General features: G+C 59.8%; 96 protein-coding genes and 1 tRNA gene (1 of these 97 cut by a window edge). 73 read left to right on the top strand and 24 right to left on the bottom strand.

From position 1 onward, the window contains the following. From tuf to bfr, 31 genes are all read left to right on the top strand, one after another. On the top strand, positions 1-1,017 hold a 1,017-nt coding region (gene tuf / locus DM813_RS09740), incomplete at its 5' end, for an elongation factor Tu (protein ID WP_128321420.1). A 143-nt stretch (positions 1,018-1,160) separates the two neighbouring features. Beyond that, positions 1,161-1,472, top strand: a complete 312-nt coding sequence (gene rpsJ, locus DM813_RS09735) for a 30S ribosomal protein S10 (RefSeq protein WP_003186070.1) — start codon at positions 1,161-1,163, stop codon at positions 1,470-1,472. Positions 1,473-1,552: 80 nt separating this feature from the next. Next, positions 1,553-2,188 (top strand): 50S ribosomal protein L3, encoded by a 636-nt coding sequence (gene rplC, locus DM813_RS09730; protein WP_028944484.1) that lies wholly within the window; start codon positions 1,553-1,555, stop codon positions 2,186-2,188. Positions 2,189-2,200: 12 nt separating this feature from the next. Next, positions 2,201-2,803 carry a 50S ribosomal protein L4 gene (gene rplD, locus DM813_RS09725; protein ID WP_010220305.1) on the top strand — a complete coding sequence of 201 codons (603 nt, stop codon included), beginning with the start codon at positions 2,201-2,203 and terminating at the stop codon, positions 2,801-2,803. Beyond that, positions 2,800-3,099, top strand: a complete 300-nt coding sequence (rplW, locus tag DM813_RS09720) for a 50S ribosomal protein L23 (protein WP_128323185.1) — start codon at positions 2,800-2,802, stop codon at positions 3,097-3,099. Before rplD ends, rplW begins: the two co-directional genes overlap by 4 nt. A 14-nt stretch (positions 3,100-3,113) precedes the next feature. Continuing rightward, entirely contained in the window at positions 3,114-3,938 is an 825-nt protein-coding gene (gene rplB, locus DM813_RS09715) for a 50S ribosomal protein L2 (RefSeq protein WP_038606161.1), read from the top strand. A gap of 16 nt (positions 3,939-3,954) precedes the next feature. After that, entirely contained in the window at positions 3,955-4,230 is a 276-nt protein-coding gene (gene rpsS, locus DM813_RS09710) for a 30S ribosomal protein S19 (RefSeq protein ID WP_002555486.1), read from the top strand. 11 nt (positions 4,231-4,241) lie between these two features. Then, the gene (rplV, locus tag DM813_RS09705) at positions 4,242-4,574 is read left to right on the top strand and encodes a 50S ribosomal protein L22 (protein WP_003103908.1); all 333 of its coding nucleotides are present in this window, start codon (positions 4,242-4,244) and stop codon (positions 4,572-4,574) included. 13 nt (positions 4,575-4,587) lie between these two features. Next, the gene (gene rpsC, locus DM813_RS09700) at positions 4,588-5,274 is read left to right on the top strand and encodes a 30S ribosomal protein S3 (RefSeq protein WP_010220308.1); all 687 of its coding nucleotides are present in this window, start codon (positions 4,588-4,590) and stop codon (positions 5,272-5,274) included. Between the two features lie 12 nt (positions 5,275-5,286). Then, a complete protein-coding gene (rplP, locus tag DM813_RS09695) occupies positions 5,287-5,700 on the top strand; it encodes a 50S ribosomal protein L16 (protein ID WP_003255479.1) in 414 nt (137 codons plus the stop codon). After that, positions 5,700-5,891 carry a 50S ribosomal protein L29 gene (gene rpmC, locus DM813_RS09690; protein WP_002555481.1) on the top strand — a complete coding sequence of 64 codons (192 nt, stop codon included), beginning with the start codon at positions 5,700-5,702 and terminating at the stop codon, positions 5,889-5,891. Before rplP ends, rpmC begins: the two co-directional genes overlap by 1 nt. A gap of 2 nt (positions 5,892-5,893) precedes the next feature. Then, on the top strand, positions 5,894-6,160 hold the full coding sequence (gene rpsQ / locus DM813_RS09685; protein WP_028944481.1) for a 30S ribosomal protein S17: 267 nt from the start codon (positions 5,894-5,896) through the stop codon (positions 6,158-6,160). A gap of 23 nt (positions 6,161-6,183) precedes the next feature. Then, complete coding sequence (gene rplN / locus DM813_RS09680; RefSeq protein ID WP_002555479.1) at positions 6,184-6,552, top strand: 50S ribosomal protein L14; 369 nt, start codon at positions 6,184-6,186, stop codon at positions 6,550-6,552. Positions 6,553-6,563: 11 nt separating this feature from the next. After that, positions 6,564-6,878, top strand: coding sequence for a 50S ribosomal protein L24 (gene rplX, locus DM813_RS09675; RefSeq protein WP_009397501.1), 315 nt, complete (start codon positions 6,564-6,566; stop codon positions 6,876-6,878). A 20-nt stretch (positions 6,879-6,898) separates the two neighbouring features. Then, positions 6,899-7,438, top strand: coding sequence for a 50S ribosomal protein L5 (gene rplE / locus DM813_RS09670; RefSeq protein WP_028944480.1), 540 nt, complete (start codon positions 6,899-6,901; stop codon positions 7,436-7,438). A 13-nt stretch (positions 7,439-7,451) separates the two neighbouring features. After that, complete coding sequence (rpsN, locus tag DM813_RS09665; RefSeq protein ID WP_010220312.1) at positions 7,452-7,757, top strand: 30S ribosomal protein S14; 306 nt, start codon at positions 7,452-7,454, stop codon at positions 7,755-7,757. A 208-nt stretch (positions 7,758-7,965) separates the two neighbouring features. After that, positions 7,966-8,358 (top strand): 30S ribosomal protein S8, encoded by a 393-nt coding sequence (gene rpsH, locus DM813_RS09660; RefSeq protein ID WP_010220313.1) that lies wholly within the window; start codon positions 7,966-7,968, stop codon positions 8,356-8,358. A 12-nt stretch (positions 8,359-8,370) separates the two neighbouring features. Then, a complete protein-coding gene (gene rplF / locus DM813_RS09655) occupies positions 8,371-8,904 on the top strand; it encodes a 50S ribosomal protein L6 (RefSeq protein ID WP_027982011.1) in 534 nt (177 codons plus the stop codon). Positions 8,905-8,914: 10 nt separating this feature from the next. Continuing rightward, on the top strand, positions 8,915-9,265 hold the full coding sequence (gene rplR / locus DM813_RS09650; protein ID WP_043861927.1) for a 50S ribosomal protein L18: 351 nt from the start codon (positions 8,915-8,917) through the stop codon (positions 9,263-9,265). A 3-nt stretch (positions 9,266-9,268) separates the two neighbouring features. Next, the gene (gene rpsE, locus DM813_RS09645; protein ID WP_128323184.1) at positions 9,269-9,769 is read left to right on the top strand and encodes a 30S ribosomal protein S5; all 501 of its coding nucleotides are present in this window, start codon (positions 9,269-9,271) and stop codon (positions 9,767-9,769) included. Between the two features lie 2 nt (positions 9,770-9,771). Then, complete coding sequence (gene rpmD, locus DM813_RS09640) at positions 9,772-9,948, top strand: 50S ribosomal protein L30 (RefSeq protein WP_010220317.1); 177 nt, start codon at positions 9,772-9,774, stop codon at positions 9,946-9,948. 3 nt (positions 9,949-9,951) lie between these two features. After that, positions 9,952-10,386 (top strand): 50S ribosomal protein L15, encoded by a 435-nt coding sequence (gene rplO, locus DM813_RS09635; RefSeq protein ID WP_010220318.1) that lies wholly within the window; start codon positions 9,952-9,954, stop codon positions 10,384-10,386. Then, complete coding sequence (secY, locus tag DM813_RS09630) at positions 10,387-11,718, top strand: preprotein translocase subunit SecY (protein ID WP_010220319.1); 1,332 nt, start codon at positions 10,387-10,389, stop codon at positions 11,716-11,718. Between the two features lie 28 nt (positions 11,719-11,746). Beyond that, positions 11,747-11,863: a 50S ribosomal protein L36 gene (gene rpmJ, locus DM813_RS09625; protein ID WP_002555468.1), complete on the top strand. Its 117-nt coding sequence runs from the start codon at positions 11,747-11,749 to the stop codon at positions 11,861-11,863. A 131-nt stretch (positions 11,864-11,994) separates the two neighbouring features. Then, on the top strand, positions 11,995-12,351 hold the full coding sequence (rpsM, locus tag DM813_RS09620; protein WP_128323183.1) for a 30S ribosomal protein S13: 357 nt from the start codon (positions 11,995-11,997) through the stop codon (positions 12,349-12,351). A 30-nt stretch (positions 12,352-12,381) separates the two neighbouring features. Further along, the gene (gene rpsK, locus DM813_RS09615) at positions 12,382-12,771 is read left to right on the top strand and encodes a 30S ribosomal protein S11 (RefSeq protein WP_002555466.1); all 390 of its coding nucleotides are present in this window, start codon (positions 12,382-12,384) and stop codon (positions 12,769-12,771) included. Positions 12,772-12,786: 15 nt separating this feature from the next. Further along, on the top strand, positions 12,787-13,407 hold the full coding sequence (gene rpsD / locus DM813_RS09610; protein WP_128323182.1) for a 30S ribosomal protein S4: 621 nt from the start codon (positions 12,787-12,789) through the stop codon (positions 13,405-13,407). Between the two features lie 22 nt (positions 13,408-13,429). Next, positions 13,430-14,431, top strand: a complete 1,002-nt coding sequence (locus tag DM813_RS09605) for a DNA-directed RNA polymerase subunit alpha (protein ID WP_003186012.1) — start codon at positions 13,430-13,432, stop codon at positions 14,429-14,431. A 42-nt stretch (positions 14,432-14,473) separates the two neighbouring features. Then, positions 14,474-14,860 (top strand): 50S ribosomal protein L17, encoded by a 387-nt coding sequence (gene rplQ / locus DM813_RS09600; protein ID WP_002555463.1) that lies wholly within the window; start codon positions 14,474-14,476, stop codon positions 14,858-14,860. Between the two features lie 204 nt (positions 14,861-15,064). Continuing rightward, on the top strand, positions 15,065-16,513 hold the full coding sequence (locus tag DM813_RS09595) for a catalase (RefSeq protein ID WP_128323181.1): 1,449 nt from the start codon (positions 15,065-15,067) through the stop codon (positions 16,511-16,513). Between the two features lie 155 nt (positions 16,514-16,668). Next, positions 16,669-17,133 (top strand): bacterioferritin, encoded by a 465-nt coding sequence (gene bfr / locus DM813_RS09590; RefSeq protein WP_128323180.1) that lies wholly within the window; start codon positions 16,669-16,671, stop codon positions 17,131-17,133. A gap of 57 nt (positions 17,134-17,190) precedes the next feature. Here bfr and uvrA read toward each other — a convergent pair whose 3' ends face one another. After that, entirely contained in the window at positions 17,191-20,025 is a 2,835-nt protein-coding gene (uvrA, locus tag DM813_RS09585; protein ID WP_128323179.1) for an excinuclease ABC subunit UvrA, read from the bottom strand. Positions 20,026-20,154: 129 nt separating this feature from the next. Between uvrA and DM813_RS09580 the strand changes: the two genes are divergently transcribed. From DM813_RS09580 to DM813_RS09570, 3 genes are all read left to right on the top strand, one after another. Then, the gene (locus DM813_RS09580) at positions 20,155-21,549 is read left to right on the top strand and encodes an MFS transporter (RefSeq protein WP_128323178.1); all 1,395 of its coding nucleotides are present in this window, start codon (positions 20,155-20,157) and stop codon (positions 21,547-21,549) included. 9 nt (positions 21,550-21,558) lie between these two features. Continuing rightward, on the top strand, positions 21,559-22,089 hold the full coding sequence (locus DM813_RS09575; RefSeq protein WP_128323177.1) for a single-stranded DNA-binding protein: 531 nt from the start codon (positions 21,559-21,561) through the stop codon (positions 22,087-22,089). A gap of 210 nt (positions 22,090-22,299) precedes the next feature. Continuing rightward, positions 22,300-22,758 (top strand): hypothetical protein, encoded by a 459-nt coding sequence (locus DM813_RS09570; protein ID WP_128323176.1) that lies wholly within the window; start codon positions 22,300-22,302, stop codon positions 22,756-22,758. Positions 22,759-22,845: 87 nt separating this feature from the next. On the opposite strand, the gene DM813_RS09565 is transcribed toward DM813_RS09570, so the two are convergent. Continuing rightward, positions 22,846-23,325, bottom strand: a complete 480-nt coding sequence (locus tag DM813_RS09565) for a GlcG/HbpS family heme-binding protein (RefSeq protein ID WP_241653158.1) — start codon at positions 23,323-23,325, stop codon at positions 22,846-22,848. A 121-nt stretch (positions 23,326-23,446) separates the two neighbouring features. Next, positions 23,447-23,971, bottom strand: a complete 525-nt coding sequence (locus DM813_RS09560) for a gamma carbonic anhydrase family protein (protein ID WP_128323175.1) — start codon at positions 23,969-23,971, stop codon at positions 23,447-23,449. 213 nt (positions 23,972-24,184) lie between these two features. Here DM813_RS09560 and DM813_RS09555 point away from each other — a divergent pair, with 213 nt between their 5' ends. Further along, complete coding sequence (locus DM813_RS09555) at positions 24,185-24,877, top strand: GntR family transcriptional regulator (protein ID WP_241653157.1); 693 nt, start codon at positions 24,185-24,187, stop codon at positions 24,875-24,877. Positions 24,878-24,939: 62 nt separating this feature from the next. Here DM813_RS09555 and DM813_RS09550 read toward each other — a convergent pair whose 3' ends face one another. From DM813_RS09550 to DM813_RS09530, 5 genes are all read right to left on the bottom strand, one after another. Further along, on the bottom strand, positions 24,940-26,472 hold the full coding sequence (locus tag DM813_RS09550) for a UxaA family hydrolase (RefSeq protein ID WP_128323173.1): 1,533 nt from the start codon (positions 26,470-26,472) through the stop codon (positions 24,940-24,942). After that, positions 26,469-27,836 carry an MFS transporter gene (locus tag DM813_RS09545; RefSeq protein ID WP_128323172.1) on the bottom strand — a complete coding sequence of 456 codons (1,368 nt, stop codon included), beginning with the start codon at positions 27,834-27,836 and terminating at the stop codon, positions 26,469-26,471. The genes DM813_RS09550 and DM813_RS09545 overlap by 4 nt, the downstream gene beginning before the upstream one ends. Positions 27,837-27,942: 106 nt before the next feature. Beyond that, positions 27,943-28,869: a 3-keto-5-aminohexanoate cleavage protein gene (locus DM813_RS09540; RefSeq protein WP_128323171.1), complete on the bottom strand. Its 927-nt coding sequence runs from the start codon at positions 28,867-28,869 to the stop codon at positions 27,943-27,945. Positions 28,870-28,918: 49 nt separating this feature from the next. Continuing rightward, positions 28,919-29,881: a 3-hydroxyacyl-CoA dehydrogenase gene (locus DM813_RS09535; RefSeq protein WP_128323170.1), complete on the bottom strand. Its 963-nt coding sequence runs from the start codon at positions 29,879-29,881 to the stop codon at positions 28,919-28,921. A 128-nt stretch (positions 29,882-30,009) separates the two neighbouring features. Next, positions 30,010-30,798, bottom strand: coding sequence for an SDR family oxidoreductase (locus tag DM813_RS09530; RefSeq protein ID WP_128323169.1), 789 nt, complete (start codon positions 30,796-30,798; stop codon positions 30,010-30,012). A gap of 248 nt (positions 30,799-31,046) precedes the next feature. Here DM813_RS09530 and fdnG point away from each other — a divergent pair, with 248 nt between their 5' ends. From fdnG to DM813_RS09490, 7 genes are all read left to right on the top strand, one after another. Then, entirely contained in the window at positions 31,047-34,112 is a 3,066-nt protein-coding gene (fdnG, locus tag DM813_RS09520) for a formate dehydrogenase-N subunit alpha (protein ID WP_164897223.1), read from the top strand. After that, entirely contained in the window at positions 34,112-35,062 is a 951-nt protein-coding gene (fdxH, locus tag DM813_RS09515) for a formate dehydrogenase subunit beta (protein WP_128323166.1), read from the top strand. The genes fdnG and fdxH overlap by 1 nt, the downstream gene beginning before the upstream one ends. Further along, complete coding sequence (locus DM813_RS09510) at positions 35,059-35,712, top strand: formate dehydrogenase subunit gamma (RefSeq protein WP_128323165.1); 654 nt, start codon at positions 35,059-35,061, stop codon at positions 35,710-35,712. Before fdxH ends, DM813_RS09510 begins: the two co-directional genes overlap by 4 nt. Before the next feature lie 4 nt (positions 35,713-35,716). Beyond that, on the top strand, positions 35,717-36,643 hold the full coding sequence (gene fdhE / locus DM813_RS09505; protein WP_128323164.1) for a formate dehydrogenase accessory protein FdhE: 927 nt from the start codon (positions 35,717-35,719) through the stop codon (positions 36,641-36,643). Between the two features lie 75 nt (positions 36,644-36,718). Then, positions 36,719-38,149, top strand: a complete 1,431-nt coding sequence (gene selA, locus DM813_RS09500; RefSeq protein WP_128323163.1) for an L-seryl-tRNA(Sec) selenium transferase — start codon at positions 36,719-36,721, stop codon at positions 38,147-38,149. Continuing rightward, the gene (gene selB / locus DM813_RS09495) at positions 38,146-40,065 is read left to right on the top strand and encodes a selenocysteine-specific translation elongation factor (RefSeq protein WP_128323162.1); all 1,920 of its coding nucleotides are present in this window, start codon (positions 38,146-38,148) and stop codon (positions 40,063-40,065) included. The genes selA and selB overlap by 4 nt, the downstream gene beginning before the upstream one ends. Positions 40,066-40,071: 6 nt before the next feature. Then, positions 40,072-40,167: transfer RNA gene (locus tag DM813_RS09490), tRNA-Sec, on the top strand. A gap of 4 nt (positions 40,168-40,171) precedes the next feature. Here DM813_RS09490 and DM813_RS09485 read toward each other — a convergent pair. Further along, positions 40,172-41,164: an asparaginase gene (locus DM813_RS09485; RefSeq protein WP_128323161.1), complete on the bottom strand. Its 993-nt coding sequence runs from the start codon at positions 41,162-41,164 to the stop codon at positions 40,172-40,174. A gap of 1 nt (position 41,165) precedes the next feature. Next, complete coding sequence (locus DM813_RS09480) at positions 41,166-42,608, bottom strand: alanine/glycine:cation symporter family protein (protein WP_128323160.1); 1,443 nt, start codon at positions 42,606-42,608, stop codon at positions 41,166-41,168. A 176-nt stretch (positions 42,609-42,784) separates the two neighbouring features. Between DM813_RS09480 and DM813_RS09475 the strand changes: the two genes are divergently transcribed. Then, entirely contained in the window at positions 42,785-43,603 is an 819-nt protein-coding gene (locus DM813_RS09475; protein ID WP_128323159.1) for a helix-turn-helix domain-containing protein, read from the top strand. On the opposite strand, the gene DM813_RS09470 is transcribed toward DM813_RS09475, so the two are convergent. Beyond that, a complete protein-coding gene (locus DM813_RS09470) occupies positions 43,604-44,449 on the bottom strand; it encodes an alpha/beta hydrolase (RefSeq protein ID WP_128323158.1) in 846 nt (281 codons plus the stop codon). A 164-nt stretch (positions 44,450-44,613) separates the two neighbouring features. On the opposite strand from DM813_RS09470, the gene DM813_RS09465 reads away from it, so the two are divergent. Both DM813_RS09465 and DM813_RS09460 read left to right on the top strand, forming a co-directional pair. Next, positions 44,614-45,498 (top strand): sugar nucleotide-binding protein, encoded by an 885-nt coding sequence (locus DM813_RS09465; protein WP_128323157.1) that lies wholly within the window; start codon positions 44,614-44,616, stop codon positions 45,496-45,498. Next, complete coding sequence (locus DM813_RS09460) at positions 45,491-46,426, top strand: NAD-dependent epimerase/dehydratase family protein (RefSeq protein WP_128323156.1); 936 nt, start codon at positions 45,491-45,493, stop codon at positions 46,424-46,426. The genes DM813_RS09465 and DM813_RS09460 overlap by 8 nt, the downstream gene beginning before the upstream one ends. Positions 46,427-46,474: 48 nt before the next feature. Here DM813_RS09460 and DM813_RS09455 read toward each other — a convergent pair whose 3' ends face one another. The 5 genes from DM813_RS09455 to DM813_RS09435 all read right to left on the bottom strand — a co-directional run bounded on the left by DM813_RS09455 (position 46,475) and on the right by DM813_RS09435 (position 50,385). Then, complete coding sequence (locus DM813_RS09455; protein WP_128323155.1) at positions 46,475-47,158, bottom strand: OmpW/AlkL family protein; 684 nt, start codon at positions 47,156-47,158, stop codon at positions 46,475-46,477. Between the two features lie 108 nt (positions 47,159-47,266). Continuing rightward, a complete protein-coding gene (locus DM813_RS09450) occupies positions 47,267-47,782 on the bottom strand; it encodes a DUF3299 domain-containing protein (protein WP_128323154.1) in 516 nt (171 codons plus the stop codon). An 8-nt stretch (positions 47,783-47,790) separates the two neighbouring features. After that, on the bottom strand, positions 47,791-49,056 hold the full coding sequence (locus tag DM813_RS09445; RefSeq protein ID WP_128323153.1) for an ABC transporter permease: 1,266 nt from the start codon (positions 49,054-49,056) through the stop codon (positions 47,791-47,793). Then, positions 49,056-49,766, bottom strand: a complete 711-nt coding sequence (locus DM813_RS09440; protein ID WP_128323152.1) for an ABC transporter ATP-binding protein — start codon at positions 49,764-49,766, stop codon at positions 49,056-49,058. The genes DM813_RS09445 and DM813_RS09440 overlap by 1 nt, the downstream gene beginning before the upstream one ends. A gap of 46 nt (positions 49,767-49,812) precedes the next feature. Beyond that, entirely contained in the window at positions 49,813-50,385 is a 573-nt protein-coding gene (locus DM813_RS09435) for a DUF2796 domain-containing protein (RefSeq protein WP_128323151.1), read from the bottom strand. Between the two features lie 132 nt (positions 50,386-50,517). Between DM813_RS09435 and DM813_RS09430 the strand changes: the two genes are divergently transcribed. Beyond that, positions 50,518-50,862: a hypothetical protein gene (locus DM813_RS09430; protein WP_128323150.1), complete on the top strand. Its 345-nt coding sequence runs from the start codon at positions 50,518-50,520 to the stop codon at positions 50,860-50,862. An 82-nt stretch (positions 50,863-50,944) separates the two neighbouring features. Here the strand turns inward: DM813_RS09430 and trxA are convergent, their stop codons facing one another. From trxA to DM813_RS09415, 3 genes are read right to left on the bottom strand one after another with little or no spacing between them, the layout of a single operon-like run. Continuing rightward, complete coding sequence (gene trxA / locus DM813_RS09425) at positions 50,945-51,817, bottom strand: thioredoxin (protein ID WP_128323149.1); 873 nt, start codon at positions 51,815-51,817, stop codon at positions 50,945-50,947. 31 nt (positions 51,818-51,848) lie between these two features. Then, positions 51,849-52,508, bottom strand: coding sequence for a class I SAM-dependent methyltransferase (locus DM813_RS09420; RefSeq protein ID WP_128323148.1), 660 nt, complete (start codon positions 52,506-52,508; stop codon positions 51,849-51,851). Beyond that, positions 52,508-52,954, bottom strand: coding sequence for a hypothetical protein (locus DM813_RS09415; RefSeq protein ID WP_128323147.1), 447 nt, complete (start codon positions 52,952-52,954; stop codon positions 52,508-52,510). Before DM813_RS09415 ends, DM813_RS09420 begins: the two co-directional genes overlap by 1 nt. 107 nt (positions 52,955-53,061) lie before the next feature. Between DM813_RS09415 and nrdR the strand changes: the two genes are divergently transcribed. The 12 genes from nrdR (at position 53,062) to DM813_RS09355 (ending at position 61,750) form a co-directional block, all read left to right on the top strand. Then, the gene (gene nrdR, locus DM813_RS09410) at positions 53,062-53,526 is read left to right on the top strand and encodes a transcriptional regulator NrdR (protein ID WP_164897222.1); all 465 of its coding nucleotides are present in this window, start codon (positions 53,062-53,064) and stop codon (positions 53,524-53,526) included. A 2-nt stretch (positions 53,527-53,528) separates the two neighbouring features. Beyond that, positions 53,529-54,659 carry a bifunctional diaminohydroxyphosphoribosylaminopyrimidine deaminase/5-amino-6-(5-phosphoribosylamino)uracil reductase RibD gene (ribD, locus tag DM813_RS09405; protein WP_128323145.1) on the top strand — a complete coding sequence of 377 codons (1,131 nt, stop codon included), beginning with the start codon at positions 53,529-53,531 and terminating at the stop codon, positions 54,657-54,659. Between the two features lie 42 nt (positions 54,660-54,701). Further along, on the top strand, positions 54,702-55,367 hold the full coding sequence (locus DM813_RS09400; RefSeq protein WP_128323144.1) for a riboflavin synthase: 666 nt from the start codon (positions 54,702-54,704) through the stop codon (positions 55,365-55,367). A gap of 18 nt (positions 55,368-55,385) precedes the next feature. Then, positions 55,386-56,477: a bifunctional 3,4-dihydroxy-2-butanone-4-phosphate synthase/GTP cyclohydrolase II gene (gene ribBA, locus DM813_RS09395; protein ID WP_128323143.1), complete on the top strand. Its 1,092-nt coding sequence runs from the start codon at positions 55,386-55,388 to the stop codon at positions 56,475-56,477. Between the two features lie 89 nt (positions 56,478-56,566). Next, positions 56,567-57,043 carry a 6,7-dimethyl-8-ribityllumazine synthase gene (gene ribH, locus DM813_RS09390; protein WP_028944446.1) on the top strand — a complete coding sequence of 159 codons (477 nt, stop codon included), beginning with the start codon at positions 56,567-56,569 and terminating at the stop codon, positions 57,041-57,043. Continuing rightward, the gene (gene nusB, locus DM813_RS09385; RefSeq protein ID WP_128323142.1) at positions 57,040-57,540 is read left to right on the top strand and encodes a transcription antitermination factor NusB; all 501 of its coding nucleotides are present in this window, start codon (positions 57,040-57,042) and stop codon (positions 57,538-57,540) included. The genes ribH and nusB overlap by 4 nt, the downstream gene beginning before the upstream one ends. 18 nt (positions 57,541-57,558) lie before the next feature. Then, the gene (thiL, locus tag DM813_RS09380; protein ID WP_128323141.1) at positions 57,559-58,524 is read left to right on the top strand and encodes a thiamine-phosphate kinase; all 966 of its coding nucleotides are present in this window, start codon (positions 57,559-57,561) and stop codon (positions 58,522-58,524) included. Next, on the top strand, positions 58,521-59,024 hold the full coding sequence (locus tag DM813_RS09375; protein ID WP_128323140.1) for a phosphatidylglycerophosphatase A family protein: 504 nt from the start codon (positions 58,521-58,523) through the stop codon (positions 59,022-59,024). The genes thiL and DM813_RS09375 overlap by 4 nt, the downstream gene beginning before the upstream one ends. 14 nt (positions 59,025-59,038) lie before the next feature. Further along, positions 59,039-59,794 carry a substrate-binding periplasmic protein gene (locus tag DM813_RS09370; protein WP_128323139.1) on the top strand — a complete coding sequence of 252 codons (756 nt, stop codon included), beginning with the start codon at positions 59,039-59,041 and terminating at the stop codon, positions 59,792-59,794. 113 nt (positions 59,795-59,907) lie between these two features. Continuing rightward, entirely contained in the window at positions 59,908-60,525 is a 618-nt protein-coding gene (ribA, locus tag DM813_RS09365; RefSeq protein WP_128323138.1) for a GTP cyclohydrolase II, read from the top strand. After that, positions 60,522-60,941 carry an MFS transporter gene (locus DM813_RS09360; protein ID WP_128323137.1) on the top strand — a complete coding sequence of 140 codons (420 nt, stop codon included), beginning with the start codon at positions 60,522-60,524 and terminating at the stop codon, positions 60,939-60,941. Before ribA ends, DM813_RS09360 begins: the two co-directional genes overlap by 4 nt. After that, positions 60,941-61,750 (top strand): cobalamin-binding protein, encoded by an 810-nt coding sequence (locus tag DM813_RS09355; RefSeq protein ID WP_128323136.1) that lies wholly within the window; start codon positions 60,941-60,943, stop codon positions 61,748-61,750. The genes DM813_RS09360 and DM813_RS09355 overlap by 1 nt, the downstream gene beginning before the upstream one ends. Here DM813_RS09355 and DM813_RS09350 read toward each other — a convergent pair. The 4 genes from DM813_RS09350 to DM813_RS09335 form a co-directional block, all read right to left on the bottom strand. After that, positions 61,728-63,608 (bottom strand): TonB-dependent receptor domain-containing protein, encoded by a 1,881-nt coding sequence (locus DM813_RS09350; protein ID WP_128323135.1) that lies wholly within the window; start codon positions 63,606-63,608, stop codon positions 61,728-61,730. The two genes, DM813_RS09355 and DM813_RS09350, sit on opposite strands and share 23 nt — an antisense overlap. A gap of 75 nt (positions 63,609-63,683) precedes the next feature. Continuing rightward, positions 63,684-65,582 (bottom strand): 1-deoxy-D-xylulose-5-phosphate synthase, encoded by a 1,899-nt coding sequence (gene dxs, locus DM813_RS09345; RefSeq protein WP_128323134.1) that lies wholly within the window; start codon positions 65,580-65,582, stop codon positions 63,684-63,686. Positions 65,583-65,715: 133 nt separating this feature from the next. Continuing rightward, positions 65,716-66,603 carry a (2E,6E)-farnesyl diphosphate synthase gene (gene ispA / locus DM813_RS09340; RefSeq protein ID WP_128323133.1) on the bottom strand — a complete coding sequence of 296 codons (888 nt, stop codon included), beginning with the start codon at positions 66,601-66,603 and terminating at the stop codon, positions 65,716-65,718. Further along, complete coding sequence (locus DM813_RS09335; protein WP_128323132.1) at positions 66,600-66,842, bottom strand: exodeoxyribonuclease VII small subunit; 243 nt, start codon at positions 66,840-66,842, stop codon at positions 66,600-66,602. Before DM813_RS09335 ends, ispA begins: the two co-directional genes overlap by 4 nt. Positions 66,843-67,086: 244 nt before the next feature. On the opposite strand from DM813_RS09335, the gene DM813_RS09330 reads away from it, so the two are divergent. From DM813_RS09330 to DM813_RS09320, 3 genes are read left to right on the top strand one after another with little or no spacing between them, the layout of a single operon-like run. Beyond that, positions 67,087-68,490 (top strand): MBOAT family O-acyltransferase, encoded by a 1,404-nt coding sequence (locus tag DM813_RS09330; protein WP_241653156.1) that lies wholly within the window; start codon positions 67,087-67,089, stop codon positions 68,488-68,490. Then, a complete protein-coding gene (locus DM813_RS09325) occupies positions 68,477-69,580 on the top strand; it encodes an SGNH/GDSL hydrolase family protein (protein WP_128323130.1) in 1,104 nt (367 codons plus the stop codon). The genes DM813_RS09330 and DM813_RS09325 overlap by 14 nt, the downstream gene beginning before the upstream one ends. After that, entirely contained in the window at positions 69,580-70,785 is a 1,206-nt protein-coding gene (locus DM813_RS09320; RefSeq protein ID WP_206617372.1) for an SGNH/GDSL hydrolase family protein, read from the top strand. The genes DM813_RS09325 and DM813_RS09320 overlap by 1 nt, the downstream gene beginning before the upstream one ends. 214 nt (positions 70,786-70,999) lie before the next feature. Here the strand turns inward: DM813_RS09320 and rtcR are convergent, their stop codons facing one another. Next, positions 71,000-72,607, bottom strand: coding sequence for an RNA repair transcriptional activator RtcR (gene rtcR / locus DM813_RS09315; RefSeq protein ID WP_128323129.1), 1,608 nt, complete (start codon positions 72,605-72,607; stop codon positions 71,000-71,002). Positions 72,608-72,890: 283 nt separating this feature from the next. Here rtcR and DM813_RS09310 point away from each other — a divergent pair, with 283 nt between their 5' ends. The 12 genes from DM813_RS09310 to DM813_RS09255 form a co-directional block, all read left to right on the top strand. After that, entirely contained in the window at positions 72,891-74,096 is a 1,206-nt protein-coding gene (locus DM813_RS09310; protein ID WP_128323128.1) for an RtcB family protein, read from the top strand. A 44-nt stretch (positions 74,097-74,140) separates the two neighbouring features. After that, positions 74,141-75,085, top strand: a complete 945-nt coding sequence (locus DM813_RS09305) for a hypothetical protein (protein WP_128323127.1) — start codon at positions 74,141-74,143, stop codon at positions 75,083-75,085. A gap of 47 nt (positions 75,086-75,132) precedes the next feature. Then, entirely contained in the window at positions 75,133-75,381 is a 249-nt protein-coding gene (locus tag DM813_RS09300) for a hypothetical protein (protein ID WP_128323126.1), read from the top strand. A gap of 14 nt (positions 75,382-75,395) precedes the next feature. Then, positions 75,396-75,599 carry a hypothetical protein gene (locus DM813_RS09295; protein ID WP_128323125.1) on the top strand — a complete coding sequence of 68 codons (204 nt, stop codon included), beginning with the start codon at positions 75,396-75,398 and terminating at the stop codon, positions 75,597-75,599. Positions 75,600-75,848: 249 nt separating this feature from the next. Beyond that, entirely contained in the window at positions 75,849-78,884 is a 3,036-nt protein-coding gene (locus DM813_RS09290) for an ATP-binding protein (RefSeq protein ID WP_128323124.1), read from the top strand. Between the two features lie 11 nt (positions 78,885-78,895). Next, positions 78,896-79,594, top strand: coding sequence for a hypothetical protein (locus DM813_RS09285; protein ID WP_128323123.1), 699 nt, complete (start codon positions 78,896-78,898; stop codon positions 79,592-79,594). Between the two features lie 57 nt (positions 79,595-79,651). Further along, positions 79,652-80,401 (top strand): hypothetical protein, encoded by a 750-nt coding sequence (locus DM813_RS09280; protein WP_128323122.1) that lies wholly within the window; start codon positions 79,652-79,654, stop codon positions 80,399-80,401. Beyond that, positions 80,401-81,027, top strand: coding sequence for a hypothetical protein (locus tag DM813_RS09275; protein ID WP_128323121.1), 627 nt, complete (start codon positions 80,401-80,403; stop codon positions 81,025-81,027). The genes DM813_RS09280 and DM813_RS09275 overlap by 1 nt, the downstream gene beginning before the upstream one ends. Before the next feature lie 248 nt (positions 81,028-81,275). Then, complete coding sequence (locus tag DM813_RS09270) at positions 81,276-83,870, top strand: hypothetical protein (protein WP_206617371.1); 2,595 nt, start codon at positions 81,276-81,278, stop codon at positions 83,868-83,870. 195 nt (positions 83,871-84,065) lie between these two features. After that, complete coding sequence (locus tag DM813_RS09265; protein WP_128323120.1) at positions 84,066-84,887, top strand: hypothetical protein; 822 nt, start codon at positions 84,066-84,068, stop codon at positions 84,885-84,887. Positions 84,888-84,960: 73 nt separating this feature from the next. After that, entirely contained in the window at positions 84,961-88,437 is a 3,477-nt protein-coding gene (gene hsdR, locus DM813_RS09260) for a type I restriction-modification system endonuclease (protein ID WP_128323119.1), read from the top strand. Positions 88,438-88,543: 106 nt separating this feature from the next. After that, positions 88,544-89,388 carry the 5' portion of an N-6 DNA methylase gene (locus DM813_RS09255; protein ID WP_128323118.1) on the top strand. It continues 703 nt past the right edge of the window, so only the first 845 of its 1,548 coding nucleotides appear in the window; the start codon lies at positions 88,544-88,546; its stop codon lies beyond the right edge, outside the window.

The raw sequence follows: 89,388 nt of genomic DNA, 5'->3' as shown, positions 1-89,388 counted from the left end.
GGTATCACCATCAACACCGCGCACGTCGAGTACAACTCGAACATTCGTCACTACGCTCACGTTGACTGCCCAGGTCACGCTGACTACGTGAAGAACATGATCACCGGTGCTGCCCAGATGGACGGCGCGATCCTGGTTTGCTCGGCCGCCGATGGTCCGATGCCACAAACCCGTGAGCACATCCTGCTGTCCCGTCAGGTAGGCGTTCCGTACATCGTGGTCTTCCTGAACAAGGCTGACCTGGTAGACGACGCTGAGCTGTTGGAACTGGTCGAGATGGAAGTTCGCGACCTGCTGTCCACCTATGACTTCCCAGGCGACGACACCCCGATCATCATCGGTTCGGCTCGTATGGCGCTGGAAGGCAAAGACGACAACGAAATGGGCACCACCGCTGTCAAGAAGCTGGTTGAGACTCTGGACAGCTACATCCCAGAGCCTGAGCGTGCTATCGACAAGCCGTTCCTGATGCCAATCGAAGACGTATTCTCGATCTCGGGTCGTGGTACCGTTGTTACCGGTCGTATCGAGCGTGGTATCGTCCGCGTTCAGGACGCCCTGGAAATCGTTGGTCTGCGTGACACCACCACCACCACCTGCACCGGTGTTGAGATGTTCCGCAAGCTGCTGGACGAAGGTCGTGCTGGCGAGAACTGCGGCGTTCTGCTGCGTGGCACCAAGCGTGACGACGTTGAGCGTGGTCAGGTTCTGGTCAAGCCAGGTTCGGTTAAGCCGCACACCAAGTTCACCGCAGAAGTTTACGTTCTGAGCAAGGAAGAAGGCGGCCGTCATACTCCGTTCTTCAAAGGCTACCGTCCACAGTTCTACTTCCGTACTACTGACGTGACCGGTAACTGCGAGCTGCCAGAAGGCGTTGAAATGGTAATGCCAGGTGACAACATCCAGATGACTGTCACTCTGATCAAAACCATCGCAATGGAAGATGGTCTGCGTTTCGCTATCCGTGAAGGCGGTCGTACCGTCGGCGCTGGCGTCGTAGCCAAAATCATCGAGTAATACTCGATAGGTTGAAAAAGCCCCCGCTCAGCGGGGGCTTTTTTTATTGGGTTGACACCCAATAGGGGCGTCTATAGAATCACGCCTCCTTTTAACGGGCGTAGTGCGCCCGGTGGGAATAGCAGCCTGGAGTCTGAAATCCAATGCAAAATCAGCAAATCCGTATCAGGTTGAAGGCTTTTGACCATCGCCTGATCGACCAATCCACCCAGGAAATCGTGGAAACCGCGAAACGTACTGGTGCTCAAGTGCGTGGTCCAATTCCACTGCCTACTCGCAAAGAGCGGTTCACCGTTCTGGTCTCCCCGCACGTCAACAAAGACGCGCGTGACCAGTACGAGATCCGTACTCATAAGCGCGTTCTGGACATCGTCCAGCCAACGGATAAAACCGTTGATGCTCTTATGAAGCTTGATCTTGCGGCCGGCGTGGAAGTGCAGATCAGCCTCGGCTAAGACACGGTCTTAGTCGTGTAACGCTCTGAAATGGGCGGCCATAGCGGGTGAAAGCCCCGTACACTCATGAGGTTTACAACATGACTATTGGTGTAGTCGGTCGTAAATGCGGTATGACCCGTATTTTCACCGAAGAAGGTGTCTCCATTCCGGTCACGGTCATTGAGATCGAGCCGAATCGCGTCACCCAGTTCAAAACCGAAGAAACCGATGGCTACCGTGCAGTGCAAGTCACTGTTGGTGAGCGTCGTGCTTCGCGCGTGACTGCTGCTCAAGCAGGTCACTTCGCTAAAGCGAACGTTGCCGCTGGTCGCGGTGTCTGGGAGTTCCGTCTTGAAGAAGGCGACTACCAGGCTGGCGACTTGATCAATGCAGAAATCTTCGCTGCTGGCCAAATGGTAGATGTTACCGGTCAGTCGAAAGGTAAAGGCTTTGCCGGTACCATCAAGCGCTGGAACTTCCGCGGTCAAGATAACACCCACGGTAACTCCGTTTCCCACCGCGTCCCGGGCTCTATCGGCCAGTGCCAGACTCCTGGTCGTGTATTCAAGGGCAAGAAAATGTCCGGTCATATGGGCGCCGAGCGCGTGACCGTTCAGTCCCTGGAAGTAGTGCGCGTCGACGCTGAACGCAATCTGTTGCTGGTCAAGGGTGCCGTTCCTGGCGCTACTGGCGGTGATCTGGTTGTGCGTCCGGCTGCCAAGGCTCGCGGTTAAGGGGAAGCTGACATGCAACTAAATGTAAATGACGCTCAAGCGATCGAAGTTTCCGAACTGACTTTCGGTGGCGAATTCAACGAGACGCTGGTTCACCAAGCAGTCGTGGCCTACATGGCCGGCGGCCGTCAGGGCACCAAGCAGCAGAAAACCCGTTCCGACGTTGCTGGTGGCGGTAAGCGCCCATGGCGTCAGAAAGGTACTGGCCGCGCTCGTGCCGGTACTATCCGTAGCCCAATCTGGCGTGGCGGCGGTACCACTTTCGCAGCTCGTCCTCAAGACCACTCGCAGAAGCTCAACAAGAAGATGTACCGCGCAGCAATGCGTTCCATCCTCGCCGAGCTGGTGCGTACCGACCGTCTGGTCGTGGTTCAGGACTTCGCTGTTGAAGCACCGAAAACCAAAGATCTGCTGAACAAGCTGAATGGCATGGGTCTGAGCGACGTACTGATCGTTTCTGACGCTGTTGATCAGAATCTGTACCTGGCTGCTCGTAACCTGCCGCACGTCGACGTACGTGACGTACAGGGTTCCGATCCGGTCAGTCTGATCGCATACGACAAAGTGTTGATCACTGTGTCGGCCGTGAAGAAATTCGAGGAGCTGCTGGGATGAACCAGGAACGCGTATTTAAAGTCCTCCTTGGCCCGCACGTTTCCGAGAAGGCTACCGTTCTGGCTGAGAAAAAAGGCCAGTTCGTATTCAAGGTTGCTACTGATGCAACCAAGCTGGAAATCAAGAAAGCTGTCGAAGGCCTGTTCGGCGTAAAAGTCGAAAACGTGTCGACCGTTAACGTTCTGGGTAAATCCAAGCGTACCGCACGTGGTCTGGGCAAGCGTAATGACTGGAAGAAGGCGATCGTCTCCCTTCAGCCAGGCCAAGATCTCGATTTCAGCAGCAGTGCTGAGTAAGGAAGGGGTGCATCATGGCAATCGTTAAATGCAAACCGACTTCCCCTGGCCGCCGTTTCGTGGTCAAGGTGGTCAACAAGGAGCTGCACAAAGGCGCTCCTCACGCACCGCTGCTCGAGAAGAAATCGAAGTCTGGTGGTCGTAACAACAATGGCCGCATCACTACGCGTCACGTAGGTGGTGGTCATAAGCAGCATTACCGTATGGTCGATTTCCGTCGCAACGACAAAGATGGCATCGTCGCCACTGTCGAGCGTATCGAATACGATCCAAACCGTACTGCTCACATCGCACTGCTGTGCTACGCAGACGGCGAGCGCCGCTACATCATCGCCCCTAAAGGCGTTGCTGCTGGCGACCAGCTGATCGCAGGCGCTCTGGCTCCAATCAAGCCAGGCAACTCCCTGCAACTGCGCAACATCCCAGTGGGTAGCACCATTCACGGCATCGAACTGAAGCCGGGCAAAGGTGCACAGATCGCTCGTTCCGCTGGTGCTTCGGCTCAGCTGATCGCTCGCGAAGGTGTCTATGTGACCCTGCGTCTGCGCTCTGGTGAAATGCGTAAAGTCCTGGCTGAGTGCCGTGCGACCCTGGGCGAAGTCTCGAACTCCGAGCACAGCCTGCGTTCGCTGGGTAAAGCTGGTGCCAAACGCTGGCGTGGCGTTCGCCCAACCGTTCGTGGTGTTGCCATGAACCCGGTTGACCACCCACATGGTGGTGGTGAAGGTCGTACCTCCGGTGGTCGTCATCCGGTATCGCCATGGGGCTTCCCGACTAAGGGCGCGAAGACTCGTGGTAATAAGCGTACCGACAACATGATCGTCCGTCGTCGCAAGTAAATAGAGGGATACGACAGTGCCACGTTCTCTGAAAAAAGGTCCTTTTATCGATCTTCACCTACTGAAGAAGATCGAAGTGGCGGCGGAGAAGAACGATCGCAAACCAGTTAAAACCTGGTCGCGTCGTTCCATGATCCTGCCACAAATGGTCGGTCTGACCATCGCGGTACACAACGGTCGCCAACACGTCCCAGTTCTCGTGAACGAAGACATGGTCGGCCATAAACTGGGCGAGTTTGCCGGTACCCGCACTTATCGTGGGCACGTGGCTGACAAGAAAGCCAAGCGTTAAGGGGTAAGGAAATGGAAGTAGCCGCTAAGTTGTCGGGCGCTCGAATCTCCGCCCAGAAAGCCCGCTTGGTCGCCGACCAGATCCGCGGGAAGAAGGTGGGCGAAGCGCTCAACCTGTTGGCTTTCAGCAGCAAAAAAGCCGCTGAAATCATGAAGAAAGTCCTCGAGTCGGCCGTAGCCAACGCCGAGCATAACGAAGGCGCAGACGTTGATGACCTGAAGGTCTCCACCGTTTTCGTCAACGAAGGGCGTTCGCTGAAGCGTATCATGCCGCGTGCCAAAGGCCGCGCTGATCGCATCGTCAAGCGGTCTTGCCATATCACTGTCAAGGTTGCGGACAAGTAACGGAGTCGATCAGATGGGTCAGAAAGTACATCCCACTGGCATTCGCCTGGGAATCGTCAAGGAGCACACCTCCGTCTGGTACGCAGACGGTCGGACTTATGCGGACTATTTGCTCGCAGATCTGAATGTGCGTGAGTACCTCCAAGACAAACTAAAAAGCGCGTCCGTTAGCCGTATCGATATCCATCGTCCGGCTCAAACTGCACGCATCACCATCCACACCGCTCGTCCAGGTATCGTTATCGGGAAGAAAGGTGAAGATGTTGAGAAACTGCGTCAGGACCTGACCAAGCAAATGGGTGTGCCTGTGCACATCAATATCGAAGAGATCCGCAAGCCGGAACTCGACGGTATGCTGGTTGCTCAGAGCGTTGCTCAGCAGCTGGAGCGTCGTGTGATGTTCCGTCGCGCCATGAAGCGCGCCGTACAGAACGCCATGCGCATTGGTGCCAAAGGCATCAAGATCCAGGTGAGCGGTCGTCTCGGTGGTGCTGAAATCGCACGTACTGAATGGTATCGCGAAGGTCGTGTGCCGCTGCACACCCTGCGTGCTGATATCGACTATGCCACTTACGAAGCTCACACCACTTACGGTGTGATCGGTGTGAAGGTTTGGATTTTCAAAGGCGAAGTTATTGGTGGTCGCCAAGAAGAACTGAAACCACAAGCACCAGCGCCTCGTAAAAAAGCTGCTAAGTAAGGGGTACGCCAAATGTTGCAACCAAAGCGTACAAAATTCCGCAAGCAGATGACTGGCCACAACCGTGGTCTGGCACTGCGCGGTAGCAAAGTCAGCTTCGGCGAGTTTGCTCTGAAAGCTGTTGCTCGCGGTCGTCTCACCGCCCGCCAGATTGAGTCGGCACGTCGTGCTCTGACCCGTCACGTAAAACGTGGCGGTAAAATCTGGATCCGTGTGTTCCCGGACAAGCCGATCTCCAAGAAGCCTCTCGAAGTGCGGATGGGTAAAGGTAAAGGTTCCGTGGAATACTGGGTTGCCCAGATCCAGCCAGGCAAAGTCCTGTACGAGATCGAGGGTGTTTCTGAAGAGTTGGCGCGTGAGGCTTTCGCCTTGGCGGCTGCAAAGCTGCCTCTCGCCACCTCCTTTGTTAAGCGGACGGTGATGTGATGAAAGCGAATGAACTTCGTGAAAAATCAGCACAGCAACTGAACGAGCAACTGCTCGGCTTGCTGCGCGACCAGTTCAATCTGCGTATGCAGAAAGCAACTGGCCAGTTGGGGCAGTCGCACCTGCTCTCGCAAGTTAAGCGTGACATCGCTCGCGTGAAAACTGTGCTCAACCAGCAGGCAGGTAAGTGATCATGGCTGAAGCTGAAAAAACCGTCCGTACGCTGACTGGCCGTGTCGTCAGCGACAAGATGGACAAAACCATCACCGTACTGATCGAGCGTCGCGTAAAGCACCCGATCTACGGTAAATACGTTAAGCGTTCGACTAAGCTGCACGCGCACGACGAAACCAATCAGTGCCACATCGGCGACAAGGTCTCCATCCGTGAGACCCGTCCGCTGGCCAAGACCAAAGCTTGGGCACTGGTTGAAGTTCTCGAACGCGCTGTTGAAGTCTAAGGGCTAAGGGTCGGAGAAATTTTATGATTCAGACTCAATCCATGCTCGATGTGGCCGATAACAGCGGCGCTCGTCGCGTCATGTGCATCAAGGTTCTCGGCGGTTCGCACCGCCGTTACGCCGGCATCGGTGACATCATCAAGGTAACCGTCAAGGAAGCAATTCCTCGCGGTAAAGTGAAGAAAGGCCAAGTGATGACTGCTGTTGTAGTCCGCACTCGCCACGGTGTCCGTCGCGCTGACGGCTCCATCATCCGCTTTGATGGCAATGCTGCTGTTCTGCTGAACAACAAGCAAGAGCCGATCGGCACCCGTATCTTTGGGCCAGTGACCCGTGAACTTCGTACTGAGAAGTTCATGAAGATCGTCTCGCTCGCCCCAGAAGTGCTGTAAGGAGATCCGACATGCAAAAGATTCGTCGTGACGACGAGATCATCGTGATCGCCGGCAAAGACAAAGGTAAGCGCGGTAAGGTGCTCAAGGTTCTCGCTGACGACCGTCTGGTCGTTGGTGGGATCAACCTGGTGAAGCGTCATACCAAGCCTAACCCGATGTCGGGCGTACAAGGCGGTATCGTCGAGAAAGAAGCGCCACTGCACGCTTCCAACGTCGCCATTTTCAACGGCGAAACCAACAAGGCTGACCGCGTTGGTTTCAAAGTAGAAGACGGCAAGAAAATTCGTGTCTTCAAGTCGACCCAAAAAGCGGTTGATGCTTGAACACTGCTAGGTAGAAGACCATGGCACGACTGAAAGAGATTTACCGGAAGGAAATTGCTCCGAAGCTTAAGGAAGAACTTAAGCTGGCGAACGTGATGGAAGTTCCGCGCGTTACCAAGATCACCCTGAACATGGGTCTGGGCGAAGCTGTCGGCGACAAAAAAGTCATCGAGCACGCTGTTGCTGACCTGGAGAAGATCACCGGTCAGAAAGCCGTTGTGACTTTCGCTCGGAAATCCATCGCGGGCTTCAAAGTCCGTGAGGGCTGGCCGATCGGCGTTAAAGTTACTCTGCGCCGTGATCGTATGTACGAATTCCTGGACCGCCTGCTGGCGATCTCCCTGCCTCGGGTTCGCGACTTCCGCGGCCTGAATGCCAAGTCCTTCGATGGTCGTGGCAACTACAGCATGGGCGTGAAAGAGCAGATCATCTTCCCGGAAATCGACTACGACAAGATCGATGCTCTGCGCGGTCTGGACATTACCCTGACCACCACTGCCAAGAACGATGACGAAGGCCGCGCTCTGCTGCGTGCTTTCAAATTCCCGTTCCGCAACTGATTGGAGTAGGAAAATGGCCAAGAAGAGCATGAAAAACCGTGAGCTGAAGCGTCAGCTCACTGTTGCCAAGTACGCCAAGAAGCGTGCCGAGCTGAAAGCGACCATCGTTAACCTGGAAGCAACTCCAGAAGAGCGTTTTGCCGCTGTCGTAGCTCTGCAGAAGCAGCCACGTGACGCCAGCGCTTCGCGCCTGCGTAACCGCTGCCGCATCACCGGCCGTCCACACGGCGTTTACCGCAAGTTCGGCCTCGGCCGTAACAAGCTGCGTGAAGCAGCAATGCGCGGTGACGTTCCAGGTCTGGTTAAAGCCAGCTGGTAAGACGTGCCGGCAGCGTCCAGGTGGCGGAGGAGCAATCTTCCGACCACCGGTGACATTGCAACGAAACAAGCCCCTTCTGGGGCTTGTTTCGTTTCTGGGATCTGTCTAGAATGACCGGCTCTCCTGAGCCCGGGTTTTTTGACCTGGCCGCTTAGGTGACTGTAGTAGCCGAGAGGCTAATTTTTCTTGTATCAGGAGCGTCTAGCCCATGAGTATGCAGGACCCGTTAGCGGACATGCTAACTCGCATCCGTAATGCCCAGATGGCTGAAAAGTCCGTCGTAAGCATGCCTTCGTCGACTCTGAAGGTTGCGGTAGCCAAAGTTCTGAAAGACGAAGGTTACATCGCTGGCTACCAAGTCAGCAGCGAAGTAAAGCCATCGCTTTCCATCGAGCTGAAATACTTCGAAGGCCGTCCAGTCATCGAAGAAGTCAAGCGCGTAAGTCGTCCAGGCCTGCGTCAGTACAAGTCCGTCGAAGAACTGCCGAAAGTACGTGGCGGTCTGGGCGTGTCTATCGTCTCCACCAACAAAGGTGTGATGACTGATCGTGCTGCGCGCGCTGCCGGTGTCGGCGGCGAAGTTCTCTGCACAGTGTTCTAAGGGGGGATAAGCATGTCTCGCGTCGCTAAGAACCCCGTTAAGCTGCCAGCAGGCGTCGAAGTTAAATTCGTCGGTCAGCAGCTTTCGGTGAAGGGTGCCAAGGGCACTCTCGAACTGAACGTTCACTCGTCAGTAGAAATCGTTGAAGAAGCTGGTGAGCTGCGTTTCGCTGCTCGCAATGGCGATCAACAAACTCGCGCTATGGCCGGTACTACCCGTGCTCTGGTAAACAACATGGTCCAAGGCGTAAGCCAAGGCTTCGAGCGCAAGCTCCAGCTGGTCGGTGTTGGTTACAAAGCTCAGGCTAAAGGCACTGTGCTGAACCTTGCGCTCGGCTTCTCGCATCCAGTGGATTACGAATTGCCTGAGGGCATCACCGCTGAGACCCCAAGCCAGACCGATATCCTGATCAAGGGCATCGACAAGCAGCTGGTAGGTCAGGTGGCCGCTGAAATCCGCGACTTCCGTCCACCAGAGCCGTACAAAGGCAAGGGTGTGCGTTACGCGGACGAAGTCGTCCGTCGTAAAGAAGCCAAGAAGAAGTAGGGCCTAGCAAATGACCGACAAAAAAGTTACTCGACTGCGTCGCGCTCGCAAAGCACGCCTGAAAATGCACGAACTCGAAGTCGTGCGTCTCTGCGTGTTCCGCTCCTCGCAGCACATCTACGCCCAGGTCATTTCGGCCGACGGCAGCAAAGTCCTGGCCAGCGCCTCGACTTTGGACAAAGACCTGCGTGATGGCGCCACTGGCAACATCGACGCGGCCACTAAGGTTGGCAAGCTGGTAGCTGAGCGCGCGAAAGCCGCCGGTGTATCTCAAGTTGCCTTTGACCGTTCTGGCTTCAAGTATCACGGCCGTGTGAAAGCGCTGGCTGATGGTGCTCGTGAAGGCGGACTGGAGTTCTAAGTTATGTCAAATAACGATCAAAAGCGCGACGAAGGCTACATCGAGAAGCTGGTTCAAGTTAACCGCGTAGCAAAAACCGTTAAAGGCGGCCGTATCTTCACTTTCACCGCGTTGACCGTGGTTGGTGATGGTAAAGGTCGTGTCGGCTTCGGCCGTGGCAAATCGCGCGAAGTACCTGCTGCGATCCAGAAAGCCATGGAAGCTGCCCGCCGCAACATGATTCAGGTTGACCTGAACGGCACCACTCTGCAGTACGCTACCAAGTCCGCCCATGGCGCGTCGAAGGTGTACATGCAGCCTGCCTCTGAAGGTACCGGTATCATCGCCGGTGGCGCAATGCGTGCCGTCCTGGAAGTTGCTGGCGTTCAGAACGTCCTGGCCAAGTGCTACGGCTCGACTAACCCTGTAAACGTGGTTCACGCCACTTTCAAGGGTCTGAAGGCTATGCAATCTCCTGAGTCCATTGCTGCCAAGCGCGGCAAGAGCGTTGAGGAGATCCGCTGATCATGGCTACCGTTAAAGTAACGCTGATCAAAAGCACCGCCGGCCGTCTCCCTAACCACAAACTGTGTGTTAAGGGTCTGGGTCTGCGCCGCATCGGTCACACTGTAGAAGTCCTGGATACTCCCGAGAATCGCGGGATGATCAACAAGGCTTACTACATGCTGCGCGTCGAGGGTTAATCGATGAAACTCAATGATCTGAGTCCAGCGCCGGGTTCCCGTCGCGAGAAGCATCGTCCGGGCCGTGGTATCGGTAGCGGTTTGGGTAAGACTGGTGGCCGTGGCCACAAAGGTCAGACCTCCCGTTCCGGTGGCACCATCGCTCCAGGCTTTGAAGGCGGTCAACAGCCGCTGCACCGTCGTCTGCCGAAATTCGGCTTCGTTTCCCTGAAAGCCATGGACCGCGCAGAAGTGCGTCTGTCCGAGCTGGCCAAAGTGGAAGGCGACGTTGTCACCGTGCAATCCCTGAAGGATGCCAACGTGATTAACCAGAACGTACAGCGTGTGAAAATCATGCTGTCGGGCGAAGTTACTCGCGCAGTCACCATCAAGGGTATCGCAGCCACCAAAGGTGCGCGTGCGGCTATCGAAGCAGCTGGCGGCAAGTTCGAGGAATAAATGGCTAAGCAAGGTGCTCTCTCTTCGCTCGGTAAAGGCGGGATGTCTGAACTTTGGGCTCGTCTGCGTTTTCTGTTCCTGGCGATCATCGTCTATCGGATAGGCGCACACATCCCAGTTCCAGGTATCAACCCGGACCGGCTGGCGGAACTGTTTCGACAGAATGAGGGGACCATTCTTAGCTTGTTCAACATGTTTTCCGGCGGCGCGCTGGAACGGATGAGCATCTTTGCACTGGGGATCATGCCGTACATTTCGGCATCGATCATCATGCAGCTGATGACCGCCGTCAGCCCGCAGCTGGAGCAGTTGAAGAAGGAAGGTGAAGCTGGCCGTCGCAAGATCAGCCAGTACACCCGCTACGGCACCGTAATCCTGGCGCTGGTCCAGGCCATTGGCATGTCCATTGGTCTGGCCGGTCAGGGCGTGGCGTTCTCTGCTGATTTTGGCTTCCATTTCGTTGCGGTTTCCACGTTTGTGGCAGGCGCAATGTTCATGATGTGGCTGGGTGAGCAGATCACGGAGCGCGGTGTAGGCAACGGTATCTCGATGTTGATCTTCGCAGGTATCGTCGCCGGTCTTCCGAGAGCAATCGGGCAGTCTTTCGAGTCTGCACGTACAGGCGATATCAACATTTTCGCTCTGGTCGCAATCGGTTTGCTGGCAGTAGCGATTATCGGTTTTGTGGTGTTCATTGAGCGTGGTCAGCGTCGAATCGCCGTTCACTACGCCAAGCGTCAGCAGGGCCGTAAGGTCTTCGCTGCGCAGACCAGCCACTTGCCGCTGAAGGTGAACATGGCGGGCGTAATTCCTGCCATTTTCGCGAGCAGCATTTTGCTGTTCCCGGCTTCGCTGGGTGCCTGGTTCGGTCAGTCCGAAGGTATGGGCTGGTTGCAGGACATCTCGCAGTCGATCGCTCCTGGTCAGCCGTTGAATATTCTGCTGTTTAGTGCAGGGATTATTTTCTTCTGCTTCTTCTATACGGCGTTGATGTTCAATCCGAAAGACGTAGCGGAAAACCTGAAGAAGTCCGGTGCCTTTATTCCGGGCATCCGTCCAGGTGAGCAGTCGGCGCGCTACATTGATGGCGTTCTGACCCGCTTGACCATGTTCGGTGCTCTTTATATGACGGCCGTCTGTCTGCTTCCCCAGTTCCTGGTGGTTGCGGCAAACGTTCCGTTCTACCTTGGCGGGACCTCGTTGCTGATTGTGGTAGTGGTTGTGATGGACTTCATGTCCCAAGTACAATCGCACCTCGTTTCGCACCAGTACGAATCCCTGATGAAGAAAGCCAACCTGAAAGGCTACGGCGGCAGTGGTTTGCTGCGCTGAGAGACCCTTAAGGTTCGAGGAGTTGGTGATGAAAGTTCGTGCATCGGTGAAAAAGCTGTGCCGTAACTGCAAAATTATTCGCCGCGAAGGTGTTGTTCGAGTAATTTGCAGTGCGGAACCACGTCACAAACAGCGCCAAGGCTGAGTGTGATCTGCGCTTCAAACCCAGCAGCTAGTGTGCTGCTGGGTTGATTATTTGTTTCTACAGCGATATTATCTCGCGCCCTATTTCTTGGCTTCCGGGGCGTAGGTAGCTGTCAATTGGAGTCCCACTGAATGGCCCGTATTGCAGGCGTCAACATTCCAGATAACAAGCATACTGTTATCTCGCTGACCTACATCTATGGTGTTGGTCGCACTACTTCGCAGAAAATCTGCGAAGCTACTGGGGTCAACCCAGCCGCTAAGATCAAGGATCTGAGCGACGAGCAGGTTGAATCGCTGCGTACTGAAGTTGCGAAGTACATCACCGAAGGTGATCTGCGTCGTGACATCAACATGAAAATCAAGCGTTTGATGGACCTGGGTTGCTACCGCGGCCTGCGTCATCGTCGGGGTCTGCCAGTACGCGGTCAGCGTACCAAGACCAATGCGCGTACCCGTAAAGGTCCGCGTAAGCCGATCCGCAAGTAATCGCACCAGCGAATCGACAGGAATTTAGAAATGGCAAAACCTGCTGCTCGTCCTCGTAAAAAAGTTAAAAAGACAGTGGTTGATGGCATCGCCCACATCCATGCCTCTTTTAACAACACCATCGTGACCATTACCGATCGTCAAGGTAACGCCCTGTCCTGGGCTACCTCCGGCGGTTCGGGTTTCCGCGGTTCCCGCAAGTCCACCCCGTTCGCTGCTCAAGTAGCTGCTGAGCGTGCTGGTCAAGCTGCGCTGGAATATGGTCTGAAGAACCTCGACGTAAACGTCAAGGGTCCAGGTCCAGGTCGTGAGTCCGCTGTTCGTGCTTTGAACGGTTGTGGCTATAAGATCGCCAGCATCACCGACGTGACGCCAATCCCGCATAACGGGTGCCGTCCGCCGAAGAAGCGCCGCGTGTAATCAGGAGACAGATAAATGGCACGTTACATTGGTCCAAAATGCAAACTGTCTCGTCGTGAAGGCACCGATCTGTTCCTGAAGAGCGGCGTTCGCGCTCTGGAATCGAAGTGCAACATCGAAGCAGCCCCAGGTATCCACGGCCAGCGCCGTGGCCGTCAGTCCGACTACGGTACCCAGCTGCGCGAGAAACAAAAAGTACGTCGCATCTATGGCGTTCTCGAGCGTCAGTTCAGTGGTTACTACAAGGAAGCAGCCGCCAAGAAGGGTGCTACCGGTGAGAACCTGCTGCAACTGCTCGAATGCCGTCTGGATAACGTCGTTTATCGTATGGGCTTTGGCGCTACTCGTGCCGAATCCCGTCAGCTGGTTTCGCACAAAGCGATCAGCATCAACGGCAAGACTGTAAACATTCCGTCCTACCAAGTTCGTCCGGGTGACGTGGTCGCAGTTCGCGAGAAATCGCTGAACCAGCTGCGCATTGTTCAAGCCCTTGAACTGTGCGCCCAGCGTGGCCGCGTTGAGTGGGTAGATGTGGATGCTGCCAAGAAGTCGGGCGTTTTCAAGAACGTTCCAGCTCGCAGTGACCTGTCCGCCGACATCAACGAAAGCCTGATTGTCGAGCTCTACTCCAAGTAAGGGCTAGAAAATAGGTGCATCCATGCAGATTTCGGTAAATGAGTTCCTGACGCCCCGCCACATTGATGTGCAGGTCGTCAGTCCAACCCGCGCTAAAATCACGCTCGAGCCTCTCGAGCGTGGCTTTGGCCATACCCTGGGCAACGCGCTGCGCCGCATCCTGTTGTCCTCTATGCCTGGCTGTGCAGTAGTCGAGGCCGAGATTGACGGTGTACTCCATGAGTACTCGGCAATCGAAGGTGTACAGGAAGATGTCATTGAAATCCTGTTGAACCTGAAAGGCCTGGCTATCAAACTGCACGGTCGTGACGAAGTTACGCTGACCTTGTCGAAAAAGGGTTCGGGGGTGGTTACCGCTGCCGATATTCAGCTGGATCATGATGTCGAGATCGTTAACCCCGATCACGTAATCGCTAACCTGGCGTCTAACGGCGCCCTGAACATGAAGCTCACCGTAGCTCGTGGTCGTGGTTATGAGCCGGCCGATTCGCGTCAGAGCGATGAAGACGAAAGCCGCAGCATTGGTCGCTTGCAGCTTGACTCTTCGTTCAGCCCGGTTCGCCGTATCGCATACGTGGTGGAAAACGCCCGTGTCGAGCAGCGTACCAACCTGGACAAGCTGGTTATTGATCTGGAAACCAACGGTACTCTGGATCCTGAAGAGGCTATCCGTCGTGCTGCAACCATTCTGCAACAGCAGTTGGCTGCGTTCGTCGACCTCAAAGGTGACAGCGAACCAGTGGTAGTCGAACAGGAAGACGAGATCGATCCGATCCTGCTTCGTCCGGTTGACGATCTGGAATTGACCGTGCGTTCGGCCAACTGCCTTAAGGCGGAGAACATTTACTACATCGGCGATCTGATTCAGCGCACCGAAGTAGAACTGTTGAAGACTCCGAACCTGGGCAAGAAGTCCCTGACTGAAATCAAGGACGTTCTGGCCTCCCGTGGTCTGTCCCTCGGCATGCGCCTCGACAACTGGCCGCCTGCAAGTCTTAAGAAAGACGACAAGGCGACTGCCTGATCGTCGTAATCACCGAACGTAGTGTTTGGTAAGGAATGAATCATGCGTCATCGTAAAAGTGGACGTCACCTGAGCCGTACCAGCTCTCACCGCAAGGCTATGTTCCAGAACATGGCGGTGTCGCTGTTCGAGCACGAGCTGATCAAAACTACCCTGCCAAAAGCCAAGGAACTGCGCCGCGTTGCCGAGCCGCTGATCACCCTGGCCAAGGAAGACAGCGTAGCTAACCGTCGTCTGGCTTTCGACCGTACCCGTTCGAAAGAAATCGTCGGTAAGCTGTTCAACGATCTGGGCAAGCGCTATGCCACCCGTCAGGGCGGCTACCTGCGTATCCTCAAGTGCGGCTTCCGCGCTGGCGATAACGCACCAATGGCGTACGTCGAGCTGGTTGATCGTCCTGTCGGTGGCTCGGTAGAAGCTGCTGAATAAGACGTCAGTCTGAAACAAAAAACCGGGCCTAGTGCCCGGTTTTTTGTGTCTACATGTATTGTAATAATCTATTGATATAAGTCAGGTAATAAATTTGTTGCTGTCATAGTTCTGGTCGATACTCACTGCAAGCCGATTAGCCGGCCGTTTGGGACCGATGCATGTCGAGACCGATGCAGTTCAAGACCGATAAGGAGATAGCGCATGAGCCAGACCAAGACACTGACGACCGCCAGCGGCGCACCGGTTGCCGATAACCAGAACTCGCGTTCTGCGGGTCCACGCGGGCCGTTGTTGCTGGATGATTTTCACCTGATTGAAAAGCTTGCCCACTTCAATCGCGAAAACATCCCCGAGCGTCGCGTACACGCGAAAGGTTCGGGTGCCTATGGCACGTTCACTGTGACCCGGGACATTTCCCAGTACAGCTATGCCAAGCTGTTCAGCGCTGTCGGCAAGCAGACCGAAACCTTCCTGCGCTTTTCCACTGTCGGCGGCGAGCGCGGCTCGGCGGATACCGAGCGTGACCCGCGTGGTTTTGCGGTGAAGTTCTATACCGAAGAAGGTAACTGGGACATCGTCGGCAACAACACCCCGGTGTTCTTCATTCGCGACCCGCTGAAATTCCCCGACTTTATCCACACCCAGAAACGTTTGCCGCAAAGCAACCTGAAAAGTGCACAGATGATGTGGGACTTCTGGTCGCACTCGCCGGAGGCGCTGCATCAGGTCACGATTCTGTTCTCTGACCGTGGCATTCCGGACGGCTATCGCCACATGCACGGTTTTGGCAGCCACACTTACAGCTTGATCAATGCCTGCGGTCAGCGCACCTGGGTCAAGTGGCACTTCAAGACCAAGCAGGGCATCAAGAACCTGGCACCTGCCGATGCAGCACGCTTGGCCGGTACTGACCCGGATTATGCCCAGCGCGATCTGTTCGAAGCGATCGAGCGCGGCGACTTCCCGAAATGGGCAGTATGCATCCAGGTAATGAGCGAAGAAGAAGCGGCAAGCCGCGATGAGAACCCGTTCGACGTGACCAAGACCTGGTCGCAAAAGGACTACCCGCTGATTGAGATCGGCGAGCTGGAACTCAACCGCAACCCGCTCAACTACTTCGCCGAAGTCGAGCAGGCCGCGTTCGGGCCGAGCAACATGGTTCCGGGTGTTGGCCTGTCGCCTGACCGCATGCTCCAGGGACGCGTGTTTGCCTATGCAGACGCCCACCGCTACCGCGTTGGTACCAACCATCAGCAATTGCCGGTAAACGCCCCACGTAGCCCGGTGAACAGCTACCAGCGCGATGGCAGCATGGCGTTTGGCAGTAACGGTGGTGCGACGCCGAACTACGAGCCGAACAGCTACGGTAATGCGCCCAAACAGGCACCGCAGTTCGCCGAGCCGGCACTGGAGCTCAACGGTGTGGCGGATCGTTACGATCATCGCGAAGACACCGATTACTACAGCCACGCCGGTGCGCTGTTCCGCTTGATGAACGCTGAGCAGAAAGCCCTGCTGATCAGCAACATTGCCGGCGCCATGACCGCGGTCTCGGCGGATGTTGTGCAGCGTCAGTTGCAGCACTTCTTTAAGGCCGATCCGGCCTATGGAGAAGGTATTGCCAAGGCTTTGGGCATAAATCTCGCCTAAGTCGAAGTGATAAGAAGAACCGCCCTCATTTGGGCGGTTTTTCAATGAATATCACTACTGTTTACCCGCTTTTTTGCACTTTTTTGCCCAATTCCAAGTGACCTCTCGATGATCCTGGTTCAAACTATGACTTTCACACAGGGAGAGGCAGGGCGATGCAAGGTCACCCGGACGTAATCGATTATCTCAACACGTTGCTGACGGGCGAACTGGCGGCACGCGATCAGTATTTCATCCATTCGCGCATGTACGAAGACTGGGGCTTGAGCAAGCTCTACGAGCGCATCAACCACGAGATGGAAGAAGAGACCCAGCACGCCGATGCCCTGATGCGTCGTATCCTCATGCTTGAAGGTACACCGCGCATGCGTCCTGATGATCTGGACGTCGGCACCACCGTACCGGAAATGATCGCCGCTGACCTGCGCCTGGAATACAAGGTGCGCGCAGCACTGTGTAAAGGCATCGAGCTGTGCGAGTTGCACAAGGACTATATCAGCCGCGATATCCTGCGCTTGCAGCTGGCCGACACGGAAGAAGATCACACCTACTGGCTGGAGAAGCAGCAGGGGCTGATCAAGTCCATTGGCCTGGAAAACTACCTCCAGTCGCAGATGTAATCTGCCTGCTGTTAAAAAGCCCCTGTCATGCGAATGACAGGGGCTTTTTCATGGGCGTCAGGCCCGGTCGCGTTCCAGCAGCGGCTTGAGGTAGTAGCCGGTGTGGGACTGTTTCATCTCGGCCACTTCCTCCGGTGTGCCGAAGCCAATGATCTGGCCGCCCTTGGAACCCCCCTCGGGGCCGAGGTCGACAATCCAGTCGGCCGTCTTGATCACGTCCAGGTTGTGTTCGATCACCACCACCGTGTTGCCGTGGTCGCGCAGGCGGTGCAGTACATCGAGCAATTGCTGGATGTCGGCAAAGTGCAAGCCTGTCGTCGGTTCGTCGAGGATGTACAGGGTCTTGCCGGTATCGCGCTTGGACAGCTCACGGGACAGCTTCACCCGCTGCGCTTCACCGCCGGAGAGGGTGGTCGCCGACTGTCCCAGCTTGATGTAAGACAGACCGACATCCATCAGGGTTTGCAGCTTGCGCGCCAAGGCGGGCACCGCGTCGAAGAACTCCCGGGCTTCCTCGATGGTCATCTCCAGGACTTCGTGGATGTTCTTGCCTTTGTATTTGATTTCCAGGGTCTCGCGGTTGTAGCGCTTGCTCTTGCAGACATCGCAGGGCACGTAGATGTCCGGCAGAAAGTGCATTTCGACCTTGATCAGGCCGTCGCCCTGGCACGCTTCGCAGCGGCCGCCTTTGACGTTGAACGAAAAACGCCCCGGCCCATAACCACGCGAGCGTGACTCGGGCACCCCGGAAAACAGTTCGCGGATCGGGGTGAACAACCCGGTGTAGGTCGCCGGGTTCGAACGCGGCGTACGACCGATCGGGCTCTGGTCGATGTCCACCACTTTGTCCAGGTGCTGCAGGCCATCACAACTGTCGTGTGCCGCCGCCTCAAGCGTGCTGGCACCGTTGAGGGCGGTGGCGCTCAGCGGGAACAGCGTGTTGTTGATCAGCGTCGATTTGCCTGAGCCAGAAACCCCGGTGACACAGGTCAGCAGGCCGATCGGGATTTCCAGGTCGACGTTCTGCAGGTTGTTGCCGCGCGCGCCTTTGAGCTTGATCGACAGCTTCTTGTTGCGCGGTGTGCGTTTGGCCGGCACTGCGATCTTGACCCGACCCGACAGGTACTTGCCGGTCAATGAGTCGGGATGTGCCATCACTTCTGCGGGGGTGCCTTCGGCAACGATCTGGCCGCCGTGCACACCGGCACCGGGGCCGATGTCGACGACATAGTCGGCCAGACGGATCGCATCCTCGTCGTGCTCGACCACGATGACCGTGTTGCCGATATCACGCAGGTGGTTGAGGGTGCCCAGCAGGCGGTCGTTGTCGCGCTGGTGCAGGCCGATGGACGGTTCATCGAGGATGTACATCACCCCGACCAGGCCGGCGCCGATCTGGCTGGCCAGGCGAATGCGCTGGGCTTCACCACCGGACAGGGTGTCGGCACTGCGGTCGAGGGTGAGGTAGTCGAGGCCGACGTTGACCAGAAACTGCAGGCGTTCACAGATTTCCTTGAGGATCTTGTCGGCGATTTCACCGCGACGGCCAGTCAGCTTGAGGCCACCGAAGTAGTCGCTGGCATCGCCGATGGGCAGGTTGGTGACGGCCGGCAGGGTCTTCTCACCGACCCAGACGTGACGCGCTTCGCGACGCAAGCGCGTGCCGCGGCAATCCGGGCAGGGCTGGGTGCTGAGGAACTTGGCCAGCTCTTCACGCACGGTCGCCGACTCGGTCTCGCGGTAGCGGCGCTCAAGGTTTGGCACGATCCCTTCGAACGGGTGCGAACGTTTGACGATGTCGCCGCGGTCGTTGAGGTACTTGAAGTCGACGTTTTGTTTGCCGCTGCCATTGAGGATGACTTTCTGCTGGTCGGCCGGCAGTTCGCCAAAGGGCACTTCCAGGCTGAAGTCATAGTGCGCGGCCAGTGAGCCGAGCATCTGGAAGTAATAGACGTTGCGCCGGTCCCAACCGCGGATCGCGCCTTCGGCCAGGGTCAGTTCGCTGTTGACTAGGCGCTTGATGTCGAAGAACTGCTTGACCCCCAGGCCGTCGCAGGTCGGGCAGGCGCCCGCCGGGTTGTTGAACGAAAACAGCTTGGGCTCAAGCTCACTGATGGCATGTCCGCAGATCGGGCAGGCGAAGCGGGCCGAGAAGATCATCTCCTCGAATGGCTCGTCGTCCATCGAGGCCACCAGGGCAATGCCGTCGGCCAGTTTCAGCGCGGTCTCGAACGACTCGGCCAGACGCTGCTGCAGGTCCTCGCGGACTTTGAAACGGTCCACGACGACTTCGATGGTGTGCTTTTTCTGCTTGTCGAGCTTGGGTAGCTCATCAAGCTCGAACAACTTTCCGTTGACCCGGGCGCGGACGAAGCCTTGCGCGCGCAGTTCTTCAAACACCGCCAGGTGCTCGCCCTTGCGTTCGCGGATCACCGGGGCCAGCAACATCAGCTTGCTGCCTTCGGGCTGGGCCAGCACCAGATCGACCATCTGACTGACAGTCTGGGCTTCCAGCGGGATGTCGTGATCCGGGCAGCGTGGAGTCCCCACACGGGCGTAGAGCAGGCGCAGGTAGTCGTAGATCTCGGTAATGGTGCCGACGGTCGAGCGCGGGTTGTGCGAGGTCGACTTCTGCTCGATGGAGATGGCGGGTGACAGCCCCTCGATCGTGTCGACATCAGGCTTTTCCATCATCGACAGAAATTGCCGCGCGTAGGCAGACAGCGATTCGACGTAGCGCCGCTGTCCTTCGGCATACAGCGTATCGAAGGCCAGCGACGACTTGCCGGAACCGGACAGGCCGGTGATAACGATCAGCTTGTCCCGGGGGAGCGTCAGGTCGATGTTCTTCAGGTTGTGGGTCCGTGCCCCACGAATCAGGATCTTGTCCACTGCGGCCTCGCTTGGCGGGCTTAAACGGTTGAGTATACGGCTCCCTGCCAGTACGCGGCAAAGCGTCACGTAGATGCCGTTACGCGATGGGACTGGTAGAATCGCCGCCGGTTCACACGAGGTTTATCCATGCACGATACCCACAGCGAACGCATGAGTGGCAGCGAAACCCGCGCCGCAGGCGGCCTGGCCCTGGTATTTGCCTTCCGCATGCTGGGCATGTTCATGGTCCTGCCGGTACTGGCCACCTATGGCATGGACCTGGCTGGCGCCACCCCCGCGTTGATTGGCCTGGCCATTGGAGCCTACGGCCTGACCCAGGCATTCCTGCAAATCCCGTTCGGGGTCATTTCCGATCGCATTGGCCGGCGCCCGGTGATTTACCTGGGCCTGGTCATCTTTGCCCTTGGCAGTGTGCTGGCGGCTCAAGCCGATTCGATCTGGGGCGTGATTGCCGGTCGTGTCCTGCAGGGCGCCGGGGCGATTTCTGCCGCCGTGATGGCGCTGCTCTCGGACCTGACCCGCGAGCAACACCGGACCAAGGCCATGGCCATGATCGGCATGAGCATCGGTTTGTCGTTTGCCGTTGCCATGGTCGTGGGGCCGTTGCTGACTCGTGCCTTTGGCTTGTCGGGGCTGTTCCTGGCTACCGCGGCCATGGCCCTGGTCGGTATCGCCCTGATCGCGTTTGTGGTGCCGGCGTCGCATGGCGCGTTGCAGCACCGTGAATCCGGTGTGGCCAAGCAGGCCTTGGGGCCGACCTTGCGCCATCCTGATCTGCTGCGACTGGATGTAGGTATTTTCGTCCTGCATGCAATCCTGATGGCCAGCTTCGTTGCCTTGCCGCTGGCGTTCGTCGAGCGTGGCGGCCTGCCTAAAGAAGAGCACTGGTGGGTCTACCTGACAGCGCTGCTGATCTCATTTTTTGCAATGATCCCGTTCATTATCTATGGCGAAAAAAAGCGCAAGATGAAACGTGTCCTGCTGGGCGCGGTCAGTGTGTTGATGCTTACCGAACTGTTCTTCTGGCTGTCGGCTGACAACTTGCACGAACTGGTGATCGGCACCGTGATATTCTTTACGGCATTCAACCTGCTGGAGGCATCGCTGCCTTCGCTGGTGAGCAAGGTGTCGCCTGCCGGTGGCAAAGGGACGGCCATGGGGGTGTATTCCACCAGCCAGTTCCTGGGCGCCGCGCTGGGAGGAATTCTCGGCGGCTGGTTGTTCCAGCACGGCGGTCTGAGCACGGTGTTCCTGGGCTGTGCAGCCTTGTGTGCCGTGTGGTGGATCGTTGCCTTGAGCATGCGTGAGCCGCCGTACGTGACCAGCCTGCGCATGCCGTTGTCGGCCGAAGCGGTCCGTGAGGCTGGACTGACCGAGCGGTTGTTGGCCGTTCCGGGTGTGACCGACGCAGTGGTGGTGGCCGATGAAGCCGCCATCTATATCAAACTTGATACACAAATTTTGGATCGTACGACTCTGGAACGCCTGGTAAACCCGGCCTCCGCAGCGTGCGAAGCCTAGGAGAACGTTATGGCCCGTGGGGTTAACAAAGTCATTCTGGTCGGCACTTGCGGTCAGGATCCCGAAGTCCGCTACCTGCCCAACGGTAACGCCGTGACCAACCTGAGCCTGGCTACCAGCGAGCAGTGGACCGACAAGCAGACCGGCCAGAAGGTCGAGCGCACTGAGTGGCACCGCGTTTCGATGTTCGGCAAGGTTGCCGAGATCGCCGGCGAGTACCTGCGCAAAGGTTCGCAGGTCTACATCGAGGGCAAGCTGCAGACCCGCGAGTGGGAAAAAGACGGCATCAAGCGCTACACCACTGAAATCATCGTCGACATGCAGGGCACCATGCAGCTGCTGGGCGGCCGTCCGCAGAACCAGGAAGGCGGCAACCAGTACAACCAGGGTGGCAACCAGGGCGGCAACTACAACCAGGCGCCACGCCAGCAAGCACCGCGTCCGCAGCAGTCGGCACCGCAACAGCGTCCTGCTCCTCAGCAAGCCGCTCCGCAGCCGGCTCCGGATTTCGACAGCTTTGATGACGATATTCCGTTCTGATCAGCTGCCTGAGTCGGTTGTCCCAAGAACCCGTGGCCTTGTGTCACGGGTTTTTTGTTTATGTGTTGTAGTTAGTTGGTAGCGCGCTTGCGAACTGATTGCGCTATGCGGAAAAGTTTATATTTTGCGTGGGAAGTTTCTGAAGCTATTTGATCTGACTTTATTTGATGTCGTCACTGCGTAGTATTCACTTTTTCAAAGGAGTGGATCATGCAAGTCGGCACTGAAGAAAATCCGAAAATTATAATAGCGTTGAAGTCCGCAGCAGAAGACTGCCATGTTGTCGGGTTTACCGATAAATATGCGGCATATCTCGAAGGGCAGGACGCAGGTGCTGTTCCTTTCGGACGTCTACTGCTATTTACCGGCTTTTCAGTAAGTGTGGTTGGGCTTGCAACGCTCATTTTCGGGCCATCCATCATCTATTATGACAGGCAGTCAGGTCCAACCGTGCTGGAGTATATCCAGATGTACCCGGGCCCTATTACAACGGTAGGTGGTGTTTTTTGTGCACTGGGGGGGAATTTAATTTCGAAGGGGCCCATGACTCGCGAAGCCTTCCTGCAGGCCAACTACAGCTTCATAGGGTACGATGGGCGTGACGTCAGCAGTGAAGTTGATATTCGCCATTTGGCTGATGACAACTTCAATGTGTCGATAAAGCCATAGCGGATTTAACTACTTTTAAATAGCCGTGCCCAATACAAAAATCCTGGCACTGGTATTGCCAGGATTTTTGTATTGGGGGATGGTCGGTTACTGATTCAACCGGTCAATCGCCACTTGGGCAAATGCCGCATCCAGCTCCGGCGTTGCGCCGCTGATGCCAATGCCGCCGATATGCACACCGCTCTTGCTCATGATGGGCAACCCACCTTCCAGCAGCAGAAAACCCGGAATCGCGGCGTAAGGGTTACTTGCAAACCCGGCACTGCGTTCGGCCAGCGCTTTGGTTGAGACCGGAAAATAAGCGGAGGTCGACGCCTTGAGTCGGGACACCTCGATACTGCCGGCGCTGGTGTTGTCCATGCGATGCATGTGTTTGAGGTTGCCATGGTTATCGACAATGCTTACTACGATCGAAAACCCTTTTTCCTGGGCGGCCTGTGCTGCAGCATCGGCCATGGTTTGCGCCATGTGCGATGTAATCGCAGCAGGGGAGGCCAAGGCGGGGCAGGTGAGCATCAACGGCCCAATCAGGGCGATAAGCGCAGCCAGGTGACGTGCTGTTTTCATGGCGTGTCGCACTCCTTGAGTACGGCGTGCCAACGTAGCAAGGGGCCTCTCGATGATGGAGTAGGCTTATTCCTCAATAACAGTCATCCCTTTCTGATCGCCTTCACGCAATCTCCTGAAGTCACTTGTTATCTTCTTCAAGCTCCGCCAGAAAGCGATGTGCATTGGCGACATAACTCACTGCGTTGGCGCGTATGCCTGCTTGCTGCTGTTCACTGAGCGTACGCACGACCTTGGCAGGCGAGCCTACTACCAAAGACCCGTCCGGGATGACCATCTTTTCAGTAACAAGCGCCTTGGCGCCAATCAGGCAGTTCGCACCGACCTGGGCGCCGTTGAGGACAACCGCCTGAATGCCAATCAAGCTGCCATCACCAATTACACATCCATGAAGCATTGCTTGATGACCAATGGTGACATCGTTCCCCACGGTCAATGGAAATCCCTCATCCGTGTGCAGAATGGCACCGTCCTGGACATTGGAGCCTTCACCAATCGTGATCAGTTCGTTGTCGCCACGAATGACCGCACCGAACCAGACACTGGCATTCTTCTCCAGGCGCACCCGGCCTATCACGGTGGCGGTGGGTGCTACCCAGCTCTGCGGATGAGCATCAACGCTGAGGTCTCCCAAACGATATTTCATAAGGCATTACTTCCCTTTGGCGGTGTGGAGGAATGTTGTTCCTGAGTGATATGTGATCACGGATTTTGATCTTTGCACAAGACTTAATTAAGCAGAGGATACCGATTGATCGCTTGCCTCAGTCTGTGATCACAGATGCCATTTTGTTGTATGCCGGGGCGGTTGAATCTGCTTATAATCCTGTCCATGAACCTATCGACACTCGTAACACCCATGGTCCGCCAGACCCTCAGTGCGGACGTTTACGCCCAGCTGCGCGACCTGCTGATCAGCGGACGCGTGATGCCAGGGGAAAAACTTTCACTCAGGTCCATCGCGGATGCGCTGGGCGTCAGCGTCATGCCGGTTCGAGAGGCGGTACACCGGCTGGTTGCCGAGCAGGCGCTGGAAATGTCGGCGAACCGCTTCATTCGCGTGCCTGTGCTGACCGTCAGCCAGTTCCGGGAAATCACCAGTATCCGCTTGAATCTGGAAGGGCAGGCGGCGGCACGCGCTGCGGAACTGGTTGGCGCCAAGGCGTTGCGGGAGATCGAGGGTATTCACGACGCCTCTTGCCGCGAGTTTGCCAAGAGCACGCCTGATGAGTCCCGACTCATTGCACTGAATAAAGAATTGCATTTCGCAATCTACAATCAGGCGCAGATGCCTATCCTGCTGCAGATCGTCGAGTCGTTGTGGTTAAGAATCGGGCCTATTCTCAATTATGACCTGCGATCCGGCACTGAACGGGTGGTTCAGCGGGTGCAAGCCAGCCACCACGCGGCGATGGTCGAAGCGTTAAAGAATCGAGACCCTGTTGCTGCTTGTCAGTCACTGCAGAACGACATTACCAGTGCGGCTGATTTCATCCTGAATACGGGTGCACTGATCGTGGCCGATTCAGTCAAGCCTGTCGAAACTGATTAGTTCTTACGGCAACAAAAAAGAGGCGATCTGGTAAACAGATCGCCTCTTTTTTTGCTTGTTACTTACATCTGGGCACCGATCATCCAGGGCACTGTTTCTTCGTTGCCTACGCCCAACGCCTCACTTTTGGATTGTTCTCCAGACGCCACGCGAATGAACATGTCGAAGATTTCTTTTCCCTTCGACTCAAGCGTGGCATCGCCATCCATGACGTCCCCGCAATTGATGTCCATGTCGTCCTTCATCCGTGTGTACATCCTGGTGTTGGTGGCAAGCTTGATCGACGGAGCAGGCTTGGCGCCAAAGCACGAGCCTCGGCCGGTGGTGAACGCTACCAGGTTGGCGCCGCTGGCGATCTGGCCTGTAGCACCCATCGGGTCATAGCCAGGTGCATCCATGAACACCAGGCCGCGGGCGGTAATGGGCTCGGCGTAACGGTACACCCCCATGAGTGCCGAGGAGCCGCTCTTGGCAACTGCGCCCAGCGACTTTTCCAGAATGGTCGTCAGGCCGCCCGCCTTGTTGCCCGGTGTGGGGTTGTTATCGATGCTGCCTTTTTCGCGGTCTGCGTAGCTTTCCCACCATTTGATCAGGTCGACGATACCTTGGCCGACCTCACGGGTTGCCGCGCGCCGTGTCAGCAGGTGTTCGGCGCCGTAGATCTCGGGCGTCTCGCTGAGGATGGCCGTCCCGCCCTGGGCTACGAGCAAGTCGACAGCCACACCGAGTGCGGGGTTGGCGGTGATTCCCGAGTACCCATCTGAACCGCCGCACTGCAGCGCGACGGTCAGGTGTTTGGCCGATACCGGTTCGCGCCGGCACGCATTGGCAACCGGCAGCATGGATTCCACTGCGGCAATGGCTGCATCTGCGGCATTGCGGGTTCCGCCAACGTCCTGAATCACCACAGGGGCGATAAGTGTGCCGGTTTCGATGCCCTGGGCCATGAACAGCGCATCCATCTGGTTGGCTTCACACCCCAGGCCGATGACCACCACGCCCGCAAAGTTGGCGTGCTTGATGAACCCGCCAAGCGTTCGCCGCAGCTGATTCACCCCCTCGCCGTTGTGCTCGATGCAGCACCCAAAGCTGTGGGTGATCGGCACTACGCCATCCACGTTCGGGTAGGCCTCAAGTGCACCGCTGCGTGAGAAATGTTCGACGACCATCTTGGTCACCGTGGCGGAGCAGTTCACGGTGCTCACCACACCAATGTAATTGCGGGTAGCCACCCGACCGTCGGTGCGGACGAAGCCTTGAAAGGTAACGGGAGAGACGGCAGGGGAGGCGATCCGGGCATCCTCACCGAAGGCGTAGTCCCTCTCGAACGTCGCCATTTCCAGGTTGTGCGTGTGCACATAGTCGCCGGGCACAATGGCTTGCGTCGCAAACCCGATGATTTGCCCGTAGCGCAAAACAGGGTCGCCTGAGTTCACGTATGCAAGCGCGATCTTGTGCGCCGCCGGTACATCGGCGCGCACCACGATGGGGTCATTGCCGAACTCGGTGACCACGTCGCCTTGAGAGACAGGCGCGCGTGCGATCGCGACGTTATCGTTGGGGTGCAGTTTCAGTGCCAGAGAAGTGCTGTTCATTTTGTCCTCGAGTTTTCAGCAATGCACGGTGTGGCATGGGGCAATACGATGTTGTCCCGAGTGGGCGTGATTGTTTCGTGCGCCTGACGCAACCGCAGGCTCAGGAAGGCTGCCAGGGTCAGAAGAGCGGCAACGATGATGAGCCCGTTTTTGGTGCTTCCCGTTGTTTGCTCGACGAAGCCCAGCAAGGAAGGGCCGAAGAAACCACCGGTGATGCCGAACGTGTTTACCAGCGCAAGCCCGGCCGCCATACCGGCACCCGCCAGACGTGAACTGGCGAAGAGGAATATCACCGGCTGAACTACAAAAAACATCGAGGCCGTCAGCGTAAAGCCGATAAGGGCAACCAAGGGTGAGGTAAACGCGGCGAGGGTCAACCCGGCCGACATGAGCAGCAGGCCGGAAAACATTATGTTGCGGGATAACTTCGGCGTTGTTGCGTATTTGGGCAGGAACGCGGCGCCCAGTGCCGCAGCCACCCAGGGAATTGAGTTGAGCAGCCCGATTTGCACAGAGGTCAAACCGCCGTAGGTGCCGATAATGCCGGGCAAAAAGAAGATGACCGAGTAAACGCTGATCTGATGCAGAAAGTACACAACGATGGCCAGCCACAGTTGCGGGATTTTAATGACGCCCTTGAACGAGTGACCCACGTTGCCGGAAGCAACTTCCTCGTCATGTTCTTTCTTGAGGTTCTGCTCTACCTCACGGGCTTGCTCCTTTGACAGCCAGCGTGCAGTGGATGGCCCATCTGGAAGCTTGCGCCAGATGACGATAGAGAAGAGCACAGCAGGAATGCCTTCCAGAAAGAACAGCCATTGCCAGCCGTGCCAGCCGAGGATTCCGTCCATCTCCAGCAACAGCCCGCCAATCGGGCCGCTGATGATGTTTGCCAGGCAAACTCCGATGAGGAAATAGCCGCTTGCCCGGGCCCTTTGCTCACGGCCAAACCAATAGGTCAGATAGAGCATTACCCCAGGGAACAGCCCCGCTTCGGCGGCCCCGAGCAGGGCGCGGGCGATGTAGAACGAGGTTTCGTCGGTAATGAAGGCCATACCGGCGGACAGTAACCCCCAGGTGATCATGATCCGGGTTATCCACAGGCGGGCGCCGACGCGGTGCATGATCAGGTTGCTGGGTACTTCCATCAGCGCATAGGTGAGGAAAAAAAGCCCGGCACCGAACCCGTAGGCGGCCGCGGAGATGCCCAGGTCGACGGCCATGTGGGTTTTGGCAAGTGAGATGTTGGTTCTGTCCAGAAAGCTGATGACGTAAGCAAACACCAACATCGGCATTAGTTTGCGAAACATCAAAGCGTTCAGCGTCGGTCCCTGTTGTGTTTTTGTGTGGGGCGTAGCGAACATGGCTCAGGTTCTCCTCATGAGGATAGAGTTCCAGGACGCTGCTGTGCAGCGCCCTGTTGTGAGCGGTATATCCTCTGGATAGTTTTAAGGGGGTTAGCCCCCGTGCTTAGAAATTAACGTTATCGCCACCTTTGAGTTTGAGGATTTCCCGGGCGTCATCGGGTGTCGCCACCTCAAGGGAAAGTCCTTCAATAATCTTGCGCATGCGCAGCACCTGATCCGCGTTGGTTTTTGCCAACTGGCCGGGTCCATCCCACAGTGAGTCTTCAAGCCCGACACGAACGTGTCCGCCCAACGTGGCCGATTGCGCGCCGATGCTCATTTGTTGCTTGCCTGCTGGCAGTACCGACCATTGATAGTCGTCGCCGAACAGCCGGTCTGCTGTGCGTCGCATATGCAGGACATCTTCGGGGTGACCGCCGATACCGCCGAGAATGCCGAATACCGACTGGATCAGAAATGGCGGTTTGATCAGCCCACGATCAATGAAGTGGGCAGCCGTGTAGAGGTGCCCGATGTCATAGCATTCGATCTCGAAGCGCGTGCCGTTTTCGCTGCATGACTCAAGAATGTGGGCGATGTCGGTAAAGGTGTTTTTGAAAATACGGTCATGGCTGCCAGCGAGGTACGGTTCTTCCCAGTCGTGTTTGAACTCCTTGAACCGGTTGAGCATTGGGTAAAGGCCCATGTTCATCGTGCCCATGTTCAATGAGGCCACTTCCGGTTTGAACTGGTGTGCCGGGCGAAGCCGATCCTCCAGCGCCATGGTCGGTGCTCCACCTGTCGTCAGGTTGATCACCACATCGCTTGCCTCCTTGATCGCAGGAAGAAACTGTTTGAACAGTTCAGGATCTTGCGAGGGGCTGCCATCAATCGGGTTGCGCGCATGCAGGTGGACGATCGACGCGCCAGCCTCAGCGGCACCAATTGCGGCTTCGGCAATCTGGCCAGGGGTTACCGGCAGGTAGCGGGACATCGAAGGGGTGTGGATGGCGCCGGTAACGGCGCAGGTAATGATGACTTTACGGGTCATGGTGATCTCCTGTGGCTTTTATTCTGGTGTTCAGGATGAAGTAGGCAGGTCAGGCATTTGGCGCCTGGCGCTTATGGGCAGCCAGGGCCATCAGGCGTCGGTCACGCCATGCGGAACGCGCTGCAATTGCTTCGAGCTCAAGGTGTTGTCGACGCTCGGCATGCACGCGGGCAACAGCGGGTTCCGACCAGTCAAATGCAGTCTCGGAACCGATCGTTTCGCGATTTTGCTGACCGTAGCGTTTGGCATAGTCGGACACGCCAGCAGGGGCATTGAGGTCGATCGTTTCGAAGGGGCCCATGAACGACCAGCGTAGGGCGAGCCCGTCTTTGAGTACCCGATCGATGTCCTCCGCGCTCGCCAAGCCATCCTCATGCAATTTGAAGCACTCATTGAGGACTGCGGCCTGAACGCGATTGAGCAGAAAGCCGTGGATCTCCCGGGATAACACGACAGGGCTCTGTCCGGCTGCGCTGTAGATGTCGTGCGCTCGAACCGTGACCTCGGGGTCTGTCCATGGCGCAGGGCACAGCTCTACCAACGGAATCAGGTAAGGCGGATTGGTAGGGTGAGCGACGATGCAGCGCCCACGCCCTGGAAGGCCCTCGGTGAACTGGGAGGCGGGCAGCCACGACGTCGAGCTGGCCAGGATCGCGCTCTTGGGGGCCAGCGCGTCCATTCGGGTAAAAATGTCGATTTTTGCCTCGACCGTTTCCCGAACGTTTTCCTGTACGAGCACCACGTCACGCAATGCGTCTGCCAGATCGGGTACGCAGGTAATACGCTCAAGCACGGTGAGCGGGGCGTCATTGAGAAGGTCGAAGGCGGCCAGTTCATCGAGTCGCGCCTCGATGTAGGCATGGCTGTTGTGCAGGGTCTGCAGGTCCATGTCGTGCAGGCGCACCGGATGACCGGCACGAGCAAAAACGATCGCCCAGGCTCTGCCGATCAGGCCTGCACCAACGATCGCAACGGGGCCGCGCTCAGTTGCAGAGACAGTCGTACTTCGCATGATGTTCTCCAGGTTTCTTCTTGTGGTTATTGGCCGTTGCGCTTATGGCTCGGGCTGTCCTGTTGATGTGCAAGACGGCTCACCAGCAGGGCAGATGGCAAGCCATCTGGCGCTGGCGCTGAACCTGATCAGAGATACTCGACATTGCCGTCGATGCTGATCGCCTGGCCTGTCACGTTGCGAGCGGCAGGCGAGCAGAGAAACAAGGCCATCGCTGCCACGTCTTCTGGGGGCGTCATTCGGTGCAGGGAGATCTTCTTCAGCGTCTGTTGGAGCATCTCAGCCTCGGAGATGCCCAATTGCTTCGCGCGATCATGGATAACCCGATCTTGCCGAGGGCCTTCGATAATCCCTGGAAGCAGGGCGTTGACTCGAATGTCCCGGTCGCCCAGCTCGGCGGCCAGTGACTTCATCAGTCCGACAATCGCCCATTTGGTCGCGGCATAAGGGGTACGCCAGGCGTAACCCAGGCGACCGGCGACGGAGGAGATGTGAATGATGTGGGCATGTTCTGAATCAGCCAGCAGCGGGATCGCGTGATGGGCGAAGCGGTACTGCGCATTGAGGTTGATGTCTATGGTTTGCTCCCACTGCGCCTCACTGATGCTTTCTATCCCGGCCGTCGGCCCTGCGATGCCGGCATTGTTTAGCAGAACATCCAGGCCGTTCGCCCACTCTCGTTGCAGGTCAAAGACACGCTTGACGTCGGCAGGGTTGGAAACATCGGCTTGCGTTGCCAGCGCTGCTGGATAGCGCTCACGAAAGGCGGCGACAGCTTGTTCGCTGACATCACACACATGCACGCGCGCTCCGGTCTCCAGATAGGCGGCAGCGATCACCTCGCCGATACCTGCAGCGCCGCCGGAAATCAAAACCTTCAAGCCGGAATAAGGGGTAAGGCGTTCTACAACGTTCATGGCGGTTAATCCTGTCTTGTTTTTGTGCTGGATTCCTTTTTAGTGATATGTGATCACAGATCGCTTGTCAAGACAGAATGCAGCGCGTGCTCGGCAAGCTCATCGGCTCACCGAAGGTCCGCATTCATCGTGTTTTCGGAAATCTTGACTACAGTATCAACTGGTGACTGCTGCAAACGTCACCGCCGTGATCGTTCAAGAGACGCCGGCAACGTCCCGCGCGTCCACCACCTGATCAGGAGTGCACGATGGATCTCAACCGTCGGCAGTTCTTCAAGGTCGCCGCAATCGGCCTTGGAGGTTCGAGCCTGGCGGCGTTGGGCATGGCCCCGACGCCAGCCTTCGCCGAGCAGGTGCGTCACTTCAAGCTGGCGCATACCAAAGAAACCCGCAACACCTGCCCTTATTGCTCCGTCGGCTGTGGCTTGATCATGTACAGCCAGGGTGATGCGGCCAAGAACGTTGCGCAGAACATCATCCATATCGAAGGCGACGCCGATCACCCGGTGAACCGCGGCACGTTGTGCCCCAAAGGCGCCGGCCTGCTCGACTTTATCCACAGCCCCAACCGCCTGCAGTACCCGCAGGTGCGCAAGCCGGGCAGCAAAGAGTGGACGCGTATCTCCTGGGATGAGGCGCTGGACCGGGTGGCTGACCTGATGAAGGCCGACCGCGATGCCAACTTCATCGAGAAAAACGCTCAGGGCCAGACGGTCAATCGCTGGCTGAGTGTGGGCTTCCTGGCCGCTTCGGCGTCCTCGAACGAAGCCGGATACATGACCCACAAGGTCATCCGCAGTCTTGGCATGCTGGGGTTTGATAACCAGGCACGTGTCTGACATGGCCCGACGGTGGCAAGTCTTGCCCCGACGTACGGCCGTGGAGCCATGACCAACCACTGGACCGATATCGCCAACGCGAATCTGATCCTGGTGATGGGTGGCAACGCTGCAGAAGCCCACCCTTGTGGCTTCAAATGGGTGACCGAGGCCAAGGCCCACAACAAGGCCCGGCTGATCGTGGTCGACCCGCGTTTTACCCGAACCGCTTCGGTGGCCGACTATTACGCGCCGATTCGTACCGGTACGGATATCGCGTTCATGGGCGGGCTGATCAATTACCTGCTCAGCAACGACAAGATCCAGCACGAATACGTGCACAACTACACCGACGTGTCGTTCATCGTCAAAGCAGGCTTCACCTTCGAGGATGGACTGTTCAGCGGCTATGACGCGGACAAGCGTAGCTACACCGACAAGTCCGGCTGGAGCTATGAAATCGGTGAAGACGGCTTTGCCAAGGTCGATCCGACCCTGCAAGACCCGCGCTGCGTATTCCAGTTGATGAAGCAGCATTACAGCCGCTACACCCCGGAACTGGCCAGCCAGGTCTGCGGCATGCCGGTGGACAGCATGCGCAAGATCTGGGAAGAGATCGCCACCTGCTCGCAACCGGGCAAGACCATGACGATCCTCTATGCCCTGGGGTGGACCCAGCACTCGATCGGCTCGCAGATCATCCGCAGTGCGGCGATGGTGCAGTTGCTGCTGGGCAACGTCGGCATGCCGGGGGGCGGGGTCAACGCCTTGCGCGGGCACTCCAACATTCAGGGCCTGACCGACCTCGGCTTGCTGTCCAACCTGCTGCCGGGCTACCTGACACTGCCGTCGGATGCCGAGCAGGACTACAACGCCTTCATCGCCAAGCGCGCGTCCAAGCCGCTGCGGCCGGGGCAGTTGTCTTACTGGCAGAACTACGGCAAGTTCCATGTCAGCCTGATGAAGGCCTGGTATGGCGCCAACGCCACGGCCGAGAACAACTGGGGCTACGACTACTTGCCCAAGCTGGATATTCCCGGCTACGACGTGTTGAAGATGTTCGACATGATGGCCAAGGAGCAGGTCAACGGTTACTTCTGCCAGGGCTTCAACCCGATTGCCGCGTTGCCTGACAAGAACCGTGTTACGGCCGCGCTGAGCAAGCTCAAGTGGCTGGTGGTGATGGACCCGCTGGCGACCGAGACCTCGGAGTTCTGGCGCAATGCCGGGCCGTTCAACGATGTCGATTCGGCGAATGTGCAAACCGAAGTGATTCGTCTGCCCACCACCTGTTTTGCCGAGGAAGACGGCTCGCTGGTCAACAGTAGCCGCTGGCTGCAATGGCACTGGAAAGGCGCTGAAGGACCGGGTCAGGCTCGCACCGACGTATGGATCATGAGTGCGTTGTTCCTGCGCCTGCGCGAACGCTACCAGAAGGAAGGCGGGGCCTGGGCCGAGTCGATCCTCAAGCTCAACTGGCCGTATAAAACAGCCCACGAACCGACACCGGAAGAAATCGCCAAGGAGTTCAACGGCTACGCGGTAGCCGATGTCACTGATGCCAGCGGCGCGACGATCAAGGCCGGCCAGCAACTGGGTGCCTTCGCCCAGCTCAAGGACGATGGCAGTACTGCGTCCGGCTGCTGGATCTTCTGTGGCAGCTGGACCGAGCAAGGCAACCAGATGGCCCGGCGCGACAACGCCGACCCGTTCGGCATGAAACAGAACCTGGGCTGGGCCTGGGCCTGGCCTGCGAACCGGCGAATCCTCTACAACCGGGCATCGGCGGACGTGCAGGGTAAACCCTGGTCACCGGAAAAACGTTTGGTGTGGTGGAACGGCAAAGCCTGGGGCGGCACCGATGTGCCCGACTTCAAAGCCGACGTACCACCGGAAGCGGGGATGAACCCGTTCATCATGAACCCTGAGGGCGTGGCGCGTTTCTTTGCCCTGGACAAGATGGCCGAAGGGCCGTTCCCGGAGCATTACGAACCGTTTGAAACGCCGATCGGGGTCAACCCCATGCACCCGAACAACAAGAAGGCGATCAGTAACCCGGCAGGCCGGGTATTCGACTCGGTCTGGGACACCCTGGGGCAAGCCAAGGACTTCCCCTATGCCGCCACCACCTACCGGCTGACCGAGCACTTCCACTTCTGGACCAAGCATTGCCCGATCAACGCGATCACCCAGCCGGAGCAGTTTGTCGAGATCGGTGAAGTGCTGGCCAAGGAGAAGGGCATTGCCGCCGGCGACCGGGTGCGCGTGTCCAGCAAGCGCGGGCATATCGAGGCCGTGGCCGTGGTAACCAAGCGGATTCGGCCGCTGCAGGTCAACAACCAGACCGTGCACCAGATCGGTATCCCGTTGCACTGGGGCTTTACCGGGGTGACCCGGCACGGCTACCTGACCAACACCCTGGTGCCGTTCCTCGGTGACGGCAACACGCAAACGCCGGAATCCAAGTCGTTCCTGGTCAACGTGGAGAAAATCTGATGGCTAGCCAAGACATCATCGCCCGTTCGGCCACCACCACGGCGCCGCCCTCGATCCGCCAGCAGGAGGAAGTGGCCAAGCTGATCGACACGACCAAGTGCATCGGTTGCAAGGCCTGCCAGGTGGCGTGTTCGGAATGGAACGAGTTGCGTGACGAAGTGGGGCACAGCTACGGCACCTACGATAACCCCCATGACCTGGGGGCCGAAACCTGGACCCTGATGCGCTTCACCGAGCATGAGAATGCCGACGGCAATCTGGAGTGGCTGATCCGCAAGGACGGCTGCATGCATTGCGCCGACCCGGGTTGCCTGAAGGCCTGCCCGAGCCCCGGCGCGATCATCAAACACGCCAACGGCATCGTCGACTTCAACCAGGACCACTGCATCGGTTGCGGTTACTGCATCACCGGGTGCCCGTTCAACATTCCGCGGATTTCCCAGAAGGACCACAAAGCCTACAAGTGCACCTTGTGTTCCGATCGTGTCGCGGTGGGGTTGGAGCCCGCCTGTGTGAAGACCTGCCCGACCGGGGCGATCGTGTTCGGCAGCAAGGAAGACATGAAGGAGCATGCCGCCGAACGCATCGTCGACCTCAAGTCGCGCGGCTTCGACAACGCCGGCTTGTATGACCCTGACGGCGTCGGTGGTACCCACGTGATGTACGTACTGCATCATGCCGACCAGCCGAAGCTGTACGCGGGCCTCCCGGACCAGCCGGTGATCAGCCCGCTGGTGGGCCTGTGGAAAGGCGTGAGCAAACCGCTGGCGCTGTTGGCCATGGGCGCCGCCGTGCTCGCGGGCTTCTTCCACTACGTGCGCATTGGCCCGAACCGGGTCGAAGAGGACGAGCACCCGAGTACGCCCGATACCAGTGTGCATGTGGTTGATCCGGCCGTGCATGTGTATGACCCGCACAAACCAGGTGGGCAAGGGGAGGAGCGGCCATGAAAGACAAACCCATCCTGCGCTACAACGCCAACGAGCGCACCAACCACTGGCTGGTGGCGATCCTGTTCATCATGGCCGCCTTGTCGGGGTTGGCGCTGTTTCACCCGGCGCTGTTCTGGCTTAGCCATCTGTTCGGCGGGGGGCCGTGGACGCGCATCTTGCACCCGTTTATGGGTGTGTTGATGTTCGTGTTCTTTTTCTTCCTGGTGCTGCGTTTCTGGCGGGCGAATTTCTTTATCGCCAACGACCGCTTGTGGCTCAAGCGCATCGACCGGGTGATGCGCAACGAAGAGGAGGGTGTGCCGCCCATCGGCAAGTACAACCCAGGGCAGAAGCTGCTGTTCTGGACCCTGTTGCTGTGCATGCTGATTCTGCTGTTGAGCGGCATCGTGATCTGGCGCGCCTGGTTCAGTCAGTACTTTGATATTGGCGCGATCCGCCTGGCGACCTTGCTGCACGCGCTGGCTGCTTTCGTGCTGGTGCTGAGCATCATCGTGCACATCTATGCCGGGATCTGGATCAAGGGCTCGGTCGGCGCCATGCTGCATGGCTGGGTCAGCCGTGCCTGGGCAAAAAAACACCATGAGCTATGGTATCGGGACGTGACACGCGAGGATCCGCCGGACTCGCAGATCAGTAAAAAAGGATGATCACTTGAGCACCATTCTTGAACCTGGGCAGATCGAAGCGGCGGCCAGCACGCCGCCGTTTCTGTATCTGCCGCCCGCTAACCTGTTCGCCTTGCGCGCGGCCCGCCTGGACGCCCTCGCCGAGGGCAATGCCCTGGGGGACTACCTGCGCCTGATCGCCGAACTGTGCCGAATCCAGCAAAGCCTGCTCGACCAGCCACCAGTGGCGGCACCCGCCGAAACCGAGCGCCAGCGTCTGTGCCTGGAGCACGGCTTGCCGCCGCTGGCAGCCGACAGCCTGGTGCGCGAAGGGCAGTGGCTGGCCTATCTCGACGCTTTGCTGGCGCGCGTTGCCAGGCCCCTGAGCGCCGAACTGGAGGCGGCAGTCAGCGCCTTGAGCGCCTCCAGTACCGAGCAACGCAAGCTCTGGGGCATCGCCTTGCTGACCGGGCAGTTCAGCGCGGTGCCGGCAGCGCTGGTACCGTTTCTCGGCGCCGCACTGCAAGCTGCCTGGAGCCACTGGCTGCTGAGCCTGGCCGATACCGGGCTGAAGGCCGGCGACAGCCTGTGTCAGTGCCCGGCATGCGGGTCGCCGCCGATGGCCGGGGTGATCCGTCACCGTGGCAAGTACAACGGCCTGCGGTATCTGGTGTGCTCGCTGTGCGCGTGCGAGTGGCATGTGGTGCGGGTCAAATGCATCTACTGCGAGCAAAGCAAGGGGCTGACCTACTTCAACCTCGAGGACGATCGCCATGCGGCCGGCAAGGCGCCGCTGCGTGCCGAATGCTGTCCGGGGTGCAAAAGCTACCTGAAGCAGATCTACCTGGAGTGCGATGCCGAGGCTGAAGCGCTGTCTGCAGACCTGGCGAGCCTGGCCCTGGACCTGCGCCTGGATCAGGAGGGGTATCAGCGGCTGGCGCCGAATCTGATGCTGGCGCCGGGAGGGGAGTGAGCGCTGCGTCTACACTCAGGTTTTGTACTGTAGCCATCGCCGGGCCAGTCCCCCCTGTTGAAGGTAACCTCGTTAATGCCCTCCAGTCTCGCCACGCTGCCGACCCGCTTACCGTCCATCGATACCCTGTTGCGTCACCCCGCCTGCCAGTCGTTGATCGAGCGCTATGGCCGTGATGCGTTACTGGCCACCTTGCGTCAGTTGCTCGACGACCTGCGCGAACCGGCCCGACAGGGCCAGTTGGATGCCGCAGAGTTGGCCCCGGCCGTGCTCGCCGGCCGCGCTGGCGAGCGGCTTGCGGCCCAGCACCGCAGCCAGGTGCGGCGGGTGTTCAACCTCACGGGGACGGTGCTGCACACCAACCTCGGCCGGGCGCTGCTGCCCGAAGAGGCCATCGAGGCGGTGCAGCGGGCGGCACGCTACCCGTTGAACCTCGAATACAACCTGGCCACCGGCAAGCGCGGCGACCGCGATGATCTGATCGAAGGATTGATCCGCGAGCTGACCGGCGCTGAAGCGGTCACGGTGGTCAACAACAACGCCGCCGCAGTGCTGCTGGCGCTCAATAGCCTGGGATCGCGCAAAGAAGGCATCATCTCCCGTGGTGAGCTGATCGAGATCGGCGGTGCGTTTCGCATTCCCGACATCATGGCCCGGGCCGGGGTCAAACTGCATGAAGTCGGCACTACCAATCGCACCCATGCGCGCGATTACGAGGCGGCCATTGGCCCGCGCAGCGGCCTGGTGATGCGTGTGCACTGCAGCAACTACAGCATTCAGGGCTTCACCACCCAGGTGGCAACAGCGGAGCTGGCACAACTGGCGCACCGCCACGGGCTGCCGCTGCTCGAAGACCTCGGCAGCGGCAGCTTGCTCGACCTTACGCGCTGGGGCCTGCCCGCCGAGCCGACGGTGCGCCAGGCCCTGGCCGACGGTGCCGACATCGTCACCTTCAGTGGCGACAAGCTGCTGGGCGGACCCCAGGCGGGAATCATTGTCGGGCGCAAAGAGCTGATCGCGAAGATCAAGAAGAACCCGCTCAAGCGTGCCCTGCGTGTCGACAAGCTGACGCTGGCGGCCCTCGAGGCTGTGCTGGGGCTGTACCGCAATCCCGACCTGCTTGCCGAACGCCTGCCCAGCTTGCGCTTGCTGACCCGACCCCAGGCCGAGATTCTGGCTCAGGCCAAACGCCTGGCACCGGTACTGGCGCAGGTGCTGGGAGCCGGCTGGCAAGTAGACGCGGTGCCTGCTCAGAGCATGATCGGCAGCGGCAGCCAGCCCGTGGCGCGCTTGCCCAGCGGCGCCTTGTGCCTGCGCCCGCAAGCGTCCAGACGTTTGCGCGGGCGCAGCTTGCGCCTGCTGGAAGAGGCCTTGCGTGAATTGCCGGTGCCGGTGCTTGGTCGCATCGATGATGACGCCCTGTGGCTCGATCTTCGCCAGCTCGATGACGAGTCGGCTTGGCTGGCGCAACTGCCGCAGTTGCAACGGATGGAGCCCGTGAGGTGATTGTCGGTACGGCGGGGCACATCGACCACGGCAAGACCGCGTTGCTTGAAGCCTTGACGGGCCAGGCCGGCGATCAGCGCCAGGAAGAGCGTGCGCGGGGCATGACCATCGACCTTGGCTATCGCTACGCGAGCCTGGAAGCCGGGGCGCCGCTGACCGGCTTTATCGACGTACCCGGGCATGAGCGCTTTATCCACAACATGCTGGCCGGGGCACAGGGCATCGATGTGGTGGTGTTGGTGGTAGCAGCCGATGATGGGGTGATGCCGCAGACCCGTGAGCACCTGGCGATTGTGCAACTGCTGGGTATCCCGCAAGCCGTGGTGGCCATCAGCAAGTGCGACCGTGTAGAGCCGCGCCGGGTGCATGAGGTCCAGGCCCAGGTCAGTCATCTGCTCGCCGCCGGACCTTATGCCGGTGCGGCGCAGTTTCCGCTGTCCAGCATTACCGGTGATGGGGTCGATGCCTTGCGCCAGTCCTTGCTTGAAGCACAGCGGCAGATCGTCGCGCGCAGTCGGCGGGGAGGGTTTCGCCTGGCCATCGACCGCGCGTTTGCCGTGGCGGGGGCAGGCATTGTGGTAACCGGCACGGCACTCGACGGCCAGGTACAACTGGGTGATACGCTGCTGCTCGGCAAGGCAGGCAAACCGGTGCGGGTACGGGGGCTGCACGCCCAGAACCAGGCCGTAGCCGAGGCATGGGCCGGGCAACGTGTAGCGCTGAACATCAGCGCCGAACGCCTTGAGCTGGTGCAGATTCACCGCGGTGACTGGTTGCTTGCCGAGTGGCTGCACGGTCCCACCCAGCGGGTGGATATCGAGCTGCAGTTGCTCGCCAGTGAAACCCGCAGCTTCACCCACTTCAGCCCGGTGCATGTGCATTTGGGCACGCAGGACGTTACCGCGCGCGTGGCGTTGCTGGAAGGTGAGCACTTGCGTGCGGGTGGGCGCATGTTTGCCCAGTTGCAGCTCAATGCACCGCTGCAAGCGGTGCATGGCGACCGCCTGGTGCTACGCGATCACAGTGCGCAACGGACCCTCGGCGGCGGCCGTGTGCTTGATCCTTATGCCCCGGCGCGCCAGCGTCGCAGCGAGGCACGCCTGGCACAGTTGCAGGGGCTGGCGCGTGCCGACAGCCTGGAACAGGCACTGTCGGCATTGCTGGCGAACGATGAGACCGGTCTTGATCCGCAGCGTCTGGAGCGCCAGTTCAATCGTCTGCGCAGCAGCTGGCAACTGCCGGTCGATGTGCAGGTGATCGCGACGCGTCAGGGGCCGTTGCTGTTCACCACCGTGCGCTGGCAAGCGTTGAAGCAGACGGTGTTGCAGGTGCTGGCGCACTTTCACGAGCAGGAGCCGGATCAGCTGGGCCCGGACCGCGACCGCCTGCGTCGTTTCGCAGCCCTGGCGCTGGAGCGGCCGGCGTTTGTCAGCTTGCTGGATGAGCTGATTGGCAATGGCGCCATTGTCGGCAGCGGGCCCTGGTTGCATCTGCCCGAACACCAGGTGCGCCTGAGCGACGCAGATGCCGCGTTGTGGCTGCAGCTGCAACCACTGCTTGAGCTGGGACGATTTGATCCTCCTTGGGTTCGCGATCTGGCGACGACGGTAGCGCAGGAGGAAGCGGACGTTCGCTTGCTGCTGCGCAAGCTGGCGCGTTTGGGGCAGGTGCACCAGGTGGTGCGCGATCTGTTCTATCCTGAGCGCACTATCCGACAAATGGCAGCTATGCTCTTGCAGCAGGCGAGTGACGACCCGGTGGTGCAGGTGGCGGCCTTTCGCGATGTACTGGGCATCGGCCGCAAACGCAGCATTCAGGTGCTGGAGTATTTTGATCGTATCGGCCTCACCCGTCGCCTGGGTGACCGGCGTCAAATCCGCGCCGATAACGCCCTGGCACAATCGTCAGGGCATTGAGTTCAAGGAAGGCAATCGCGCCCGGTGGCGCGGCCGGGCTTCAAACCCGGTTGGGGACGGCAGCCGTTCCTGGGCAGGTTCGACTCCCGCTGCCTTCCGCCATTTTCTACTGCACGCGCTCACCGCACAGGTCCAGTGCGAACCAGTGCTCGGCAGCCTGTACATCCAGTCCGGCCCCCAGCAAGGCAAACATCTTGCCCAGCGCAGCTTCGCGGGTCATGCCCCCGCCGCTGACCAGTCCGGTATCGCGCAAACGGCTGCCGGCGGCGTAGGTGTCGAAATGCACGGCACCTTGCGGGCACTGGCTGATGGCCGCGATCAACACGCCACCTTCGCGGGCATCGTGCAACGCATCCAGCAGCGCCTGGTCATCGGAAGGCCCCGTGCCGCTGCCATAGCACTCCAGCAACACACCTTGCACGCCGCTAGCCAGCAAGGCGCGCAGGTGGCTGACCTGCAGCCCCGGGAACACCGGCAGTACGGCCAGGTTTACGGTCTGGCGCGGCTGGCGGTAGTCCAGGCACGCGGGTACGGACGAAACAGATTGCCCCTCACGCGGGCGCGGCAAACAGGCAAAGGCATCGAAGGCGTCACTGCGCAGTTTCGAGGCTCTGGCGCCGTGCAACAGCTGGCCATGAAAGTACAGCTGTACGCCGTTCTCGATACCGCTGGCCATCACCTCGAGGGCGCCGCACAGGTTGTCCCAGGCATCGCTGTCCGCGGCACCGGCCGGCAGCATGGAGCCGGTGAGCAGCACCGGCGCTTGCAAACCGAGCAACAAGAACGACAAGGCTCCTGCGCTGTAAGCCAGGGTGTCGGTGCCGTGCAGCAACAGCACGGCGTCATGGCCGTCGCGCTCCACGGCCTCGACGATGGCGTCGCGCATGGCCAGCCAGTTGGCTTGCTGCATGTTGGCGCTGTCGAGCAGGGGTGTCAGTTCGCGCAGTCGCCAGTTCAACGACGGCGCGTCTACACGTTGCTGCAGGTGGGCGCGCATCCGTGCCTCGAATCCACCGGCAGGCGCCAGGCCTTGCGGCGTCTGCAGCATGCCGATGGTGCCCCCGGTGTAGAGGATCAGCGGGTTGTTGACGACGTGCATTTCAGTTCTGCGTCTGTGCAGAAGCGAGTTTTACCTCGGCCTGCACTACGCTTGCCGGATTGGCCGGCCATGCCTCGCGGTCCAGATCCAGGTCGGCAAAGCGTGCGGAGTCGAAAACCGGCTGCTGGATGCCAGCCTTGCGCTGGTCGTCGTAGTCGCGCATGACCCGCAGACCAACCTTGAACAGCAATGCCAGAGCGATCAGGTTGACGAATGCCAGGCAGGTCATGGTGATGTCGGCGAAGGCGAACACGGTGGACAGGTTCTGCACCGAGCCCCAGACAATCAGTGCCAGCACCAGGGCGCGGTAGCCCAGCAGCACCAGGCGGTTGCGGCTGAGGAACTGCAGGCTGGTTTCGCCCAGGTAGTAGTTGTAGAGGATGCAGGTGAAGACGAACAGCGACAGCGCCACGCTGACGAACAGGCGACCCCAGTCGCCGACTACGGCCGCCAGGGAGTTCTGCGTCAGGACGATGCCGTCACCTTCAAAGCCCGGCGTATAGAAGCCCGACAGCAGAATCAGCAGCGCCGTGCAGGTGCAGATCACGAAGGTATCGAGAAACACGCTGAATGCCTGCACCACGCCTTGAGCACCCGGGTGTTTCACCGCAGCCACTGCCGCAACGTTAGGTGCGCTGCCAAGGCCTGCCTCGTTGGCGAACACGCCGCGCTTCACGCCCATGACAATGGCGCTGCCGAGCAGGCCGCCGAAGGCCGGGTCCAGGCCAAAGGCGCTTTTGAAGATGGTTTCCAGCATGGCCGGCACGTGCTCGATCTGGCTGCCGATCACGTACAGGGTCACGCCGATGTAGGCCAGGGTCTTGACCGGTACCAGCAGATCGGAGACCGAGGCGATACGCTTGATGCCACCGAGGAAGACGATTGCCAGCAGCACGGCCAGGGCGATGCCGGTATGTTCCGGGGCGAAACCAAAGGCATTCTGCAGCGAGTGGGTCACGGTGTACGACTGCAGGCCGTTGAAAGCGAAGCCGTAGGTCACCAGCAGCAGGAGCGAGAACACCACCGCCATTTTCTTCAGTTTCAGGCCGTGCAGGATGTAATAGGCCGGACCACCGCGGTACAGGCCATCACCGTCGCTACGCTTGTAGACTTGGGCCAGGGTGCATTCAAAAAAGCTGCTGGACATCCCCACCAGCGCGGTTACCCACATCCAGAACACCGCGCCCGGGCCGCCCAGGGTTACCGCGATGCCGACGCCGGCGATGTTACCGGCGCCCACGCGGCCGGCCAGGCTCAGCATCAAGGCCTGGAACGAGCTCAGTTGGCCAGCCTGGCCGCGCAACGATTCCTTGAAAACACCGAACATGTGGCCGAAGTGGCGGAACTGGACGAAACGGGAGCGAATGGTGAAATAGCTGCCGAGTCCGACGATGAGCACGATGAGGAGTTTCCCCGAAAGGAAATCGTTGAGCGCTTCGAGCATGGAGTGACCTCGATTCTTATTCTTTGCATGAAAGACGGCAGAACCGGCGGCGAGGCGCCGATTCCCAGGGGCGCATGGTTGGCCAAGTTAAAAGTGGTTACAATTTCGCGCCTTGCTCTGAGTTGATGCGACTTGATGCTAAAATGGCATCTGTCGCATCACCTGGAACAGCTCATATGAGCGAATACCTCGGCATCAACCTGAAACTCGCCTGCAGCCACTACCGCTCTATTTCGGAGGTTTGTCGGCAGCTGTCGATCAATCGCGCGCAGTTCAACAAATACCTGAGCGGGCAAAGCCAGCCCACGGCCTTCAACCTCAAGCGCATCGGCGATTTCTTCGGCGTAGAGGATTACGAGCTCGGATTGCCGCCTGAACAGTTCGCCAGGCTGATCGGTGCGCGCAACCCGGCCACCCTTGCCAGCCAGCAGGGGGACCCGCTGAGTGAGCTGTTGCGCCCGCTGCGCGAGCAGGGCGGTAACCTCTCGCGCTACTGCGGCTACTACTTCGAATATTCCAACTGCATGTCGGTGCCGGGCTCGATCCTGTTGTCGCTGGTGTACTTGCGTGAGGAGCGCGGTACCTTCCTGTTCGAGCGTCAGGAACGTCAGGAGCGCTCCAGCAGCACGGATGTGCAAGCCGAGGACTGGGTTCGCTGTCGCTATCTGGGCGCGGCGTTCCAGTTGCAGGACCGCCTGTTTCTCATCGACTACGAGTCGCTGACGGTCAACGAAATGAGCCAGACCATCCTCATTCCCAGCTTCAAGAGTCGAATCACCCGCCTGAACGGCCTGAAGACCGGCGTGTCCAGCGGTGACCGGCGTACCCCGGCCTGCACCCGGGTGGTCTGGGAGTACCTGGGCACCGAGATCAACCGCATCAGTGCCTACCGCCAGGTGAAGCTCTACCGGCCGGACGACCCGCGCATTGACGATGATGTGCGTGAACGCCTCAGCGTCGGGCCGATCAGCAACGGGCTGTTCGAGATCGAGTAATCAGCCATCACCGAGGACGAACTCCACCACTGTCTGCGCCACCTGATCGGCAACCGCCGGGGTTGCGCGCAGGTGGGCGGCGATGCCGTGATCGCAGTTGGAGAGCAGCAAACACTCCAGATGCGGCGGCGGCACCGACTTGAGCAGGGCGCGCGTGACTTCTTCCGGGATCGGGCTGTAGCGCTGCGCGCCCGCCAGCCACAAGGTGCCTGCCGAGGTGCCCTCACCTTGCCCGTAGACCTTGGAGTTCAACCCGTCGAACTCGCCCAGTACCAGCAGCACGCGGCCCGGGAAGGTGCGCAGGAATTCGAAACTGTCACAGTCCAGAAAGCCATAGGGCTTGCTGATGGCGGCCTTGAAGGCCGGGCCGAACGGTGCGCCATGAGCGTCATCCGGGTACACGGCAGGGCAGATCAGGATCAACTTATCCACAGCCGGTTGCTGCGCCGCCAGCTTCAACGCGATGGAGGCGCCCAGGCTATGCCCGACGATGGTCTGGCAGTGCGGCGCAATATGACGGTGAAAGCGCAGGGCTTCTTCACGGTTGGTGGCGAGCGAGGGCTCCACGGCCCCGGGCTCACTGGCAAGGCTGTGGCCTGACAGGTTGGCCGTCAGCGAGCCGATACCCGAGGCTTGCAGGCGGTAGAGCAAGGGGTTGAGTCGGGTGAAGTCCGAACGCGCACCGCCTACCACGAACAGCGGTGGCGCACGTTCCTTGTCAGGGATCAGCAGTCGCGCCTGTTGCCGGTAACCATGGAAGGCTTCGGTCACGAACCGCTCTGTGCCGGGGCTGGGTTCATTGTATTGCCAGGTAGAACGCTGGCTGGAGGTCGCTTCAAGTTCCATGGACGCCGCCTTGAGAAGCCGAGAATACATATACCTGGCGCATTATAGGTCGTTTGCCAATGAGCGTAGATAAGGCATTGGCTAGCCCCAGGTTGGACTTCCCAGGCCGGAAAACGCAAAATGTGCCCTTGCTCTCATTCAATCTGACCGGACCTGCTGACTCTATGCGAATGCGCCTGATGCTGTTGGGTGGTGGAAATGCCCTTGGGCAAGCGCTGATTCGCCTCGGGGCCGAGGAAGATATCGGCTTTCTGGCACCGCGCCCGCCAGAGAACGGCTGGGACCCGGCCAGCCTTACCCAGTTGCTGGACGACACCCGCCCGGACGCGCTGGTGAACCTTGCCTACTATTTCGACTGGTTTCAGGCAGAGTCCGTCAGCGAAAAACGCCTGGCGCTGCAGGAGCGGTCTGTAGAGCGGTTGGCCGAGCTGTGCCAACACCACAACATCATTCTGGTTCAGCCGTCGAGCTACCGGGTGTTTGATGGTTCGCGCGCCACGGCCTACAGCGAGAAAGACGAGCCGGTGCCATTGGGCTTGCGTGGCCAGGCGCTGTGGCGCATCGAACAGAGCGTGCGGGCGACCTGCCCGCAGCATGTGTTGCTGCGCTTTGGCTGGCTGCTGGATGAAAGCATTGATGGCGTACTCGGTCGCTTCCTGACCCGTGCCGAGCAGCCGCAGGAATTGCTCCTGGCCGATGACCGCCGGGGCAATCCGACGCCGGTGGACGATGCCGCGCGGGTGATTCTGTCGGTGCTCAAGCAGCTCGACTGCGCAGCGCCGCTGTGGGGCACCTATCACTACGCGGGTAACGAAGCCACCACGCCACTGGCGCTGGGGCAGGCTATCCTTTCCGAGGCTGCGCAGCTGCACAAGCTGGCCGTTACCGCACCGACCGCGCAGGCTCATGCCGCACGCCCGGATGCGAGTGAAGAGCCGCAGCATGCAGTGCTGGCCTGCAAGAAAATTCTTCATACTTTCGGTATCAAGCCCCGCGCCTGGCGCTCGGGTTTGCCACCTCTACTGGATCGATTCTACCGTCATGGCTGATGCCCCCATTCTGATCACCGGTGGCGCTGGCTTCATCGGTTCCCACCTGAGCGATGCGTTGCTGGCAAAGGGTTATGCCGTACGGATCCTTGATGATCTGTCGACCGGCAAGCCGGAAAACCTGCAAATGGACAACGCCAGGCTCGAGCTGATCGAAGGCGATGTGGCCGACGCCGACCTGGTCCGGCGCGCTGCTGCCGGCTGTCAGGCGGTTGTGCACCTGGCCGCGGTGGCGTCGGTGCAGGCATCTGTGGAAGACCCGGCGAAGACCCACCAGAGTAACTTCATCGGCACGCTGAATGTCTGCGAGGCCATGCGCCTCAATGGCATCAAACGCATCGTGTTCGCTTCCAGCGCAGCGGTATACGGCAACAATGGCGAGGGCCTGTCGATCAATGAGGACACGCCCAAGGCGCCGTTGACGCCCTACGCAGTGGACAAGCTGGCCAGCGAGCAGTACCTGGATTTCTATCGTCGCCAGCATGGCCTGGAGCCGGTGGTATTCCGCTTTTTCAATATCTTCGGGCCACGCCAGGACCCGTCCTCGCCGTATTCCGGAGTAATCAGCATTTTTTGCGAGCGGGCCCTGAGCGGTCAGCCGATCACGCTGTTCGGCGACGGCGAGCAGACCCGCGACTTTCTCTATGTGGCCGACCTCGTCAACGTGATGGTTCAGGCACTGGAGATGGATGCGGTTGAAGAAGGTGCTGTGAACATCGGCTTGAACCAGGCTACGTCGCTGAACCAGTTGCTGGATGCCCTGAGGTCGGTTGTAGGTGATTTGCCGACCATCACTCACGGGCCGGCACGTTCCGGTGATATCCGCCATTCGCGAGCCAACAACCAGCGTTTGCTGGCGCGCTTTCGCTTTCCCGAACCCACCCCGCTGGCGGTTGGTCTAGCCCGGTTGCTCGGTAAGCAGGCATAAAAAAAGCGGCGATTCAATCGCCGCTTTTTCTTTCCGGGGCTTGCAGCCTTAGAACTTATAACCCACACCGACCATGTAGACCCATGGATCGACATCCACGTCGACCTTGGTCTTGCCTACGCCCAGGGCGGTTGGGCCATCCATGGTGGCCTTGGTGTCGATGTCGACGTACCAGACGGCGGCGTTGACCATGAAGTGCTCGTCGATCATGTAGTCCATGCCCAGCTGGCCGGCCAGGCCGACCGAGTCCTTGAGCTTCAGGTCGCTGAAGCCCTGGGCCTTGCGGTTGCTGCTCAGGTCTTCGTCAAAGAACATGGTGTAGTTCAGACCGATACCGGCGTACGGCTGGAACTTGGAGCTTGGCTCCATCGGGTAGTACTGCAGCGACAGGGTAGGTGGCAGTTGTTTGATGTCGCCCAGCTTGCCGTCCAGGCCAGCGCCCAGGCCTTTTACACCAACGGTGTGCTGGAACGGGGTGGCGGCCAGCAGCTCCAGACCGATGTGGTCGGTCAGCATGTAGGCAAACGCCAGGCCCAGCTGGGTGTCGCTATCCAGCGTCGCTTTGGTGCCCGAAACCTTGGTGCCGTCGAGCTTGAGATCACCACTGTTTTCATTGGGAGCGGTAGTGATTGCGCCTGCACGCAGAATGAAGTCACCCGCCTGGTGGGCATGGGCAACAGGGGCTGCGAGCGCCAGGGTTATGAGCGAGGCGCTGAGCAAGGACTTGTTCATGGAAGCTCCCAGAGGACGTTTAGAATTAAGTGCCCTCATGGTAGGGAATCGCCAGATCGGCTATTTGACCCAGCTCAAGAAAACCTCAACGTCTTGATTTTGGTCAGGTCATTCCAGTTCGTAGGCGTAGATTTTTTCCGCTTCCATCTGGTAACCGGCATCGGCCAGTTCACTGCTGGTGTTTTTTACCTGCATCCGGCCTTCGATCCAGTAGGGCTGGTACAGGTCTTCGACACGCACGCCCATCTCGCTGACGATGTGCACGATCTGGTTTGAGGGGGGTGGCGGCACATGGATGCAGGCGCCGTAATAGGGCACCAGGAGAAACTCCGTGGTGCGGCCTTCTTCACTGACCTCAAGCGGCACGATATAGCCCGGCAGCCTGACCTGCTGACCGTCGAGGGCCTTGACCACCGGCGCATCGGGCGCCTGCTGACGGGCCGCCGGGGCGGCTTCGGCGGCCAGCGCGTCGCTCAATTGCGACAGGTCGTGCAGGGGCGCCATCTGCGGCGCAATGACCGGCGCACCGGCAGGAATCAGTTGCGGCCACTCCAGGGTGCGTGGTTCGTCGGCCCACACCGGGGTGGTCAGCAGCAACACGATCGACAGCAACAGGCGCGGCATCAAGGTTCTCACAGGTGAATGGACAGGCCGTCGGCCAGTGACTGTCGATAGGCTCGCCAGGCGGGCACGCAGCCCATCAGCAGGGCAGCGCCAAGAATGATGGCCAGCAGGCTCCATTCATGTGCGCTGGGCCAGGCCAGTGGCAGGAACAGCCCGTAGTTGGCCTGCACATAGCCCTGGGCCAGAGCGATACCGGCGTACAGCAACCCTAGACCGGCGACGATGCCGGCCACGGCCAGCGCCAGCGCTTCGAGTACCAGCAGTCCGGCGATATGCCACGGGCGGGCACCGACAGATCGCAGGATCGCCATCTCCCGGCGCCGCTCGTTCAGGCTGGTGAGGATCGCGGTGAGCATCCCGATCAAGCCAGTTAGCACGACGAACAGCGACACCACGAACAAGGCCTGTTCGGCCGTTCCCATCAGGCTCCAGAGCTCTTGCAGGGCGACCCCCGGCAGGATCGCCAGCAGCGGTTCGTTGCGGTAGTCGTTGATTTCGCGCTGCAGGCTGAAGGTGGCGATTTTATTGTTCAGGCCGAGCATGAAGGCAGTGATGGCTGCTGGCTGCAGGTCCATGCTGCGCGCCTGCTCGGCGCTGATGCGCCCGGCGCCACGGGCCGGTACACCGTTGTGCCAATCGATGTGGATCGCCTCCATGCCGCCCAGGCTGATGTGCAGGGTACGGTCGACCGGTGTGCCGGTGCGCGCCAGCACCCCGACGACAGTGAATGGCTTGTCGTCGTGCTTGACCAGGCTGATGGCGGCAACGCCATGGGCCAGTACCAGCTTGTCACCGAGTTTGTAGTGCAGCGCCTGGGCGACTTCGGCCCCCAGTACCACTTCGAACGGATCGTTGGCGAACGCCCGGCCCTGGGCCAGTTGCAGGTTCTGTTTGCGCGCGTACTGGTAATGCTCGAAGTAGGTCGGCGTCGTACCCATCACCCGATAGCCGCGATGCGAGTCGCCGAGCGAGATGGGGATGGCCCATTTGACGCGCTTGTCGTTGGCGAAGTGTTCGTAGCTGTCCCAGCGGATATTGTTGGTGGCGTTGCCGATGCGAAACACCGAATACAGCAACAGGTTCACCGAACCGGAGCGCGCGCCGACAATCAGGTCGGTGCCGCTGATGGTGCTGGCGAAGCTGGCGCGGGCTTCGGTGCGCACGCGCTCGACCGCCAGCAGCAGGCATACCGACAGGGCGATGGCGAAGGCGGTAAGAAAGGCGGTGAAGCGACGGTTGGCGAGGCTCGCCAAGGCCAGACGAAGCAGATACATCAAGCCTCCCGGGTGCTGGTCGCGCGATTGAGCTCGGCCAGCGACAGATGACGGTCAAATAGCGGTGCCAGGCTTTGGTCGTGGCTAACGAACAACAGGCTGGAACCTGCGGCCTGGCATTCGGCAAACAGCAGGCGAATGAAGGCTTCGCGCGTGTCGGCGTCCAGTGCCGAGGTCGGCTCGTCGGCGATTACCAGTTCGGGTTGGCCGATCAGCGCGCGCGCAGCGGCGACGCGTTGCTGCTGGCCGATCGACAGGCTGTCGGCACGGCGGGCGAGCAGCAACGGGTCGCTCAGCCCCAGGTGCGCCAGCAGCAGGCTGGCAGCCTGGTCAACGCTGCCATGACGCTGGGTGGCGCGGGCGGCCCGACTGCGCGAGAACCGGCAGGGCAGTTCGACGTTCTCGCGTACCGACAGGAAGGGCAGCAGGTTGAACTGCTGGAAAATGTAGCCGGTGTGGTCGACCCGGAAGCGGTCACGGGCGGCCAGCTTCAGTTCGCTCAAGTCCTGGCCGAGCAGGCGGATGCTGCCGCGGTCAGGCTTTTGCACACCGCCCAGCAGGCCGAGCAGGGTGGTCTTGCCGCTGCCACTGGGGCCTTTGAGAAAGAGGGATTCGCCGGCTTCAAGGCGCAAGGCGGGAATGTCCAGCAAGGGGGCTTGGCCCGGCCAGGCAAAGCCCAGGTCGGTCAGTTCAATCAGTGCCTGGCTCATAGATGAACGCCCGGGTTGCCTCGGGCGCTTCGCTGCAAAAGGGCTGTCAGAAGTTGATCGTAGCGTTGGCTGGCGTGGCTTCAACACCCTGCTGGCCGTTCGGCCCGATCAGTTGTACCTGAATTTTGCGGGTGGCAGGGAAGGCTTTGAACAGCGGGCTCAGGTCGAGACGCTTGAGTGCATCGGGGGTGGCGCAGGCCAACTGGTAGTGGGCGTGGATATCACTGTGTTCATGGCCCTCATGTGTGTCGCCGTCGTCATCGACAGCCGGTTTGTCGCCGAACAGCGGGCTTTCCAGTTCCTGGTCCGTCTCGCTGCAGCTGGCCGCATTGTTCAGGCCGAACAGCGTCAGGGGTTTTTCCAGCTGGGCGCGTACGGTGGCGACCTTGGCCTTGTCGGCAGCGCTGGTGGCCGCGTGCTCGAACCCGACCAGGTTCATCGCCGGGCTGTCCAGCTCCAGCTCCAGGGTGGTGTTGTCGAGTACCACGTTGAGGCGGGCGGCGCCGTGCTCGTGGGCAGCAAGGCTGCCATGGGCGTGGTCATGATCATGGTCGTCATGGGCATGAGCGACAGCCAGGGGCAACACGGCAAACGGCAAGGCAAGCAACAGACGACGCATGGAAGAACTCCGCGAGGGCGCTGGTTAGGTTTGGTTATGTTATAACAACTTGTTTGCCGTGCGCCAGTGTGCTTGGCGATGAGCCGTGGGCGTGGGAGCATGTGGCCATTGATGGCGCACAAGGACATACCCATGCGAATTCGCGGACACATCGGTGACTGGCCGGTAGACCTGACCCTGGAGTTGGAGCCGGCGGAATGGGCGCAACTGGGTGGTCAGCTGACGACTGCCGTGCCTGCACCGGCAGTGGCATCGCCTGCTACGGCCCCGGCGCGGCCGGATGATGCGTTATGGCAGGCAGCGCGCGAGGTACTGCGCAACGCCGGGCAGCTCAACGGGCCGGAGCTGCTTGAGCACCTGGAAGGGTTGGCGGGCAATACTGCAGCGGGCAAGCGCTTGCTGGTGCGCTTGCGCCATAGCGTCGAGGTGAAGGTGGAAAGCGGGGCGGATGCGCCGGTGTATCACTGGGTGGGATGACGTCTTCGCGGGTGAACCCGCTCCCACAGGAGGGGGGCAGCTCACCCTGTAGGAGCGGATTTATCCGCGAAGGCTCCCGCAATCAGTACAGCGCGGCAAACAGTTTGCGCCGGTATGTTCCCACCAGTGGATGATCATTACCCAGCAGTTCGAACACCTGCAGCAGCGTCTTGTGCGGCAAACCGCCTTCATAGCCACGGTTGCGCGTGAACAGCTTCAGCAGCCCGTCGAGCGCAGGCTCGTATTGCTGGCGTGCCAGTTGCTGGATGCACAGCTGGTAGGCTGCCTCATCATCCTCGCCGTTTTGTGCCAGACGTGCCTTGAGGTCAGCGGCGTCAGGCAGGTTCGCGGCCTGGCGCAGGAAGGTCAGCTGGGCCTTGGCACCGGCCAGGGCGGCTTTGTGCTCGTCGCTCTTGACCGCATCTAGCACGGTCTGGGCTTCACCCAGCTCACCGCGTTCAGCCAGGCAACGCGCATACAGGATCAACGCGCCGGCATTGCTGTTGTCTTCGGTCAGCAAGGCTTGCAGCGTGGTTTCGGCCTCGCTGAAACGACCTTCGGCAAACAGGCCCTGGGCCAGCTCCAGCGGGTCGGCAGCGGCCGGTGGCGGCATTTGTACATGCGGCTCGAGCAGGGCACGAATGGCCGACTCGGGCTGGGCGCCGGCAAAGCCGTCAACCGGTTGACCATCCTTGAACAGCACCACGGTCGGCAGGCTGCGAATGCCGAAGCGGGCGACGATGTCCTGCTCGATGTCGCAATTGACCTTGGCCAGCAACAGCTCGCCCTGGTAACTCTCGGTAATTTGCGCGAGCAGCGGCATCAGCGCCTTGCAGGGGGCACACCACTCGGCCCAGAAATCCACCAGTACCGGTTTGTGATGGGAGTTGGCGATGACCAGCTGATCGAAATCGGCGGCGCTGGTATCGAAAACATAAGGCGTGTCTTGGCTCATCGCGACTCTCGAAAATGCGTGAATGACATCACTATAAAGGCTGGCGGCTAGCGTGGTACAGGCTGACCCGGCGGAATTCGTGGGGTTCGGCCAGATCCGGCAGAGTCAGGGCTTCCAGCACGCCGAGGGGCTGATACAGCGGGTGGCTGAAATCGCGTACCCGTGAGTCGGCAACCAGGGCCTGCTGACCACGGCTGAGAAACTCATCCAGCAACGGCAGGTTGGCCCGGTCATACAATACGTCGGCCACCAGAATCAGGTCGAAACGGTCCGCTTCCTGAAAGAAGTCACTGGAATAGCTCAGCGTCACGCCATTGAGTTCGGCGTTGGCCTGGCAGGCCTGCAGGGCCAGGGGATCGAGGTCGCACGCGACCACCTCGAGGGCACCGGCACGGGCGGCGGCAATCCCGGCAATCCCGGAGCCGGCGCCGAAGTCCAGCACACGTTTACCTTCTACCCAGTGGCGATGCTCGTCCAGGTAGCGGGCCATGGCCAGGCCGCTGGCCCAGCAAAAGCTCCAGTACGGCGGCTCGTGGAGGATGCGCCGGGTTTCTTCTGAACTGAACTCGCGGTCCATGTTCTCGGCGTCGATGAGCCACAGCTTGAGTGCGCACTCAGGCAGGTCGCTGACGACCAGGCGGGCATCGCCCAGCAATTGGCCAAGGGCCTGCTGCAACGGAGCCGGCGCCATCACGGTGCTTGTTCGAAACGCAGCGGGCCGGTGGCCTGGGTCTGAGCCTGGGCGATGCGCAGCGGCGGCAGATGCAGGATCAACTGGCCAGACTTGCTGGCGCGACCGCGCAATTCGACCCGGGCTCCAGCCGGAAAGGCCTCGGGGTTGAAGCGCAACTTGAATGGCAGGTCCAGGCCGTTGCCGCTAAGGGTGCTGCTGGCCAACAGGTCTTGTGGCCGACCGCGCTCATCGATCACCAGCAGGGCCAGTTCGACTTCGGCACCGGATGGCACGTTGAGCAAGGTGCCACTCAGCTCACGCTGATAGGCGGGCAGCGGTCCGAGTTCTTTGGCGGTAGTGCTCGCTACCGGCGCTTTCGGGGCAAGTTCGGTCTGGGGTTTATCGCTGCTACAGGCCGCCAGAAAGGCAGCAAAACCGAGCACAACGAGCGCTCTAAATGGCATGGGGAATTCCTTCGCGGCATTTTTCCTCAGTGGATGGTAACCCCTTTGGCTTGTCTTGCCAGTGGGATGCGCTACCATGGCCCTCCCTTTTTTTGTTGCCTGCCACCATGCACTGTCCCTTCTGCGGTGCCAACGACACCAAGGTCATCGACTCGCGACTGGTTGCCGAGGGCGAGCAAGTGCGCCGTCGGCGCGAATGCGTCGCCTGCGGTGAGCGCTTCACTACGTTCGAAACGGCCGAGCTGGTATTGCCGCGCCTGATCAAGCAGGACGGCAGCCGCCAACCGTTCGACGAAGAAAAACTGCGTGCCGGTATGCAGCGCGCCCTGGAAAAACGCCCGGTCAGTGTCGAGCGCCTGGAAGCGGCGCTGGCGCATATCAAGCACAAGCTGCGGGCCACCGGCGAGCGCGAGGTCAAGTCGCTGGTTGTCGGTGAGCTGGTCATGGCCGAGCTGCAGAAGCTCGATGAAGTGGCGTATATCCGCTTCGCCTCGGTGTACCGGCGCTTCCAGGACCTGGATGAGTTCCGCGAAGAAATCGACCGCCTGGCTCGCGAGCCGGCTAAAGAGTAAGTATGTCCAGCGAACGCGCGGTACTCGATGCCCACTACATGGCCCGGGCCCTGGAACTGGCCCGCAAGGGCCTGTATTCGACGCACCCTAATCCACGGGTTGGCTGCGTGATCGTCCGCGACGGCCAGATCGTCGGCGAAGGCTGGCATGTGCGTGCGGGTGAGCCGCATGCCGAAGTGCATGCGTTGCGCCAGGCCGGTGAGCTGGCCCGTGGCGCCTGCGCCTACGTAACCCTTGAGCCATGCAGCCACCACGGGCGTACGCCGCCTTGTGCCGAGGCGCTGGTCAAGGCGGGCGTGGCACGCGTCGTCGCCGCCATGCAGGACCCCAACCCGCAAGTCGCGGGCCAAGGTCTCAAGCGCCTGGCCGACGTCGGTATCGAGGTCAGCAGCGGCGTGCTGGAGGCCGAAGCACGAGCGCTTAACCCGGGCTTTCTCAAGCGCATGGAGTGCGGGCTGCCGTTCGTTCGGGCCAAACTGGCGATGAGCCTGGACGGCCGCACGGCCATGGCCAATGGTGAAAGCCAGTGGATTACCGGGCCGGCCGCGCGCGCTGCCGTGCAACGCTTGCGCGCCCGTTCCAGCGTGGTGCTGAGCAGTGCCGAAAGCGTGCTGGCCGACAACGCGCGGATGACCGTGCGCGGCGAAGAGCTCGGCCTCGACCCGCAAACCACGGCCCTGGTGCTGGCACGACCGCCCCTGCGCGTGCTGATCGACGGTCGTCTGCGCCTGCCGCTGGACGCGCCGTTCTTCAAGGCCGGCCCAGCGCTGGTGGTCACTGCCGCCAACGTTGACCCTCGTTACGCCGACGCCGGCCATGAGCTGCTGAGTCTGCCGGGCGAAGGCGGGCAGGTCGACTTGCCCGCCCTGATGCGCGAGCTGGCCGCCCGTGGTACCAGCGAGGTACTGCTGGAAGCCGGTGCACGCCTGGTCGGCGCGTTTGCCCAGCTTGGCCTGATCGATGAATACCAGATCTTTGTCGCCGGCAAGTTCCTGGGGTCCAGCGCCCGTCCTTTACTGGACTGGCCGTTGAACCACATGAGTGAAGCGGTGCCCCTGAAAATCACTGAAATGCGCGCAGTAGGCGATGACTGGCGAGTCACTGCGGTTCCTGTGCCGGCGCCCGGCGTATAATTCCAGGCTAGCCACGCGCAGCCCTGTTCTCGAGGAGGACTCATGTTCACCGGCATTATCGAATCCATAGGCAGCATCCGCTCCCTGACCCCCAAAGGCGGCGACGTGCGGGTGTATGTCGAAACCGGCAAGCTCGACCTGGCCGACGTCAAACTGGGCGACAGCATCGCCGTCAACGGTGTCTGCCTGACCGCGGTCGAGCTGCCTGGCGATGGCTTCTGGGCCGACGTCAGCCGCGAAACCCTGGACTGCACGGCGTTCAACGACCTCAAGAGTGGCAGCCGGGTGAACCTGGAAAAGGCCCTGACGCCGACCACCCGCCTGGGCGGTCACCTGGTCAGTGGTCACGTCGACGGTGTCGGCGAAGTGGTGTCGCGCAGCGATAATGCCCGCGCCATCCAGTTCCGCATCCGTGCACCCAAGGAGCTGGCCAAGTACATTGCCCACAAGGGCTCGATCACCGTCGACGGCACCAGTCTGACCGTCAACGTTGTCGATGGCGCCGAATTCGAGCTGACCATCGTTCCGCATACCCTGGCCGAAACCATCATGGCCGACTACCGTCCTGGTCGTCGGGTCAACCTTGAGGTCGACCTGCTGGCCCGTTACCTGGAGCGCCTGCTGCTGGGTGACAAAGCCGCCGAGCCAAGCAACGGCAGCGGCATTACCGAAAGTTTCCTGGCCGCCAACGGCTACCTGAAATCCTGATTTGAAAGGGGGTGCCGCGTGGCGCTCAACAGCATCGAAGAACTGGTTGAAGACATCCGCCAGGGCAAAATGGTCATCCTCATGGATGACGAAGACCGCGAGAACGAAGGCGACCTGATCATGGCCGCCGAGTGCTGCAAGGCCGAACACATCAACTTCATGGCCAAGCACGCCCGTGGCCTGATCTGCATGCCGATGTCGCGCGAGCGCTGCGAAACGCTCAAGCTGCCGTTGATGGCACCGCGCAACGGCTCGGGTTTCGGCACCAAGTTCACGGTGTCGATCGAAGCCGCCGAAGGCGTGACCACCGGCATCTCTGCCGCTGACCGTGCGCGTACCGTGCAGGCGGCCGCGGCCAAAGATGCCAAGGCCGACGATATCGTCAGCCCCGGGCACATCTTCCCGTTGATGGCGCAGCCTGGCGGTACCCTGGCGCGTGCCGGCCACACCGAGGCGGCCTGTGACCTGGCGCGCATGGCCGGGTTCGAGCCCAGCGGCGTGATCTGCGAAGTCATGAACGACGACGGCACCATGTCGCGTCGTCCGGAACTCGAAGCCTTTGCTGCCGAGCACAACATCAAGATCGGCACCATTGCCGACCTGATCCACTACCGGATGATCCACGAACGTACCATTCAGCGGATTTCCGAGCAGCCGCTGGACAGCGAACTGGGCAGTTTCAACCTGGTGACCTACCGTGATTCGGTTGAAGGCGACGTGCACATGGCACTGACCCTGGGTCACATCTGCGCCGAAGAACCGACCCTGGTGCGGGTGCACAACATGGACCCGTTGCGTGACCTGCTGATGGTCAAGCAACCAGGCCGCTGGAGCCTGCGCGCCGCCATGACTGCGGTTGCCGAGGCGGGTAGCGGTGTGGTGTTGCTGCTCGGCCATCCGCTGGAAGGCGACGTGCTGCTCGCGCACATTCGCGAAAGTGCCGATGCCGCGCCAGCGAAAACCCCGACCACCTACAGCACCGTCGGTGCCGGTTCGCAGATTTTGCGCGACCTGGGCGTACGTAAAATGCGCCTGATGAGTTCGCCAATGAAGTTCAATGCGATATCCGGATTCGATCTGGAAGTTGTAGAATACGTGCCCTCCGAATAAAGCAGGCGCTTCGTCGCGCTGCCATTCGTGTCCAAACCCTCCACAGGCCGCTGATTTGCGGCCTGGCTCTTTAGAATGAGAACTCCGGAATGACCCTGAAGACCATCGAAGGTACCTTCATCGCCCCCAAAGGTCGCTATGCTTTGGTGGTTGGCCGCTTCAACAGCTTCGTCGTCGAAAGCCTGGTGAGCGGTGCCGTTGACGCCCTGGTACGCCACGGTGTGAGCGAAAGCGACATCACCATCATCCGTGCCCCGGGTGCCTTCGAAATCCCGCTGGTGGCACAGAAAGTCGCCCAGCAAAGCGAATACGCCGCGATCATCGCCCTGGGCGCCGTGATCCGTGGCGGTACCCCGCACTTTGAATACGTAGCGGGCGAGTGCACCAAGGGCCTGGCCCAGGTGTCCATGGAGTTCGGCGTACCGGTTGCCTTCGGTGTCCTGACTGTCGATTCGATCGAGCAGGCCATTGAACGTTCCGGCACCAAGGCCGGCAACAAGGGCGCTGAAGCTGCACTGTCCGCCCTGGAAATGGTCAGCCTGCTGGCGCAGTTGGAGGCCAAGTGATTAGCGACGAGCACGATCGTTTCAACCCGCGCGATCCAAAACCTGCGGATGCTGGCAAACCATCGAAAAGCGCCAAGCGTCGCGAAGCCCGTCAGCTCGCGACCCAGGCCCTGTATCAATGGCACATGGCTCGGCAGTCGCTGAACGAGATCGAAGCGCAGTTCCGGGTCGATAACGATTTCACCGATGTCGACGGTGCCTACTTCCGCGAAATCCTTCATGGGGTTCCAACGAAGAAAGTCGAAATCGACGAAGCACTGAAGCCGTGCCTGGACCTGGCCCTTGAAGAACTCGACCCGGTTGAACTGGCGGTTTTGCGCCTGTCCACCTGGGAGTTCATGATGCGTGCGGACGTACCGTACCGCGTCGTGATCAACGAAGGCGTCGAGCTGGCCAAGGTCTTCGGTGCCACCGACGGCCACAAGTTCGTCAACGGCGTGCTCGACAAGCTGGCTCCACGGCTACGTGAAGCCGAAGTAAAGGCGTTCAAGCGCTGAGTGCGGCGCTGATTGCCAATGGGTGAGTTCGAGCTGATTCGCCACTACTTTGCCGCCGCGCCCTGTGCGCAAGGCGGCGAAGCGGTTGCGTTGGGCATTGGTGACGATTGCGCCTTGCTCAGCCTGCCGCTAGGTGAACAGTTGGCGATCTCCACCGACACGCTGGTGGCCGGGGTGCATTTCCCGGCTGTCTGCGACCCTTTTCTGCTCGGTCAGCGTTCGCTGGCCGTTGCCGCCAGTGACCTGGCTGCCATGGGCGCCACGCCCATCGGCTTTACCCTTGCCCTGACCTTGCCTGAAGTACGTGCCGACTGGCTGCAGGCCTATGCCGGTGGTCTCAACCAGATGGCCCAGGCCTGCGGGCTGAGCCTGATCGGCGGCGATACTACCCGCGGTCCACTGAGCTTGACCATGACCGTGTTCGGCCGTGTGCCGGGCGGCCAGGCGCTGACCCGCAGTGGTGCCCAGCCTGGCGACCTGCTGTGTGTCGGCGGCGATCTGGGCAACGCTGCCGGGGCATTGCCGCTGGTACTGGCCGAGCGCCAGGCAGAGGCCCTGGTGGCCGAGCCGTTGCTTGCCCATTACTGGTCGCCGCAACCGCAGTTGGCGCTGGGCCAGGCCCTGCGTGGCAAGGCAACATCGGCGCTGGACATCTCCGATGGCCTGCTGGCCGATTGTGGCCACATTGCCAAGGCCTCCGGCGTGGCCTTGCAGGTGGAGCTTGAGCGCTTGCCGCTGTCTGCTGCCCTGCAAGCACTGTTCGGCCGTGAAGGCGCGCAACACGCGGCGCTGACCGGCGGGGATGACTATGTGCTGGCGTTCACCTTGCCTGAAACCGAACTTGCTCCGCTGCTGGCGGCCGGCTGGCCTATCCGTGTCGTGGGGCGTGTAACCACTGGAGCCGGTGTCAGCCTGGTCGATGGCCAGGGCCAAGACATCACCCCGGCAACCCGGGGCTATCAACATTTTAGGGAGCAACCGTGACCGATCACCCCAATCAGGTGCCTGCGGAAAACGTTCCGCCGTCGGTCTGGCGCAATCCGTGGCATTTCCTCGCCTTTGGCTTCGGCTCCGGGACTTTGCCCAAGGCCCCGGGGACCTGGGGCTCGCTGGTAGCATTGCCGTTCATCCCGTTGTGGCAGATGCTGCCCGACTGGGGGTACTGGCTGATGCTCGGCGTGACCATGCTGTTCGGCTTCTGGCTATGCGGAAAAGTGGCCGATGACTTGCGCGTTCACGACCATGAAGGCATTGTCTGGGATGAAATGGTCGGCATGTGGATCACCCTGTGGTTGGTCCCGGAGGGCTGGCAATGGTTGTTGGCGGGCTTTTTGATGTTCCGGTTTTTTGACATCCTCAAGCCCTGGCCGATCCGCTGGGTCGACCGCCATGTGCATGGCGGTGTAGGCATCATGCTTGACGATGTGCTGGCGGGCGTCTTCGCTTGGTTGGGTATGCAAGTTCTGGTATGGAGCTTCACTTAAAAGGGAGTCGTACGATGCGTGGATGGCGAGTGGTCCTGTTGATGTTGGCGATGGTTGTCGGCGGCGTTCACGCCAGCGAGACGATTGAAGTGCCCACGCAGGTACGACTGGCCAGCGAGCGTTGGGAGGATTACACCAACGCCGACGGCACCGGCATCGCCTGGGACCTGCTGCGCAAGGTATTCGAGCCTGCCGGGGTCAAGGTGGTGGTGCTCAGCGTGCCGTACAGCCGCGCCATCGGCCTGGTCAAGCGCAATGAAGCCGATGCCTGGGTGGGTTCCTACCATGAGGAAAGTGCCGACAACCTTTACCCGCGCTGGAACTTCGACACCGACCACATCTATGCCCTGAGCCTGGCCAGCAAACCTGTGCCTACTCCGCAAACCCTGGGGCAGTACAAGCTGTCCTGGGTGCGGGGCTACGACTATCAGCGCTACCTGCCGCATGTTGGCGAATACCGTGAAGTGCAGCGCCGCGAAGGGATTTTGCCCATGCTCGAGCGCGGCCGTGTGGACTACTACATCGACGCGCAAACCGAAGTCGATTACGTAATGGGCCAGGCACCGGAAAGCGAGCGCAGCAAGTTTCGCAGCACGCACATCGCCGAGTTGCCCATGTACCTGGCGTTTGGCAAGACCGAAAGAGGTCGGGCGCTGCAGGCATTGTTCGATCAGCGCATGGACAAACTGGTCGCCAGTGGCGAGTTGCGCGAGATCTTCAAGCACTGGTCGCAACCTTACCCGTTCGATAAGGTCAAGCACCTGGAGTAGGACCAATCGTATTGTACGATGGGTTTGAACAAACATTCGGCCTAAGCAGCGCGTCCACATACTGATACAATCGGTGCACTTTATTCTTCAAGCTTTCAGATCAGGAGCACAAAGTGCCCGTCGTCTTTGTTGCCGCTTCCAAGCTGCCTACCCCGTTTGCAACGTTCACCATGCATGGTTTTCTCGACGAAGCCACAGGCCGCGAGCACGTTGTGCTCAGCCTGGGTAATGTAGCCGATGGGCAACCGGTGTTGGGGCGCCTGCATTCCGAGTGCCTGACCGGCGATGCCTTGTTCAGCCAGCGTTGCGACTGCGGCTCGCAACTTGAGGCAGCGTTGCAGGCCATCGCCCGCGAAGGCCGTGGCGTGCTGCTGTACCTGCGTCAGGAAGGCCGTGGTATCGGCCTGCTGAACAAGATTCGCGCTTACGAGCTGCAAGATGGTGGCGCCGATACCGTCGAGGCCAATGAGCGCCTGGGCTTTGCCGCCGACCAGCGTGATTACGGCATGTGCCAGCCGATGCTTGAGCACCTGGGGGTCAAGTCGCTGCGGCTGATGACCAACAACCCGCGCAAGGTCAAAGCCTTGACCGGCATGGGTATCCCGGTTGCCGAGCGTGTGCCGCTGCACACCGGCCACAACCCGCACAACAAACACTACCTGGCGACCAAAGCCGGCAAGCTCGGCCACATGATGGGCAACGAGCACCAGAGCGAGGCCGGTCGGGCGTGACCCGCGCCGAGGTGCGTCGGCGTCTGGAGCTGGCCTGGTGGCAGTACCTGGCGGTGGCGTTGGCGCCGTTGCTGGTGTTTGCCTGGGCATTTGGTGATGTGCAGTCGCTGATCCCGATACTGGCCATGCCGGTGTTTATCGCCGGCGTGGCCTCGATGTTTCTCAGCCTGCCACGCTTCGGTGCCTACAAGCATGCACTGATCGCCACCCAGCAAGCCCTGAACACTGACGCCGAGCCGGTAGCCTGGATTGAGCTGGCGCGGGTTCGTCGTGTGGGCATGCTGTTTGCCTGTCTGCCGGCATGGGTGTCTGCGCTGTCGGTGTTTGTAGGCCTGGAAGCGGTGCCGCAGATCCTGCTGGCCATTTCCACGCTGGTATTGATGTACCTCTACCGTATCCCGCGTCAGCTGGGCTGATGCGCGGCATTGCGCTGCTGGTCCTGCTGGCCGTGGCGGCACCGCTTGCGGCCGCCACGCGAGTGGTCAGCCTGGCGCCTTCACTGTCCGAAATCGTTGTCGAGTTGCAGGCTGCTGATGTTCTGGTGGGTATGCTCGACGGCGGTGAACGCCCGGCAGCATTGGCTGATGTGCCTTCGATCGGGCGCTACGGCCAGATCGATATGGAGCGCCTGCTCAGCCTCAAACCGGATCTGTTGCTGCTTTGGCCGGGCAGCGTGCCGCCGGCCCAGCGTGACCAGCTCAAGCGCCTGGGCATTCCTACTTACAGCGCCGAACCGCATGGCATCGATGAACTGATCGACCAGATTGAAGCGATTGGTGCGCAAATCGGGCACGCGCAGCAAGGGCGGGCGCGGGCGCAGCAACTGCGTGAGCGGGTGCAGGCGTTGCGTGCGCAGTACCATCGGGATCAGCCGATCCGGGTGTTTTATCAGGTCTGGGACAAACCCTTGTACACCGTGGGTGGCGGCCAGATTGTCAGCGATGCCCTGGCTGTTTGCGGCGCCCGCAATGTGTTCGCCGAGCTCAAGGTGCCAGCACCGCAGGTGAACCTGGAAACAGTGTTGTTGCGCGATCCCCAGGTGATTCTGGCCGGCGACCAGGCTCAACTCGATGCCTGGAACGCCTGGCCGCAGGTCGATGCCGTTCGCCATGGGCGCTTGCTGCTGGTTCCGGACAAGGGCCTGGAGCGGCCCAGCGGGCAGATGATCGAGGCGACGGCGCGGTTGTGCCAGGTAATTGAGGCTAAAGCGCCGGTGTCCAGGTGATGCCGAGCAACCAGGCGCGGCCTTCTTCGCGATAACCGTAGCTGGCGCCTTCATAGCTGTACAAAGCCCGTGAATAGTCCTTGTCGAACAGGTTGTCGAGCTTGAGGTCGAGCTTGATTTCCGGGTTCAGCGTCCAGCTGCCGCGCAGGCCCAGCAGGCCATAACCGCCTAGTTTGTTGCGATTGGTCTCGTCATCGTAGCTGCTGCTCACGGCCTGCCAGCTGGCACCCAGGCCCAGTTGATCGAACTGCCGATCCAGGTCCAGGCTCAAGGTACGGCGGGCGCGACGGGCCAGGGTATGACCGCTGTCGCGGTCGCGCGGGTCGATCATGGCCACGCCCAGGTTGCTTTGCCAGCCGAACCATTGCTGGTGCAGGGCGGCTTCGAAGCCATTGATGCGTGCGGAGGCAACGTTGGCTGGAATCGAGTCGGCGCCAAAGATGATGGCATCGCGCAGGTCGGTGCGATAAAGCGAGGTTTCCAGGCGGCTGGTTTCGCTCAACTGGCTGCGCCACTGCAGCTCGTAGCTTTTCGAGCGCTCGGGCTTGAGGTTCGGGTTGCTGTATTGCGGGTAATACAGGTCGTTGAACGTCGGGGCACGAAAGCCTTCGGTGTAGGAGAGCAGCAGGTCGTTGTTCGGGTTGACCGGCAGGGTGAGACTACCACTCCAGCTGTTCTGCCCGCCGAACTGCTGGTTCTGGTCGCGACGCAGGCCCAGTTCGGTGGAGAAGCCTTCGCCCTTGAAACGGTGCTGGATAAAGGCGGCGCGGTTCCAGCGGCTGTCCTCGTCAAAATCGGTGCTGCCATGGACACGGTCCTGGTACCAGTCGGCGCCGACCATCAGGCTGTTCTGCTCGTCGAATGTCAGGTCGTTCTGCCAACTGACAGAGTCGCGATAGGTATTGAACTCGCTGGCGTCGTCACTGAGCTTGTCACGCTTTTTATCGCGGTTTTCGCTGTGGCCCAGTTCCAGGCGCGAGTACCACTGCTCGCTGAACTGGACGCCGACGTAGGTGCCCAGGCTGCTGACGGTGTAGTCGGTGTAAGGCGCCTGGGCAAAGCTCTGGAACGTGTCCAGGTCGAAGCGTCCGTACGGATTGTCGTATTCGCTGCGTCCGCGGCTGTCTAGCAGATTGATGCCGGCTTCGACGTTGTCAGTGAAGCTGTGGCTCAGGCTCAGGTTGACCGACTTGTTGCGGTAGGCATCATGGTCGCCGTCGCTGGGGTACGACGTGTGGCTCCAGTCGATGCCCTGGCTTTCATCGAGGCTGGCGCCGAGGTTGAAGCGGGTATTCTGGTCGCCGCCCGACAGGCCGAGGCTGCGCTGCCAGGTCTGATTGCTCCCGGCTGCCAGGCGCAGGCGCGGTTGCAGGCCCTGTTGGGCGCTGCGGCGGGTAAAGATCTGGATCACCCCGCCAATCGCATCGCTGCCGTAGACCGCTGAGCGTGAGCCGCGCAGGACTTCGACCCGCTCAATCTGATCGACGTTGAGAAACTGAAGGCCGCTGTCGCCGGAGGTGGCATTGGCGATGCGCACGCCATCCACCAGCACCAGGCTTTGCGCGGTCTTGCTGCCACGGATGTAGATGCCCGGCACGCTGCCGCGCCCGCCGGTGGGAGCGACCTGAACACCGGGAACACGGGTCAGCAGGTCGGTAACGCTGGACGGCTGCAGACGGTCGATATCGTCGCGGGTAAACACGGTGTTGGCGGCGCTGGTCTGCGTGCGGTCTTCAACCTGGCGGTTGGCGCTGATCAGGGTGTCAGGCAACTTCAGTGCGCTGTCGCGGTCGATGGGCTCGGCCAGCAACGTGGTGGGCAGGCAGAGCAGGAGCGGGGTAAGACAATAGCGCTTCATGGCAATTCCAGTGCTATCGCGGGCAAGCCCGCTCCCAGAAAATCCTGTGGGAGCGGGCTTGCCCGCGATGAGGCCTTAAAGGCCGAGCAGTTGCAGGCGCTGACGCACCGAAGCTTCGATGCCAGCGGCATCCAGCCCGCACTCGGCGAGCATCTGTGCCGGCTTGGCGTGTTCGACATAGATGTCCGGCAGGCCCAGGTGCAGTACCGGCTTGAGCAGTGCTTCGCGCGCCAGGAATTCGCTGACCGCAGCACCCGCGCCACCCATGATGGCGTTCTCTTCGATGGTCACCAGCAGCGCGTGGCTTGCAGCCATTTCGCGTACCAGTGCCTCATCCAGCGGTTTGACGAAGCGCATGTCGACGACAGTGGCATCGAGCGTCTCGGCCACTTTCAGCGCCTCGGCCAACTGCACGCCGAACACCAGCAGGGCCACATTGCTGCCCTGGCGACGAATTACGCCCTTGCCGATTTCCAGTGGCTCGAGGTTGTTCTCGATGGTCGCATTCGGGCCGCTGCCACGCGGGTAGCGCACGGCCGCCGGGCCGTTGTACAGGTGACCGGTGCTGAGCATCTTGCGCAGCTCGTTCTCGTCGCTCGGGGTCATCACCAGCATGCCGGGGATGCAGCGCAAGAACGACAGGTCGAAGCTGCCGGCGTGCGTCGGGCCGTCTTCGCCGACCAGACCGGCACGGTCGATGGCGAACAGAACATCGAGGTTCTGCACGGCAACGTCATGGATCAGCTGGTCATAGGCGCGCTGCAGGAACGTCGAGTAGATCGCTACCACCGGTTTGGCACCTTCGCAGGCCATGCCGGCTGCCACGGTGACCGCGTGCTGCTCGGCAATCGCCACGTCGAAGTAGCGCGCGGGGTAGCGTTCACTGAACGCCACCAGGTCAGAGCCTTCCTTCATCGCCGGGGTGATGCCGACCAGGCGCTCGTCAGCCGCAGCCATGTCGCAGAGCCACTGGCCGAAGACCGCCGAATACTTCGGACCGCCTGCCTTTTTCGGGGCGGCTGCCGGCGCGTCGACTGGCTCAAGCTTGGTGATCGCGTGATAGCCGATCGGGTCGACTTCAGCCGGGGCGAAGCCTTTGCCTTTCTTGGTCACCACATGAAGGAACTGCGGGCCCTTCAGGTCACGCATGTTGCGCAGGGTGGTGATCAGGGTCGGCAGGTCGTGGCCATCGATCGGGCCGATGTAGTTCCAGCCCAGCTCTTCGAACAGGGTGCCGGGTACCAGCATGCCCTTGGCGTACTCTTCGGTGCGGCGGGCAATTTCCCAGGCGCCGGGCAGGCGCGAGAGGACCTTCTTGCTGCCTTCGCGCATGCTCGAGTAGGTGCGGCTGGAGAGAATCTTGGCCAGGTAGTTGGACAGGCCACCGACATTGCGCGAGATCGACATGTCGTTGTCGTTGAGGATCACCAGCATGTCGGCATCGACTTCCTGGGCATGGTTCAACGCTTCAAAGGCCATGCCGGCCGTCAGTGCACCGTCGCCGATGACGGCGATGGATTTGCGCGGATCATTCTGCAGGCGGGCGGCAATGGCCATGCCCAGCGCTGCGCTGATCGAGGTGCTGGAGTGACCGACGCCAAAGGTGTCGTATTCGCTCTCGGCGCGGCGCGGGAAGGCAGCCAGGCCGTCCTTCTGACGCAGGGTGTGCATGCGCTGGCGGCGACCGGTAAGGATCTTGTGCGGATAGGCCTGGTGGCCTACGTCCCACACCAAGCGGTCGTCCGGGGTGTCGAAGACGTAGTGCAGGGCAATCGTCAGCTCGATGACGCCCAGGCCGGCACCGAAATGCCCGCCGGTCTGACCAACGGTATAGAGCAACTCCTGGCGCAGTTCGTCAGCCAGGTTCTCCAGGTCGGCTTCAGCCAGCCGGCGCAAACCGGCAGGCGTATCGGCACGGTCTAGCAGCGGCGTGACCGGGCGTTCGCGGGGGATCTCTTGAAACGTCGTGGGCATCAGGCGAATCGTTATAGATATGAAGTGGCGGCAGTTTACCTTATTGCGGTAATAGCTGCCCATTGAGTGCTAACGCTGGGGACTGTGCGCCCCTGGCGCCGGCATGGCCGGCTACAGGGCCGGAACGGGCGACTTAGTTGCGTCGCTCGACAATATAGCGGGCCAGCGCGCGCAACGGCTCGGCCGCTGCGTCAAACGGCCGCAGGGCGTCCAGCGCCTGGTCGCGCAGTTCCAGGGCGTAACCCTTGGCAGCTTCCAGCCCGAGCAATGCCGGGTAGGTCGGCTTGTCGCGGGCGATATCGGCGCCCTGGCGTTTGCCCAGGGTTTCGGTGTCGCTCTCGACATCGAGAATATCGTCTTGCACCTGGAAGGCCAGGCCAATGGCCTGTGCATAGGTCTGCAGGGCATCCAGCTGCGCCTGGTCGACACGGGCACTGGCCAGGGCGCCGAGGCGCACGCTGGCTTCGATCAGCGCGCCGGTCTTGTGGCGGTGCATGAACTCCAGGGCCTGCTGGTCAAGCTTGAGGCCAACCGAACCGAGGTCGATGGCCTGGCCGCCGACCATGCCTGCCGGGCCGGCAGCCTGGGCCAGGGTCTGAACCATAGCCAGGCGAATGCTGTCGGCCTGCGGGCTCAGTTGTGCATCGAGCAGGGCGTTGAAGGCCAGGCTTTGCAAACCGTCGCCGGCAAGAATCGCGCAGGCTTCATCAAAGGCCTTGTGCGTGGTCGGCTGGCCGCGACGCAGGTCGTCATCGTCCATGGCCGGCAAATCGTCATGCACCAGTGAATAGGCATGAATCAGCTCGACGGCGCAGGCTGCGCCGTTGGCTTGCTCAGGTGCGGCCCCGAGGGCTTCGCACGCGGCATAGGCGAGCAGCGGGCGCACCCGCTTGCCGCCGTTCATCACGCTGTAGCGCATGGCGGCGTAGAGGCGGGTCAGTTCCACCGATGGTGGTACGAACAATTGCTCGAGGGCTGCATCGACACGGGCCTGGCAGCTGGCCTGGTAGTTGCTGATCATTGTGCCTGTTCCGCGTCGAACGGTTCGGCTGCCAGCTCGCCGTCACGCTCCAGAAGCACCTGAACCTTCTGTTCGGCCTGGGCCAGGGCGCTCTGGCAGTCGCGGGTCAGGCTGATGCCTTGCTCGAAGGCGGTCAGCGAGTCTTCCAGCGACAGCTCACCGTTCTCCAGGCGCTCGACCAGCGCTTGCAGGTCGGCGAGGGATTGCTCGAAATCAATGGAAGCTTTTTTTCGGGCCATGGCGGCTGTCTCGGTGGCAGTATAAACGGCGCGACACTAGCAGAGCGGGGCGGGTGGAGCAAATCGGCAGGGCGGATCTTTGGTCGCATTCTGTTGCACAAAGACGGGCGGTCGGCGCTTGATTTTCCTGTACGGCTTGCGTTGTGAGGGCTGGCGGCGCTCTGCCATAATCGCGACCGCTTTATCTCGCGGGATTCACGCCAGTGAAGCCGCCTTTATCTGTCTTCGCGTAATGGACTACGTAGTGAGCTTCCTTTCGATTGAGTTCGGCCTCTGCTTCATCCTGTTTTTCATCGTTTACTGGAGCCTGTGCTGGAGCCTGCGCCTGCAGAATGCGCTGCTGTTGGTGGCCAGTTATGCCTTGGTTAGCAGTTTCAGTCTCGAGTCCCTGTACATCCTGCTGGGCTACACCGAGCTGGTGTACCTGCTGGGCCTGGTTGGCGCGCGGTACCCGGGGCGACGCTTCAGTTACCTGTTGGTAGTGCTGCTGGTATTGGGGTTCTTCTACCTGTTCAAGTACCAGGAGTTTGTCACCAGCGGCGTGCAGGGTGCGCTGGCAAGTGTAGGCGTGGCGTTCTCGTTGCCGGTGCTGCAGGTGCTGGTGCCGATTGGCCTTTCGTTCTATGCCTTTCATTCAGTGAGCTACCTGGTCTCGATCAACCGCCGCGAGCTGCCTTCGGCGAGCCCGTTCGACCTGGCCCTTTACCTGGCGTTCTTTCCCAGCCTGATTGCCGGCCCGGTCAACCGCGCGATACCGATGCTCGCGCAAATTCGCCCGCACACCCTGCGTCAAGTGCTGGAACCCCAGCGGGCCATGGGGCTGATCGCCCTGGCAGTGGTGAAGCTGTTTTTCTGCAGTGCCTGGCTGGCCAGCCAGTGGGTCGACCCGGTGTTCGAAACCCCCGGTAGCTTCACGCCTGAGCAGATGCTGCTGAGCGTGTATGGCTACAGTTTCCTGATCTATTTCAACTTCAGTGGCTACACCAACCTGGTGACCGGCATTGCCTTGTTGCTGGGTTTTCGTCTGCCGGAAAACTTCAACGCACCCTATGCGGCCCACAACCTAAAGGAGTTCTGGGCACGCTGGCACATCAGCCTGTCGCTGTTCATCCGTGACTATGTGTACATCCCGTTGGGCGGCAATCGCCACGGCGTGTGGCGCGGCAACCTCAACATGCTGCTGGCGATGCTGATTTCCGGTTTGTGGCATGGCGCGAGCCTCAACTTTGTTATCTGGGGGGCGCTGCATGGTCTAGGGCTGGCTGTGTACAAGGCTTCTACCTATCTCCTGCCGCAACCGATGCGCTGGCCCGGCGCCGGGCTGGCGGCGCGGCTGCTGACTTTCCATTACGTGGCCTTTGCCTGGATATTTTTCCGCACTGCGAGCCTGGATGAGGCCATGGACATGGTAGCGGGCATCGCAGACATAAGTGTGAGCGGGGTGTTCTCGCCGACCGGGCTGTGCTTGCTGGCCTGTGTGCTGTATGTCGCGGTGTACCCGCAGATGCTGGCATTGCTGCGCCCGTGTCTGGCCGCCACCACACGCTTGCCCTGGCAGTTCCATCCGCTGCCGCTTGGGGTGTTTGTGTCGCTGGTAATTTTCGCTTCGCAGTCGGGTGTGCCGGGGTTCATTTATGCCAGTTTCTGATACCCGCGTGTTGATGCGCACTCACCTGGATGCCGCCAAGGCGCTTTATGGTCTGGTGCTGGTGACCGTGCTGCTGTTCTGGTTGAACCAGGACTCCATCAGCCTGTACTGCCAACAGAAATACCACCAGCGTTGCGAGCTGCCGGTGCTGGGGCAAAGCCCCGCCTGGCGTCTGGGGGGCGACCTGACGCAAGCCGTGGGTGCGGCCCGCGATGGCTTTGTTCAGAGCCTGCAGCAGAGCCGGGTCGAACCCGTTGTAGCCCAGGTCGAAACCGTGGTCTTGCCTGAGACGATGCCGGTGGTATCGGTGCGCGTGGATGCACCGCAGGCGTTGCCTGCTGCGGTGGCGAACAATGCGCCTCCTGCCAAGGCGACGCCTGTTTCGGCCGTGCCGGTCACCGACGGGATTGCCAGCAAAAGCCCGTCGCCTGTCGTCACACTGGCAGCGGGTGATGAGGTGTTTCTGGTCGGTGATTCATTGATGCAGGGCGTGGCGCCACACCTGGCCAATACCCTGCGCAAGCGCTACCAGATCAAAAGCGTGAACCTCAGCCGGCAGAGCACCGGGCTTGCCTATCCGGGCTTTTTCAACTGGCCGCAAACGGTGGCGAAAACCCTCGACAGTGCGCCGAACATTCGCTTGATGGTGGTGTTCCTCGGCCCCAACGACCCCTGGGACATGCCGCAAGGCAAGGGCAAGCCCTTCCTGCGTTTCAAGTCGCCGGACTGGGAGCACGACTATCGTCAGCGCATCGATGCCATCCTTGAGCAGGCCCGCGAGCACCAGGTTCAGGTGATCTGGGTAGGGCCGCCGAATATGCGCCAACAACGACTGTCCAGCGCCATGGCCTACCTCAGTGGCTTGTACCAGGAGCAAACGACGCTGTACCGGCAGCACTACCTCTCGGCCAACCCGGTGCTGGGTTACAGGGACGAAACCTTCTCCTATACCTTGCAGGACAGTCAGGGCAAACGGGTGAAGACCCGGGTCGATGACGGCATTCATTTCACCATTGCCGGGCAGAAGTTGATCGCCGACCAGATCGTGTCGCTGATCGCCTTTCCCGGCCTCACTGTACCGGGACACTGATGCGTCAACTGCACAACATTCTGGGCCTGGCCTTGCTGATCTGCGCGTTGCCGGGCTGTAGCCCGGTGGCGGCGGTCAAGGCCACGTCCCAGCCGCTGACGGCGCAGAGCAGGGTGCCCACAGGCCAGGCCGGCGGCAACCTGGCGCTGCTGGCGAATAAATTCAAAGCGGCCGGGCGGGCGCCGGTCAGCATCGTCCAGTTTGGTGATTCGCATACAGCCGCCGACCTGTTCAGCGGCGAGATGCGCCGCATGTTGCAGGCGCAGTATGGCGATGGCGGCATCGGCCTGATTGCCGCCACACCGGTCCCGGGTACCCGCTACGAGCAGGTCACTCTCAAGGTCGCCGCGCGCCAATGGACGTTGGTCTCGGCGCGCAACCAGCAGAGCGAGCAGTTCCCGCTGGGCGGTTACCTGTCGGTGCCGATGGTGGCGCAGCCGGCGGTGCGGATCGAAGCGCGCGAACCCGGTGCTCAACGTTATACCGTCTCGGCGCTGTACCAGGCTCAAGCCGCCAGCAACCTGCTGGTGCAGGACGCCCGTGCTCAGAACCGCCGCACGCTGGTGGCAACGGCAGGCCAGTGGCGCTTCGGGCCGGTGGTCAACAATGTCGGCTTGCCGCTGGACCTGACCCTGGACAGCCATCCCGGCACGGTGCTGGGCGGCTGGTACCTGCAGAGCCAGAAACGGGCCGGCGTGATCTACTCCGCCCTGGGCATAAACGGTGCCCGGCTTGAGGTGTTGAACAAATGGCAACCGGGTTGGCAGGACAGCCTAAAAACACTGCGTCCCGATCTGGTAATCCTCGCGTACGGCACCAACGAAGCCTTCGACGACACCCTGGACCTCAGTCTGTACCAGGCGCAGCTCATGCAACGACTTGAGCAACTGCGGCGCGACCTGCCGCGTGCGGTGATATTGCTGGTCGGCCCGTCAGACTCCATCAAGCAGCGCAAGGCCCAGGGTTGTGCGGCCCGCCAGCCACGCCAGCTGGCCGCAATCGTGCAGATCCAGCGCGAGTCAGCCGCACAGGCCAATGCATTGTTCTGGGACTGGCAGGCCTACATGGGCGGGCCTTGCTCGATTGCCGCCTGGCAGGCGCAAGGCCTTGCCCGCGGCGACCTGGTGCACCTGACAGCCGATGGCTATCGCAAGAGCGCGGCAGGGCTCTACGGTTATCTGCGTACGCAACTGGGGTTGAAGTAAGGCGGGGGTAAAAGGAGAGGCGGGGACGACTCCGGGTTGGCTTGCGGCGCCCCATGAAGTCGTCACCCCGGCCCTCGAAAAGGGACCCATCCAGATACCGGACGGTACCTGCTCAGCATGTGTCGGCTGGGGTAAGTCAGCCGCGATCAGGTCCTTTAAATACACAGTAGACGCTGTCTGTTGTACTGTAAATTTTCAACAGTATGTTGATGTTTCAGCAATTCAGATCGTACGTTTTCAGTTGTTGCCACTGCAGCCCAAAGCGCGCTAGGTATTTGCGCAGACGGTCGGCGTCATTGGGTTTTTCCTTGTCCAGGCGAGACACATTGAACAGCTGACGCCCGGCCTCAGAAAGCGAAGAGCTGGCGCGACAAACGTTGATCACTGCTTGCAATTGCAGGCGATCAAAGTGATCCAGGGACTGATCGCCGAGGAGTGAGCTCAATGCATCTTGGGTGGGTACGATCCCCCAGGTTCGTTGCAAACGCTCGATTTCCTCGGTGACCAAGGCCATATTGATTCGGTCGCTATCAGCCAGCGTCGCCATCCGCGTGATGGATGCCGACAGTTCACGAAAGTTGCCTGCCCAGCGGGCTTGAGTTGAGTTGGCAAACCTCAGGTAGTGTTGCTTGGCCTCCACATTGAAGCGCACCTGGCGGCCCTGCTCGCGGGCGTGACGTTGCAATTCGAATTCGAGGTTGGGCTCGATGTCTTCACGGCGTTCGGCCAGGCCTGGCAATTCGAACGTCCATAGATTGATGCGCGCAAACAGGTCTTCGCGGAACGACCCTTCGATCACGCGTGCGCGCAGGTCGCGGTGGGTGCCCGCCATCAACTGAAAGTCGCTTTCGACTTCCTGATCCGACCCAAGCGGGAAGAAGCGTTTTTCTTCAATGGCCTTGAGCAACATGGCCTGTTCATCGGCACCCAGTTCACCGATTTCATCGAGAAACAACATGCCGCCATTGGCCGCGCGTAACAGGCCGTCACGGGCGGTTTGCGCGCCGGTGAAAGCGCCTTTGCTATGGCCGAACAGCGCAGACATGGCGCCGTCGCCGCGCAATGTTGCGCAGTTGATCTCGACAAACCGCCCCTCAAGTTGGTGCCGGGCCCGCTTGAGTTCATAGATCCGTCGGGCCAGGAAAGACTTGCCAGCTCCCGTGGGGCCGACGAGCAGCATCGGCGTTTTGGAGCGCAAGGCCACCCGTTCGATTTGCTCAATGGTGCGGTTGAACGCCACATTGCGCGTGGCAATTCCGGCTTTGAGCAGGTTCAGGCTGTTGGCTTGCTCGCGCTGAAAGCGTGAAGCGATGTGATCGTAGCGTGACAAGTCCAGGTCGATCAGGGTGCTGATGCCTGCCGGGTCTCGGCTCTTTTCATATGCTCGAGCGGGAGAGGTCTGGATCAGCTTTGCCGGCAGATAGCGCGCCTCGGTGAGCAGAAACCAGCAGATCTGCGCTACGTGGGTCCCGGTGGTGATGTGCACCAGGTAGTCCTCTTGTTCGGTGTCGAACGGGTAGTCGCTGGCGAAGTCGTGCAACGCGCCATACACCTCCTCGAAGTCCCAGGGGTCGCGCAGCGTCATCGGATGAAGGCGAACGTCTGTGTGGGAAGAGATGCTGTGGATGTCCGTCCGAACCTGCTCGGCCAGTTCCAGGTCGCGGGTGCTGGCGCCGTGGATCAGCTCCAGGCGCTGTATTGGCGTTTCTGCTTGCTGGCACAAGCCGACGGTCGGCCGCCATTGTTGCCAGCGTGCTTCGCCCTCGTCATTGCGGTCAAGGGTGGTACCGAGAAAGCCAATGGCGACCGTGCGTTTGCTCATGGTGATTAGCTCAAAAGATAAAGTGCTATCTGAGAATATATGAAGTGCTCATGGCTTGTTGTAGTACTAACGCGGAAAAAGTGTTGATTCATAAAATTAAAATCAAACAAATCAATAGGTTATGTTTTTTGTGGGCGCCGTAAAGAAAGCTGGCATGGCGCTCGCAATGTTTCTCTCGGCCTTGGCCGGGATCAGGTGTTGAATGGATAGACCCGCATCAGGGCCAATTGAACGCTGCCGGCCTCCGCGGTAAGGCAGCAACAGGACAGAGTGGACGCAGGCGATGAACATACTCGAGGTAGCCGGTGGCAAACCGATCAAACTCTGGACCCAGGGCGTGCCGGTGGAAGATGACGCCCGTCAGCAACTGCTGAACACCGCAAAGATGCCGTTCATCTTCAAGCATCTGGCAGTAATGCCCGATGTGCATTTAGGCAAGGGTTCGACCATCGGAAGTGTGATCCCGACCCTGGGCGCGATCATTCCAGCAGCCGTCGGCGTGGATATCGGCTGCGGCATGATTGCCGTGTGCACCTCACTCAATGCAAGCGATCTGCCGGACAACCTGCAGGGGCTGCGTACAGCCATTGAGCAGGCGGTGCCGCATGGCAAGACCTTTGGGCGGCGCGATCAAGGCGCCTGGGAGCATGTTCCAGCGACGGCCGACCATGCCTGGCAAAGCTTGGCGGCGCGCTTCAAGGCGATCACCAGCAAGTACCCCAGGCTGGAGAAAACCAATAACCGTCAGCACCTGGGCACCCTCGGTAGCGGCAACCACTTTATTGAGGTTTGCCTGGATGAGGCCAATCGTGTCTGGTTCATGTTGCACAGTGGTTCGCGCGGTGTCGGCAATGCCATTGGCAACCTGTTCATCGAGCTGGCCCAGGCTGACATGCGCCAGCATATCGCCAACCTGCCCGATAAGGACCTGGCGTATTTCGAGGAAGGCAGCCGGCATTTTGCCGACTATGTCGAAGCGGTCGAGTGGGCCCAGGATTTTGCCCGCCAGAACCGTGCACTGATGATGCAGGCGGTGATCAGCGCCGCACGCAAGGTGCTCGGCAAACCCTTCGAGGCCAATCTCGAAGCGGTGAATTGCCACCACAACTACGTGCAGCGCGAGCAGCACTTTGGCCAGCAAGTATTGGTCACCCGCAAAGGCGCGGTGTCGGCGCAGAAAGGCCAGCTCGGGATTATCCCCGGCTCCATGGGGGCAAAGAGTTTCATCGTTCGTGGCTTGGGTAACGAGCAGTCGTTCTGCTCGTGCAGCCACGGCGCCGGGCGCGTGATGAGCCGGACCCGGGCGAAAAAGCAATTCAGCCTCGCAGACCAGGTGCGCGCCACCGCTCATGTTGAGTGCCGCAAGGACAAGGATGTGATCGATGAGATCCCCATGGCCTACAAGGACATCGACGCTGTGATGCAGGCCCAGCGCGAGCTGGTGGAAGTGGTGCACACCCTGCGTCAGGTGGTGTGCGTTAAAGGATAGCGCCGGGCGCAGTACCGCCTGGGGATGGCAACAGGAGAAAAATGGTGGGTGTGGAATTTGTAGTAATCAATGCGGTGTTCATGCTCGCACTGGTGCTGTCTTTCATTACGCAATCGCGTTTGGCAAGGCAGCAAACCACGCTGGCCAACGAGCTGCTGGCGCTGCGCGGGCTGTGCAAGACCCCTGACTACATGGCGTTACTGATTGCGGTGATTTTCATTGCATTGATCGTGCTCGCGATAGTGAGCAGGGCCCTGGCCGGGAACCCGTTTGTATGGCTGGCCTACGGGCTGGTGCTGGCCATGCTGATTGCGATGGTCGTGTTGTGTGTGACTGACAAAGGGCTTGTTGGGGAGCTGAAGAAATACAAGGCGGTGGGCGGGGTGGTGCTGGGTGCGTTGAGTTTTGCAATTCCATACCTTGCGGCACCCATGGCCGACGCCACGATTAGTGAGTTCACCACGTTGGAGGCGTCTCTTTTCCCCAGGGCGCAGCATGTCTTTGTGTTGATCATGTCGGTGCTGTTATGGCCGTTGGCGCTGTCGATTCTCGGATTGCTGGCGATCCTGCCGTTGTGGATCAGAGCGCAGGCCCAGGGTGGAGGGCTGGCCAGAAAGACGCGACTCAATTACATGAGCGCCATTGAGCGACGGGTTGAGCAACGCAAGAGCCTGTTGTCCGAGCTCAGGTGGCTGGCTGTCATTGTCGCCCTGTCGTTTTCGGCGCTGGCGGTGCCGGTCGTTGTGTCGAAACTGGTGTCGGCCCATTCGTTCAACAGCTTTTTGAAAGGTGCCCTGGTTTCCAGCTCCTTTCACTTGCCGCCCCAGGCCTGCGGGTTATCCAGCCAGGTGCCAGAAAGTGCCAGGGTTGTGCAAATCCGCTTGAGGCTGGCGTCAGTGGCCATTCCCGAGAGCGATGATGATTACCGCTTCGAGAGGCTGGCGTGTGATGTGCCTGGCATTGGCAGGCTGACCGTTACGGATAACTGATCATCGAGCAGGTGGCTTACACGTGAACCGTGCGAGGAGTGACGACAATGAGCATGAATGAATGGATTTCGGCAGGCGCGCTTGGGCTGATCGGCGTGATTCTGCTGGTGATGCTGATGCAGTATCTGCGGCTGCGGGAGATCTGGCAGGGGCTCGGCCGCTGCCGTGAGGCACTGCGCTGGGCGCGGATCTGGGAGAGTGAGAATCGCGAGCTCAAGCGCAGTTTGCGTGCCCAACGGCGAGTTGTTGAAGAGCTCAAGGAGCAGGTCGACAGGTTGCAGGCCGAGCAGGTGTGAAAGGAGAGTGTGTGATGCCGATTCGTCCGAGGCCTTTTAGGCTGGAGTGTGAAGCCTGTGGTTGGCGCAAGACCATCGCCCCCCGAAGTGATGCCTTGATGCCGGGGGAGTGGTACGAGCGTTGTCCGAAGTGCAACGGGGTCGTCACCTTCAAGGCGCTGGAGGGGCCCGTGCAGCAGTTCATTGCCAAATGGCTGGCTTCACTGCGGGGCAAGTGAGCTTGACATGAATAGTGGCAGAATGCGATCTATCGCTATTCAGGCGGTTTGACCGGGCAGGGGAGGCTCAAGAATAGACCGGCCCGGCCGATAACAACACCTGTTGCGGGCACCTTTGCAGCCGGGTCTTGTGGGCAGGCTGAAGGGCTACCTCAACGGTCAACGCGACAATGACTTCGATGATACGGGGCTGCTCGACGTCCGTAAGCACTGAGCGCTTGAGACTCACTCATGGATTGGGAACATTGAATGAACGCCAAATACGACCCGTTTCCCACTGGGTTGAACACCCTCGTGCCGTCGGTCAGTGACCGCCCCCACATTGACTGGGATGCACCGAATTTCGCCGACCTGTTTCGCCTGCCCAAAGTACCTGACGAACAGATCAGATACCGAATGCTGCACATCAGCGAAATCGGCGAAGGCAAGCCTGATGCCTATCGCCAGGCCATGACCAACGTGATCTCGTGCCTGAACAGCACCGGCTGCGCCAGCGTCTATATCTTGTCGGGGCGACCCGAAGGGATTGACCTGTACCTGGGTGTCGCGACCTCGACACCGGACACCGATATTCCGGATGCCTCGAAAATGTTGCGGGCAACATTCGAGGGAAACTTCCTCGGCGCCAAACTGGAAGATGTCAGGAGCGATGACGAGCAGTTCCGGCAGCTTTATCACGACAGCCGCCACTTGGGCATCATCACCGGCGTGCCGTCTTTCAACGACAGCGACAGGACGGCAGACGAAGATTTTCAGGGGGTCGAGCGGCTGGCCAACAGTCTGGTCGGAGAAACCTGGCAACTGACGATCTACGCAGAGCCGGGCTCGGACGATGACGTGCGTGCCACGCTGGACAGTGTCTACAACCTGTCGACCTTGCTGTCTGCCCATATCAAGCAGTCCGTACAGCAATCGGAGAACACCGGGTGGCAGAGCACCCAAACCACCGGTACTTCAACCACCCATACCAACGGGACTTCGACGTCTTCCAATCGCGACACCAGCATGAGTGCCTCGAGCAGCACCAGTAGCAGCAGCGGCAGGGAAAGCAAGTCAACCCAGAATGGCACCAGCAGCTCCACCAACACCGGCAAGAACGATTCCAAGGCCGATGGCAGCAGTGAATCAACGGCTAACGGCGTTAGCGGCGGCAAAAGCCTGGCCATGACTCGTGAGCGTACTGACAAGCGCGCCGAGGAGCTGCAGAAGCACCTGAGCGAGACCCTGATCGAGCGGTTTCTGCAGGGGCGCAGCAAAGGCATGTACCGCACGGCCATTTACGTCAGCGCCGAGACGCGGAGTACGTTCGAGCGGCTGTCTCGCGGATTGATCTCGACCTTCCAGGGCAACAACTCGAGTGTAACGCCACTGCGGGTTCACAAGTTGCAGTCCGGGCTCACCTTCAACCTGCCGGAGCTGCTGCAGTTACGGCGATTGAGGAACAAAGGCATTTCTGCGGACAACTGCATTGCCCATAGTGCGCCGCTGCTGGCCAATGGTGAGTTGCTCGGTGCGACCTGGCTCAACATCGAGGAACTGGCGCTGGTTGCCGGGTTGCCGAGTCTGGAGCTGCCAGGACTCAAAATTCGCAAAAACGTCGACTTTGCCCTCAACACCGGCACCGATGCGTCCAGCGACGGCCAGCGGTTGAATGTTGGCAAGATCATCCAGCATGGCCGCTTGCTCAAGCACAAACCGGTCGGTCTGCCGCTCAAGGAACTGTCCAAACACGTTTTTGTGACCGGTGTGACGGGCGCGGGGAAAACCACCACCTGCATGAACCTGCTGCTCGAGTCCGGGTTGCCGTTCATGGTGATTGAGCCTGCCAAGACTGAATACCGGGCGTTGCACGGCCGAGGGGTAGAGGTCGACTACTACACCCTGGGCCGCGAAGACCTCACGCCGTTTCGTCTGAACCCGTTCGAACTGGTGTCCAGCCGACAGAATCTGGCGAGCCATATTTCGGTGCTGAATGCCACGCTGGCGGCGGTTTTCCCCATGGAAGCGGCGATGCCCTCGATTGTCGAAGAAGCGATCATTGAGGCATACAAAGCCAAGGGCTGGGATATCCACAGCACGCAGAACTACTTGCTCGACGACCCATGGCAGTGCGGTAGCGATGCCTGGCCGACCTTTTCCGACATGATCGCCCAACTGGACAAGGTCATCAGCTCCAAGCAAATGGGGCGAGAGTTCGAGGAGAAATACCGCGGCTCGCTGGTGGCGCGTCTGACCAGCCTGACCCTGGGGGTCAAAGGGCGGATGCTCAACTCGCGTTACTCGATGAACTTCGATCAGTTGCTGGATCGTCACGTCGTGATCGAGATGGAAGAGATCAAGGACGAGAAAGACAAGGCCCTGCTGATGGGCCTGATCATCAATCGCCTGGCCGAATGCATGAAGCAGCGGCACCGCATCCAGCCGACGTTTCAGCATCTGACCCTGATCGAAGAGGCCCACCGCCTGCTGTCGCGACCCGAGCCAGGCGATGCCGAGTCGAAAAAGATGGGTGTCGAGATGTTCGCCAACCTGCTCGCAGAGGTACGCAAGTATGGCGAGGGCTTGATCATTGCCGATCAGATTCCGAACAAGCTGATCGCCGACGTGATCAAGAACACCAACACCAAAATTGTGCACCGCCTGTTCGCTGCCGACGACCGCAAGATCATCGGCGATGCCATTGGCTTGAGCGAAGAGCAGCAGGCATTTCTGCCGTTGCTCAAGCCGGGCGAAACCATCGTGTATTGCGGTGGTTGGCACGGTGCGGTGCGGGTGCAGATCGACCAGATTGCCAAAACCGACGCGGCGGAAATTCCTGAGGTAACGATCAAGCAACGCGGTCGCTTGCAACTCTGGGCGCAACGTCAGAAGTTGCTGCCGCGATTGGCCGCTGATCCGCTGATGAGCACGCCAGATCAGCTAGCGCAGACGCTGGAAAAAGGCTGCCTGTTGATCAACATGTTTTTGAAACTCAACCAGCTGCACTGGCAACCGGAGCGGGCTGAATCCTTGCAGGAGCGTATTGCTCAGCGCTTCGGTGCTGAGTTCCAGGCACTGAGTGATGCATTGGCGCTGACATCGGAACAGGTGTCCGGCTTGTTGACCAAGGTCTTCGAGGATTGCGCCAGCATTCCCGGTTGGTACGAAGAGGACTGGAACCTTGTTCGCCCCTTGCTTGGCCAGGCATTCAACGCGCTATGCGATTCACTTGAAGCATTCGAGGCGGCCTGTGCACAGCGGGCGATGAGATCGCTCGACCTGCTTAAATCTTACGACTCAATCTAGGACGATTAACCATGGTATTTCCTATTTTTGCGGCAGCCATCAGCGCCATCACCAGCGTAGTCTCAGCCATTACACCCGTCATCGCATCGATAGGTCCGGCAGTCGCTTCGTTCTGCACCACTGTTTTGCCCAAGGTCGTCCCGGCATTGATCGGCAGCCTGGAAAAGCTCAACACCTTTGTCGGTGTGGTGCAGTCGGTGTTGCAGATCATGCAGATCTTCCGCCCGGGCGATCAGCTCAAAGATATTGGTGATCGATCCATCCAGGCCGCGCGTCAGGACATCAAGCCCGAGAACTTCGACAGCTTCGACGCCTACATGGAAGAGATCCGCGCTTTCAAACTGGATCCCGCTGAATCCGGGCAAATTACCGATGCCGAAAAATATGCCGCTGGCCTGGCAATCGGCGCTCAGGGAATGGACGAAAAGTTCAATGTGCGTGAAGGCACCATGGCCAACCTTTGGCCGCTGGTGGCGAACAATCCGGAGTACTTCAACAGCACACGGCTGACCTCGCTGCTGAACTCCACAACCGACGTAATCAGCGTGCTCAAATACTTCGAAGGCAAGCTCGGCCCGGCGGCCTCTGCTGAGACCGAAGGCAAGATCGTTGCTGCGGAAAAAGCCCTGGCACCGGAAAAAACCGAAGCGGCCATCTTTGCCCAACTCGATGCCGCCGTTGAGCAATTCAAGAAACCCGAGTCAGTCTGATAACCCTGCATCACGCGTCAGGTTCGACGCGTGATGGCCATAAAGTGGGACCGTCCTGTGTCTAGCGAAAAACATGCCTTGGTGCTGATAGGCGATCGAGTTGCCTGCTTCGAATCAACGACCGCAAGTGACGAGCAGTGGAATGCCACATTGATCCATGGTGAGCCCTGGGTGTCGTTCAGTAGTCATTCAGCGCAAACCGTAGGTTCAGTGCTCAAGCAATTGAGCGAGCGCCGAAACCTGCACACACAGCTGGCGAAGGTTGATATCACGGTGATCTACGAGCAGGCCGCCGCGCGGCATCTGGCTGATGTTTCCCAGGCCTGTATCGAGTTGCAATGCGCAACCTGGGAAGTGCTGCGCTATGAACCACTGGTCGAGCGACTCGGCTTGTCGCCGGCAGAGCTGCCGCGTCCGCATGACGGCGCCTGGCTGGTTGAGCACGTGTTGGCACAGCTGGGCGCGCCGCAACCGACCCCCGAGCCTGTTGCCAGTGTTGCGAGCAGCGCAAGCGACGTTGCTGACCTGCCGGATGTTGCCTTGCTTCAGCTTTATCTGCCGCTGCTGTTCCAGAACTTCTGGTCCAGTATCAGCCCGCAGGATCTTGCGTTCATCTGCGGCTCGCTGCAGATCCCTGACGTTGAGTCGCCTTATCCGGAGCCCTCGCAAGAGGCCATCGCGGTGCTGCGTCGCCGCTTCCTGAAACTGCCTGTTGCACAACGCAGTGTCGTGTTGGGCATTGCTCAGGAACTGACCTACAAGCTCAAGGTGCGGACACAGCTGCGTGACCTGCTGGAGGTGCTTTGATGCATGAGACTTCTTCGCCACCGGCGAAAGCAGAAGAAGTACGCGAGGCTCTGATCGTGTTGCTCGAACAGGACGACCATGTTCGGCGCCTGGTGCTTGATATTGTCGCCTCGCTGACGCCCTCAGCTGATTCAGCACCTGAGCCCGAAGCGCCTGCGGCAGTGGTTCCGGACTTGCCTCAGGCCTGTGCGCCCGATCCGCTACGTGAGCAACTGGGCGTGCCGTTGGCCTTGCTTGAAACACTGCGCGCCGATGAAGAACTGAGTGCTGCCTGGCTTCACGAAGGTGAAAACGAAGGACAACAACTTACCCGACTGCTGGCCACTGCTGCTCAGTGGGAAAGTTTGCTCGAACTCTGGGACCTGCTGGCCGAACGTTGCAAGTCTCAGGCGCGCCCGGGTAACGCTGCCGAGCTGCACATTCTTGAAGGCTGCCTGGCTATCCACAACCTGATCTGGCGCGATCGCCAGGCGCAATTGTGCTGCGCAGAGGTGGGTGCCGAGTATGACTACCGTCTGCATCAGCGCACCACGCTTCGAGGCGACATCATCACGGCGCAGTGGCTGCCTGGCCTGGCCAACGCCGGGGGCGAGCGTCAGCGTTTACCGTTGGCGGCAGCCGAGTAGCGCGTGCTGTTCACCAGTAGAGCCGAACCGGACCAATGACCATGAACCAGGCGTCGTCGTTACCCGCTCTGCTGAGTCAATTGATCGGGTTGTTGAAACAAATCGAAATCTTAAAGGAATGCAGTATGTCGGGGAGTACACCAGCTTCTATTCGCAACGTCTTTGTGGCGAATCTGCGCAAAAGATGCGCTGCCCAAATCGCCGCTTCACGGTACTGGCTGGTGGGGTTTCCCGAAGAGTCCGCGAAGATGCTGTACGACACCCACACTTGCCTGATGTGGGACTACGACGAGCCCTCCACCGACACGTATACCCAGCTAGAGGCCGAGGAAGCCGTTCAAGAGAAGCAGGTAATGGGTACGCGCCCTTGGCGTTTGCCCTCGACAGAGGAGCTTATGTTCTTCGCCTCTAGCGAGGACAATCCTCTGCGCGAAGGGCATTCAAACTCGCTGATGTGGCAACAGCTCTGGTTCTCGCAGCAGGGGGTGGTCGATGTTGAAAACAGTTGGGTTTATGTTGACGAGATCGGCTCGTTGATTGCGTGCAGTGACCAGGTCAGCCATCTCGACACGCAGGATTTTGTGACCCACGCCATCCAGCGCGGTTGGCGTCTGACTTCGCTCGAAGCCAATCAAAGCGAGGACCCACTAGCAATCATGAGTACCCCTTTACCTGATCTGGTCAGCCTGTTTCGTGACGTCGACTACCAGACCTGCCGGTTGCCCAAGCTTAGCGATGTGCAGTTCAGCGACCCTAATCTGGGCCTGTGGGAATTCTTTGGTGAAGACCCGGCAATGCTGAGCGATGCCAAGGTGCGCGCACGCGATCCGGTGACTGACGTCAAGGACTGGAACATCGCCATCGATTTTGGCACCAGCAGCAGTGTGGTGGCCTATGACGACAATGGTCGTTACAAGCTGCTGCGTATCGGCGTTCAGGATCATTGGGAAAAAGAGCGGCCAGAGCATTACGAGAACCCGACGGTACTCGAGTTCATCGATTTGCAGCGCAGCCTGCAAACCTGGAACTCGGAGGCTTACCGTCCCAACCTGAACTGGGACAATCTGCGCTGCTCCCACGAAGCCTTGCACGACCTGCGTAAAAACGACGGTGATCCCAAGGTAGTCGCCAGCATCCTGTCCAAGATCAAGCATTGGGCATTGCGCCACGGTTCCGACAACCTCACTCGCATCGCTGACCGGGTAAACGGCTACGAGCACTCGCTGCCGGCCCTGACCAAGCGTGATGTGGTGAAAGGCAAGCGGCTGACAGTCAGCCAGGATGATCCGCTCGACCCGATCGAGTTGTATGCCTGGTACCTGGGCATGGCCATCAACTGGCGCAGCCGTGGGCTCTTTCTGCGCTACTACATGACCTTCCCCGTTGCCTACACCCGCGACCTCAAAGAGACGATCCTGATGTCGTTCCGCCGGGGCCTGCAGCGCAGCCTGCCAGCGCAACTGCTGGACAGTGAGGTGTTCAAAAACTTCTGCGTCGAAGAGCTGGCCAACGAGCCGGCCGCCTATGCCGCCGCGGCGCTGCCAAAGTTGGGCATCGAGCCTACCGAGGCGGGCATTGCGTACGGGGTCTTCGATTTCGGTGGCGGTACCACAGACTTCGACTTCGGCCGCTACCGGCTGCCCACCGCCGATGAAGAGGATGAAGGCTGGGAGGAAGTGTTCGAGCATTACGGCAATGCCGGTGATGCTTACCTGGGCGGTGAAAACCTGCTCGAGAACATGGCTTACCTGGTATTTCGCCACAACATCGAACTCTGCCGTACCAAGCGCATTGGCTTTGTGCGCCCGCTGGATGCCGAAGACTTCCCGGGGTCGGAGATGTTCCTGCTCGATAGCCAAAGCGCCTCGACCAACAGTGTGATGCTGCTGTCGCGGTTGCGCCCGCTGTGGGAGCAGGGCTCCCTGCCGGGAAAAAATGGTGTACTGAAGCTGGCGTTGCTCAACCGCGACGGCGAGAAAATCGAGTGTGAACTGACCGTGCCGGTTGATTTGCTTACCACGTACCTGACCGAACGCATTGCTCAAGGTATACAGAACTTTTTCAGCGCCATGACCAAAGCCTTTGGCGGCTATCCAGATGAGCCGGTGCATGTGCTTTTGGCGGGTAACAGCAGTCGTTCGTCGATTGTGCAGCAGCTGTTTGAAGTGGTGGCCAGTGGTACTGAAAGAGATCCCTCGGCGAGTAAAGACAGTGCCTCGACCACTTTTGATAGTGCGGCAGCGGTGGGTGCGCTCATTAGTCAAACCATCTGGTCTGGAATGGGATACAGCAAGGCGGCTGAGCCTAAACCCGAGCCCGTGAAAACGCCGGTAGTGGATGATTCTCTGCCCGTGATCGTCGTCCACCAGCCGCTGGTGTCCAACCCGGACCAACCCTACAGCCCCAATGGCAAAACCGGTGTCGCCATCGGTTTGCTGCGGCTGGCGCCTGGCAGCCCGGTCAAAGTCATTTCCAGGATCCCAGGCGACACCGATGAGGCGCCATTCGCCCACTATGTGGGTCGTGTTCAGCGTGGCAAGTTCAGCGCAGGGCTGCAGCAAGGTGACAGCTATGGCACCTGGAAAGAACTCGGTGTGCCTCGTGACGGCGTCTTCAACCTGTTCCACTCCCAGTCGCCCAAAGCCCACACCGGTGAAATGCTTGAAGGTGAAACCGGCCTGTACAAATACCGCCTCGCCATCGCGGGTGATCATCAGGGGCAGCGGGTGTACGCCAAGGCAATTGGCCCGCATCGGGTGAGTGTGTGCACGGCTGCCTCGCTGGAGGCAGCGGAGGGGGGGATGTTCAGTTTGATTGAAGATCTGGATCTGACAAAAGTGTGAAGCACGCTGAGCGATAGAGCAGTGTGAACGAGCGTAAACCTTTGCTTGTGTGGCGAATGGCCACACGGTCAAGTAAAGTCGTTGACCACATTCAAGTGCCGGGCTCTGGGTGCTTCGCAAGAGGCTCCACGTGCCTGGCGAGGTGGAGCGCGCACACGTATAACGCCACCGTTGTCGACACAGGGAGTACTCACGATGAGGCACAATGCCAATCTATATCTGAGTGAAGAAGAGATCAGCCGGCGCGATGAGCGCATCGCCCAGACCGTGGCCTGCATCGAAGGGCTGGAGCAGCGTTTCTCGCTGGGTATCCATCCTGCGAAGTACGCAAATCTTCTGATACCCGGCGACTCTCCAGGTATTCACTTCCCAGGCAAACGCGTCTTCGGTGAAGCATGGCTCGACAAGAAGCTCGACTACCTTGAAGAGCTGTTGCTGAAGGAGCTAGCCACGGCCGTGCTGACGGGTATTGAAAAACGTCCACGTAACGATCCGACACTGCGTGGCAGCGCATGGCGAGTTGCTGAGAAGCTCTGTGTTTATCGCTTTGCTGGCGATTATCCGTTCTACCAGGATCCAGACAACGATTACCCACCGCCGTACGAGTTCGACTGTGACGTCGCCGCGTTGCGCATAGGCCTGAGCGATCTTGTCGAAGTGGTCTGTGAGCGCATCGAAAAGCAGCACATGCGGTATCGACTGTGGGATGCCGACGCCATTGAGCAGCTCGAACACTATTTGTACTACGAGGTGCCGGATTCCGACCTGTACATCGAAGGCGCGTTGTCGACGAGGGTTTATGGGCGGCCGGCGGACGTAAAAGAGTTCCTTGCAGGCGTCGCTGATGCCATTGCCGAATTGCCGGTGCGCGAGCTGACCGAATGTACCTTCCCGGATGACTACCCCGAGCAAGTGCGGTTCTCTGACTATGTACCTCCACAAAACATGACCGCTGAGCAAATCGACCAGCTCTATCAGAATTACCTGAAGTGGTACGAAGCGGAAAAACGCTTGTAATGCGAGCCGTGCTCACACCCATGCCGCACGCCCTGTGTTGGCAAACCCTTGGCTTGCAATCGAAGGATTGATCATGGCTTTTAGCAGTAATTTCGCCTTTCTGGCCGAACACGATCCAGTCTTCCTGCAACTGGCAGGCACCGCTGAACACGTATTTGCCAGCGACCCCAACACCACGCTGATCAAGCTCAGGCAGCTTGGTGAAGCATTGGCTCAGGATGTGGCCAGCCGTGCGGGTGTCGAAGTCGAAAGAACGGCTACGCAGGCCGATCTGCTGTACAAGTTGGGCCGAGAGATTCAGCTGGATCGCAATATCATCAGCCTGTTCCATACCTTGCGGGTGGAAGGTAACAAGGCCACGCACGAGTTTCATACCCGGCACCGGGAGGCTATGGACGGGCTCAGGGTCGCTCGCGCCCTGGCTATCTGGTACCACCAGTCATTCGGTAAGGCGGGAAGCGGGTTCAAGCCTGGTCCGTTTGTAACACCCACTGATCCGAGTGCTCCGCTGCGAGACCTGCAAAATCAGATCGATCAACTCAACGCGCTACTACGTGAATCCAATCAGCAAGTAGAGACCAACCTCCAGCTGGCCGAACTCAAAGTGCGTGAAGCGGAAGAGTATGCGGTGCTGGCTTCGCAGATGGACGTTGAATCGCGCAATTACAAGCAGCAAGCCCAGGCGCATGAAGAAGCGCTCAAACAACTGCGCATTGAGTTCGAACAACGCCTCAAAGCGCTGCAGCTAGAGCTGGAAGCCAAACCTCAGGCCATCGCGCAGGTGGTGCAAAAAACCCAGCAAGCCAGCAGCAGTTTTGATCTGAATGAGGATTTGACTCGCATTCTGATTGATCAGCAGCTGACTGATGCCGGTTGGGAGGCCGACTCACTAGACCTTACCTACAGCAAAGGTGCGCGCCCGGAAAAGGGCAAGAACAAAGCCATTGCCGAATGGCCAGGCCGCAATCAGAAAGCCTGCGCCGACTACGTTTTGTTTGTGGGCCTGACGCCGGTGGCGATCGTTGAAGCCAAGCGTATCCGCGTCAACATCGCCGATCGGATTCCGCAGGCTGAGCGCTATTCACGAGACTTCAATCTGACCGGGGAGCAATTGCAACCCTGGTTATTGAGCGGTAACGAAACCCCCTGGAGCGATGGGCAGGGGGGGAGCTTTGTTGTGCCATTTGCCTTTGCCTGTAATGGACGGCCTTACATCAAGCAACTGGCGGAGCAATCCGGCACTTGGTTCCGTGACCTGCGCAGCCCGGCTAACTTGCGTCGGCCGCTACAGGACTTCCACACCCCAGGCGGATTGCTTGACCTGCTTAAACGCAGTCGCGAAGAGGCCGAGGCCGCGCTCAAGCAGGAAGGCTTTGCTTACCTCAAGCTGCGCGACTATCAGGAAAATGCCATCAAAGCGGTGGAGCAAGCCCTGGCCGCCAACCAGCGCAACTGTTTGCTGGCGATGGCAACCGGCACCGGTAAAACGCGTACCGTCATTGGCCTGATGTATCGGTTCCTCAAAGCAGAACGTTTCAAACGCATACTGTTTCTGGTGGACCGCAAGGCGTTGGGTCAACAGGCCATCGATGCATTTCACGATGCGCCGCTGGAGCAGAATCATTCGTTGTCGCAGATTTATGACATCAAGGTCATGCGTGATATGGCGGCTGAGGCTGAAACCCGTATCCAGGTCGCCACGGTTCAGGCCATGGTGCAGCGTATTTTTCAGTCCGATATGCCGCCGGCCATCGACGAATTTGACTGCATCATCGTCGACGAGGCGCACCGAGGTTACACCCTTGACCAGGAGATGACCGAAGGCGAGTTGGTCGTGCGCGAACATAGCCAGTACCTCTCGCAATACCGCCGGGTGCTCGATTACTTCGACGCCTGCCGGATCGGCTTGACTGCCACGCCGGCCAAGCACACCAGCGAAATCTTCGGTAAACCAGTGTTTACCTACAGTTACCGTGAGGCGGTGGCGGATGACTGGCTGATCGATCATGAACCGCCGATCAGGTACGTAACCCGATTGAGCCAACACGGCATCCACTTCGATGAAGGCGATACGGTCAGCATCGTCAATGCCGAAAACGGTGAAGTCGATACGGCGGTACTGGAGGATGAGCTCAACTTCAATATCGAGTCGTTCAACCGCCGGGTGATTACCCCGGGTTTCGACAAGGTGATCTGTGACGAGCTGGCCAACGAGCTGGACCCCGACGGTGAAGAGAAGACCATGATCTTCTGCGTCAGCCAGGCCCATGCCGAACGGGTGAAAAACCTGCTGGATCAGGCGTTCTCCAATGTCCACGGTGAACACTACAACCAGGCTGCCGTAGAGATCATTACGGGGGAGAGCGACAAGGTCGACCAGCTGATCCGCCAGTATAAAAACGAGACCTATCCGACCATCGCCATTACGGTTGACTTGCTCACTACAGGCATTGATGTGCCGACAATCTGCAACCTGGTGTTCATGCGTCGCGTCCGCTCGCGGATTCTGTATGAGCAGATGAAAGGTCGTGCCACCCGCCGTTGCGACGCTATCGGCAAAACGGTGTTTCGCATCTATGACCCGGTTGACCTCTACGCCAGCCTGGAAGACGTCGACACCATGAAACCATTGGTGAAAAACCCGAACGTTTCGCTGGAGCAACTGGTCGGCGAATTGATTGGCGATGCCAGCCATGACGCACCCGGCAGTCAGCCAGACTGTAGCCACGCCAATGATGTGCTTGATGTGCTCAGCCAGCGGATCATGCGGATCATGCGCAAGGCCGTCCACAAGGCCGGGAGCAAGCAGCCGATCAAGGAAAAACTGGACGAGCTCGAGGCGCTTTGGGGCATTGAACCGGAAAAACTTCACAAGCATTTGCATGACATGGGGCCGCAGCAGGCGGCAAATTTCATTCGTCAGCACAACCAGTTGCTCAGCCAGCTGGAAGCCGTCAATTCGATGCTTGGGTCGAGCAACTATCCCGTGATCGCCCCGCATGACGATGAATTGCAGGTGCGTGAACAGAGTTATGGCAGGCATGACAAGCCACAGGACTACCTGGAGAGCTTTCACAACTTTATCCACACCCAGATCAACCAGTCGGCTGCACTGGGTGTGGTGGTGAATCGACCAAAAGATCTGACACGTGAAGACTTGCGGGAGATTCGCCTGCTGCTGGACCAGAACGGGTTTAACGAGGTCACGCTGAAAGCCGCGTGGCGTACTCAAACCAACCAGGAAATTGCCGCCAGCATTATTGGCTACATTCGTCAGGCTGCGATCGGCGAAGCCCTGTTGTCTTTTGATCAGCGTGTGGCCATCGCCATGCAGAAGATCTACAGCCTGCAAAGCTGGACAACCATGCAGCGTAAATGGCTTGACCGGCTGGCCAAGCAGCTGGTGCATGAGGTCGTGATCGACTCAACAGTTGTGAACAAGGCGTTCACCGATGCCGGAGGGCGAAGCGGGCTTGATAGCAAGCTGGGCGGGCATCTGGATCAAGTTCTCGACGCCCTCAATGAGCAGCTATGGTCGGCAGCGAGTTAAGTACAGGGCCGTCGCTACAGGTAAACTACCGACAACCACAGCATATCCTTTGCTTTGAGCCGAACGGCTACCCGTGTTCGGCTCACTTATTTTTTGAGTAAACCCGATGAACAACAGCGATATTGTCCAGAAGCTCTGGAGCCTTTGTGACGTGCTGCGCGACGACGGCATCAACTACAGCGATTACGTGACCGAACTGGTATTGCTGCTGTTCATCAAAATGGAATTCGAACAGGTCCAGAACAACGACGACTTTGGCCACAAGCTTCCGCAAGGTGCACGCTGGACTGATCTTGCAAACAAGTCCGGGCTCAACCTGCTCAATTACTACCGTCAGTTGCTGCTGGACCTGGGCAAGAATACCGACCCGTTGATCGCCGCCATCTACGCCGATGCGCAGACTCGCCTGAAAGAGCCACGCCACCTTGAACAGTTGATTAAAAGCCTGGACGGAATCGACTGGTTCAGCGCTCGCAAGGATGGGCTGGGTGACCTCTATGAAGGCCTGCTGGAAAAGAACGCCAACGAAACCCGCTCGGGTGCCGGTCAGTATTTCACCCCACGACCATTGATCGACAGCATCATTCGTTGCCTCAAGCCGCAACCCGGCGAAACCATTCAAGACCCGGCTGCCGGAACTGCAGGCTTTCTGATTGCCGCAGATGCCTACATCAAGAGCAAAACCGACGACTACTACGACCTTGATGCCAAGGCCAAGGCCTTTCAGCGAAACCGTGCGTTCGTCGGCGTCGAGCTGGTGCCGGGTACACGCCGTCTGGCGCTGATGAATACCTTGCTACACGGCATGGAAGGCGATGATGAAGGGGTGGTGCACCTTGGCAACAGCCTCGGTCAGATAGGCGCCAACTTGCCTCAGGTCGATGTGATCCTGTCCAACCCGCCGTTCGGTACCGCCAAAGGCGGCGGCGGCCCTACCCGTGATGACCTGAC

The sequence above is a fragment of the Pseudomonas alkylphenolica genome (assembly GCF_004025535.1).
GTDB classification, from domain to species: Bacteria; Pseudomonadota; Gammaproteobacteria; order Pseudomonadales; family Pseudomonadaceae; genus Aquipseudomonas; species Aquipseudomonas alkylphenolica_A.
The sequence above is the reverse complement of the archived record's forward strand: the minus strand, read 5'-3'. Positions and strand labels throughout refer to the sequence as shown.

What these genes read in the sequence shown, in the direction of transcription:
- ribD (WP_128323145.1), top strand. Translation starts at nt 53,529, where the DNA reads ATGTCCAGCGAACGCGCGGTACTCGATGCCCACTACATGGCCCGGGCC.
- DM813_RS09605 (WP_003186012.1), top strand. Translation starts at nt 13,430, where the DNA reads ATGCAGATTTCGGTAAATGAGTTCCTGACGCCCCGCCACATTGATGTG.
- DM813_RS09510 (WP_128323165.1), top strand. Translation starts at nt 35,059, where the DNA reads ATGAAAGACAAACCCATCCTGCGCTACAACGCCAACGAGCGCACCAAC.
- DM813_RS09295 (WP_128323125.1), top strand. Translation starts at nt 75,396, where the DNA reads ATGCCGATTCGTCCGAGGCCTTTTAGGCTGGAGTGTGAAGCCTGTGGT.
- trxA (WP_128323149.1), bottom strand. Translation starts at nt 51,817, where the DNA reads ATGAGCCAAGACACGCCTTATGTTTTCGATACCAGCGCCGCCGATTTC.
- fdxH (WP_128323166.1), top strand. Translation starts at nt 34,112, where the DNA reads ATGGCTAGCCAAGACATCATCGCCCGTTCGGCCACCACCACGGCGCCG.
- rplX (WP_009397501.1), top strand. Translation starts at nt 6,564, where the DNA reads ATGCAAAAGATTCGTCGTGACGACGAGATCATCGTGATCGCCGGCAAA.
- DM813_RS09545 (WP_128323172.1), bottom strand. Translation starts at nt 27,836, where the DNA reads ATGTTCGCTACGCCCCACACAAAAACACAACAGGGACCGACGCTGAAC.
- rplD (WP_010220305.1), top strand. Translation starts at nt 2,201, where the DNA reads ATGCAACTAAATGTAAATGACGCTCAAGCGATCGAAGTTTCCGAACTG.
- DM813_RS09350 (WP_128323135.1), bottom strand. Translation starts at nt 63,608, where the DNA reads ATGAAGCGCTATTGTCTTACCCCGCTCCTGCTCTGCCTGCCCACCACG.
- DM813_RS09570 (WP_128323176.1), top strand. Translation starts at nt 22,300, where the DNA reads ATGCAAGTCGGCACTGAAGAAAATCCGAAAATTATAATAGCGTTGAAG.
- rplF (WP_027982011.1), top strand. Translation starts at nt 8,371, where the DNA reads ATGTCTCGCGTCGCTAAGAACCCCGTTAAGCTGCCAGCAGGCGTCGAA.
- ispA (WP_128323133.1), bottom strand. Translation starts at nt 66,603, where the DNA reads ATGATCAGCAACTACCAGGCCAGCTGCCAGGCCCGTGTCGATGCAGCC.
- DM813_RS09415 (WP_128323147.1), bottom strand. Translation starts at nt 52,954, where the DNA reads ATGCCATTTAGAGCGCTCGTTGTGCTCGGTTTTGCTGCCTTTCTGGCG.
- DM813_RS09400 (WP_128323144.1), top strand. Translation starts at nt 54,702, where the DNA reads ATGTTCACCGGCATTATCGAATCCATAGGCAGCATCCGCTCCCTGACC.
- rpsQ (WP_028944481.1), top strand. Translation starts at nt 5,894, where the DNA reads ATGGCTGAAGCTGAAAAAACCGTCCGTACGCTGACTGGCCGTGTCGTC.
- DM813_RS09560 (WP_128323175.1), bottom strand. Translation starts at nt 23,971, where the DNA reads ATGAAATATCGTTTGGGAGACCTCAGCGTTGATGCTCATCCGCAGAGC.
- rpmJ (WP_002555468.1), top strand. Translation starts at nt 11,747, where the DNA reads ATGAAAGTTCGTGCATCGGTGAAAAAGCTGTGCCGTAACTGCAAAATT.
- DM813_RS09550 (WP_128323173.1), bottom strand. Translation starts at nt 26,472, where the DNA reads ATGAACAGCACTTCTCTGGCACTGAAACTGCACCCCAACGATAACGTC.
- DM813_RS09335 (WP_128323132.1), bottom strand. Translation starts at nt 66,842, where the DNA reads ATGGCCCGAAAAAAAGCTTCCATTGATTTCGAGCAATCCCTCGCCGAC.
- rplP (WP_003255479.1), top strand. Translation starts at nt 5,287, where the DNA reads ATGTTGCAACCAAAGCGTACAAAATTCCGCAAGCAGATGACTGGCCAC.
- DM813_RS09300 (WP_128323126.1), top strand. Translation starts at nt 75,133, where the DNA reads ATGAGCATGAATGAATGGATTTCGGCAGGCGCGCTTGGGCTGATCGGC.
- rpsE (WP_128323184.1), top strand. Translation starts at nt 9,269, where the DNA reads ATGTCAAATAACGATCAAAAGCGCGACGAAGGCTACATCGAGAAGCTG.
- DM813_RS09480 (WP_128323160.1), bottom strand. Translation starts at nt 42,608, where the DNA reads ATGCTCGAAGCGCTCAACGATTTCCTTTCGGGGAAACTCCTCATCGTG.
- ribH (WP_028944446.1), top strand. Translation starts at nt 56,567, where the DNA reads ATGACCCTGAAGACCATCGAAGGTACCTTCATCGCCCCCAAAGGTCGC.
- DM813_RS09575 (WP_128323177.1), top strand. Translation starts at nt 21,559, where the DNA reads ATGGCCCGTGGGGTTAACAAAGTCATTCTGGTCGGCACTTGCGGTCAG.
- thiL (WP_128323141.1), top strand. Translation starts at nt 57,559, where the DNA reads ATGGGTGAGTTCGAGCTGATTCGCCACTACTTTGCCGCCGCGCCCTGT.
- DM813_RS09325 (WP_128323130.1), top strand. Translation starts at nt 68,477, where the DNA reads ATGCCAGTTTCTGATACCCGCGTGTTGATGCGCACTCACCTGGATGCC.
- DM813_RS09320 (WP_206617372.1), top strand. Translation starts at nt 69,580, where the DNA reads ATGCGTCAACTGCACAACATTCTGGGCCTGGCCTTGCTGATCTGCGCG.
- DM813_RS09565 (WP_241653158.1), bottom strand. Translation starts at nt 23,325, where the DNA reads ATGAAAACAGCACGTCACCTGGCTGCGCTTATCGCCCTGATTGGGCCG.
- rpmC (WP_002555481.1), top strand. Translation starts at nt 5,700, where the DNA reads ATGAAAGCGAATGAACTTCGTGAAAAATCAGCACAGCAACTGAACGAG.
- DM813_RS09440 (WP_128323152.1), bottom strand. Translation starts at nt 49,766, where the DNA reads ATGAGCCAGGCACTGATTGAACTGACCGACCTGGGCTTTGCCTGGCCG.
- DM813_RS09285 (WP_128323123.1), top strand. Translation starts at nt 78,896, where the DNA reads ATGGTATTTCCTATTTTTGCGGCAGCCATCAGCGCCATCACCAGCGTA.
- DM813_RS09265 (WP_128323120.1), top strand. Translation starts at nt 84,066, where the DNA reads ATGAGGCACAATGCCAATCTATATCTGAGTGAAGAAGAGATCAGCCGG.
- nrdR (WP_164897222.1), top strand. Translation starts at nt 53,062, where the DNA reads ATGCACTGTCCCTTCTGCGGTGCCAACGACACCAAGGTCATCGACTCG.
- DM813_RS09450 (WP_128323154.1), bottom strand. Translation starts at nt 47,782, where the DNA reads ATGCCGCGCCTGTTGCTGTCGATCGTGTTGCTGCTGACCACCCCGGTG.
- rpsJ (WP_003186070.1), top strand. Translation starts at nt 1,161, where the DNA reads ATGCAAAATCAGCAAATCCGTATCAGGTTGAAGGCTTTTGACCATCGC.
- dxs (WP_128323134.1), bottom strand. Translation starts at nt 65,582, where the DNA reads ATGCCCACGACGTTTCAAGAGATCCCCCGCGAACGCCCGGTCACGCCG.
- DM813_RS09270 (WP_206617371.1), top strand. Translation starts at nt 81,276, where the DNA reads ATGCTGTACGACACCCACACTTGCCTGATGTGGGACTACGACGAGCCC.
- selA (WP_128323163.1), top strand. Translation starts at nt 36,719, where the DNA reads ATGCCCTCCAGTCTCGCCACGCTGCCGACCCGCTTACCGTCCATCGAT.
- hsdR (WP_128323119.1), top strand. Translation starts at nt 84,961, where the DNA reads ATGGCTTTTAGCAGTAATTTCGCCTTTCTGGCCGAACACGATCCAGTC.
- rplW (WP_128323185.1), top strand. Translation starts at nt 2,800, where the DNA reads ATGAACCAGGAACGCGTATTTAAAGTCCTCCTTGGCCCGCACGTTTCC.
- rplQ (WP_002555463.1), top strand. Translation starts at nt 14,474, where the DNA reads ATGCGTCATCGTAAAAGTGGACGTCACCTGAGCCGTACCAGCTCTCAC.
- secY (WP_010220319.1), top strand. Translation starts at nt 10,387, where the DNA reads ATGGCTAAGCAAGGTGCTCTCTCTTCGCTCGGTAAAGGCGGGATGTCT.
- DM813_RS09530 (WP_128323169.1), bottom strand. Translation starts at nt 30,798, where the DNA reads ATGAACGTTGTAGAACGCCTTACCCCTTATTCCGGCTTGAAGGTTTTG.
- rtcR (WP_128323129.1), bottom strand. Translation starts at nt 72,607, where the DNA reads ATGAGCAAACGCACGGTCGCCATTGGCTTTCTCGGTACCACCCTTGAC.
- rplO (WP_010220318.1), top strand. Translation starts at nt 9,952, where the DNA reads ATGAAACTCAATGATCTGAGTCCAGCGCCGGGTTCCCGTCGCGAGAAG.
- DM813_RS09455 (WP_128323155.1), bottom strand. Translation starts at nt 47,158, where the DNA reads ATGAACAAGTCCTTGCTCAGCGCCTCGCTCATAACCCTGGCGCTCGCA.
- DM813_RS09430 (WP_128323150.1), top strand. Translation starts at nt 50,518, where the DNA reads ATGCGAATTCGCGGACACATCGGTGACTGGCCGGTAGACCTGACCCTG.
- DM813_RS09555 (WP_241653157.1), top strand. Translation starts at nt 24,185, where the DNA reads ATGGTCCGCCAGACCCTCAGTGCGGACGTTTACGCCCAGCTGCGCGAC.
- rpsM (WP_128323183.1), top strand. Translation starts at nt 11,995, where the DNA reads ATGGCCCGTATTGCAGGCGTCAACATTCCAGATAACAAGCATACTGTT.
- rplV (WP_003103908.1), top strand. Translation starts at nt 4,242, where the DNA reads ATGGAAGTAGCCGCTAAGTTGTCGGGCGCTCGAATCTCCGCCCAGAAA.
- DM813_RS09275 (WP_128323121.1), top strand. Translation starts at nt 80,401, where the DNA reads ATGCATGAGACTTCTTCGCCACCGGCGAAAGCAGAAGAAGTACGCGAG.
- rplN (WP_002555479.1), top strand. Translation starts at nt 6,184, where the DNA reads ATGATTCAGACTCAATCCATGCTCGATGTGGCCGATAACAGCGGCGCT.
- DM813_RS09420 (WP_128323148.1), bottom strand. Translation starts at nt 52,508, where the DNA reads ATGGCGCCGGCTCCGTTGCAGCAGGCCCTTGGCCAATTGCTGGGCGAT.
- DM813_RS09595 (WP_128323181.1), top strand. Translation starts at nt 15,065, where the DNA reads ATGAGCCAGACCAAGACACTGACGACCGCCAGCGGCGCACCGGTTGCC.
- DM813_RS09485 (WP_128323161.1), bottom strand. Translation starts at nt 41,164, where the DNA reads ATGCACGTCGTCAACAACCCGCTGATCCTCTACACCGGGGGCACCATC.
- rplR (WP_043861927.1), top strand. Translation starts at nt 8,915, where the DNA reads ATGACCGACAAAAAAGTTACTCGACTGCGTCGCGCTCGCAAAGCACGC.
- DM813_RS09470 (WP_128323158.1), bottom strand. Translation starts at nt 44,449, where the DNA reads ATGGAACTTGAAGCGACCTCCAGCCAGCGTTCTACCTGGCAATACAAT.
- rpmD (WP_010220317.1), top strand. Translation starts at nt 9,772, where the DNA reads ATGGCTACCGTTAAAGTAACGCTGATCAAAAGCACCGCCGGCCGTCTC.
- rpsN (WP_010220312.1), top strand. Translation starts at nt 7,452, where the DNA reads ATGGCCAAGAAGAGCATGAAAAACCGTGAGCTGAAGCGTCAGCTCACT.
- DM813_RS09465 (WP_128323157.1), top strand. Translation starts at nt 44,614, where the DNA reads ATGCGAATGCGCCTGATGCTGTTGGGTGGTGGAAATGCCCTTGGGCAA.
- DM813_RS09370 (WP_128323139.1), top strand. Translation starts at nt 59,039, where the DNA reads ATGCGTGGATGGCGAGTGGTCCTGTTGATGTTGGCGATGGTTGTCGGC.
- bfr (WP_128323180.1), top strand. Translation starts at nt 16,669, where the DNA reads ATGCAAGGTCACCCGGACGTAATCGATTATCTCAACACGTTGCTGACG.
- DM813_RS09580 (WP_128323178.1), top strand. Translation starts at nt 20,155, where the DNA reads ATGCACGATACCCACAGCGAACGCATGAGTGGCAGCGAAACCCGCGCC.
- DM813_RS09290 (WP_128323124.1), top strand. Translation starts at nt 75,849, where the DNA reads ATGAACGCCAAATACGACCCGTTTCCCACTGGGTTGAACACCCTCGTG.
- rpsK (WP_002555466.1), top strand. Translation starts at nt 12,382, where the DNA reads ATGGCAAAACCTGCTGCTCGTCCTCGTAAAAAAGTTAAAAAGACAGTG.
- DM813_RS09540 (WP_128323171.1), bottom strand. Translation starts at nt 28,869, where the DNA reads ATGACCCGTAAAGTCATCATTACCTGCGCCGTTACCGGCGCCATCCAC.
- rpsD (WP_128323182.1), top strand. Translation starts at nt 12,787, where the DNA reads ATGGCACGTTACATTGGTCCAAAATGCAAACTGTCTCGTCGTGAAGGC.
- rplB (WP_038606161.1), top strand. Translation starts at nt 3,114, where the DNA reads ATGGCAATCGTTAAATGCAAACCGACTTCCCCTGGCCGCCGTTTCGTG.
- rpsH (WP_010220313.1), top strand. Translation starts at nt 7,966, where the DNA reads ATGAGTATGCAGGACCCGTTAGCGGACATGCTAACTCGCATCCGTAAT.
- DM813_RS09535 (WP_128323170.1), bottom strand. Translation starts at nt 29,881, where the DNA reads ATGCGAAGTACGACTGTCTCTGCAACTGAGCGCGGCCCCGTTGCGATC.
- DM813_RS09355 (WP_128323136.1), top strand. Translation starts at nt 60,941, where the DNA reads ATGCGCGGCATTGCGCTGCTGGTCCTGCTGGCCGTGGCGGCACCGCTT.
- DM813_RS09460 (WP_128323156.1), top strand. Translation starts at nt 45,491, where the DNA reads ATGGCTGATGCCCCCATTCTGATCACCGGTGGCGCTGGCTTCATCGGT.
- rpsC (WP_010220308.1), top strand. Translation starts at nt 4,588, where the DNA reads ATGGGTCAGAAAGTACATCCCACTGGCATTCGCCTGGGAATCGTCAAG.
- rplC (WP_028944484.1), top strand. Translation starts at nt 1,553, where the DNA reads ATGACTATTGGTGTAGTCGGTCGTAAATGCGGTATGACCCGTATTTTC.
- DM813_RS09475 (WP_128323159.1), top strand. Translation starts at nt 42,785, where the DNA reads ATGAGCGAATACCTCGGCATCAACCTGAAACTCGCCTGCAGCCACTAC.
- DM813_RS09310 (WP_128323128.1), top strand. Translation starts at nt 72,891, where the DNA reads ATGAACATACTCGAGGTAGCCGGTGGCAAACCGATCAAACTCTGGACC.
- DM813_RS09445 (WP_128323153.1), bottom strand. Translation starts at nt 49,056, where the DNA reads ATGTATCTGCTTCGTCTGGCCTTGGCGAGCCTCGCCAACCGTCGCTTC.
- DM813_RS09435 (WP_128323151.1), bottom strand. Translation starts at nt 50,385, where the DNA reads ATGCGTCGTCTGTTGCTTGCCTTGCCGTTTGCCGTGTTGCCCCTGGCT.
- rplE (WP_028944480.1), top strand. Translation starts at nt 6,899, where the DNA reads ATGGCACGACTGAAAGAGATTTACCGGAAGGAAATTGCTCCGAAGCTT.